We start from the raw sequence: 115,343 nt of genomic DNA on the forward strand, positions 1-115,343 counted from the left end.
GCGGTCACGATGATTTTCTTTACCTACGCCTTCGTGAACATGGGGATGGTGAGCGGCATTCTTCCGGTCGTGGGCGTGCCGCTGCCTTTCATCAGCTACGGAGGCACCGCCATGGTGACGCTGGGCCTGGGGCTCGGAATCCTGATGTCGATCTCCCGCGCCAGACGGCTGATGCAGTCCTGAGCAGTCGTGACATACGCCAGCGAAGCCTTGGGGGCTGAGCCTAGAATGTTTCGATGATCTCTCGCGAACCCACCATCGAGCGCCTCGCCACGGCGCAGCAGCTCCTGCTCACGCCCTTTGGACTCGACGAATCGCACCTCTCGCGTGCGCTCGCCGAAATCACGGCGCACAAGGTGGACGACGCCGATCTCTACTTCCAGTACACGCGCAGCGAAGGCTGGAGCCTCGAAGAAGGCATCGTCAAGACCGGCAGCTTCAGCATTGACCAGGGCGTCGGCGTACGTGCGGTGAGCGGCGAAAAGACCGCGTTTGCCTATTCGGACGACATCTCCGAGGCTTCGCTTCTCGATGCCGCCCGCACGGTCCGCAGCATTTCGGCTGCCGGACGCACGGCCCGGGTCAAGGCTCCCGCGCGCAAGATCGCGAGCAGCCGTTCGCTGTACGGCGGCATCGACCCCATCGCCACGCTCGACAGCACCGCCAAGGTCCAGCTCCTCGAAAAGGTCGAGAAGCTCGCGCGCTCTCGCGATCCGCGCGTGGCACAAGTCATGGCGGGTCTTGCGAGCGAATACGACGTCGTGCTGGTGGCTCGCGCCGACGGCACGTTGGCCGCTGATGTGCGGCCGTTGGTGCGCTTGTCGGTCACTGTGATCGCCGAGCAGAACGGCCGCCGGGAAGTGGGTTCGGGCGGAGGCGGTGGCCGCTTCGGCCTCGCTTACTTCGACGATGAACACATCGCCGAATACGTCGACCAGGCTGTCAAGTCGGCGCTCACCAATCTGGATTCGCGCCCTGCGCCCGCCGGCGAGATGACCGTGGTCCTCGGCCCAGGTTGGCCGGGCATCCTGCTGCACGAGGCCATCGGCCACGGCTTGGAGGGCGATTTCAACCGCAAGGGCTCGAGCGCCTTCTCGGGCCGTATCGGCCAGCGCGTGGCGGCCAAGGGCGTGACGGTGCTCGACGACGGCACCATCGCCGACCGCCGCGGTTCGCTGAACGTCGACGACGAAGGCAATGCCACCCAGCGCAACGTGCTGATCGAAGACGGCATCCTCAAGGGCTACATCCAGGATTCGCTCAACGCGCGCCTGATGAAGACCAAGCCCACGGGCAATGGCCGTCGCGAAAGCTATGCGCATGCGCCGATGCCCCGCATGACCAACACCTACATGCTCGGCGGCGATCGCGCGCCGGAGGAAATCGTCGCCAGCATCAAGAAGGGCCTCTACGCCACCAACTTCGGCGGTGGCCAGGTCGACATCACGAGCGGCAAGTTCGTGTTTTCGGCGAGCGAAGCCTATTGGGTGGAAAACGGCAAGATCCAGTACCCGGTCAAGGGTGCGACGCTCGTGGGCAACGGACCCGATGCGCTCACGCGCGTCACGATGATCGGCAACGACATGTCGCTCGACACCGGCGTCGGCACCTGTGGAAAGGAAGGCCAGAGCGTACCGGTCGGCGTCGGCCAGCCCACTTTGCGCATTGACGGACTGACAGTCGGCGGCACCGCCTGAGAACCAGCCGTGCTACATTTCACGCCCATGTCTGCACCTCGCGCTTATTTCTTTGCCTACTTTTGGTTCCCGGATTCCGGCGGACGAGAGGCGCGCGCGTAAAGCAAGCAGACAAGCAGAACCTCCCAAAACCGCCGGTGCCAAAAGCCCGGCGGTTTTTTATTGCCCTCACGAAACCAAGACCACGACAGAAGGAACGCAGATGAGCACGAAAGCCGCCCCGCCCAGCGACACCTGGTATGCGAACGTCGAAAAGACCAGCCGGACCGACGACGAACGCATCAAGGACATCACTGTGTTGCCTCCTCCCGAACACCTGATCCGCTTCTTCCCGATCAGGGGGACGCCGGTCGAATCGCTGATCACCGGCACCCGCCGGGCGATCCACCACATCATGGCCGGCAAGGACGATCGCCTGCTGGTGGTGATGGGGCCATGCTCCATCCACGACCCTGCGGCGGCTCTCGACTACGCGCGGCACCTGAAGGCCGAGCGCGAGAAGTACGCCGGCACTCTGGAGATCGTGATGCGCGTCTACTTCGAAAAGCCGCGCACGACCGTCGGATGGAAGGGCCTCATCAACGATCCTTACCTGGACGAGAGCTACCGCATCGACGAGGGCCTGCGGATTGCACGACAGCTCCTTATCGACATCAACCGCCTGGGCCTTCCGGCTGGCAGCGAATTCCTGGACGTGATCTCTCCGCAGTACATCGGTGATCTGATCGCGTGGGGCGCCATCGGGGCGCGCACTACCGAGAGCCAGGTGCATCGCGAACTGGCTTCCGGCCTGTCGGCGCCGATCGGCTTCAAGAACGGCACCGACGGCAATATCCGCATCGCCACCGATGCGATCCAGGCGGCGGCGCGGGGCCATCACTTCCTCTCGGTACACAAGAATGGCCAGGTCGCCATCGTGCAGACGAACGGCAACCAGGATTGCCACGTCATCCTGCGCGGCGGCAAGGCGCCCAACTATGACGCCGCCAGCGTCGCCGCGGCTTGCAAGGACCTCGAAGCCGCCAAGCTGCCGCCGAGGCTGATGGTCGATTGCAGTCATGCCAACAGCAGCAAGCAGCACCAGAAGCAGATCGAGGTTGCCAAGGACATCGCGGATCAGATCGCTGGTGGCAGTCGCAGCATCTTCGGCCTGATGGTCGAGAGTCACCTGCATGCCGGCGCGCAGAAGTTCACCCCCGGCAAGGACTCCGTCTCGGCGCTCGAATATGGCAAGAGCATCACGGACGCCTGCCTCGGCTGGGAAGATTCGACGCAGGTGCTCGACCTGCTGTCGCAAGCGGTCAAGCACCGCCGGGGCTGAAGGAAGGGGGCGCTGCTTGCGCGCTTGGCGTCAGATCAGCGCAGCGAGTTGCGGCCAGTGGTGCCGCAGGAGCGAGGCTTCTTCGCCGTCGGGCTGCATGAACGAAAAATCGCTGAAATCGAAGCCCGGCCCGACGGTGCAACTCACCAGCGTGTAGTCGGCCCCGCCTTCCGCACCCATAGGGCGGGCAGCTTGCCACTGGCCGGCCGGAACGGTGTGTTGCGGTCGCGTGCCATGCACGTCAACCGGGCCAAGCCGGACATGCGCAGGCGGTGTGCGCAGCGCCGCGTCGCTGACCCAGAGCGAAAGCGGCGCGCCTTCCAGGTGGATCCAGACTTCGTCTGACTGCACCCGGTGCCAACGCGAGTGCTGGTGCGCTTCGAGCAAGAAATAGATGGTCGTCAGTGCGTCGCGCGTGGGCCTGCCATCGTGCGGTTGGACTTGCGCCGCCGAGCGGAAGATCTCGCGATACCAGCCGCCTTCGGGGTGAGGGCGAAGGTTCAGGGTTTCAATGAGCTGCTGCGCACGCATGGTGCGCATGTTAGTCCCGCGTGCGGCTCAATGCGTCCCGCCGAGCGCCGAAAGCAGCTTCTCGTGAATGCCGCCGAAGCCGCCGTTGCTCATGCAGACGACGTGGTCGCCGGGGCGCGCCGCCGCAATCACCTGTGCAATCAGCGCGTCGATGGTGCCAGCCACTTTGGCGCGTGCACCCATGGGGGCGAGCGCCGCAGCGGCGTCCCAGTCGAGGCCGCCACTGTGGCAGAACGACAAGTCCGCCGCTTCCAGGCTCCAGGGCAACTGCGCCGCCATGGTTCCCAGCTTCATCGTGTTGCTGCGCGGCTCGAACACGGCGAGGATGCGCTCACGGTCCTTGCCGCCGGTGTCGAGCTTCTGCCGCAGGCCATCCAGCGTGGTCCGGATCGCCGTCGGATGATGGGCGAAGTCGTCATACACCGTGACTTCTCCTTGGCCGACGTCCACGGTGCCGCGCAATTCCATCCGACGGCGCACGTTGCGGAAGCTGCCCAATGCATCCGCAGCGGCGGCTGGCGCCAGGCCGACGTGTTCGGCCGCGGCGATGGCCGCCAGAGCATTCATCTGGTTGTGCAAACCGGTCAGCGCCCATTCGACGCGGCCGACAGCCGCGCCGTCGCGGAGCACGTCGAAGGCGTCGTGCGTCCCGCGCGCCTGCCATTCGCCACCGGCGCCGAAGCGCGCGAGCTCGCTCCAGCACCCTTGTGCCAGCACCCGTTGCAGGCTTTCCTCGGTTGCGTTGACCACGATGCGGCCGGAGCCGGGTACGGTGCGGACCAGATGATGGAACTGCCTTTCGATCGCCGCGAGGTCATCGAAGATGTCTGCGTGATCGAATTCCAGGTTGTTGAGGATGGCCGTGCGCGGCCGATAGTGGACGAACTTGCTGCGCTTGTCGAAAAAGGCGGTGTCGTATTCGTCCGCTTCGATCACGAAGGGCGCCGCGCTGTCGCGCCCGAGCCGGGCCGATACGCCGAAATCCAGCGGCACGCCGCCCACGAGAAATCCAGGGGCCAGGCCGGCGCGCTCGAGGATCCACGAAAGCATCGAAGTGGTGGTCGTCTTGCCGTGCGTACCGGCGACGGCCATGACGTGACGGCCCTGGAGCACGTGTTCCGCCAACCATTGCGGACCACTGGTGTAGCTGACACCGGCGTCGAGGATCGCTTCCATCAGCGGGAACTTGGGCGAGCCGTCGGGCAGGCGAGCCCGCGAAACCACGTTCCCGACCACGTACACGTCGGGTTTCAAGGCCAGTTGGTCAGCGCCAAAGCCTTCGATCAGGTCGATGCCGAGGGCGCGCAATTGGTCGCTCATCGGCGGATAGACGCCGGCATCGCAGCCGGTCACCCGGTGGCCGGCTTCGCGCGCCAGCGCCGCGAGACCTCCCATGAAGGTGCCGCAGATGCCGAGAATGTGAATGTGCATCGGCCGATTCTAGGGATGCTGGCGCCGCGGTCTTCTGCGCCCGTGCGACTGGGGGCAAAATGCTCCGATGGACTCGTCCAAGCAGGAAATCGCCGCTACCGCTGCCCGCCTTGTCGTCGAGGAGGGGCTTGAATACGGGCCCGCCAAGCGCCGGGCGCTGCGCGACCTGGCCTTGCCTGCGCGCACCGCTCTGCCCAACAACGACGAAATCGAGGCCGAGGTGCGCGACTACATCCGGCTCTATTGTTCAGATACGCAGCCCCAGGAGCTGCATGCCCTGCGCCTTCTGGCGCTGGAGTGGATGGAGCGCATGGCTGAATTCAGGCCTCACGTGGGTGGCGCGGTATGGCACGGCACGGCCACGCGGCTGTCCGACATATATATACAGCTGTTCTGCGACGACTCGAAATCGGCCGAAATCGCCCTGATCGATCACCACGTGGACTATGAACCCCGCATGGTCACCGGCTTCCATGGAGAGCAGGTCGAAGCGCTCAGCGTTCATGCGACCAGCCGGGCGCTGGGTGAAGAGATCGGCGTGCACTTGCTGGTCTACGATCTCGACGACCTGCGCGGGGCGCTCAAGCCGGACGCCCAGGGTCGGGCGCCCCGCGGCAATCTGGCCGCGCTGCGGCGGCTGGTAGAGAAAGAACAGGAAAACGGATGACCCCCGGCCCTACTCGTCGCGGCCTGCTTTATGGCGCGGTTGCCGCAGTGGCGGCCGCGGCCGGAATCGGCGGTGCCTATTGGCGCAGCAGGGATTCGCAAGGCGCCGCCGATCGCATGGACGAGACCTTTTGGGCGCAGCGTTTCGATCGGCCCGAGGGCGGCGAGCTGGTCCTCGAGAGCTTGCGCGGCAAGCCGCTGTTGGTCAACTTCTGGGCGACCTGGTGTCCGCCTTGCGTCGAGGAAATGCCGCTGATCGATGCTTTCTTCAAGGAAAACGGAGCCAACGGTTGGCAAGTGATCGGATTGGCCATCGACCAGCCGAGCTCCGTCCGCAAATTCCTTGGCAAGACGCCGGTGACATATCCGGTCGGCTTGGCCGGGCTCCAGGGCACCGAGCTCGTCAAGCAGCTTGGCAACACGTCGGGGGGACTCCCCTTCACGCTGGTGATCGACAGCAGCGGCTCAGTCGCGGCGCGTAAAATGGGCAAGCTCGAACCAGGCGACCTCCAGGCTTGGCGGCGTGCCTGATTTCACGGCTAAAATCCAGCCCCACATTCGGTAGATGGCGCCTAAACGCCGAAAAAGACCGGTTTTCAGGCGAGTTAAGTTCTAATAATCGGCAAAGCCGACGCTGGAGTCCCATGGATCTACGCAAGCTCAAGACACTGATCGACCTAGTGTCTGAATCCAACATTTCCGAACTGGAAATCACCGAGACCGAGGGGAAGGTCCGGATCGTCAAGGGCGGCACGGCCGCTCCAGTGCAATACGTGCAAGCTGTCGCCTCGCCTGCCGCGGCGGCCCCCGCGATCGGCGCCGGCCCCGCTCCTGCACAAGCCAACCCAGCAGCCACGCCTGAAGCAGCCGCGGCGGGTCACGCAGTCAAGTCCCCCATGGTGGGCACCTTCTACCGCTCTTCGAGTCCTGGCGCCGCAGCCTTTGTCGAGATCGGCACTCAGGTGAAGGAAGGCGACACCGTCTGCATCATCGAGGCGATGAAGATCCTCAACGAAATCGAAGCCGACAAGAGCGGCACCGTCACACAAATCCTCGTCGAGAACGGCCAGGCGGTCGAGTACGGCCAGCCGTTGTTCATCATCGAGTGACCATGTTCAAGAAGATCCTGGTCGCCAACCGCGGCGAGATTGCCCTGCGGATCCAGCGGGCATGCAGCGAGCTCGGCATCAAGGCGGTGATGGTGTATTCCGAGGCCGACCGAGAAGCCAAATATGTCAAGCTGGCCGAGGAGGCCGTGTGCATCGGTCCCGCGCCGTCCGCGCAAAGCTATTTGAATATGCCCGCCATCATCTCGGCCGCCGAGGTGACGGATTCCGAGGCCATCCATCCCGGCTACGGATTTTTGAGCGAGAACGCCAACTTCGCCGAGCGCGTGGAGCAGAGCGGCTTTCAGTTCATCGGCCCCAGCCCGGAATCGATCCGCCTCATGGGCGACAAGGTGTCCGCCAAGCAAGCCATGATCAAGGCCGGCGTGCCTTGCGTGCCCGGCTCGGACGGTGAACTGTCGGACGACCCGACCGCCAACAAGCGCATCGCGCGCGCCATCGGCTACCCCGTCATCATCAAGGCGGCAGGCGGCGGCGGTGGACGAGGCATGCGCGTCGTTCACACCGAAGCGGCGCTGGTCAATGCGATCCAGATGACCAAGGCGGAAGCCGGCGCGGCTTTCAACAATCCGGCGGTCTACATGGAGAAGTTTCTCCAGGACCCGCGCCACATCGAAATCCAGATACTGGCCGACAAGCACAAGAACGCGGTGTACCTCGGCGAGCGTGACTGCTCGATGCAGCGGCGCCACCAGAAGGTGATCGAAGAATCCCCCGCCCCCGGCATTCCTCGCAAGCTGATCGAAAAGATCGGCGAGCGCTGCGCTGCCGCTTGCAAGCGAATCGGCTATCGCGGCGCCGGCACCTTCGAGTTTCTCTACGAAAACGGCGAGTTCTATTTCATCGAAATGAACACGCGCGTGCAGGTGGAGCATCCGGTGACGGAATTCACCACCGGCATCGACATCGTGAAGACGCAGATCATGGTCGCCGCTGGCGAGAAGTTGCCCTTCACGCAGCGCCAGATCGAGATGCGCGGCCACGCCATCGAGTGCCGCATCAACGCCGAAGACCCGTACAAGTTCACGCCTTCGCCCGGCCGCATCACCATGTGGCATCCGCCGGGTGGTCCAGGGGTGCGCGTCGATTCGCACGTCTACACGAACTACTTCGTGCCGCCCAACTATGACTCGATGATTGGCAAGATCATCGTGCACGGCGACACGCGGGAGCAGGCGCTTGCGCGCATGCGTACCGCGCTGAACGAAACGGTGATCGAAGGCATCCAGACCAACGTGCCGCTGCACCGCGAACTGATGGTCGATGCCAAGTTCATGAGTGGTGGCACGAACATCCACTATCTTGAAGAGTGGCTGGCTGCGCATAAGAGGTGAACACCCCCAGGCTGCGCGCACTTCGTGTCGCTTCGCCTACCCCCTTGCAGGGGGCAACACCAGCGGCCCGGCTGAGCCGGTTCCGCGGTGTTTCTCGAATTGGGTGAGGTTGCTGGTGAAAGGAGCTGGGTGTGTTTGAACTTCGATTGCTTGCGCCTGAGGACCACGTCGAGACTGTGAGTGATGCGCTGGATGCGCTGGATGCGCTGAGTGTCTCGGTTGAAGATGCGGATGCGCAGACGGATGCGGAGCAGGCGCTGTTTGGTGAGCCGGGCATGCCTCCGCCCAAGGAAGGCTGGCAACGGTCACGGGTGATCGCCCTGTTTGCCACCGAACAGTTGGCGCGCGAAGCGGCTTCGGTGCTGGCTGCGCAGGATTTCTTCGACGGGTGCAGCATTCTGGGCGTGGTCGATGTGCCCGAGCAGGACTGGGTTCGGCTGACGCAGTCGCAGTTTTCGCCGGTCGAGATCACGCCCGAGTTCTGGATCGTTCCGACCTGGCATGAGCCCCCAACTCAGGCGAAGCAGGTGATTCGGCTCGATCCGGGGCTGGCCTTTGGCACCGGCACGCATCCGACCACGCGCATGTGTTTGCGGTGGATCGCATCGCAGGGGGATCTGGCTGGCCGTCGCGTGCTCGACTATGGGTGTGGATCGGGCATCCTCGCGATCGGGGCGGCGAAGTTCGGCGCTGTCCAGATCGATGCGGTCGACATCGATGAAGCAGCGGTCGAATCGACGCGGCTCAACGCGGAGGCCAACGGCGTGAATCTGAACGCAGGGCTGCCCGAGGCCGCGACGGGCCGCTACGAGATCGTGCTCGCAAACATTCTCGCGACGCCGCTGAAGGTGTTGGCTCCGCTGCTGTGCGCCCATGTCGCATCGGGCGGCACGCTGGTGCTGGCCGGCATCCTCGAGCGCCAGGCCGACGAGCTCAAGCTGGCTTACGCCCCTTATGCGACGCTGGAGGTGAGCGACAGTGAGGACGGCTGGATCTTGATGGAGAGCATCTAGCTCGCCGAACGGGTCCGCGTCGCGACCAGCCGGTTTCGGGTGGGTGCCACCCCTACAATCTTCGCCACATGAGTCTGGTCACCCGCTGTCCTGCGTGCGCCACCACTTTCAAGGTGGTGAGGGACCAGCTTCGCATTTCGGACGGATGGGTGCGCTGCGGGCGCTGCAGCGAGGTGTTCGATGCGACGATTGAATTGCACGACACCACTGCGGCGGCGCCTGAAGAAACCACGGTTGACGAAGCGGCCGCGCCAGCAACGATCGATGGCGATGTCGAGGCTCAAGCTCAGCCCGATCCTGAACCCGTTCCCGAGCCCGAAGAAGCCGCTCGGAATGAAGCGGATACAGACTTTTTCGACGACGACCACGAACCGTCGCACCCGGAGCTCTCTGATGTTCCGGAGGTCTCGGAAGCTCCTGAATTCAACCCCCCTGAAGAGTCCGCAAAAGACGCCTCGCCTCTGCCGCCCAGGCTTGCCGATGACAAGCACTGGCCTGATCCGGAATCTCTGACGCTGGAGGATGAGGGTCGCATCGCGGTGCGTCCACCTCTCCCACCGCCGATTTCTTTTCCCGATATCGACCTGAGCCTGTCTTCGCCCGTCCCCGCACCTTCACCGGCGCCTTCGCCTTCAGCGGTGAAGGCGAACTCAGAAGGCGCGCTGCTGGACGTCGCCACCGACGTCCAGTTCCAAAAGGCATTGCGGCGTGCGCACATCAAGTCCGCCAAGATTGCCAAAGCGAAGGCCCGCGAGCAGAAGGCCGCGGCTGCGGATGCCGCACCTGTGATTCTTGCCGCCAGCGAACCCGAAGCGCGCGAAGCCAGTGCAACGGACATCCCCTCGCTTTTCGGCGCAGAAGAAAAGAGAGGCTTCTGGCAGGGCCCAGCAGTGCGGCGTTCGATGGTCGTACTCGCTATTCTTGCTGCCGCGTTGCTGGCGGCCCAGGTGGTCTATCAAGAGCGCGACCTGATCGCCGCTCGCCAGCCCGCGGCTCGGCCCGCGCTCGCATCGATGTGCAAGCTGCTGGGCTGCGAGCTCTCCGCGCTGCGCCAGATCAACGACATCAAGGTCGACGGCGCGTCGTTCGCGCGCGGCAAGAACGACGAAGGCTATCAGCTCAGCTTCACGCTTCGCAATGCCGCGGACGTGCCGCTTGCGATGCCGGCCGTCGAGCTGTCGCTTCTCGACACTCAGGAGAGAGCCGTCGTTCGCCGGGTGCTTATGCCGGCGGAATTCGGCGCGCCGGTCGTTCTACCGGCCCGCACGGAGCGTGCGGCGTCGCTCGCGTTGAAGCTCACCGGGCCCGAGGTGCAGTCCCTGCCGCCGGTCGCCGGGTTTCGGCTCGAAGCGCTCTATCCCTGAGCCTCTGTTCGCCTTCCGTTCCATTCAACAACCAACGTTCATCGTTCATCATCCATGGCAGCAGTGATTTGCGGGTCCCTAGCGTTCGACACGATCATGACTTTCGAGGGCCGGTTCGCCGACCAGATTCTTCCTGATCAATTGCACATCCTCAACGTGTCGTTCCTCGTGCCCGGCTTGCGGCGCGATTTCGGCGGCTGCGCTGGCAACATCGCCTATAGCCTCAACGCACTCGGCGGCACTGCTTTGCCAATGGCAACCGTCGGCAGCGACGGTGCCGATTATCTGGAGCGCCTGCGTTCGCTCGGCATCAGCACTGAATTCGTCCGCCAGGTCGCGGACACCTTCACCGCGCAGGCGATGATCATGAACGACCGCGACAACAACCAGATCACGGCATTCCATCCCGGCGCGATGCAGCAGGCACACATCACGCGCATCGCAGCACGCGAGGACATCCGCCTCGGGATCGTGGCGCCCGATGGCCGCGAAGCCATGCTGCAGCATGCGGAGCAGTTCAAAGCGGCCGATATCCCCTTCGTGTTCGATCCGGGCCAGGGCCTGCCGATGTTCGACGGCAAGGAGCTGGCGCACTTCGTGGATCTGGCGAGCTGGGTCGTGGTCAACGACTACGAAGGAAAGATGCTTTCCCAGCGCACCGGATGGAGCCTTGCGGAGATCTCGAAGCGGGTGCGCGGCCTCGTGGTCACGCTGGCTGCCGAGGGTTGCGAAGTCTGGGTCAACGGCGAACGCGAGCATGTGCAGGCAGTGACACCGGAAGCAGTCGTCGAGCCGACGGGCTGCGGCGACGCATGGCGCGGCGCATTGCTCTTCGGCCTCGAAGAGGGTTGGCCGCTCGCGCGCTGCGCGGCGCTGGGCAATCAGTTGGGCGCGCTCAAGATCGCACAACGCGGCCCGCAAAACTACAAGGTCGACCTGAAGGCGCTCGGCCTCTGACCTGCGCGGCGGCCAGCCGCCCAGCCCCGCACAAATAAAAAAGCCCGGCACCTTGCGGTACCGGGCTTTGCCTCAAGCGCTGCTGAGAAACTCAGGGCTTGCTGGCCGTAGGAAACGGCCAAGCTGCCTGGGGGTTCAGCGTCGTCTGCGCCGCAGTGGGAGCAGGGGCAGGCGCTGCAGCAGCCTTGGCGGGCGCCTTGGCCTTCTTGGCAGCAGGCTTCTTCGCTGCTTTCTTGGCGGCAGGCTTCTTGGCTGCAGCCTTTTTCGCAGGGGCCTTCTTGGCGGGAGCCTTCTTTGCAGCGGCCTTCTTGGCAGGCGCCTTCTTCGCAGGAGCCTTCTTGGCTGCTACCTTCTTGGCAGGAGCCTTCTTCGCTGCGGCCTTCTTCGCCGGGGCCTTCTTGGCTACGACCTTCTTGGCGGGCGCCTTCTTCGCAGGAGCCTTCTTGGCCGCGACCTTCTTTGCCGGAGCCTTCTTCGCCGGGGCCTTCTTGGCTACGACCTTTTTAGCCGGAACCTTCTTGGCCGCGACCTTCTTTGCCGGAGCCTTCTTCGCAGCGGCCTTCTTGGCCGGAGCTTTCTTTGCAGTTGCCATTTCTATTTCTCCTTGATCAAGTTGAAAAAATCAACCTTTTGAAGCACTCCACGCATGTTGGTCAGCGTGAAGCGATTCATGGCGTTGGAGCAAGCCCCAGCACCATGAACACCTGAGCCCTCATCGATGCCGCACTCTCCGGTGCGATTCGTTCGTGAGGGCGATTCTTGAATTCACTTTGTTCTTGTCGAAAAAATTCAATCCCAGGACAGGGCGCCACCCGACTGATACTCGATCACACGGGTTTCGAAGAAATTGCGCTCCTTCTTCAGGTCAATCATTTCGCTCATCCAGGGGAACGGATTTTCTTCGTTCGGGAAGAGCGTTTCGAGGCCGATCTGCTGTGCGCGCCGGTTGGCGATGTACCGCAGGTAGCCCTTGAACATGGAGGCGTTCATGCCGAGGACGCCACGTGGCATCGTGTCTTCGGCGTATCGGTATTCGAGCTCGACGGCCTTCATGAAGAGGGCCTTGATCTCCGCCTTGAACTCGGCGGTCCAGAGGTGCGGATTCTCGAGCTTGAGCTGGTTGATCAGGTCGATGCCGAAATTGCAGTGCATCGATTCGTCGCGAAGGATGTACTGGTATTGCTCGGCAGCACCGGTCATCTTGTTCTGGCGGCCCAACGCGAGGATCTGCGTAAAGCCGACGTAGAAGAAGAGACCTTCCATGAGACAGGCGAAGACGATCAGCGACTTGAGCAGGGTCTGGTCGTTTTCGTGCGTGCCGGTGTGGAAGTTCGGGTCGCTGATGGCGTCGATGAACGGGATCAGGAACTGGTCCTTCTCGCGGATCGACGGCACTTCGTTGTAGGCGTTGAAGATCTCGCTCTCGTCCAGGCCGAGCGATTCGACGATGTACTGGTAGGCGTGCGTGTGGATCGCTTCCTCGAACGCCTGGCGCAGCAGGAACTGCCGGCACTCGGGCGCCGTGATGTGGCGATAGGTGCCCAGCACGATGTTGTTGGCGGCCAGCGAGTCGGCCGTCACGAAGAAGCCGAGGTTGCGCTTGACGATGCGGCGCTCGTCTTCGGTCAGGCCGTTGGGATCTTTCCATAGCGCGATGTCGCGCGTCATGTTCACTTCCTGCGGCATCCAATGGTTGGCGCAGGTGGCGAGATACTTTTCCCAAGCCCACTTGTACTTGAACGGAACCAACTGATTGACGTCGGTCTGGCCGTTGATGATGCGCTTGTCTGCTGCGTTGACGCGCCGCGTGGCTGCTGGTGCGGGTCGCACCGCTGCGCCGTCATCGAACGTGCGCACGGCGGGCGACGAAATCGAAACGGGGGAAAGCGAAGCAGGAGAAATGTGGGAAGCAATTTGCGAAGTCGGAAACTCCGACGAGCGGCCGACTTGCGTGCCGCTGTTCGATGTGTGCCGCAATCCTTGTTGCAGATCCTTTGGCAAGGAGGGCTTGACTTCTTCGTCCCAGGTCAACATAGAAAAATCCAATGCTCAAATTATGTGAGCAACGATGTGAGTTGCAAAGTGCTCCTTCACATCGCGCTCCAATTATGTTGTCGTTATGTTGTTCGCTTGCATCGCTAATTGTCAGGCGATGCCGCAAACGACCTCCACTTCACGCCGACATCATTGGCATGCTTCGCACGTCGGATCATCGACGCCGCAGAATGCGATGTCGGTTGCGGGCATCGCACTCAACTGCGCTTGTGCTGCGAGTGCCGCGGCTTCGAGCGCGCTCATGCCCGATGACGAATCGCCACTGCCCGATGACACCGCGTTGAGCCGACCCGATTGCACGGTGGATTTCTCCGCGTGCGTCGCGCTCTGCGTGCGAAGGTAGTAGGTGGTCTTGAGGCCACGCAGCCATGCAAGCTTGTAGGTGTCGTCGAGCTTCTTGCCCGATGCGCCGGCCATGTAGATGTTGAGCGATTGCGCCTGGTCGATCCACTTCTGGCGACGTGCAGCGGCTTCGACGAGCCACGTGGTCTCGATCTCGAACGCCGTGGCGTAGAGCGACTTGATGTCCTGCGGTACGCGATCGATGGGGCGCAGCGAGCCGTCGAAATGCTTGAGGTCCATCACCATCACATCGTCCCAGAGGCCCAGGCGCTTGAGGTCGCGCACCAGGTAATGGTTGATGACGGTGAACTCGCCGGATAGGTTGGACTTGACCGAGAGGTTGCCGAAGCAGGGCTCGATCGAAGCGTCCACGCCGATGATGTTGGAGATGGTTGCCGTCGGTGCGATGGCCACGCAGTTCGAATTGCGCATGCCGTCGGACTTGATCTTCTGGCGCAGCGAATCCCAGTCGAGGGTGGACGAGCGGTCCACTTCCACGTAGCCGCCGCGCGCCTTCTCGAGCAGGTCGAGCGTGTCGGAGGGCAGCACGCCCTTGTCCCACAGCGAGCCCTTGTAGCTCGAGTATTTGCCGCGCTCGCGCGCCAGGTCCGTCGAGGCCCAGTAGGCGTAGTAGCAGATCGCTTCCATCGATTCGTCGGCGAACTGAACGGCTTCCTGTGAGGCGTAGGGAATGCGCAGTTCGTACAGCGCGTCCTGGAAGCCCATCAGTCCGAGGCCGACCGGACGGTGGCGCAGGTTCGAGTCGCGCGCCTTCTTGACCGCGTAGTAGTTGATGTCGATGACGTTGTCGAGCATGCGCATCGCCGTCGAGATGGTGCGCTTGAGCTTTTCCTGGTCGACCTTGCCGTTCTTCAGGTGCTGCAGCAGATTGACCGAGCCGAGATTGCAGACCGCGGTTTCGGTGTCGCTGGTGTTCAGCGTGATCTCGGTGCAGAGATTCGACGAATGCACGACGCCGGCGTGCTGCTGGGGCGAGCGCACGTTGCAGGCATCCTTGAACGTGATCCACGGATGGCCGGTTTCGAACAGCATCGTGAGCATCTTGCGCCACAGGTCCGAGGCCGGGATGGTGCGGCTTGGCTTGAGATCGCCGCGCGAAGCCTTTTCTTCGTAGGCGACGTAGGCCGCTTCGAAGTCGGCACCGAACTTGTCGTGCAGGTCGGGCACGTTCGATGGCGAGAACAGCGTCCAGTTGCCCTTTTCCATCACGCGGCGCATGAACAGGTCGGGGATCCAGTTCGCGGTGTTCATGTCGTGCGTGCGGCGGCGATCGTCGCCGGTGTTCTTGCGCAGCTCGAGGAATTCCTCGATGTCGAGATGCCAGCTTTCCAGGTAGGTGCACACGGCGCCCTTGCGCTTGCCGCCCTGGTTCACCGCGACGGCGGTGTCGTTCACCACCTTGAGGAAGGGCACGACGCCTTGCGATTCGCCGTTGGTGCCCTTGATGTGGCTGCCGAGGGCGCGCACGCGCGTCCAGTCGTTGCCCAGGCCGCCCGCGAACTTGGACAGGAGCGCGTTTTCTTTGATCGACTCGTAGATGCCGTCGAGGTCGTCGGGCACAGTCGTGAGATAGCAACTCGACAGTTGCGATCGCAGCGTGCCGCTGTTGAACAGCGTCGGCGTGCTCGACATGAAGTCGAAGGAAGACAGCACTTCATAAAACTCGATCGCGCGGGCTTCGCGGTCGATCTCGTTGAGCGCGAGGCCCATCGAGACGCGCATGAAGAAGGCTTGCGGCAGCTCGATGCGCGTCTTGCGCACGTGCAGGAAATAGCGGTCGTAGAGCGTCTGCAGGCCGAGGTAGTCGAACTGCATGTCGCGCTCCGGCTTGAGCGCGGCGCCCAGGCGGGCCAAGTCGAACTGCAGCAGCTTCTCGTCCAGCAGCTCGTTGTCGACCCCCTTCTTGATGAACTGGGGAAAGTAGTCGGCGTAGGCTTGCGCGCGGTCGGCTGGCGGCACTTCGCGGCCGATCACTTCCTTGAAGATCGTGTGCAGCAGCAGGCGCGCGGTGGCGAAGGTGTAGTCGGGATCTTTCTCGATCAGCGTGCGTGCGGCGAGGATCGACGCCTTGTAGACCTCGTCGAGCGGAACGCCGTCGTAGAGGTTGCGCATCGTCTCGGCGAGGATCGGGTCGGCCGTGATCGTGTCGCCCAGGCCGGTGCAGGCCGATTCGATGAGGGCCTTGAGCTCGTTCAGGTCGAGCGCGACTCTTTCGCCGCGGTCGAGTACGTGCAGCGCGGGCTGGGCCACGGGCGCGTCCTGTTCGCCTTGCTTGGTGCGCTCCTGCGAGCGGCGTTCGCGGTACAGCACATAGGCGCGGGCGATCTCATGATGGCCGCCGCGCATGAGGCCGAGTTCGACCTGGTCCTGCACGTCTTCGATGTGGAACGTGCCGCCGCCCGGACGCGAACGCACCATGGCGCGCACGACGGCCTGCGTCAGTGTGTCGACGGTCTCGCGCACGCTGGCCGAAGCCGCGCCCTGCGTGCCATGCACGGCCAGGAACGCTTTCATCATCGCGATGGCGATCTTGTTCGGCTCGAAGGGCACGACCGCGCCATTGCGGCGGATGATCTGGTAGTGGGCCAGCGCGTTGCCGGCGGGGGAGCCGGCGACATCCCGGCTTTGCGGCGTCGAGGGTACGGCGCGAGAGGTGGAAGGGGTGTTCAGTGCAGTTTGCATGCGATCCTCGTATGGGCGATTCTTGTTCGGTGCGGCGTTGTCGGGCCGCTGTTTCCGGCAGTGAGTGCCGGGGCAGGGCACACTATATCTAGTGGCAAAGAGGGCTACAAGCCACTAGATATAGCGTTTTCGACAATTAGCAACGGATGTGAAAATTCTCGCCGGCCTTTTGATCGGCAGCGAAGCCGCATCCCGGTTGGGACAAGGCAGCGAGGTCCCCTGCCCATGCGCATTCCAGGCCGATTTACGCTGGGAAAGCGCATGGATACTGCGCTGCCGCCGAGCCACGGAGGTACGCACGTGCCTCAAGGCCCGCGCATCGGCTGTTACTTTGCCATTGAAAAAAACTTCAAGAGCCAAGCGCGGCCGGCGGAAACATCGCCTGTTGCCAGCCGAGTTGCTCACGAAGCAAGCGCCAGTCGAAGCCCGGCCCCGGATCTTCCTTGCGGCCAGGAGCGATGTGTTCGTGGCCTGCGATGTACGAAATCGCGTAGCGCTGCGCGATCGATGGGCAAAGGCTGGCCAGGGTTTCGTACTGCGCTTGCTCGAAGGCGTCGCCTTCGAGCCCTTCGAGTTCGATGCCGATCGAATCGTCGTTGCAGTTCTCGCGCCCACGCCAGCACGAGGCGCCGGCGTGCCATGCGCGATCGTCGCAGCTCACGAACTGCCACAGTTCGCCATTGCGCCGCACATAAAAATGCGCAGAGACTTCGAGGCCGCGGATGCCCGAAAAATAAGGGTGCGCATCCCAGTCGAGGCTGTTCGTGAAGAGCTGCTGAACTTCATCGCCACCGTAATGTCCCGGCGGCAGGCTGATTGAATGCAGCACGATCAGGTCGATGTTCGCGCCTCTGGGTCGCGCCCCGAAATTGGGGGACGGCAAGCGGCGAGCGAAGCGATACCACCCCGATTCCCAAAGTGCTGTGTCGGCTTCACTCATCGGCGCCTAGACCGCTGGCATCGTCGCCATGCGGTGTGGTGATGCCCAGGCGCGCAATCCGATAGCGAATCTGTCGCAGGCTCAGGCCGAGGCGCGCGGCGGCGGCAGTTCGGTTGAAGCCCGTTTCCTGCAGCGCCCGCACCAGGATCTGGCGCTCTTGCTCGTCCAGATAGCTTTGCAGATCGCGTGGTACGGCGGACGGCGTCCGGGGATGGATGCTGACAGGGGCCGCGGCGGCCGCTGGCACGGGCTCGGCAAGCGGCGCGGGTCCCGTCTGCTGGGATTCGGACGGAACTGCCGTGCCTGCGCCCCCCATGAGATCGAGGTGAAGCACATCGCCATCGCTGAGCGCCACCGCGCGGTGCAGGAGATTTTCAAGCTCGCGAACGTTGCCGTGCAGCGGATGTTCGGCGAGCCTCTGCAGGACTTGGGCGGAAAGCGTGGGCACCGGCATGCCGGCATCGCGGGCGATGCGCGCGAGCAAGGCGTTGCACAGTGCTGGCAGATCGCCTCGACGGTCCCGCAGCGCAGGCACAGCGATCTCGATCACGTTGAGCCGGTAGAAGAGATCCTGCCGGAATCGGCTGGCTTGCACTTCGGCATGCAGGTCCTTGTGGGTCGCGCTCACGATTCGGACGTCGACGGCATCTTCCTGCGTCGAACCGATGGGGCGAACGCTGCGTTCCTGGATGGCGCGCAGCAGCTTCGACTGCATGGCGAGCGGCAAGTCACCGATTTCGTCGAGAAACAGGGTGCCGCCGCGTGCCGCCTGGAAGTAGCCGTCGCGGTCCTGCGAAGAGCCGGTATAGGAGCCTTTTCGCGCGCCGAAGAATTCGGCTTCGAGAAGGTTTTCGGGAATGGCGCCGCAGTTCACGGCCACGAAAGGTCCGTCGCTTCGCTGGCTGCAGGCATGAACGGCGCGCGCGACCAGTTCCTTGCCTGTGCCGGACTCGCCGCGCACGAGCACCGGTGCCATGCCTCGCGCCACCTTGGCAATGCGCGCCTTGACCAGCCGCATGGGTTCGGAGTCGCCCACCAGCCGTTGGAGCGCTGCGACGCCGCTGTCTCCGATCGTCGTTGCGATCGACACACTGTTGTCGTCCGCCGGCCGCGCGGCCCGGATCGGCGCAGGCTGCGAAGGCGCCTGTACGGCAGAAGCCACCACCGATCGGAATTGCTTCAGGTCGACGGGCTTGGTGAGGTAGTCGAAGGCGCCTGCCTTGAGGGCCTCGACCGCGTTTTCCGCTGATCCGTAGGCGGTCATCACCACACAGCGCTCGCTGCGCTGGTCTTGCTGGATGCGCTGGAGGATCTCCATGCCGAGGCCGTCTGGCAGGCGCATGTCGGTGATCACTGCATCGAAGCGGCCGGCGTCGAGATGCTGCCAAGCCTCCGACACGCTGCCCGCCGCCTCGACGCGATAGCCCTCGCGCAGCAAGGTGAGTTCATACAGCGTGCGCAGGTCCGGCTCGTCGTCGACGACCAGGATCTGGGCAGGCTGCGACACGGGCGGGTTGGGGGTGCTCACGCCGCTATTGTGTCAGTCGACTTTCAACTGATGCAAATGCCACAAAGAACTCGTTGCCTTCGGGGCCCGCCGCGGAAAGCGCCCTGCGTTCATAGCCGATGGTCGCGCCGTGCTGCTCGCACAGCTCGCGGCACAGGAACAGTCCGAGTCCGCTCGAGCGGCTCTCGGAGGAAAAGAAGGGTTCGAAAAGATGCCGCTGCACTGCCGGCTCGAGCGGCGCACCGTCGCTCCAGACCTGAAGGGTCGCGCGCCCTGTCGCGTTGCGCCGGGTGCTCACCTGGATCGAGCCCTCCCGGTCCCCGGCGTAGCGCGAGGCGTTGTCCAGCAGATTGACGAGGATGCGCCGCAGATGTTCTGCATCGAAACGCACGTCGGTGCCCGCTTCGAGCGAAAGCAACACGCCTTGCTGCTGCGCGTGCTGGACCCATTCCTCCGCTAGCGAGCGCACCGTCGGGTCGAGCGATACCTGCTCGCCCAGCGGCAGCACGCGTTGCTGCCGAGCCCGCGCCACGTCCAGGACGTCGTCGACGATGCGGGACAGACGCTGAGCGTTCTGCTGAACCATGGTGGTCAACTGGCGATGACCCGGGTCGACGAGATCCTCGCCGAGCAGGGCGCTGGCCTGCGTGATCGCGGCGAGCGGATTGCGGATCTCGTGCGCGACGGCGGCCGACATCCGGCCCATGGCCGCCAGCTTTTCGGTGCGGATGCGTGCTTCGAGCTCGCGCAAGTCCTGCAGGAACATCACGCAGAGGCTTTCGGCGCGCAGGTCCCGGGCCTGCGTCAGGCGTGTGCGGACGCGGACTTCGCGCGGAGCGCCTTGCGGCTGCGCGACCGGCACCTCGGTGGCCTGGGGCGCGCGCCGCGAAAAAGTCTGGCGGGCGAGATGGGCAAGCGGCACCCAGGCCGGATAGGCACTGAGCGCGAAAGGCTGGGGAATCTGCGCGAGACCGTTGCCCAGGATCGCGTCCGCTGCAGGATTGACCGCATGCACCCGGCCCGCGGCATCGACCACGAGCACGCCTTCGCTCAGTGTTTCGATCACGAGATCGTTGACCATCGCGTGCATCTCCGCGGCACTGCGGCTGCGCTGCGCCATGGCTTCCTCGCGCGTGAGGCGGCGGGCCAGCTCGTGGGCGATCAGGGCCACCACGAAGAGCCCGGTGCCCGTCAGAGCTGCCTGGACAAAGCGCGGCGAGGTGTCTGCGGGTTGCTCGAACCAATACCAGCCCGCGTGGCCGAGCAGCAAGAGGGTGGCTGCCGCAGTGGTGCCCAGCCCGACTGCGCCGGTGCCAAGCACGGCCCCCATCAGCACCGGAAGCGCGAACAAGGGCGTGTAGTTGACGCCGCCCACCTGCAGTGTTTGCAGCGCGGTGAACGTGACGAGGTCGATGCCGATGGTCGACAGCCACGCGCCGCCAAACCTGCGAATCGGTTGAAAAGGCGCATACCGCGCGGCCAGCAGCACCGCGATCAGATAGCAGATCGTCAGAGCGATGCCTTGGGCCTGGACGGGCTGCTTGAGCGCCAAGGCGACTCCCGGAAGGAGCAGGAGCACCGCCGCGACAAAGCACCGTGCCGCCATGAAGCCGCGCCAAAGACGCAGCAACGCCGAACTGTCAGCGTTGAATTTCTCGAGCGAACTCCAATCGGTGGCCGGTTCGCCTCGCGACCACAGGTAGGCAGTCATCTGCGGCTTTCCGCTGCTTTGCGGTGGGCTGCGCTGCAATAGATGCCAGCAGGGCCGGTGATGGCGTCAGTGGCCGGCAGATGCAAGCCGCAGTGGGCGCAACGAACCATGGCCTTCGGCGGCCCGACGGCGGGTGGGGCTTGCGGCTTGGGTGCGCGCGAGCGCATTTCTTCCTGACGGCCGCGGCGCCAGAACCATATGGCAATGGCGATGACGGCCAGAACGAGCAGGTATTTCATGAGGGCGTGCGCGAGAGGACGACTTCGAGAACGAAGCGCGATCCCACATAGGCGAGCAGCAGCAACGCGGAGCCGGCATACAGCACGCGCCGCGCCGTGCGCCCACGCCAGCCGAAGCGGGCGCGTCCCATCAGCAGGACGGCAAAAGTGATCCACGCGAGGATCGAGAACACCGTCTTGTGATCCCATTTCCATCCGCGGACCGTCGCGCCATAGAGCGTCTCGCTGAAGAAGATGCCCGCCAGCAGCGTGGCCGACAACAGCACGAAGCCCGCCGCGACGAAGCGGAAGGTGAGGCGTTCCATCGTGAGGAGCGGGAGCCCGCTTGGCGTTTCGGCGGCAAGCCGGATCTGCTTTTCGGCCCGCGTCATGAGCCACGCATGAACCACGGCGGCGCCGAACAATCCGTAGGAAGCAATGCCCAGCGCCAGATGCAGCGGCAGCCACGGCGAGGCGGAGACGTGCAGCGGCGTCCCGGGAAACAAAACCGCCAGCAGGACCGCCACAGCCCCCAGCACTGCGAGCGCGCGCCAGACGTGGAGTTGCTGCGGATACATGCGGCTTTCGATGCCGTAGACCGTGAGCACCAGCCACACGGTGATAGAAATCGCTGGCGCAAAGCCGAAGTGCGGGGTGCCGCCCCCGAGCCCCCAGCCCAGCGCAAGCGCGTGCAGAAGCCATGCCAATGCGAGCAGCCCTTGCGTGGATGATCGGCTGAGCCATGAAGACGCTGCGGCAGTGATGCCATAGGCGGCGGCGGTGGCGATGCCCAGAGCCACGCCGAGCGGGGAGGGGATCGCTAAAATCATCGGCTGAGTTTAATGGCTCGCCCCCCAGGCTTCGCGCACTTCGTGTCGCTTCGCCTACCCCCCTGACCGGGGGGCAACACCAGCGGCCCGGCGGAGCCGGTTCCGCGGTGTTTCTACGAATACGGCTAGTCTCTGCCGGACAACAAGGTACCTCTTAATGGCCACCGCGCTTACTGAAAAGTTTTCCCGCCTCGTCAAGACGATGAGCGGACAGGCCCGCATTACGGAAAGCAATGTGCAGGACATGCTGCGCGAGGTGCGCATGGCTCTGCTCGAAGCGGACGTTGCGTTGCCGGTCGTCCGGGATTTTGTCGGGCGCGTGAAGGAAAAGGCGCTGGGGCAAGAGGTGTTGGGGTCGCTCAAGCCGGGGCAGGCACTGGTCGGGATCGTCAATCGCGAACTGGCCGCCACGATGGGCGAAGGCGTGGCCGACATCAATCTCGTGGCGCAACCGCCGGCCGTGATTCTCATGGCGGGACTGCAGGGCGCCGGCAAGACCACCACCACGGCCAAGCTGGCGAAGCACCTGATCGAGAAGCGCAAGAAGAAGGTGCTGACGGTTTCGGGCGACGTCTACCGCCCTGCCGCCATCGAGCAGCTCAAGACGGTGACCAGGCAGGCAGGCGCCGAATGGTTTCCCAGCACGCCTGACCAGAAGCCGATCGACATCGCCCGTGCTGCGCTTGATCACGCCAAGCGGCACTTCTTCGACGTGCTGCTGGTCGACACCGCCGGCCGTCTGGCGATCGACGAAGTGCTGATGCAGGAAATCAAGGACTTGCATGCGGCCCTCAATCCCATCGAGACGCTGTTCGTGGTCGATGCCATGCAGGGGCAGGACGCGATCAACACCGCCAAGGCTTTCAAGGATGCGCTGCCGCTCACCGGCATCATCCTGACGAAGACCGACGGCGACTCGCGCGGCGGCGCGGCGTTGTCGGTGCGGCAGGTTACCGGCGTGCCGATCAAGTTTGCCGGCGTCAGCGAAAAGATCGATGGGCTGGAGGTGTTCGATGCGGAGCGCCATGCCGGCCGCATCCTCGGCATGGGCGACATCGTCGCGCTGGTGGAGCAGGTCACGGCGGGCGTCGACGTGGCGGCGGCACAGAAGCTCGCGGCCAAGGTCAAGAGCGGCGCGGGATTCGACCTCAACGATTTTCTTGGCCAGCTGCAGCAGATGAAGCAGATGGGCGGGCTCTCCAGCATCATGGACAAGCTGCCCGCGCAGATGGCCGCCAAGGCGACGGAGGCCGACATGACCCGCGCCGAGCGCGACATCCGGCGCAAGGAAGGCATCATCAACAGCATGACCCCCCTGGAGCGCCGCAAGCCCGAACTGCTCAAGGCAACCCGCAAGCGCCGTATCGCGGCGGGCGCCGGCGTACAGGTTCAGGAAGTGAATCGGCTGCTCAACGAATTCGAGCAGATGCAGACGATGATGAAGAAGATGAAGGGCGGGGGCCTCATGAAAATGATGAAGCGCATGGGCGGCATGAAGGGCATGCCCCGGATGTGACTCGCCCCCAGGCGGGGATGTGGCTCGCCCCCAGGCTCGCGCACTTCGTGTCGCTCTCCACCCCCTACCGGGGGCGATACCGGCGGCCCGGCTAAGCCGGTTCCGCGGTATCTCTGGAAATAGAAAAGCCCGCGATGCGGGCTTTTCTTATTTGGGGGCTTGGTGCTTAGGATCTGGCCAGGCGCACGGCGTGCATCCAGGCTCGGCGCAGCACGGCGGGGGACCTGGATTCCTCGGGGATCAGCAGGAAGCCGCGGTCGCGCAAGGAGTTGCCCAAGGCGATCTGGCTGGTGAGGACTGTCAGCGGGATCGCGAGCAGGAGCGGCAGGCCGACAGGCATCAGCCAGGCGAGCGCGCTGGCGTCGATGAGTGCGATGCCCACGGCGAGCGCGGCGATCACGGCCGTCATCGGCGCGAGTTGAGCGACGGCGATGCGCCACGGCACCGCAGCGGCTTCGCGGGGAGGCGACTTCCAGTCGAGCTTGATGCCGGTGAGGGCAACGACCACGAACAGCGAGTGCGCGAGCATGCGGACCGGAGCCTGCACGATGGCGAGTGCGCTTTCGAGCGCAGCGCTCTTGAGCATGCCGCCGATGCCGCCGAACTGGCGTTGCTCGCCGCGCAGCACCACGGCAACAAGGCCCAGCACGCGAGGCAGGAACAGCAGGCACAAGGTCCAGAGCCACAGGCCAGCCAGCTCCATCGGCATGGAGAGCCAGTGCTCGACCACGCTCGAACCGGTGAGCCAAAGGGCGGTGCCCAGCGTCAGGAATGCGAGCCACAGCGGGGCCGACACATAAGCCATCGTGCCGGTGACGAACATCGCACGGTGGACCGAATGCAGACCCGGCTCCGCCATCAGGCGTGCGTTCTGCAGGTTGCCCTGGCACCAGCGGCGGTCGCGCTGCAACTCGGACAGCAGGTCCGGCGGTTGTTGCTCGTAGCTGCCGACCAGATCGGCGACCAGCCACACGTGATAGCCGGCGCGGCGCATCAGCGCGGCCTCGACGAAGTCGTGCGACATGATGCCGCCCGACATGCCGCCCTTGCCACGGATCGGCGCCAGCGCGCAATGGTCCATGAAAGGCTGTACGCGGATGATCGCGTTGTGGCCCCAGTAATGCGATTCGCCGAGCTGCCAGAACTGCATGCCGAGCGTAAACAGCCGACCCGTCATGCGCGAGGCGAACTGCTGCGCCCGAGCGTGCAGCGTGACGTGGCCGATGGCTTGGGTCGCAGTCTGGATGATGCCGGCGGTCGGGTTGGTTTCCATCAGCTTGACCATCGAGCTCAGGCAGTCGCCGCTCATGACGCTGTCGGCGTCGAGCACGACCATGTAACGGTAATCCTTGCCCCAGCGGCGGCAGAAGTCGGCAACGTTGCCGGCCTTGCGGTGCGTGCGGCGGGTGCGCAGGCGGTAGTAGACCTCCACCTGTGGCTGGTTGGGGTTGTTCGCGTAATTGACGGCCAGTGCGGCGCGCAGGTCTTCCCAGGCAGCGCGCTCGGCAGCGGCGATCTCGGGCGTGTAGCTGTCGGACAGCACGAACACGTCAAACTGCCCCGCGTTGCCCGTCGCGGCAACCGATTCGCAGGTCGCGCGCAAGCCGGCGAACACGGTCGACACATCCTCGTTGCAGATCGGCATGATGATCGCTGTCCGCGCGTCCGGATTCATCGGATGGTTCGCGACCTGCTTGGCCGACAGCGCGTGCTTGTCACCGCGCACGGAGACATAGAAGCCCATGAGCGCCGTCACGAAGCCGGTCACGACCCAGCCCGACAGCACACCGTAGAGCGCGATCTGGCTGTACTCGAGCCACAGGTTGTCGTAGTCGGGTTGCACGCGTGCAAACAGCGTCGAAGCGATGACGGTGCTCAGTACCGCCAGTGCAACAAACGCGAAGCGCCGCTGGGCTGCTGCACGCTGCCACGGCTGAAGTACCGCGCCGGAATCGGGCCCGCGGCTGGTCTGCTTGGCCGCGCGGCCAGCGCCGAGCTTCACCAGCAGCGCGGTGCCGATGCTGTTCCAGAAGCCGCGCCATGGGCGGGGTGTCATCGAACCGCGATTGATGGGTGGCGCCGTCACGGAATTCGGATGGCGCTCTTCGCGAAGGAGATTGCTGCGCGAAAACTCGATTTCCGGCAGCACCTTCAGTTGGGAAAATTCGTTGGGCTTCATCGTTGACTCACCGTTGCTTCTGAACGGACGGCGTGTCGCCGATTGCCGGAAAGCGCTTGAAGACGCAATCCGGTGCGATGCCGCTGGACGCCTCGAGGGCTGCCAGCGAATGTCCCGCCGCGCGGGGGCGCGAGAGGGAAAACTGCTTTTGACGCAGGCCGTCGCGCTGCGGACGCAGTGCGAAAGAGGGGCTGGAATGAGCTGTCATGCCAGTACAGGGGCAAACCCTGTGCCAGCCTGGAAAACCTCTTTCAAATCAAAGGCTTAGCTTGATTTTGAGTGGGCAAGGCCGCGACAGGAAGTCAAAAGGCCTCTTGAACCCCGGATTTTGTCGCCGAATCCCGACAGGCTACTGAGACTGACCGGAGAAGCTCAACAGAATCAACCACTTAGCGTGTCGCTGGTCAGCGACCGTTTTCGCTTCCAGGCGACACGCCCTCGGACTTGAAGTGCCCGGGCGTGAGCTCATGCTTTTGCAGGAGCCTGTAGAACTCGGTCCGATTGCGGTCCGCGAGCCGGGCCGCGTCGGCGACGTTGCCGTCGGTCAACTTGAGCAGGCCCACCAGATAGTCGCGTTCGAATCGCTGCTTGGCTTCGGCATAGGTCAGCACCTCGACGCTCGGCACCCGGAGCGCCCGCTGTACGAGGGCGAGCGGAATCAGCGGCGAACTCGATAGCGCGCACACCTGCTCGACCACGTTGAACAATTGCCGCACGTTCCCCGGCCATGAAGCAGTGGTCAAGGCCTTGAGTGCTTCCGGCGCGAAGCCGGAGAGGCGTTTGCCGTACTTCGTCGACAGCCGCTGCAGGAAGTGATTGGCGAGCAACGGGATGTCCTCCCTGCGCGCCGACAGCGGCGGCAAACTCAATGTCACCACATTGAGACGGTAGTAGAGGTCCTCTCGAAACTGCCCCGCCTCCATGGCGGCATCGAGGTCGCGGTGCGTGGCCGAGATGATCCGCACGTCCACGGCAATCGACTGGCTGGCGCCGAGCGGCCGTACCGCGCGTTCCTGCAGCACGCGCAACAGCTTGACCTGCAACGCTGGCGGCATGTCTCCGATTTCGTCGAGCAGCAACGTGCCGCCGTCCGCTTGCTGGAACAGCCCTTTGTGATTGGCGACGGCGTCCGTGAAGGCGCCCTTCATGTGCCCGAACAGCTCCGACTCCAGTAGCGCTTCTGGAATGGCGCCGCAATTCACGGCCACGAACGGCTTGTCGGCGCGCGCGCTCGCGCGATGGATGGCGCGAGCGAGCAGTTCCTTGCCGGCGCCGCTGTCCCCACGCAGCAGCACGCTGGCATCGGACTTTGCCACCATGCGCGCCTCGGCCAGCAGCTCAGCCATGCGGTTGCTGCGGCTGACGATTTCCGCGCGCCAGCTTTCGTCCCCGCTCTTGCCGGGCACCGTGCTCGGCGCGCCGAGCGCGAGGGCCTGCGCGATCTTCTCCAGCAACTCGCGGCCGTCGTAAGGCTTGGTCAGGTAGGTGAAGACCCCCCGCGCCGTGGCCTCCACCGCGTCGGGAATGGTGCCGTGCGCGGTCAAGAGGATCACGGGTAGGGTTGGGTGGCGCTTTCGGATTTCGTCGAAGAGGGCGAGGCCGTCGCGACCGGGCAGTCGCACGTCGCTCAGCACGAGTTGGGGATGCTCGATCTCCAGTTGCGTGAGAGCCGATTCGGCCGATGTCACGGCAGTGACCTGATAGCCGGCAGAAACCAGCCGCATCGAAATAAGCCGGAGCATGTCCGGGTCGTCGTCGACCACGAGCAGCCGCGCCCCGCGAGCTTGTGCGCCGGTGCCTGGCGCAGGCGCGTTTTCGGAAGGGGGAACCGCAGGATTGCTCACTGTGCTGGCTTTGGGTTGATCGCCGGCGCCGGTGCCGGCGTGTTGGGCCGCGCGAAACTCCGTTCGATGGCGCGCAATGCCTCGATGCGGTCGTTGAGCTGGTCGATCCGGCGCTGGCTATCGCGCAATTGCTGGGCCTGCTTTTCACGATCGTCCTCGACGCGCCTTTGTTCCGCATAGCGCGCCGCCAGCACCCGGGCAAGCGGCTGAAGCGGCTGTGCTTCTGCCGAAGGGTTGGTCGTCACACGCTGCATCAGCCCCAGCGCCTTCACAAGATCGGCAGGCACGCGAGTCTGGGCCAGCACGAGCGCCGTTTGCATCTGGGTGGTCGGGGTCTCCATGAGGTCGCCCAGCCGGGAGAGCTCGTTGGCGAGTTCGGGCGGGCCGAGCGGGCGCACCTTGTCGGCGTACGCGAGCATGGCGCCGACTGGACCCGGGGTCGTCTGGGTGAAGATGCCGCCGGGCTGCGTGGCGGGCGCGATCGGCTCGGCCTCGACCGGCGTCACGGGGGGCGGGGAAGGCGGCATGGCCGGCACGACGACCGCTTCCGGCGGCGGCTTGTGCGAAGTGGCGCAGCCGGCAAAGAGCATCGGCGCGACGAGCGTCACGGCGATGATGGATCTGTGAAAGGCCGAAAAAGGCATGGATCGGATTGGGAACGTCGGGCGATGGGCGTCAAGCGGTGCGCGGCAGTTCGATACGGAAGCGCGCGCCTGGCCCGTTCGGCAGCAGCGTGATGCGACCGCCATGAGCCGCAATGTACTCCTGCACGATCGACAAACCGATACCCGTTCCTTTTACCGAATGTTGAGGTTGCCGTTCCCCCCGGAAGAAAGGCTCGAAGATGCGGTCGCGATCGGCCTCCGAAACCCCGGGCCCTGCGTCGCAGATGTCGATCTGCGCGAAATCGGCGGTGCTGGACACAGCCATGGTGATGGTGCCGCCACGCGCCGAGAAGCGGATCGCATTCGACAGCAGGTTGGCAAGCGCCGTGCCGAGCTTCACGCGGTCGACGACGACCGAGATCGGTTCGCCCTCGGCTCGCACCGTGAGGCCGCTGGCTTGCCATTGCAGGCGCTGCGCTTCGATCTGCTCTTCGATGAGCGGCAGCAGGGGCGTGCGTTCGCGGCGCAATTCGCGGGCTTCGAAAGCGGCGGCGTTGAAGCGCAGGAGTGCCTCGATCTGGCCCTGCAGCGCCACGGTGTTCTGCTGAAGGATCTGCGTGACTTCGCGCTGCGATGGATTGAGCGCGCCGGTCACGCCGTCTTCCAGCAGCGAGACGCCTTCGCGCAGAGCGGCCAGCGGAGTCTTGAGTTCATGCGAGACGTGTCGCAGGAAGCGTGCCTTGTCCGCGTCCAGCTCGGTGAGCCGCAGCCGCAGCCACTCGAGCTGCTGCGACACGCGGCGAACGTCGGCGGGACCGGGAATATCGATGGGCTCGTCGAGCCGGTTCTGGCCGAGACCGACGATCGCTCGTTGCAGCCGCTTGAACGGCCGCGCGAGCCAGACCCCGAAAGCCAAAGCCAGCGTCACTGCAAAGATACTCGCCGCCACCACCAACCGCATCAGCCGCCTGCGCTCGTTCTCGATGCGCTGCGCCAACGCATTGTTTTGCGTTTCGATCAGGAATTGCGCCTGCTGGGCGATGTTGGTGTTGAGTGCGTCGAGTTCGCGAAACTGCATCGCCATCGAGCTTTCGCGGGCAAGCGCCGTCTCGGGTGCGCCGCTCATCAGCCCTTGAATGACTTCCATCTGCTCGCGCCAACGGTCAGGCCCCTCGCTGCCGAGGCCGTTGGACGTGAGGCGCTCGAGCACCTGGCGAGCATCGCGCGTCGCATCGTCGAAGCGGCGACGCAGCACGGCATCGTTGAGCACCAGAGACTGCCGCCCTGCGCGCTCCATCGCCGCACTGCGCTCGGCCAACGATTGCGCCGCACCTGAAAGAGTGAGCGCGCGCGCCGCCGCATCGCGGCTCTCGGTCATGAGCTCGTCGTACTGGAAGACGGCGCGCAATGCCACCCCCACGAGCAGCGCGGTGATCAGGAGAAACGCGAAAAGCAGCAGCTGCTGGAACGAACCGCGCGCAGAGGCCAGCTTCGACATCAGGCGACGGGCGCCGGCGCGGACCTGCCGGCAGCGTGCGTCGATTCAGCCGTCACGACTTCGCCGCGCAGCGTGTAGGCCAGCGATCGGGTGATGCGCAGGTCGACCATCTGGCCGACCAGTTGAGCGTCGCCTTCGAAGTTGACGACGCGGTTGCACTCGGTGCGGCCCATCATTTCGCGCGCGTCCTTGCGCGAGGCGCCTTCGACCAGCACGCGCTGCACGGTGCCCACCCTGCTTTCGCCGAAGCGCTTGACGTTTCCATCGATCACGGCCTGCAATTCCTGCAGCCGCGCGAGCTTGACACTGTGCGGCGTGTCATCGTGCAGCGCTGCGGCCGGCGTACCCGGACGTGGACTGAAGATGAAGCTGAAGCTCGCATCGAACTCGAGGTCGTGGATGAGCTTCATCATCTTGGCGAAGTCCTCATCCGTTTCACCCGGAAAGCCGACGATGAAGTCGCTGCTGAGCGCCAGTTGCGGCCGAATCGCGCGCAGCTTGCGAACCGTGCTCTTGTATTCCATGGCTGTGTAGCCGCGCTTCATTGCCATCAGGATTCGGTCGCTGCCGTGCTGCACCGGCAAGTGGAGATGGCTCACCAACTGAGGCACTCTGGCGTATGCCTCGATCAGCCGCGGCGTGAATTCGTTCGGGTGGCTCGTCGTGTAGCGGATGCGCTCGATGCCGGGAATCTCCGCAATGTATTCGAGCAGCGTGGCGAAGTCGGCGATTTCCGTGGTGTCGCCCATGCGGCCGCGGTACGCATTGACGTTCTGTCCCAGCAGCGTGACCTCACGCACGCCCTGGTCCACCAGCCCGGCGACTTCCACCAGCACGTCGTCGAGCGGCCGATTCACTTCTTCGCCGCGCGTGTACGGCACGACGCAGTAGCTGCAGTATTTGGAGCACCCTTCCATGATCGACACGAAGGCCGTGACGCCTTCCACCCGCGCAGGCGGCAGGTGGTCGAATTTTTCGATCTCGGGAAAGCTGATGTCGACCTGCGGCCGTCCCTCGCGGTCGCGCTGGCTCAGCATCTCCGGCAAGCGGTGCAGGGTTTGCGGCCCAAAAACCACGTCCACGTAGGGCGCGCGCGCGATGATGGCCTCGCCTTCCTGGCTTGCCACGCATCCGCCGACACCAATCTTCACCCCCTTCGCCTTGAGGTGCTTCACCCGTCCAAGATCGGAAAACACCTTCTCCTGCGCTTTCTCACGCACCGAGCAGGTATTGAAAAGAATCAGATCAGCCTCGTCCACATTCGTGGTCGGCTCATAGCCTTCAGCCGCGCGCAGCACATCCGCCATCTTGTCCGAGTCGTACTCGTTCATCTGGCAGCCGAAGGTCTTGATAAAAACTTTGGGGTTCATGGTGCCTCTCCCGAGAGATGCAAATGTCATTGGGTTAGCGCGGCCGTGGCGTGGGACACCGCGGAACTGGCTCCGCCAGGCCGCCGGTGTCGCCCCCGGCAGGGGGTAGGCGGCTACACGAAGTGAGCAAGCCTGGGGGCGAGCCAGTCACTCTCCGTATTTGGGAAGCTGGTCGAACGGCGTCTTGCCGTCGTCGCGCGGACCGCTGTTGGCCACGAAGGGCCAGAAATTCAGCAGCGGCTTTTCGGCCGATGCACGCTTGGCCTGGGCCTCGTCGGGCGTCAGGATCCAGACTTCTCGCACCAGGCCGGCCGCGTCGCGGGTGTAGTTGACCAGCAGGTTCTGCCCCGTGATGGCCGCGGGCATGACGAGCATCCGATTCGCACCCAGAATGCGCGCGCCTGGCGAAAGGCGCTCGGACTGGCCGTCGAGCACGATCTCAGGGGGGTTCACCACCATGAACTTGCCGCGCAGCGTTCCGACGGGGAAATTGCGCCCCCCGTTGGCGGCTTCGTTCTGGGAGTTGGGGATGTCTGCGACCTGCGCCGCGGCGTGAGGCGAGAACAGGGCGGCGGCAGGAGCAATGACGGCGCTCAGTGCTACCAAAACAAGAGCGCTCAGGGAGTTCTTGCAGCGATTCATGGGGTTCATCCAGAGGCTGGGAAGCGGCGATTTTAGCGGCCGCTTGTCGCGCAACGAGTCTGTCGCGGGTGTGCCATCTTGCATGAACCCTTTACTTATCTTTACGGCACTTCGGGGCGCTTTCGGTTGCGCACTGCTCCAATAGGCGCGCCGCAGAAAAGTAGCCCGCAAAAGTAGTCTGTAGTAGTACGACTCCCATATCCTGCGCCCCACCTTCGATCCAAGATACCGCACTCATGAAGAAGAATCTCGTCGTCACCCTGTCGGGTGTGTTGATCGTCGCCGCCGCCACCGGTACCTGGTGGTGGTCCGGCACCAAATCGCGCGTCGGCGCGGAGGTCAACGGCGCGGAGTCCAGCAGCGTCAAGGCTGGCAAGGGAAGCCCCGGCGCGCCCGCCGCAGGGGCCCCGGCGCTGGTGTCATTGGCAATAGCCAAGCGGCAAACCGTGCCCGTCACGGTTCAGGTCAACGGCAGCGTGGTCTCGCTCAACAGCGTCGATCTGCGGCCCCAAGTGACCAACACGGTTCGACAGGTGCATATCAAGGAAGGCCAGTTCGTGAAGGCCGGGCAGTTGCTCTTCACGCTTGACGACCGTCCGGACCAGGCCAACCTCGCCAAGGCGAAGGCTCAGCAGCAGAGGGACGAGGCGATGCTCGCGGACCTGGAGCGGCAGTACAAGCGCAGCCAGGATCTCGTCGCGCAAAATTTCATCGCGAAGAGCGCCGCGGACGCCACGCTGTCGCAACTCCAGGCGCAGCGCGCCGCTGTGGCAGCCGATCGCGCAGCGGTGCAGGCGGCCGACGTCGCACTGGGCTATGCCACCTTGCGCGCGCCCATCGCTGGGCGCATCGGCGCGGTCAATATCTATCCGGGCACGCTGGTCCAGCCGACGCTGTCTCTGGTCACCATCACGCAACTCGATCCCATCGCGGTGAGTTTTCCGGTCCCTGAGGGCAAGCTTCAGGACCTGCTCGCGGCAGCCAGGGCGCACACCCCGGTCGAAGCAGTCGTGCCTGGTCGCAAGGAAACGCTGAAGGGCTCGCTCAGCTTCGTCGACAACACCGTCGATCCGCTGATCGGCACGGTGCGCGCCAAGGCTGTGTTCGACAACGCCGACCAGAGCCTTTGGCCGGGTCAATTCGTCGAAACGCGCGTGACGGTCCGCACGATCGAAGACGCGACCGTGCTGCCGGCTTCGGCGCTGATGATGCTGGCGGAAGGCACCTCGGTGTATGTGGTGGACGCCGAAAAGAAAGCGACGCGCCGCAAGGTCGAGTCGCTCCACACCTTCGGCACGCAGGTCGTGGTGCGAGGGATCGAACCCGGCGAGCAAGTCGTCATCGAGGGCAAGCAGAACGTGCGTCCCGGCGGCAAGGTGCGGGTCGAGGCGGCAAACCCGCCGCAGCGCCCTGAGGGCGAAACGCCCGGGCCCGGAAGCGCGGCATCGGTCGGGCCGACCAACGCCAGTCTCGTCGCGGAACGGGAGCGGACATGAACATCTCCGAGCTGTGCATCCGTCGTCCTGCGATGACGGTGCTGCTCTCTGCCGCGGTGGTGGTGGTCGGCATCTTTGCCTATTTCCAGATCCCGGTCGCGGCACTGCCGAGCTACAACACGCCAGTCATCAACGTTTCGGCGCAACTTCCCGGGGCCAGTCCCGAGACGATGGCGTCGTCGGTGGCGCTGCCGCTTGAAAAGCAGTTCTCGACGATCCCGGGCCTCCAGACGATCAGCTCCGTCAACACCCAGGGCAGCACATCCGTCACGCTGGAGTTCGTGAGCTCGCGCGACATCGACGCGGCCGCGGTCGACGTGCAGGCTGCCCTGCTGCGCGCGCAGCGCCTGCTGCCGCCCGAACTCACCCAGATGCCGTCGTATCGCAAGGTCAATCCGGCCGATGCGCCGGTGCTCTTCATTGCGATGACGTCGGACTCGATGACGCCGTCCGAGCTGAACGATTACGCCGAAAACCTGGTTTCGCCCACGCTCTCGACCATCGACGGCGTCGCGCAGGTGGCCGTCTATGGGCAGAAGCGCTTTGCGGTGCGCATCAAGGCCGACGCCGATCTTCTCAATGCCCGCAACATCACGCTGGACGAGCTTGCCAATGCGGTCCGGCTGGCGAATGCCAACACACCGGTGGGCGTGCTCGACGGGCCGCGCCAGACGCTCACTATCCAGGCGAACGAACAGATGCTCAGGGCGGCCGATTTCGCCAAGGTGATCGTCGGCCAGCGCAACGGCGCACCCGTGCGGCTTGACGAGGTGGCGACGATCGAAGACAGCTTCGAATCGGTGAAGACGGCAAGTGCCTACAACGGGCAGAGTTCGATTTCGCTCGCCGTGCAGCGCCAGCCCAACGCCAACACGGTCCAAGTCGTCGATGCGGTTCGGGCGCTTATGCCGCGCTTCAGGGGAGAGCTGCCGCAGTCGGTCGAAATCAGCGTGCTCAACGACCGGTCGCTTTCGATCCGCGAAGCAGTCCACGATGTGCAGCTCACGCTTCTGGGCACCATCCTGCTGGTGGTGCTGGTGATCTTTCTGTTCCTGCACCGCTTGGTCGCCACGCTGATTCCGGCGCTCACGATTCCGATCTCGCTGATCGGCGCGGTCGCGTTGCTCTATGCCTTCGGCTACAGCCTGGACAATGTGTCTCTGCTCGGCATCACACTGGCCGTCGGGCTGGTGGTGGACGACGCGATCGTCGTTCTTGAAAACATCATGCGGTACGTCGAAAAAGGAATGGAGCCCTTCGCCGCCGCATTGCGCGGTGCGCGCGAGGTGGGGTTCACCATCATCTCGATCTCGATATCGCTGGTGGCGGTTTTCATTCCCGTCTTCTTCATGCCCGGCGTGATCGGACTGCTGTTCCATGAATTCGCGGTGGTGGTGGGGCTGGCGGTGATGGTCTCGGCGATCGTGTCGCTCACGCTGGTGCCGATGCTCGCGAGCCGTCTGCTCAAGCACACGCCGCGAGAAGGCGGCGCGCTCGATCACGAAGAAGAGCATCCCGAACCCGGCACTGCCATCGGCCGTGCCTTCGAACGCGGCTACCGCTGGGTGCATGCCAACTACATGCGCACGCTCGATTGGACGCTGCGCCACCGCCCGGTGATGCTGATCGTCGCCGCGTCGACTTTCGCGCTCACTGCCTGGATGTTCATCACCATTCCGAAAGGCTTCTTCCCGGAGGAAGACATCGGGCAGATCCAGGTCACCACCGAAGCCGCCGAGGACATTTCATTTCCTGCGATGAAGGCTCTGCAGGGCCGTGTGTCCGACGCGATCATGGCCGACCCGAACGTCGACTACGTCAACTCCTTCATCGGTGTCGGCGGCCCGACGGCCACGCAGAATTCCGGGCGCCTGTTCGTCGTGCTCAAGCCGCGCAAGGATCGCGCGGCCATGCCGCAGGTGCTGGAAGCCCTGCGCAAGCGCTTCCGCGAGATCCCGGGCATTGCCGTCTACATGCAGCCGATCCAGAACCTGCGCCTCGGCGGGCGGCAAAGCAAGGCGCGTTTCCAATACACGCTGCAAAGCGTGAACGCCGGCACCATGGGTGTGTGGTCCGACAAGCTGATGGAGCGCATGCGCGCCGATCCGGCTTTCCGCGACGTGACGAGCGACTCGCAGAACCGCGGCCTCCAGGCGACGCTGGACATCGATCGCGACAAGGCCGGGGTGCTCGGCGTTGCCGTGGGTGACCTGCGCACTGCGCTCTACAACGCCTATGGCGACCGCCAGATCGGCAGCATCTATGGCGCAAGCAACACTTACCAGGTCATCCTTTCAGCGTCGGACGGCGACCGGCAGTTTGAGGAAGACATGTCGCGCCTGTCGGTGCGCAACAAGGCGGGGCAGCTGGTCCCGTTGTCAGCGTTTTCGACGGTCCGGCGCACGGTCGGGCCCACCTCGATCAATCACCAGGGCCAGCTGCAGGCCGTCACGGTGTCCTTCAACCTCGCACCCGATGTTCCGCTCGGTGACGCCACGGCCAAGATCGACCGGTTCAAGGAAGAGTTGAAGATGCCGCCGTCGATCATCACCAGCTACGGTGGGGATGCGGCGGTATTCCAGAGCTCGCAATCGAGTCAGGCGGTGTTGCTGATCCTGGCGGTGCTCGTGATCTATGTGCTGCTCGGCGTGCTCTATGAAAGCTACATCCATCCGCTCACCATCCTGGCTGGGCTGCCCTCGGCGGCAGTGGGTGCGCTGCTCTCGCTGAAGCTCTTCGGCTTCGACCTGACGCTGATCGCGACCATCGGTATCCTGCTGCTCATCGGGATCGTCAAGAAGAACGCGATCATGATGATCGACTTTGCGCTGGAGGCCCAGCGGACCGAAGGCATGAAGCCGGTCGACGCCATTCGCGAAGCCTGCCGGCTGCGCTTCCGGCCGATCTTGATGACGACCCTCGCGGCAATGATGGGTGCACTGCCGCTGGCCCTCGGGCTGGGTGCCGGCGCCGAACTGCGTCAGCCGCTCGGCGTGGCTGTGGTGGGCGGCCTGATCTTTTCGCAGGTGATCACGCTCTACATCACGCCCGCCATTTATCTCGCGCTGGACCGCTACAGCGGCAGCGGACCGCTGCAGGAACTGCCCTCGGAGGCACAACATCCGGGCGACGGCGCCGGCGGGCGCGAGAGCTCCGCTCGCGCCTGACGTGCGGGCGCCGGGCGCGCTGCGCGTCCTGTCAGGCGACGGCGAGCGTCGACGCCTTGCGCTCTGAGGCTTGCCCGTTCGCGGGTGGCACGCTGGTCGCCGGCACGCTGGCGCGCTTTGCCTCGATGTCTTCCACCCACCGGCAGGCGGCGTCGATGAAGAACTGCTGCCCTGCCACGTCGGTGAAGGAGTGGTCCACCTTAGGCATGAATTCGTAGCGCACCTTCTGAAGGAAGGGCGCGCCGCGCAGCGGGTACAGCTGGTCGTGGTTGCGGTCGCGCTGCTGCAGCGTTCCGGAATAGATCAGGTAGATGGAGACGCCGCGCTTGACCAGCGTGTCCATCTCGCGCGCGAAATCAGCGGGCGTCACGACCTTCGTCCTCTCGCCGGTCTTGAGCAAGTCGCCTTCGGGCAGGTCACGGCCTAGCAGGCGATCGATCCAGTGGCTGATCTGCGCCTTGGGGAAGCGCAGGAATCGGCGCACGCGGCGCTCGATGTTCGCGGCATGGCTGGTAAAGGCATAGCCGTCGAAGCTGAGCAGTCCGATGACCCTCGGATCCTCCAGTGCCATCCGGAGCCCCGGGGCGACGCCGGAACACAGGCCGAAGATAACGAACTGGCGGATGCCGAGGTGCTTTTCGATTTCATTGAGGGCCGCGCGAAGATCGTTGGTCGCCTGTTCCTCGAACCGCAGCGAAGCATCCGTGCCATGGCTGTCGCCGATTCCCGAGAGATCGAATCTCAGTGTCGCGAAGCCTTCCTGAGCGAGTCGCCGGGCCATCTTGACCTGAATGCGGCGGGGGCCGACGCGGTGAGTGACCCCGAAGTTGAACATCACGCACGCCAAGGCATCGGAGGTGTGGCCGGTCGGCCGCGTGATCACGCCCAGCAAGCCCGACTCCTGGCCGAACTGAACGGGTTCTTCGTGATAGCTGTTCATCGAATAAGTCCGATAAGGCGCTTGGTAACTTCAGCGGGAACGATGGCCTGGTTGGGCAATGGGTCCGAAGTCCAGATGATCGGATGTTCGAGCGTTTCGTGCACGACCTTGCGATTGCTCAAATTTTCGCGCTCACACCAATTTCGCACAGTTTCGTCCCCTGCCTTGGAGAAGACGGAGGTCGCCACTGCCGCCGGGGCGCTCAGCGTATCCGGCCGCAGCGCCTCCAACTGGCTCGCGAGCTGGCCGCTGATGCGGTGCCCCAGTGCCTCGGTGAGCGCCGGGCCGCCGTCAGCTTGGCGTTGCTTGTACCAGGAGCGGTCCTTGGCGTAGTAGCCCACTTCGAGCATCTTGATCTGTGCCTCGAGCAGTTCTTCGATGTAGGCGGGCCCATCGAGGATGGGCTCCCAAAGCGCAAGCTGCTGAAGCCCCTGCGCATGGCGTGCGGCCTGGAGAGCGAGCGTGGCCCCCAGCCGCGCTGCCAGCCAACTCAGCCTTGGCGATTGCGAGCGCCGAAGGAGCTCCTCATGAGCGCGCAAGAGATCCAGTTGCCAGCCTTTCATTTCGCCCGCCTCGTCTTCACCCCCTGATTCGCTGGTGCCGAAGAAGTCGAAGCGTAGGACTGCGACGCCGCCGCGGGCCAGACGATCGGCAATGACGCGAAAGAGTCGATGGACGCGGATGGCCTCGTGGCCGAAGGGGCTGCACATCAGTACCGCCGGATGGCCGTCGGTTTTGCGCTGCGGGGGGTGATAGATGGCGAACAACTGGCGGTCCGCCGGACCGAAATAGAACGGGACCATCACAATATGTCGATCAGCGACGTCGTTGCCGCTGCCGGGTGTCCTCCCGCGTGGACAGAGTCGAGTGCTAGCGCACCCACGAGGCCCTCGCCGAGAGAGATGGAAAAGACTTGCAAGGCACGCATGTGTGAACCCAGCCGACACTGTACCTCGCGTTCGGCGCACTCCAGGCCGACTTCGAGCGCTTGCAAATCCGCCGACATTCCAAGGCCGAGCGCCTTGATGGCCGCTTCCTTGCGCGTCCAGCCGACAAGGAAGGCGCGATCGCGCGCGGCTGCGGGCGTCGCCTGCAGCATGCGGATCTCGCCGGGCGTGAAACAGGTTGCGGCCAGCGCCATTGCATCCGACACCGTGCGGGCCAGCTCCACGTCGACCCCCACTTCGGCGCCGCGGCTGACCGCGATCAGGCCGATCGAATGGCTGTGGCTGAGATTGAAGCGAACCTCCGACTGGCCGACCAATGCCGGCTTGCCGAATTCGCCTTCGGTGAATTCCAGCCGTTCGGGCGCGATGCCCGTCTCTGTCGACAGAATCTGCCGTAAGGCCGCATGCGCGGCGACGTAGCGTTGCCCGTCGCGCGCAAACACGAAGCGGGCCGCGCGTGCTTGCTCCGCCTCCGACAGGCAGTTGGCAGCCGTGGGTGCGGCCTCGAGGTCAACCTGCCATAGCAGGCAGGGCCCGGGCCACGGGATCGGTGCGATCGACACGGCGGTTTCCTCTCAACCCCTTCATTTCTTCCAGCCTGAGAACACGCGGCCCAGCAGACCGCCGCGTTTGGCCGTCTCCCTGGCCGGCTGCTCCGCGGCTTGTACATCGATGGCGACGCCTGCCGAAGCCGATGAGAGCTGCGCCAGCGTCTCGTACACGTAGCGACGGGGCTCGACCCGGAAGCCCATGACCTGCTCCGCTTGCTGGAGCACCCGCATCGCGAGCAGCGAATCTCCGCCCAGGTCGAAGAAATTCTCGTCGGCATGGATGTCGTTGACGTCGATGCTCAGCGCGCTGGCCCAGATCTGCGCCAGGCGAGCCTGCTCGGGCTGCAGCAACGCTTCGCGCTGGTTGGCGCGCGGCGGGGCGGTCGGCACGGCCGCGGGGCTGGCAGTGAGCGCGGTCGGCTCTGAAGCGGACAGGCGCTGGAGGTATGCGGCGCTGGCCGATCCCGCGGGCGCGAGGATGGCTTCGAGCGTCGGATCGGCCTCGTCGACGACGCGGCGCAGCAACTCGATGTAGCGCTCCCTGAAGGCCGCGCCCGTTTCATCCTTGTAGACGTCGGCGTTGTAGACAACAGCGCCTTCCAGCACGCTCGACTTGTCCATGAGCCACAGGCCCAGGTCGTCCGTCGCCCCTTGCTGGACCAGATGAACCTGTCGGTCCGAGAGGCCGCCGAGATCCGGCGCCCGCTCGCGCGCGTCCTGGAACGAGAACAGCGCCTGGTACAGACCCACGCCTTGCGCACGCTCGGCGAACTCGGGTTCGCTGACCAGCCGTTCGAAAGGAATCTGCTGGTGGTCCATCACCGAGATCAGTTCCTGCTTCACGTAGTGCATGAATTCGCCGAAGCGCAGCGACGCGTCCACCTGGAAGGGCATCGGCAGCAGATTGTTGAAGAAGCCCACAACCGGCTCCAGTTCCGGCGCCTCGCGCCCGCGAACCGGTGTCGCAATGACGATCGACGGCGTTCCGATGACGTTGCTCATCATCAGGATGTAGACGCCCAGGGTCAGCATGTTGAGCGTCATCTCATGGCGCTGGCCCACCTGGCGCAGGCGCTCGGTGAGGTCCTTGTCGACGGTGATCCAGTGCGAGCCGCCTCGGCCGCTCATGCCGGCCCGGCGCGGCATGTCCGTGCGCGGCGCCTTCGATGCGGGGGCGCTCGCGAAGCGGTTCTTCCAGTAGTGCAACTGCGTCTGGCAGGCGGGAGATTGGAGCCAGCGCGCATACCACTCGGCATAGTCGCCGTGGGTCGCCGCGAGAGGCGGCAGGCCGTGCGGCTCGCCGCGAACCAGCGCGCCATAGATGGTCGAGAGTTCCTGCTGCAGGATGTCGAAGGACCAGCCGTCCCAGATCAGGTGGTGCGGCACGAAAACGAACACATGATCGTCGGCAGCCATCCGGAACAGCGTCGCATTGAAGAGCGGCGCCTTGTGGATGTCGATCGGCCGATCCGCCAGTTCGCGCATGCGTTCTTTCAGGGCTGTCTCGCGCTGGTCGTCAGGCAGTGCGCCGAGATCGACGACCGGTAGCTCGTAAGCCACCATGTCGGCAACCACGGCCTGCGGCTCGCCCGTGGCCGGATCAGCGCCCATGGACGTGCGCAGCGCAGGTTGCCGCTCAATGATGATGCCGAGCGCAGCCTTGAATTTGTCGACGTCCATGACGCCGCCAAGCCGGTGCGCGGAGGGGGCGTTGTACGTCGAGCGACCTGGATGCAGCTCTTCGAGGAAGCGGATGCGTTCCTGCATTGGCGTGAGCGGGGCGCTGCGCCGGCCCGGCACGACCCGGATAGCTTCACCGCGGGGAGCACCGCTCTGGCCAAGGGTGTCGATCGACGCGGCGAGCCGCTCCACCGTGGGCGCTTCGAAAAGTACGCGCAGCGGCACAGTGACGTCGAACTCGCGGCTCAGCAGCGTCGCGAGCCGCGCGGCGAGCAACGAATGGCCGCCGAGCGCGAAGAAGTCGTCACGGATCCCGAGGCCCGGCAGATTGAGCACGCGTTCCATGTGCTCGAGCACGATCCGCTCGCGCTCATTGCGCGGTGCGACCCGCTCGGCCGCCTGATCTCGCGTGGCGCTGGGCTTGGGCAGCGCCTTGCGGTCGACCTTGCCGTTGGGCAGGAAGGGGATGGCGTCCAGCGTCACCACGTGCTGCGGCAGCATGTACTGCGGCAGGCGTTCGCGCAGGCGGCGATCGAGTTCCGCCAAGTCGATCTTCGCGTTCGGCGATGGGCTCACATAAGCCACCAGACGCACATCGCCTGGCTGGTCCTCGCGCGTGATGACGACGCTGTTGCCGATGCCTGGAACTTCGTTGCATGCGGCTTCGATTTCCCCGAGTTCGATGCGATAGCCGCGCACCTTGACCTGGAAGTCGAAACGGCCCATGTGTTCAAGCAAGCCGTCGTTGCCCCAGCGGCCGCGGTCGCCCGTGCGATAGAGACGCGAGCCTGCCGCGCCCCACGGATCGGGAATGAAGCGGTCGGCCGTGAGTTCGGGCCTGTCGAGATAGCCGAGCGTCACGCCGATGCCGCCGATCACGATTTCGCCAGGTACGCCGATGGGGCAGCGCTGCCCCTGCGCGTCGAGGATCCACACGGTCGTGTTGGCAATTGGCTTGCCGATCGAAACGCCGCGCTGCGCGACGCGAGCCGGCTCGACGCGCCAGAGCGTCGACCAGATCGTCGTTTCCGTCGGTCCATACATGTTCCAGACCTCGCCGCAGCGCTGCAGCAGCAATTGCGCAAGGTCCGAGGGCAGGCCTTCGCCGCCGACCAGCGCCTTGAATCGCGATGAGCCGGGCCATTGCGCATCGAGCAGCAGACGCCAGCCACCCGGCGTCGCCTGCATCATGGTCGCGCCGCTTTCCTCGATGAGCGTGCGCAGCGCGTTTCCGTCCATCGTCGTGTCGCGCGAGACCAGGATCACTTCGGCGCCGACGGTCAGCGGCAACATCAGCTCGAGCACGGCAATGTCGAACGACAAGGTGGTCACCGCCGCGAGGCGATCGTCGGCTGTGATGCCGGGTGCTTCGCGCATGCTCTGCAGGAAGTTCGCGACTGCGCCATGGGGCACGCAAACGCCCTTGGGCTTGCCTGTGGACCCGGAGGTGTAGATGACGTAGGCCGCGTCCGCCGGCTGCGCGTCCTGCGGCGAGGGAACCAGCGCAGTCGCCGCCTTGTCGCGCCACGCGGTGTCCCTGTCGATCGAGAAGATGCGCGTTGCAGCGTCGGGGCGCCAGTTCGCTGGTGCGGCGGGGACGGTCGAGGCCGTGAGCAGCAGACCCAGCTTGGCGTCTTCGGCGTAGTAGTCGAGGCGCGCTTGCGGAAAGGCCGGGTCCAGCGGTACATAAGCAGCGCCGGTCTTCAGCACGGCCAGCAGCGCGACCATCATGTCGGCGTTGCGATCCAGGCACAGGCCGACGCGCTCGCCTCGTCCCATGCCGCGTTCGCGCAGGGCGTGCGCAAGGCGATTCGATTGTTCGTCGAGTTCTCGGTAGCTCCAGCGGCGCTCTCCGTCGCGCAGGGCGGTGCGTTCGGGGCTCGTTGCGGCGCGTTCGACCAAGGCCGCGTGCATCAACTGCGCGCCCGCCAAAGGCGTTTCCTGCGGCTGAAGCGCGACGAGCGCCTGCGTCTCCGCATCGGACGCCACGTTGAGACGCCCGATCGGCTGCAACGGATCTGACGCAGCCGCGCGAAGAAGGCATTCGTACATGCCGAGCCAACGTCTGATCGTGGCGTCGTCATACAGATCGGCGTTGTACTGCGCCTCGATCTGCATGCCCTGCCGGATCGGTGCCACGTTGACGAAAAGCTCGAAGTTCTCGTATCGGCGAGCGATCGAAGTCTGCTCCGATTCGATCTCCGGGAAGTTGCCCGTGACCAGCGCTCCGCTGTCCAGGTTGAACAGCACATTCACCAGCGGAAGGCGGCTCGGATCGCGAGGCACCGGCAGCTTTCGCAGCAGGGCGCCGTAGGTCAGTGTCTGATGCTCGAAAGCATCCAGCAGCGTCGCGCCCGAAGAGCGTGCAAACGCGTCGAAGGACATCTGCGGCTCGATGGCGACGCGGATCGGCAGCGTGTTGACGCAATGGCCGACCAGCGTCGGCATGTCGCTCGGCATCTGGCCGGCTGCGGCGATGCCGATCACCAGATCGTCTTGCGCCGTGAGCCGGTGCAGGGTGGCGGCGAAGGCGCTGAACATCGTCGCGAACAGGCTGGCGCCCGACGCGGCGCCGACTTTGCGCAGCGAGTCGATCAGGTCCTGGTGCAACACATGGTCGACACGGCGGGAATTGAAGGTGCGTACCGCGGGTCGTGGATGGTCCAGCGGCAGTTCGAGCACCGGCAGGCTGCCGCCCGTGAAGCGCGACAGCCAATAGTCGACATGGCCCTGCATCTCCGGGCTGGCGGCTTCCTGCGCTTCCCATGCGGCGTAATCCGAATACCGCGCCGGTGCTTCGAGCGACGGACCGGCGCCGATCTGCTCCGCATAGAGCAGCCCGAGATCCTGGCTGATGACGCCCCAGGACCAGCCATCGCAGACGGCATGGTGGGCCGTCATGATCAGCACGTGCTCGACGGCAGACAGTTGGAAGAGCGAGGCCCTGAAGAGCGGTCCCTTCTCCAGTTCGAAGGGCTGCAGTACGGCGGCGAGGCCCTCATCCTCCAACCGGTGCTTCTGCGCAGCGGGGTCGAGCCCGCACAGGTCGTGTTCGGACAGGTCGACCGGCTTGGCTTCGCCAATCAGAAGCTGCGTGCCATCGGGTGAGATGGTGGAGCGCAGAGACTCGTGTCGGGCAACCAGCCGGTCGAGCGCTGCGGACAGCGCCTGAGCGTCCAGTTCGCCCTTGAGCTGCATCCGGAGCGCCTCGTTGTAGGCCAACGATGCGTCGGGACTCAGCTGGTCGCCCAGCCAGACCTCTCGCTGTGCTTCGGTCGTTGGAACAATGCGCTCGATCATCCCTGACGCGAAGGGGTCGAAGTCCTCCGCGGCCGGGGCAGAGGGTGGGGTCAGGACAGCTTCGGTCATGCTTGGAACTTCGTGAATTTGCCTTGTGCGTTGGGGTCGGGCACGAACCACGCGGGCTGGCCGTCCTTGTCACGGCCCAGGCGCGCGTTCGGAACTGGTGGATGCGACGGATCGAATGCCGCCTGGACCACCGCGCGTCGCGGCAGCAGTTCGGCCTCCTGCATCTCGGCCACCGATTCCTTGAAGGCGGACTTGATGGTCGCGATGTCCTGTTGCGAATGCGCGGTCGTCATGAAGCAGGGGAAGTTGTCGAGGATGTGCACGCCGCGGCTGCGCATCATCGCGAACAACAGATCCTGCAGGGGATGGTCTTCGAGCCAGCTCACGCGCCATAGCGACGAGAAGTAGCGGATCTCGAGCGGCGCGCCGACCTCGCGGCAGAAAGCCGACAACTCGTCGGCCATGGCCGCGGTGTGCAGGTTCAACTGGGTCTGCAGCTTGTTGTTGTCCTGCTTCAGGTGTTCGAGGGCGGCCTTGGACGCGGCGAGCGCCAGCGGGTGCCGCACGAAGGTGCCGGCGAAGTAGGTCACGCCCACGGTGGGCACCGAATCGTCCCCGTACTGCCACGGGCCGCCGTCGAGCGCGTCCATGTAGGTGCGCTTGCCGGCGATCACGCCGACCGGGAAGCCGCCGCCGAGCACCTTGCCGTAGCAGGCGAGGTCGGCGCGGATGCCGAACACCGCCTGCGCACCGCCCAGGTCGCAACGGAAGCCGGTGATGACTTCGTCGAAGATCAGGCAGGTTTCGGACTTCTCGGTGATGGCCCGCACCTCGCGCAGGAATTCGCGCGGCTGGAAGTCGGGCCGGCGGCTTTGCACCGGTTCGACCAGCACGGCGGCCAGGTCATCGGCATTGGCGCGGATGAACTCCAGCGCTTCCGGCGTGCCGTAGTCCAGCACCCTGACATCTCCGAACATGCCCTGCAGCACGCCGGGCGCCGCCGACATGCCCTTGGCATTGCGCCCCGCGCGCACCAGCACTTCGTCGAACGTGCCATGGTAGGAACCGGTGAACAGCACCACGGTGCTGCGGCCGGTGACCGTGCGCGCGATGCGCAGCGCGGCCATCACGGCCTCCGAGCCCGTGTTGCACAGACCCGCGCGGTCGAAGCCGGTCAGGTCGCACAGGAGCCTGGTCACGTCGGCCGCGAGCGGATGCTGCGGGCCGATCTCGTAGCCCAGGTCAAGCTGCTTGCGCACCGCGTCGTTGATGAAGTCCGGTGTCCATCCGAACAGGTTCATGCCGAAGCCGTTCAGCGTGTCCACGTACTCGTTGCCGTCGATGTCCCAGAGCCGCGAGCCCTTGGAGCGCTCGACGACGATCTGGTAGGTGATCTCCTTGGTCGCGGGGCGAAAGCCGTTGACCACGCGCGGGTCGGCCATGTGCGAACGGTTGCGATCGGTGAAGGCCTTGCTGCCGCGCGTGCGCTCCACATAACGCCGCATGAAAGCCGCCAGGCGGGCCTTCTGCCGCTCGGTCGGTTCCTTGCTCTGCGTGTGGATGCGCGCGATGGCGCCGAAGGCTTTCTTGACGTCGTACTTCTGCAGAGGCGCGGCGGGCTCCTCGGCAGCAGCCGGCGTGGGGGAAGTGGACGCCGTGGCCGCGGCGGTGGCCATGGGCGTGGGTTGCTCCGTCGCCGGTGCCGGCAGCACGGGGCTGACCGGAACCGTCGGCGCCGCCGACAGCAATGCGAGTTGCTGTTGCATCAATAGCATCTGTTGCGCGATGACTTGCTGCATCAGGGAGCCGTTGCCGGCGCCGAGACCGGCCATCGGCTGGATCGCCGCCGTGGCGGGCATGGCCACCGGTGCCACCGGTTGGGGCGCGGCAATCGCAGCGGTTGCCGGCACCGGCGCCGCGACCGCGACCTTTGCCGGCTCGGGGGGCAACGTCGCGTCCAGGAACTCCGCCAGCGCATCGAAGCTGCGATAGCTTTCCATCAGCTGCCTGAAGGTGAGGTTGACCTTGAAGGTCTTCTTGACCTGCAACGCGGCCTGCGTGAGCGTGAGGGAGTCGAGTCCGATCTCGACGAAGGGTGCTGCGCCCTCGACGTCCGTCATATCGACGCCCGAGAGGTTCTCGAACAATTCGCGCAGGCGCGTGACGAGGGATGCACGGCGCGCAGGGGGCGCGGAAGAGGCGACAGCAGCGACAGTCATTGTCAACTCCGGGATCGATGTGGAAAGTGGGACGGAAAGGGCGGAATGGTCGGAAAAAGCGGAAACGTCGAACCCGGGCGCAGCGGCAGCGGCCGGAACGTCGGCAGGCGCCGTCGCCATCTCGACCCAGAAACGCCTGCGCTCGAAGGGATAGGTGGGCAGCCGCACACGATGCTTGCGTGCGCGCGGATCGAGGGCGCCGAGATCGATCTCGACGCCTTGCGACCAGAGGCGGCCGGCGGCGAGTCGCCATGCGGCGCACTCGCCCTGCGCCGGGTCCGGCAGCAGCGACGCGGCGGGTGCGAGTACGGCCTTGGTTGCGTGCTGGCGCACCAGCGTGGCCAGGGTATTGCGGGGGCCGATCTCGATGAAGAGCGGATGAGCGAGCTGGCCGAGCACTTCGCGAACCGCGGGCGAAAAGCGCACGGTTTCACGCAGGTGCCGCGCCCAGTAGTGCGGGTCCGTGGCTTCCTCGTCCGTCAACAGGCGGCCGGTGAGCGTCGAATAGATCGGCAATTTCGGCGCCGACAGCGGTGTCTCGCGCACCAGCGCTTCGAAGGGCGCGACGGCCGCTTCCATCATGGCGGAGTGGAAGGCGTGCGAGGTCTGGAGCGTCTTCGCGACGATGCCCTTGCCCTCCAGCGCCACGCGCAGGTTCTCGATCGCATCGCTCGGACCTGCGGCCACGCAGACGGCCGGGCCGTTGTCGGCGGCCAGCGAGATGCCTTCGGGCAACAGCGGCAGCAGCTCGGCGGCCGCGAGGCGCACCGACAGCATCGTGCCGGCGGGCAGCGCCTGCATCAGCGCGCCGCGCTGTGCCACGAGCCGCGCGGCGTCGTCGAGGCGCATCACGCCGGCCAGCACGGCGGCGGCGAATTCGCCCACGCTGTGGCCGATCATGGCGCCCGGCGTCACCCCCAGTGCCATGAGTTGGCGCGCCAACGCGTATTCGAGCGTGAAAGTGGCAGGTTGGGTGACCGATGTCGGGGTGAGTGCCGTCGCATCGTCCGAGAACATGCGTTCGCGAAGATCGAAGCCCAGGACGCCATCGAAGGCTCGCAGGCACTCGTCGAAGGCGGCGCGGAAGACAGCATCGCCAGCATAGAGTGCGCGGCCCATGCCCGCGTACTGCGCGCCTTGGCCCGGGAACATGAATGCTGGTTGCGGCACCCAGGCATTGACCGAGCCGCCAGCGCGAGCCGCAGAGTCGCCGGTACGCAATGCCGTGACCGCCTCATCGAAAGTTTCGGCGACCACGCAGGCGCGATGCGCGAACTGCTTGCGGCCGACGCGCAGGGTGTGCGCCACATCGGCCAGCGCGACATCGCGATGCGTGTCGAGGTGATCGGCCAGTCGCGCTGCCGCGGCGGCGAGCGCCGCTGGTGAGCGGGCGGAAAGGGTCAGCAGTTGCGGGCCGGTTGCGGGATCGGAGGGCGCTCTCAGCGGCGCCTCCTCGATGATCACGTGCGCGTTCGTGCCACCGACGCCGAAGCTGCTGACGCCCGCGCGGCGGGGCGTGGCCTCGCGCGGCCAGGCGCGCAACTGGTTGTTCACCCGGAAGGGCGAGGCGTCGAAATCAATGGCCGGGTTCGGCGACTCGTAGTGCAGGCTTGCGGGAATCGCTTCGGCATGCATCGCGAGTGCGGCCTTGATGAGGCCGGCCGCCCCGGCGGCTGTGACCATGTGGCCGACGTTGCTCTTCAGCGAACCGATGGTGCAGAAGCCGGTGTCCGCGGTGTGCGCCGCATAGGCGTGGGTGAGGCCTTCGACCTCGATCGGGTCGCCCATCGGAGTGGCGGTGCCATGCGTTTCGACATAGGAAACGCTGCGGGCCTCGACGCCCGCGCATGCCAGCGCGGCCTCTATGACCGCGGCCTGCCCGTCGACACTTGGCGCGGTGAAGCTGGCCTTGGCGCCGCCGTCGTTGTTGACCGCCGCGCCGCGCAGCACGGCATAGATGGTGTCGCCATCGGCGATCGCGTCGGACAGCCGCTTGAGCAGCACGACCGTTGCGCCGTCGCTGAAGACCGTGCCCTTCGCCTTCGCGTCGAAGCTGCGCGTATGGCCGTCGGGCGACAGCATCGAGCCTTCGTTGTAGAGATAGCCGCTGCGCGGCGGGCAGGTGATCGACGCGCCGCCCGCGAGCGCCATGCGGCACTGGCCGGTGCGCAGCGCATGGAAGGCCTGCGCCACCGCCACCAGCGAAGTCGAGCAGGCGGTGTGCACGCTGACGGCCGGGCCGGTCAGGCTGAGACGGTTCGCCACGCGGGTGGTGATGTAGTCCTTCTCGTTGCCGAGCATCACCTGGAATTCGCCCACCATGTCGATCAGGTCCGGGTGCGCGGACACGTGGCGCTGGAAGTAAGTCGCGTTGGACATGCCGCCGAACACGCCCACCGGGCCGGGCGCCTGGTCGGGCACATAGCCGCCGCGTTCGAGGCATTCCCAGCAGATCTCGAGAAACACGCGGTGCTGCGGGTCCATCAGCTCCGCCTCCTTCGGGTTGATGCCGAAGAAGGCTGCGTCGAACTGCTCGATGTCGTCGATCACGCCGCGTGCGCGCACGTAGGAGGGGTCGGCCCGCAAGGCGGCGCTGACGCCGGCGTCCAGCGTCGCGTCGTCGAAGAAGGTGATCGATTCGCGACCCGCCATGAGGTTGTCCCAGAACTGCTCGACGTCCGCGGCGCCCGGGAAGCGGCCGGCCATGGCGATGAGTGCCACCGGCTCCATGCCCTGCATCGCTTGCGGCGCGGGCCTGTCAGCCTCGCGTTGCGGCGTGGCGGGCGCGCTGTCCTGCATGCCGATGGCCAGGGCCGCGGGCGTGGGCTGGCGGAAGAACAGGTTGGTCGACAGGCGACGATCGCTGCCGCGCTGCAGATCCTTCAGCACTTTCAGCACCAGCAGCGAATCGCCACCGAGATCGAAGAAGTTGTCGTTGCGACCCACCTGGTCGATGCCGAGGGCGCGTGCGAACGCTGCGCATACCTTGCGCTCGACATCGTCACGGGGCTCCTCGAAGGTTTGCGCGAGTTCGGGTCGTTGCCTCGGCGGCTCAGGAAGCGCGCGGCGATCGAGCTTGCCGTTGGTCGTGACCGGCAGTTGTTCGAGCCAGACCTGCGCCGCGGGCAGCATCGCTTCGGGCAGGCGCTCGGCGAGGTGTTGGCGCAGGGTCGTCCACGGCACCTCGGCACCACGGGCTACCAGGTAGGCTACCAAGCGAAGCCGGCCGGCCGCATCTGCGCGCGCGATGACTGCGCAGGACTTGACGCCCGGGTGCGTGAGCAGCGCCACCTCGATTTCGCCAGTCTCGATCCGATGGCCCCGGATCTTGACCTGCCCGTCGATGCGGCCGATGTACTCGATGGTGCCGTCGGGCAGCCAGCGTGCCTGGTCCCCGGTGCGATAGAGCCGGTCGTCAGCCCCGCCGAACGGATCGGGGACGAAGCGCTCTGCCGTCAGGTCGGGGCGCCGCAGGTAGCCGCGCGCCAGGCCGCGTCCGCCGATGCAGAGCTCGCCGACGAGGCCGGCGGGCAGCATCGCCATCGTCGGGCCCAGGACGCGGAGGGTCGTGTCGTTGATGGGCCGTCCGATCGGCACCGAGCGCGCGTCGGCCGGCAGGTCGCGCGGAATGTGGTGCGTGGCCGCGAAGGTCGTGCATTCCGTCGGACCGTAGCCGTTGATCAGCATGAGGCCGGGCAGGGCGGCCATTGCGCGCCGCACATGCGGAACCGACAGAGCCTCGCCGCCGGTGAGCAGTTGACGCAGGCCGGCCAGCTGTGCGGGATCGTCGTCGACCACCGCATTGAAGAGCGCAGCCGTGAGCCAGGCGGTCCTGACCGAATGCCGTGCGATGGTGCGCGCCAGTCCGGCGCCGGTCGGCACCTGTTCGTCGTGGACTACGCAGATGCCGCCGTTCAGTAGCGGGCCCCAGATCTCGAGCGTGGATGCATCGAAACCAAGCGGCGCCGCGTGCAGCATGGCTTCGCCGGGCGGGAGTTCGACATAGCGGGCACCGACCACGAGACGAAGAATCGATCGGTGGCAGATCTCGACGCCCTTGGGCGTGCCGGTCGAGCCCGATGTGTACATCACATAAGCCACCGATTCGCCGCTTGCCGGCGCGGGCGCGAGCGGCGGCAGCGAGGCGTCGTCGGCAGGCTCATCGATCGACAGTAGCGCCCGGCCAGTGGGGACGAGTTGACGGTGCGCGGACTGGGTCACAACCAACCCGACATCGGAATGCGACAGCATGAAGGCGATGCGTTCGGCCGGAAAGTCCGGCTGCACGGGAACATAGACCGCGCCGGCCTTCAGGATGCCGAGCAGAACGACCACCGCTGCGCTCGAACGGTCGAGCATCACGCCTACGGTATCTCCGGCGCGAACGCCGCGCGCCTGCAGCCTGCGCGCCATGCGTCCAGCCCGATCGGACAGCGCGCGATAGGTCACGGGCCCGTCCTCGCCAACCAAGGCGATGGCGTCGCCTTGCGCCGCGACCTGGCGTTCGAACGCGGCGTGGACGGTGAGCGCCGGGTCGTAGTCGGAAGCCGGGGTGTTCCACACTTCCAATTGCCGCTGCCGGTCGGATGCCGGCAGCGTGCGGATTTCGCGCAGGGTGGCCGTCGGCCGCTCCAGCAGATCCCATGCGGTGTCCGTGAGCGCGGCCAGCAGGCTTTCGGCGACTGCGCTCTCGAGGACCGCGGCAGCGATCGTCATATGGAGCATGGCTCTTTGCCCAGGCGGGAAAGCCGTCCCCAGTTGAAGCATCGGACCGTCACTGCCGACATCGGGCGCTCCGTCGCGAAGCCACAGGGCAAAGGGCGGCGCGTCGGTCGCCGGAACCGTGGCCGCGCTGCGACGAGCCTGATCGGCATCCGAAAGCCATTGGCCCACGGTCGCATCGCCGTCGCAATGGATCACGGCAGCGACGACGCGGGCAGGCGACGATGCGTCGACCACGGCTTCGCGAAGCTCCACTGCCGGGTTTCCCAGCCAGCGTGACTGCAGGAGGCACCAGGCTGCCGCAAAAAGCGTGTCCGGGAGAAATCGGGATGCCTGGAGCCGCTCGGCCAGTTGCGCGGTGAGGATCGCAGGCAGCACGGAGTTGCTGCTTTGACGAGTCTGGGGCGCGTTGCCGGAGGGGCGGACGAACAGGTCGATCAGCGAGAGCGACACCGCCTCGGGCGATGTGGGGGAAAGAGGCTGTTGTTCCATGGACTGCGACTCCGCGTATGAAATGTCCGTTGCCCTTCGGGGTCTTGCTTGTTTCAACCGTTACGTCTTTTCGGCGAAAGATGTATCAAAGCCAAAGGTAATCACAAAGCGCTAATTTTCGGCCGGGACTCCATATTGCCCTCTGCAACGCGCCTGCGCCACCGTACGAAAGGCCGTATGGCTCAGCCTATGTCGTTTGGATGCTCTGCAACGTTCGAAGCACTTGGTTGCGTTTTGCTGCCGGAGGAATGCTTCAACGCAGATACGATTTTGCACTCATTTATACAAAATGAATACAAATAGCTGACATTAATCGTCAGTTTACGTCGCAAAAAAACGCGCTCAGACGGTCGCTTCGTCCAGCGTCCCGTCGCCAAGAAGATGGGCGGCATCGGCCCAACCCACGAGCGTGAAGCCCTGCGGCGTCCAGAGGAGGCGGTTGATCGCGGCATTGCCCAGCTCCCAGGTGCGCGGCGCCTGCAGGTCCTGCCGGGTCGCGTCACGATAGAGGACGTCCATGACGCCCCCATGGGCCACGATGGCTATCAGTTGGCCCGGGTGTCTCGCAGCGATGCGCGATGCCGTGCTGGTGACCCGTTCGCGAAAAGTAAGCAGTGACTCTCCGCCTTCGGGCGTGAATTCGGGGTCACGCGTACGCCACAGCCGAGCCTGAACGGGCAGCTTGGCGTCGATGTCCGCATAGGTTTGTCCTTCAAAAAGGCCGAAAGCCCTTTCCCGCAGCCCGCGGTCAGGTGTGACCTCGACGCCGTGCGCCAGCGCGATTTCCTCCGCCGTTTGCCATGCGCGTGCCAGATCGCTGGCATATATCGCGGCAATGGGCTCGTCCTCGAGCGCCATCGCCACACGCCGCGCCTGCCAAAGACCGGTGTCGTTCAGCGGGATATCGAGCTGTCCCTGGATGCGGCAGTCGACATTCCAGGCGGTTTCGCCGTGGCGAACGGCGATGACTCTGGTGGGCTCCATATCCGGGAAGATTTTAGGGGGACCCCTGAACCCGGGGGGTCGGCGGGACTTGGTTCCTGGCCGTCGGAATCTCCAGATTCACCCGCCGATCGCCCGGCGGTGGATTCGGAAAGCCCTGCAGCGCCGCCTGGAACATCACGGGCAGTACATCGGCGCTGATGTTGTACGGGCCGTCGTTTCGGGCGTGTGTTTCATAGACGACCCGGTTCGATGGGAGTTCGCGGAGCACGATGCTGACCTCGCGCGTGTACCAGGGGTTCGAAGCGGCCGGGAACATCGGCCCATACCACCCACCGCCATACCCGTAGCCCCAGCCGCCGTAGCGAGGGCCCGGACCCCACCATGGCCCCGGTCCCCAGCCCGGCCCGCCAAACCAGGGATCGACCCAGGGGGACAGCTCGGACGTGACGCGAGCGCCGATCTCTGCGGTGTAGCGGGGCGCCGAATCGTCGCGGCGCAAGCCCACGCTTTCCAGCGCCGGTGTCGCCATCGCCTCCAGTTGCAACTGCGCGCGCAAGTCGTATTGCTGTGACGGGAGCCGCTCGAATCTGTAGGTTGCATCGGCGGGCACGGAGCCGATCTCGGAAAAGCTGCGGACGTCGCTGTCGACCACCCAGTGGGTGGCGCAGCCCGAAAGACTTGAGATGAGCACGAGAGTGGCGGGTAGGAATCTCATGCACGCCTCCGGCCTTCAGATTTGGACGATGCGCAGCGGCGACTCGACTGGAAATTCGGGAGCGTCGAAGGCCTTGTCTCCGTCGTCGTCGGGCACGCCGGTCGCCTTGAGACCTTTGAAGTCGAACGACGTTCCATCGAGCAGATGCGAGGGCACGATGTTCTGGAGAGCGCTGAACATGTTCTCGACGCGCCCCGGAAACTTGCGCTCCCATTCGCGCAGCATTTCGCCGACCTGCTTGCGCTGCAGGTTCTCCTGGCTGCCGCACAGCGTGCACGGAATGATCGGGAACGCGCGGTGCTGCGCCCAGCGAACCAGATCCTTTTCGGCCACGTAGGCCAGGGGCCGGATCACGATGTGCTTGCCGTCGTCGCTCACCAGCTTGGGGGGCATCGACTTGAGCTTTGCCGCAAAGAACATGTTGAGAAAGAAGGTCTGCAGCATATCGTCACGGTGATGGCCCAGAGCCACCTTGGTGGCGCCAAGCTCGTCGGCCACGCGGTAGAGAATGCCGCGCCGCAGCCTGCTGCAAAGTCCGCAGGTCGTCTTGCCTTCAGGAATCACGCGCTTGACGATCGAATAGGTGTCCTGCTCTTCGATGTGAAAAGGCACACCCAGCGCAGTCAGATAGCCGGGCAGCACATCCTCTGGAAACCCGGGCTGCTTCTGGTCGAGATTGACCGCGACGATGTCGAAGTGAATCGGCGCCCGCGCTTTCAGCTTGAGAAGAAGGTCGAGCAGGCCATAGCTGTCCTTGCCTCCCGACACGCACACCATGACCTTGTCCCCTTCTTCGATCATGTTGTAGTCGACGATGGCGCGCCCCACTTCGCGGCAAAGGCGCTTTTCGAGCTTGTGCGTCTCGCGCTCGATCTTCAGGGTATTCGGCGTGGTCACCGCCTCTTGCTGTTCATCCCATACAACGCTCATTTGGATTCCTTCAATACAGTGGCCCAGGCTCATCCGCGAAACACCGTGGAACCGGCTTAGCCGGGCCGCCGGTGTTGCCCCCGGTAGGGGGTTGGCGAAGCGACACGAAGTGCGCACAGCCTGGGGGCGAGCACTACTTGCTCCTGAAAACTTCTACTCCGACTGCATCGCAATCGGGGTACACATCGGGTTTTGCCGTCGACACGCGCGCCGCATGCACCTTCGGATGCAGCAGCACTTGCGTCAGGATGTCGTCGCACAGCGTTTCCTGCAAGTGGATATGCCCCTTGCTCAGGCGCGTGGCGACGGTACGGCGGATGAAGTCGTAGTCGACGACTTCATCGAGCTCATCCTCTTTGGGCGTCGAGACATCGAGCGGCACGTACAGGTCGACATTGATGATCACGCGCTGCTCGGCGCGTTTCTCGAATTCGTGCACGCCGATGTTGATCCACACCTCGTAGTTGCGCAGGAAGACGCGTCTGCAGGTGAGCAACAGGGGATCGATGGCGACGTGAGTCATGGAGCAGGTGCTTTCAGAAGATCGTCGACGACAAACATGATGTCGCGCGGGAGCGGCACCAGGTGCTGGCCGTTGTCGACGCAAAGTGTGGTGCCGGTCACGCTGGGGGTGCCGGCAAGGAAGACGCAGGTTCGCGCGACGTCGGCAGGGTCGATGGGCCGGCGCATCAGATTGGCGCGCGAAGCCTTCTCGAAGTTGTCCCCCGTCTGCGCCCCGCTCATGAAGAGAATGCCCGGCGCGACGCCGCAGATACGCACCGTTGGCGCCAGCGACTGGGCCTGCAGCGCCACGGCGCGTTCAAGCGCCAGCTTCGACACTGTGTAAGAAAAGTAATCGGGATTCAGGTTGTAGACCTTCTGGTCCAGCACGTGAATGGTCGAACGGTCGATGCCGTCACCCGGCGTCGCGTTCTGCGCGAGAAGACGCGCAAACGAAAGCGGCGCGATCAGGTTCACGCCGATCTGGCGCATCGCGGCATCGGCATCGAAGTCGAGCCCGGTGTCGGGTTCGAAGGCCGACGCGTTGTTGACGATGCAAGCCAGCGGCACATCGGCCGAGACCTGGCCGATCAGCCCGCGGCGGCTTTCCTCGTTGCCGATGTCGGCTTCGATGGCTGTCGCGTCGTGGCCTTCGGCGCGCAGCCTCGCGCACAATGCCAGTGCCTCTTCGCGTGAAGCTCGGTATTGGCACCACACGCGCCAGCCCGCGCGCGCGAAAGCTTCGCAGACCGCGGCACCCAGCCGCTGGCCGCCGCCGGTCACGAGCACGCCCTGGCGCGGGGACGATTGAGCCATCCTGATAAATTTCCCGTATGAACCTGGAGCAGGGCGCCGGTCGCGCCACCCCTTTGACCCGGATTATCGATGCCGCGCTGCAGCGCGACGGCGGCTGGATGCCATTCGACCGCTTCATGGCACTGGCTTTGTATGCGCCCGGATGGGGCTACTACGCCAACGCGAGTCGCAAGTTCGGGCAGATGCCGACTTCAGGCAGCGACTTCGTGACGGCGCCCGAACTCACGCCACTCTTCGGCCGCACGGTGGCCGTGCAAGTGGCCGAAGCGCTCACCCGGACCGCCACCGATGAAGTGTGGGAATTCGGCGCCGGCTCGGGCGCCTTGGCGCTCCAGTTGCTCGGCGCGCTGGGCGATCGCGTGGCGCGCTATCGCATCGTCGACCTTTCGGGAACGCTGCGCGAGCGCCAGCAGGAGATCCTGGCCGCATATGGCGACAAGGTCGAATGGCTTTCCGAACTGCCCGAGACCATGCGCGGCGTAGTGGTGGGCAACGAAGTGCTCGACGCGATGCCGGTGCAATTGCTTGTGCGAATCGGCGGCGATTGGTTCGAGCGTGGCGTGGTGCGCGAAGGCGAAGGCTTCGCCTGGCAAGATCGCCCGACCGACCTGCGGCCTCCGGTGGAGATCGAAGGCGATCACGACTATCTCACCGAGATCCATCCGCAAGCCGAAGCCTTCATCGCCACGCTCGCGGACCGCCTGAAGCAGGGTGCAGCCTTCTTCTTCGACTACGGCTTTCCGGAGCCGGAGTACTACCACCCGCAACGGCACATGGGCACAGTGATGTGCCATCTCGGTCATCAGGCCGATGGCAATCCGCTGGCCGACGTCGGCGCCAAGGACATCACCGCGCACGTCAACTTCACTTCTGTCGCGCTTGCGGGGCAGGAGGCGGGCTTCGAGGTGCTGGGTTATTGCAGCCAGGCGAGGTTCCTGTTGAACGCCCGCATCCTTCCCATGATGGAGCAGGCCACGCTGGCCGAGCGCAGCATGGCGGCGCGACTGATCCATGAGCACGAAATGGGCGAATTGTTCAAGGTGATCGGCTTCACGGCCGGGCCGCACTGGGATGCGCTGGGCTTTGCCGAAGGGGATCGCACGCACACCCTGTAACCCACCCTGTAGTCCATAAGCTAGAAACCAACTGTTGGTTGGAAATCCGCCGCGGGCGGCCTACATTGTCTGGATGCCACGATTGGACCTGTCTGAATGACCGCAGTTGCCTCCCCTGAAGCCGACGCCAGAAATGCGCCGCCACAGCCCTTCGAAGTGCGGCGTTTCGATGCGCCCGTGGGCGCCGAAATCGTCGGCCTCGATATTTCCAAGCCGATCAACGATGAGGACTTCGCGCGCATTCACCGCGCGCACCTCGATCACCACGTCCTCGTCTTCCGCGATCAGCCGATCACGCCTGCGGAGCACGTGGCTTTCAGCCGTCGCTTCGGGCCGCTGGAAATCCACGTGCTGCACCAGTTCCATCTGCAAGGGCACCCCGAAATCCTGATCGTCTCGAACATCAAGGAAAACGGCGAGCCCATCGGACTGGGCGACGCAGGGGCCTATTGGCATTCCGACATCTCCTACAAACCGCGCCCGAGCCTCGGGTCGCTGCTGCACGCGCAGGAATTACCGAGCGAGGGTGGCGACACTCTCTTCGCCGATCAGCACCTGGCGTGGGAAGCGCTCGACCCGGCGCTGCAGAAGCGGCTCCTGCCCTTGAAGGCGGAGCACAGCTACCTCGCCAAGTACGAAGAACTGCGCGCGAAAAATCCGTGGCGGCCAAAGCTGTCGCAGGCGCAGATCGATCAGGTCGCCCCTGCCGTGCAGCCCGTGGTTCGTACGCATCCGGAAACCGGCCGGAAGGCGCTCTTTGTCAGCGAGCACTTCACGACGCGCATCGTCGGCATTCCGCAAGCAGAGAGCGATGCGTTGCTGGCGGAGTTGTTCGCGCACAGCGTGAAGCCCGAATTCGTCTACCGCCATCAGTGGGCGCCGCACGATCTCGTGTTCTGGGACAACCGCTCGCTGATGCATCTGGCTGCCGGAACGCCCGACGCGTTGCGGCGCAAGCTCTACCGGACGACGATCGAGGGTGATCAGCCTTTCTGACGCTGTCTTAGGTTCTGGCTCGGTTCAGGTGCGGGATCGGCTCGGTTCTAATCGGCCCTCATGAGCTCCAATTTTTCTACGGCGGACGATTTGCGCGTCGCCCATGCGCTGGCGGACGCCGCGGCGGCGCATTCGCTGCGCCTTTTTCGCACACCGCTCGACATCATCGCGAAAGCCGATGAAAGCCCGGTCACACAGGCCGACCGCGCGGCCGAGACGGCGATGCGCGACATCCTCGGCGCCGAACGGCCGGCCGATGGCATCCTCGGCGAAGAGCACGGCCGCGAGCGGCTGGAAGCGGATCGCGTCTGGGTGCTGGACCCGATCGACGGCACACGCAGCTTCATTACCGGGTCGCCGCTCTGGGGCACGTTGATCGCGCTGGTGCGCGGCGGGCAGGTCGAGCTGGGAATGGTCGACATGCCGGTGCTTGGCGAGCGCTGGGTGGGCCAGGCAGGCGTTGGTGCCAACCGCAATGGACGAGCGGTGCGCGCGCGGGATTGCAAGTCCGTAGCGGAGGCTCGCATCGTCACCACGTCGCCCGACATCTTCAATGCAGCGGACTGGCAAGCCTTCGACAAGCTGAGCCGCCAGTGCGCGATGCGGCGTTTCGGCGGCGACTGCTATGGCTACGCGCAGCTCGCGGGCGGCACGGTCGACCTGGTGGTCGAAACCGGCCTGCAGCCCTATGACTATCTGGGCCCAACCGGACTCATCCAGGCGGCCGGCGGCATGGTGACTGACTGGGAAGGGCGGCCGCTCGGCCTGCAATCCGACGGGCGCGTGATCGCCGCAGCAACCCCGGAACTTCACCGACAGGCATTGGCCCTGCTTGCGGCCTAAACTCAGCCGATGATTCGCTGGCTGATCGTCGTCGTTCTCGCGCTCGTTCTGATGAGCGGGCTGACTGAATGGCTGCGCCGCTTCGGCTTCGGACGGCTGCCCGGCGATTTCGAGTTCCGTGCCTTTGGACGCGAATGGCAGTTGCCGATCGCCAGCACGGTCGTTCTCAGCATGATTGCGGCGTTGATCGCACGATGGATTTGAATCGATGAAAGCCTGCGTCGACATCGGCGGAACCAAGATGGCGGTGAGCCTTTCGGCGGCGGGCGCCCCGCCGCTAATCGGCCGCCGCAGCGAGCCCACTGCCAAGACTGGCAACAACGATGCCGTCGCCCTGCAGATCATCCGGCTGATCGAAGAAGCATGCGCCGAGCAAGGGATCGATCCCGCTTCCATCGAGCGTGTCGGCGTTTCGTCGGCAGGCCCCTTCGAGTTGAAAGACGGCCTGGTCGAGTTGGCGTCGCCCAATATCTGCGGCGGCATCGCCGGCCCTGCGCGCGGACTGCCGAACGACTGGATGACCGCGCTGCTGGAGGCTCCGCTGCGCCGGCGCTTTGCGCGCGTCCGTGTCGAGAACGATGCTGTCGCGGCACTCGAGGCCGAGCGACGCTGGGGCGCACTGCAGGGGTTCGATCATTGCGCCTACGTCACGTGGAGCACCGGCATCGGCGTCGGGCTTTGCGTCGACGGAACCGTGCTTCGCGGCAAGAACGGCAATGCGGGTCATGCGGGCCACAGCTTTGTCGTCAGTGACGACACCAATGCACTGTGCGGCTGCGGCAACGTCGGCGACGTGGAGGGACTGAGCGCTGGCAACGCAATCGCACGGCGTTTCGGCCAGTCCGCGCCTGAGCTGTTCGCGGCCGCCATGAGCGGCGACGCACAGGCGATTGCCACGGCGGACGGCTTGTGTCGCGTCATGGGGCGCATGCTCTACAACCTGATCGCCACCTTGGACCTCGAACGCATCAGCCTGGGCGGCGGTGTGTTCTGGAGCAACCGGGATTTCCTGTTGCCGCGATTGCAGGCGGAGATCGACGGCAAGCTCGTCGCCTTGACGCGAGGCGCGGTGCTGATACCGGCGGGGCTGGGCGAAATCGTGGGCGACTATGGCGCGCTGGCGCTGGTTGCTTGAGGCATTCAGCGCGGCATAGGGGCTCCTGGCCAAGTCACGCCGCCATCCGCGGCTTTGCGCTCTGCTCGACACACTCGCCAGCGATCTCGCCCAGCCGGCGCAGTCCTGCAGCGATGGTCTCATCGAAGGGCCATCCGCAGTTGATGCGCAGGTAATGATCGAAGCGGGACGAGTTCGAGAACAGCGTCCCGGGCGCCACCAGGATGCGTTCGCGCAATGCGGCATCGAACACCTCCATGGACGAAAGGCGGCCGGGCAGTTCCACCCAGAGCTGAAGACCGCCGGGCGGGTAGTTGAGCCGGGTACCGGACGGGAAATGCGTAGCGATCGCGTCCGCTGCCTGCTCGCGCTGGACCTTGAGCCTGTCGCGCAGCCGCCGCAGGTGCCGGTCGTAGGCGCCAGTGCTCATGTACTCGCCCGCCGCCCATTGCGACAGTTCCTCGTTGCTGCGCGTCTGCGTGTACTTGAGCATCTCCACACGGCCGTGCCAGCGGCCCGCCGAGATCCAGCCCAGCCGCATGCCCGGCGCCAGGATCTTGTGCAGCGATGCGCAATGGATGACGTTGCCGCTGCGGTCCCATGACTTGATGGCGCGCGGCGGAACGTCCGCGTCGAGCAGTTCGCTGTAGGAGTCGTCCTCGATGAGCGCGACTGCACGTTGTTCGCAAAGCGCGACCAGGCGTTGCTTGTGCAGGTCGGGCATGACGCTGCCTAACGGATTCTGCAGATGGGGCACGACCACCACCGCCTTGATGTTGCCGTAGGTGTCGAGCGCCATTTCCAGGGCCTCGATGGAGATGCCGGTCTGCGGACTCGTTGGAATCTCGACCGCGCGCATGCCGAGGCTTTCGAGCACTTGCAGCAAGCCATAGAAGGTCGGCGACTCGACCGCGATGGTGTCGCCGGGCTGGGCCACCGCGCGCAGCGCGAGATTCAACGCTTCGATGCAGCCGTTGGTGACCATCACGTCGTCGGGCGCCAGGGTCATGCCCACGCGCAATCCGCGCCGGGCTGCCACCTCGCGCAACGGTGTGCGGCTGCGTGAAGGTGCGGCGGTGGTGAGCAGGGCCGGACGCTGGCGAAGCAGCCGCATCATCGTCGTGCGAAGCGCTTGCGCGGGATAGAGCTCGGGCGCACCGCGTGCCGTCGAAAAGTCGATCCGCACTTCGCCCTGCCGCCTGCGGGTGACGAAGTCGGAGACCTTCGCATGGATACCGACGTACTGCGCCGGGTTGGGCGGGTCGTTCGCGGCCGGCTCCTCCATCGCAGCGATGGCGAGCCGGCGCGGACGCCGGACGAAGTAGCCGGAGCGATCGCGCGCCTCGACCCAGCCTTCGCTTTCCATGGCCCGGCAGAGCTGGAGTGCCGTGGAAAGACTGATGTCGTGCAGCCGCATCAGGCTGCGCAGCGACGGCAGCTTGTCGCCCGGCTCCAGAGAGCCTGCGCGAATGGCTTCCACGTAGTGGGAGGCGAGCTTGCGGTAGAGCGGTGGCGATTCCATGGCTTCGATCCTCGCGTGGGCCGGGACCGGAAAACAGATGCAGATTCCGGGGAAATCGACCATAACAGATGGGTCGCCGGCCCCTCTGTTCCGCCTCGGAAGTCACGGTGCTGTGCCTGTTTTGTTGAGAGGCGGCTGCCTACGATGAAGGCACCAGATCGGTTCTCCAGCATTCTCCAGAAAGGTATCCGATGTCCGTCCTGTCCACCACGTCCAGCGAGCTTTCCGAGGTCAGCAGTCTTCAAGCGGGCCAGAGTCTGCGTGTGGCCGTTGACGCTGGCTTTACGTTGTTTGTCGCGCAAGGTTCCGTGCGCGTGACGTCTCCGCCCGCGTGGTTCGGCGAAGCGGTGTTCAGCACGAAGACGATGCTGGAAGAGGGGGAGGCCCACGTGGTCGAACGCGGCGGCTGGATCGAAGTTTCCGCAATGTGCGCGGCGCAAGTGCGTGGCTTGCCACGCGCGGCGCGCGATCCTCAAGCGACGGCCTCGCGTGTCGCTCGGCTGGTGCAATTGCTCACAGGCGATGTGGCCTGGCGCAACTAGGCCGCCGAGGCGTACTCCTCGCGCAGCACCTTGGCGGCCGACACCATCGCGCGAAGCTTGGCCTTGGCCACCTCGCGCGGCAGGTATTTCATGCCGCAGTCGGGTGCCAGGATGACGTTCTCCGGCTTGATGTAAGGCAGCGCGCGCCGAATGCGCCCGGCAATCGTCTCCACGGATTCGACGTTCGGATCGGACAGATCAATGCACCCGACCATCACGCGTTTTCCATCCAGTTGCTGCAGCACCGAACAGTCCAGGTTCGACTGCGCGGTCTCGATCGAGACCTGCCGGCAACTGCACTGGGCCAGTTCGGGCAGAAACGAATACCCGCTCGGACGCTCGTGGATGATTGCCGCGTAGCCGAAGCAGATATGCACTGCGGTCGTTCCGGTGATTCCCTCCAGCGCGCGGTTCAGCGCCCTCAGCCCATACTGCCGCGCCTTCTCGGGGCGAGCCTGCATGTACGGTTCATCGATCTGGACGACGTCGGCGCCCGCGGCGAACAGATCGCGGATCTCCGCATTGACCGCGGCGGCGTAGTCCATGGCTGCTTCTTCTTCGCTCGCATAGTGATCGTTCTGCGCCTGCTGCAACATGGTGAACGGGCCGGGGACGGTGATCTTCACCTGGCGATTGGTGTGAGCTCGCAAGAACTTCAAATCGTCGACTTCGACGGCATGTCGGCGCACGATCTTGCCGACGATGCGCGGCACCGGGTTCGGATGGCCTGATCGGTCCAGCGCGGAACCCGGGTTGTCGAGGTCCACACCGTCGAGCGCCGTGGCGAAGCGGTTGGAATAACTTTCGCGCCGGATCTCGCCGTCGCTGACGATGTCCAGTCCGGCTTCTTCCTGCGCGCGGATCGCGATCAGCGTCGCGTCGTTCTGTGCTTCCTCGAGGTATTGCGGCGGGATTCGCCAGAGCTCACGCGCTCTCACGCGCGGCGGAAAGCGGCCAGCCAGCTTCGCGCGGTCGATCAGCCAGTCGGGCTGCGGAAAACTGCCGACGATGGTGGTGGGGAACAGCATGGTTTCGCTCCAGGGTGGAAATTGAAGTTCGAACGATCCGGCGGCTCAGACCCCCAGGTAGGCACGCCTGATCTCAGGCCGGGCCAGCAGTTCCTGCGGCTCGCCCTCGGCCACGACGCGGCCCTCTTCGAGCACGTAAGCACGGTGCGACACCTCCAGCGCCATCGTGACGTTCTGCTCGACGAGCAGTACCGCCATGCCGCCCGCATTGATTCGCCGGATGGCGGCGAACATGTCGTGCACGATGCGCGGCGACAGGCCCAGCGAGGGCTCGTCGAGCAGCAGCAGGCGTGGGCGCGCCATCAACGCCCGGGCGATCGCGACCATCTGCTGCTGTCCGCCGGACAATTCGCCAGCCGGGGTTGCCAGCTTCTCGCGGATCACGGGGAACAGCGCCATCACCTGCTCCAGCGTGTCGCGCCGCTGCGCCTTGGCGTGGTGCAGGTAGCTGCCGAGCTCGAGGTTCTCCAGCACGCTCATGCCGGCAAAGAGCCGCCGCCCCTCGGGCACCAGCGCGATGCCGGCTTCGCAGAAGCGATGCGGCGGCAGTCGCGTGATGTCGCGCCCGTCGAGGCCGATGCTGCCGCCGCTTGCGCGCAGCATTCCCGCGATGGTGTTGATCAGCGTCGTCTTGCCGGCGCCGTTGGGGCCAACCACGCACAGCAGTTCGCCGGGCCGCACGTCGATCGAGACACCCCACAGCGCAGGCGCTGCGCCATAGGCCACCTGGAGATCGCGGACTTCAAGCATGGGCTGTCCCCAGATAGGCGGTCATCACCTCGGTGCGCTGCATCACGTCGGTTGCCGCGCCTTCAGCGAGCAGTTCACCGTGATTGAACACCACGATGCGGTCGGCCAGCGCCATCACCGCGCGCATCACGTGCTCGACAAAGACGATGCTCGATCCCTGGTCGCGGATGCGCCGGATCAGCATGACCGCGTCGTCGATCTCGCTCGGCGTGAGCCCGCACAGCACTTCATCGAGCAGCACCAGCCGCGGGCGCGAGGCCAGCGCGCGTGCGAGTTCGAGGAACTTGCGCTGATGCAGATTGAGGTCGTCCGGCAGCGCGGCGGCCCGGTCCTGCAGACCGGTGAATTCGAGCCAGGTCATTGCCTGCTTGCGCGCGCCGTCCGGATCGCGCACCGCGCCGCCGAACATCGTGGCGATCGCCACGTTCTGCAGCACGCTGAGGTGCGCGAAGGGCCGGGGGATCTGGTAAGTGCGCGCAATGCCGCTGGCGGCTATGCGGTGCGCAGGCAGGCCGTTCAGGCGGCGGCCTTCGAAGACGATCTCGCCGCCGCTGGGCGTGTAGTGGCCGCTGACGACGTTGATGAAGGTCGACTTGCCGGAGCCGTTCGGACCAAGCAGTCCGAGGATTTCGCCGCCCCGCACGTCGACGTTGACACCGGTGAGCGCACGCACACCCTTGAACGATTTGCTCAGGCCCCGCACGCGCAGCAGCAGGTCGCCTTGTCCTGCGATCACCGCGGCGGGTCGAACAGGCGTCTCCACCGATGCGGGCGCCGTGTGGGTCGCGGGCGGCGTGACGGGCTGCGCCGGCCGCCACAAGCGGCGCACGCGCTCCAGAATGCCTTCCGGCATGAACAGGATGGCAGCGATCAGGATGATCCCGATCAGCGCCTTGCCCGCCACCGCATGATCGGCCGCCGTGAAGCTGTAGAGCAGAGCGGTGATGACCACCGCTCCGATCGCAGGACCGGCCCAGTGGCGCGTGCCGCCGAGTACGCTCATCAGCACCACTGTCAGCGGCACCGCGATGGTGAAGACCTCGCCGGCCGTCACGTAGGAGAGGAACAGCGCGTGAATGCCGCCGGCCACGCCGGCCAGCGCGCAGGAGATGGCCAGCGCGAGCAGTTTGTAGCGGTAGGTCGGCACGCCCATCACTTCGGCGGCATCTTCATCGTCGTGGATCGCGAACAGGCCCGCGCCGAACTTCGACACCTGGATGCCCCAGGCGATCAGCAGCGTGCCCACAGCGGCTGCCAGCGCGAGCAGGTAGAAAGTCGAGGACTGGGTCGGACCGATCTCCGGAACAGGCACCGCACTGAGCGGCACGCCCGAGCCGCCGTCCAGCGGCGTGTTGATGACGATGGTGCCGATGACGAAGGTGATCGCCAGCGTGAGCAGTGCGAAGAGTTCGCCGCGCACGCCCCGGACGCGGAACACGACCGCGCCGAGCGCCACGCCGAGCAGCGCCGCGACCAGCGCCGCCGCCGGCAGCGTCCACAGGAAGGGCCAGTCGTAGCGCGCCATCAGCGTTGCGCTCGTGTAGATGCCGGCACCGAAGAACGCGCCATGCCCGAACGAGAAGTAGCCTGAATAGCCCGACAGAATGTTCCACGAGGTCGCCAGCACGATCCAGTGCAGCATCAGGTAGAGCAGCGAGTCGTAGAACGCAGGCAGGCCCAGTTGCGGCACGAAGGCCAGCGCAGCGCCGGCCAGCAGGATGAGCACGGGGGTGCGTCTCATCGTCAGGTGGTCTTTCCGGGGCGGAAGACGAGGATCACGATCAGCAGCGTGAAGGACACAATCGGCGCCCATGAAGGCGCGGTGATCGCCATCGTGATGGCTTCGCTGACACCGATCAGCGTGCCGGCGATCAGCGGCCCCAGGGCGCTCCCCAGCCCGCCCAGCATCACGGCCGCAAACACCACCCCGACCCAGGCGTACATCTGGGACGGCGCGAGCGTGAAGCTCAGCGCCAGGCACACGCCAGCCACGCTGGCGAGCGCGGCGCATGTTCCGGCCAGCAAGAGACCGAGCGCCTTTTCGTTAATGCCGAAGGCCGCCGCCACGGGCGCGTCTTGCGCGGCGGCGCGCATGGCCTTGCCCAGATCGGTGAAACGCAGCACGGCCCACACCGCGAACGCGAGCCCGACCGCCAGCAGAAGCGTGATGAACTCCGGCACCGGCACGAACAGCTCGCCGACCTTGAACTTCTGTTGCGCGTAGCTCGATTCGAGCTTGCGGAAATCGGCAGTCCAGATGGCCTGGATCAAACTCTCGACGATGCCCATCAACCCGAAGGTGAGCAGCAGCGAGTTGAAGGGCGTGACAGCGAAGCGGGCCATCACCCAATGCAATCCCGCGCCCAGCCCGAAGAAGGCCGGCACGATGACCACGAGCGTCAGCAAGGGGTCCATGCCCATCGTCGCCAGCTGATAGCAGAGGTACGCGGCCATGAACGCAAACGCGAAGTGCGCGAGATTGATCAGCCGCAGCAATCCCCAGCTCAAGCTCAGTCCCAGGCCCATCAACCCGTACAGCGCCCCGACGAAGACCCCGGAGAGAATCGACTGGGACAGCAATGACAAGCTAGGCATCAGCTGCTCCACCGCATTTCGCGCGACCCGCAAGACGTGAACCCGGCGCAGCCCCATGTCGAAAACACCGCGGAACCGGCTTTGCCGGGCCGCTGGTGTTGCCCCCGGCAGGGGGTGGAGAGCGACACGAAGTGCGCGAGCCTGGGGGTGAGCAACAGGAACACCGCGGAACCGGCTTTGCCGGGCCGCTGGTGTTGCCCCCGGCAGGGGGTGGAGAGCGACACGAAGTGCGCGAGCCTGGGGGCGAGCTTCATCTACGGCGCTAGCAGCTTCGCGCTGCCAGCAGTGACCTCTTTCGGCCAGACCACCACCCATTTCCCATCCTGGATCTGCTTGATGCGCATCAGGTCGTCGCCGAAGTTGCCGACGCCGTCGAAGCGCAGCTTGCCTTGCAGCGTGTCGACCTTGTGCGTCTTCAGGTAGGTGGCGATGGCCTTGTCGTCGAGGCTCTTGGTATTGACGACGCCGGCTTCCAGAATCTGCCATGCCGTGTATGAAGCGGCTGCCTGCGTTTCGACCGACGTGTCTGTGAAACCGGCCTTGGCGGCGCGCTCGTGATAGAGCTTGATGAACTCGGCAGCACCGAGGTTGCTCGTGAAGGGCGGCTGCTCCTCGAAGATCGTGGCCGACAGCGCGTTCTTCGCGTCCGGCGATGCGAGCAATGGACCGGGCGCGGGGTAGAGATAGAAGTGCTGCGGCGGCACATAGTCGATCTTCTTCATCGCATCCAGCAGCAGATTGCCTTCCAGGCCGATGGCGCCGACCCAGACGAAGTCGGGCTTGGCATCCTTCACTCGGTTGGCGATCGGGCCGAAGTCGCGGTTGCCGAAGTCCCATTCGAGGAACAAAACTTCAGTGAGGCCGCGCTTTTTGAGGACCTCCCGCGCGCCCGCGCTCATGAACTGAATCGACGGGAACTTGCTGGTCACTATCGCCACCGTCTTCGGCGGCTTGGATGATGCGGCGAGGGCATCGAAGAGCGTATTGGGCACCGTGTTCGCTGGGTCCGAGCCGATCGACCAGGCTGGGAACTGCATGTCGTACTTGGCCAGTGACGGAATTCCCAGCGTGTGATGCACCAGCACCTTGTTGTAGCGCTGCGCCACGCCCATGGCCGAGAGGATCGCGCCCGTGGCGTAGGGCCCCATGAGAAGGTCAACCTTGTCGGCGGTGACGAGTTGCTCGTACAGCGTGCGCGCGAGGTCGGGCTTGGACTGGTCGTCCTTCACCACCCATTCGACCGGACGGCCGAGCAGGCCGCCGCGCTTGTTCAATTGCTCGACATAGATCTCGCCCACGACCTTGTGGATCTGCGCCGTGGCTGAAAGCGGGCCGGTGAGCGCCAGCGTGCTGCCGATGCGGATCGGCGGGCCGGACGGCGTCTGCGCGAATGCGATGCCCGCCGCGGCCAGCGCAATGGCCACCACCGCGCTGCGCCGTCCGATGCCTTCGAAAGTCTGCGTCTTCATGGTTCTTGTCTCCTGATGGTTCGCCCCAGGGCGGCGCGAATCTCTTCGTTGTGTTCGCCAAGCGTCGGTGGCGGGCGCACTTCGAGCGCGCGCTCACCATCGAAGCTGACCGGCGATCGCACCGTGCGAAACAGGCCCATCACGGGGTGTTCGGCAGAGGTCATCAGTTGGAGGTGCTTCGCTTGCGGGTCTTCGAGCGCCTCGCTGGTGTCGTACATCGGCGCATGGGGCACGTCCTCATGCGCCAATCGGCGGCACCACTCGTCGCGCGGCCGTGCGCGAAAACGTTCGCCCAGCAACTGGATCAGCTGCTCCTGGTTCTCGATGCGCGCCTCGCGAGTCGCGAAGCGCTCGTCCTCGAAAAGGCGGGGATGCTCGATCGCGACCGCGAGCCCGCGCCAGAACTTCTCCGGCGAGGACATGTGCAGCGCGATCCACTTGTCGTCGGCGCAGCGCAGCACGTACGACTGCGAAACGCGGGGTCGGCTGTAGGGCCCCATCACTTCGTCCACCTGGAAGAAATGCGTGAAGGCGTCGAGGTTGAAATGCGCCATCGCCTCCAGCATCGAGACCTCGACCTTGCGGCCGAGCCCCGTCCTGCTTCGTTCGAAGAGAGCGCCCAGCACGCCGTAGGCCGCATAGAAGCCGGTCAACGAATCCGCAATGGCCGGACCCACGACGCGCGGGTTCTCGGGGTTGATCAGCAGATTGAGGAAGCCGCTCGCGGCCTGCGCCACGGTGTCGTAAGCGGGCCGGTCGGCCGCGGGTCCGGTGGCGCCGAAGCCGCTGATCGAGCAGTAGATGAGTCTCGGATTGAGCGCGCGCAAGCGCTCGGCGCCCACGCCGAGCTTCTCTGCCACACCGGGCCGGAAGTTCTGGATATAGACATCTGCCTGGGCGATCAGCGCGTCCAACACTTCGAGGTCCGCGGCGTCCTTGGGGTCCAGCGTGATGCTGCGCTTGTTGCGGTTGTAGGTCTGGTAGTGCGGACTGTAGAGCCCATCCTTGAAGGCGCGGAACGGGTCCCCCGTCTTGGGCTGCTCCACCTTGATGACGTCGGCACCCAGGTCGCCGAGCAGCATGCCCGCTGCCGGCCCCGTGATGAAGGTGCCTTGCTCGATGACCTTGAGGCCTTTCAGGACAGGGATCATTCGTGGGGTCCGAAGTGGGCGGGCAGCGCGCCTTCGTAGACCGCTTCGCGCGACGCTTGGTATGAGAGCGCGAAGCCGATGGGCTGCCGCATCTCCTCGAACATGTGCGCGATCAACCCGGCCGTGCGCGCGAGGATCGGCACGCCCTTGAGTGCCTCCACCGGAAAACCCGCGCCAAGAAGCACGGCCGGAATCGCGCCCGACACGTTGAGCTTGAGCGGCCGGTCCAGCACCTCGGGCATCAGTGCCTCGACGGCGGTCGCGATCTCGACGAAGCGCAGGTCGGTGCCCGCCGCCCTGGCCGCGGCGAACAGGGCATCGACGCGCGCGTCGCGTTTCTTGTGCAGCGGATGACCGTAACCGGGGATGGGTCTGCCGGCTTCGCGCCAGGCCTGCGCCACCGTCAGCGCCGCCGCCCGCAACGGCTGCCCCGCGCTCACCAGGGCATCGATTTCGCTATACAGGCGACCGGCCGTCTCGGAGGAACCCAGCACGACCGACCCGCAGCCCAGGATGCCCGCCGCCACAGCGCCCTGCATCGCGTCGGGCGCGGCAGCGAAAGTCATGCGCGCGGCCTGCACGCTGGGCACCAGGCCGTGCTCGGTGATCGCGACCAGTGCGGCATTCAGCACCGCGGCTTCTCCGGCCGAAGCGCGCCTGCCGGTCAGCAGCAGAAAGAAATGATCGACGAAGGAAATCTTGCCGATCAGTTCGCGGGACAGATCCATCCCGCGGACGACGATGGTGTGGGCGTCGGACGTGGAGATGGAGGTGCGTGGCACGGTGGCCTTGCCGATCTTCATGCGATTCCTTGCAGAGTCCGGATGGAGGTCACGCGGCAGCGGGCGCGAGACGCACGTCGAAGCTCGCCGAGTGGTAGGGCACGTGCATTTCGCGGCCATCAACAGCCTTGCCGGGCGCATGCGTCTCGAAGTCCACGACGAGGCTGTCACGCTTGCCGAAGACTGCATCCGCGTCGATGTACGGGCTGCCGCCGACGAACAACTGCGTCGTCACCGTCACATAGCCCGGCGCCGAAACCTGCAGGTGGAGATGGCCTGGCCGGTAGATGCTGCGCTCGGTCGCCCGCATCATGTCGCCCACCGGCCCGTCGTCCGGTATCGGATAGAACGAAGGCCGGATCGACCAGAACCAGTAGCGCCCTTGTTCGTCCGTGCGGAAGCGGCCTCGCGCTTTCATCGAGGGTTCGCTGCTCAGTTGCACGTCGTACTTGCCATGTCCGTCGCCCGACCAGACGTCAAGCAGCGCACCGGCCAGCGGCTTTCCGTCCACGTCGGTGACCCGGCCCATGTAGAAGGTGGGCTCGCCGCGAACGCCCTCGGCGATGTCGCTGCCCAGTGGCAGGTCGGGCGCGCCCGGCCAGTAGAAGGGGCCTTCGACCGTGCCTTCGGTTGGTTCGGCCGGGCCCTTGGCGCCTCCGCTTGCGCGCGACTGTGCCAGCGCGACCACCATCATCGACAGGCCCAGCGTGTCCGAGAGCAGGATGAATTCCGGCCGCTTCTCGGTCGAGATCTGCCCCGTCGCATTCAGGAAGTTCAGACCCGCGAGCCATTCTTCCGGCTGCAGGTCGACCTCCCGCGCAAAGGCATGGACATGCTTGACCAGCGCCGTCATGAGCTGGCGCAGACGCGGATCCGGCGTCTTTGCGAAAGCCTCGACGACGTCGCGCGTGATCGCGTCCTGGTTGTATTCCGACATGGGTTGTCTCCGGGTTGCGCGCCGTGGTCCGGCGTCGATTCGGATCGGACGATAGGGCTCGGACACAAAGGCCGCAAATGGTGAATTTGCATCGATATCATCGATGCCATCGATCATTCGTGGGGGTTTCCATGGAGATGAGGCATCTGCGGTACTTCGTCGCGCTGAGCGATTGCCTGAGCTTCACGCGGGCGGCCGAGCGGGTGCACGTCACCCAGTCGACCTTGTCGCATCAGATTCGGCAGCTCGAAGAAGAGCTCGGGCAGCCTCTGTTCGAGCGCATCGGCAAGAAGGTGGTGACCACCGAAGCCGGGGAATTGCTGCGCGGCTTCGCTGCGCGTGCGCTGCGGGAGGTCGACCAGGGCGTGGCGCTACTCAAGCCCGGCGCTGGCAACCTGACTGGCAGGGTTCGCATCGGCGCGACGCACACCTTCAACATCGGCCTGATTCCCGAGTGCGTGTCACTGTTCCTGGCGCGTCATCCCACGGTGCGCATCAGCGTCGAAGAGTTGTCGGCCGAGGTGATCTGCGGTCGGCTTCAGGCGGGCGAACTCGATCTCGGCATCGCCTACCGGCCCGAAGACCCGAGCGACCTGTGGTTCGAGCCGCTCTACAACGAGGAAATGGTGTTCGTCGTTTCGAACAATCATCCGCTTGCCGGCCGCAAGCGCATTCGCATGGTGGAACTGCACCGGCAGGACCTGGTGCTCATCTCCACGTCTTTTTCCACCCGGACCATGCTGGACGAATGCTTCATGGCCTGCGGCGCGGAGCCCACGGTCGTCGCGGAGATGTCGACCGTCGCGCCGATGCTCGCGCTCGTGGCGCGCACGCAAATCGGATCGATCGTCGCCATCAATGCCGTGCCCGAAGGCATGCCGGGGTTGACCGTGATCCCGCTGGAAAGCCCCACGCCGACGCGAACGCCCGGCATTCTTTGGCGGCTGGGTGAGAACAAGCCCGTGTTCGTCCAGTCCTTCGCGGTGATCTTGCGAAAGACCGCGCTAGGAAACAGCTTACGGCGTGACGTGCCGGCACCGCGGCATCGCGAGAAGCGGGTTGGGGGACCGCAGAAATAGTCGCGAGATCTGGCGGACCTGGCGGTGCCTGCCTACCGAACACTCTCCGCCGCACGCAGCGCATTCATGAACCCTTCCCGCCACCAATGCACATCCTGCTCTCGCACACGCGCCAGCAGCTTCTGGTGCCGCTCGCGGCGCTCTTCCAGCGGCATTTGAAGCGCCTGCTGCACGGTCTCGGCCGTGCCGTGGGTGTCATAGGGATTGACGAGCAGCGCTTCCTTGAGTTGTTCGGCCGCGCCCGCAAAGCGCGACAGGACAAGCACGCCCGGGTCGGCCGGGTCCTGCGCTGCGATGTATTCCTTCGCGACGAGGTTCATGCCGTCGCGAAGCGGCGTGACGAGGCCGACAGCCGCAGCGCGGCACAAGCCTGGGACGCGTTTGCGCGCAACCATGCGATGGATGTATCGCACGGGCATCCAGTCCAGTTCGCCGAAGTCGCCGTTGATGGCGCCGCACAAGGTTTCGAGTTCGCGCCGGATGTCGGCATAGGCATCGACCGTCTCTCGCGTCGGTGACGCGATCTGGATCAGCGTCGCGCTTCGGCGGTTCTCGGGATAGTTGGACAGCAGCTCGCGAAACGAGCGCACGCGCTGCGGAATGCCTTTGGAGTAGTCGAGCCGGTCGATGCCCAGCAGCAGCCGGCGGGTCGAATACTCGCGCTTCATGGTCTCGTACATGTCGCGCGATTCCTTGGCGTGCGTGAGCGCGGCGAACTCGTTGACGTCGATGCCGATCGGAAACGCGTCGCAGCGCACGGTCTGGCCATAGGCGCGATAGAGGTGATTGCCCAGGAGCTCGCCATGCGCCTCGTTTTGCACGTAATGCTCGAAGTGCTGGACGTCCTGCTGGGCCTGGAAGCCGATGAGGTCGTAGGCAAAGAGCGAGCGCATCAGCCACTCGTGCTGCGGGATGGCCGCGATGATGATCTGCGGCGGCAGGGGGATGTGCAGGAAGAATCCGATGCGCTGCCTGCAACCCATTGCGCGAAGCTCGGCTGCAAGGGGGATCAGGTGGTAGTCATGCACCCAGATGATGTCGTCGCTTCGCAGCAGCGGCATCAGCTTGCGTGCGAAGAGCTGGTTGACGCGCCGGTAGCCGCCGATGAAGCCGGCTTCGAAGTGCGCGAGGTCGAGGCGATCGTGGAACACGGGCCACAGCACGTCGTTGCTGTAGCCGAGGTAGTAGCTGTCGTGGTCGTCGCGACTCAGGTCGATGGTGGCCAAGGTGACCTTGCCCGCCTGCTGCCGATGGAGTTCGCCCTCGCCGGTCGGGCCGTCCTCGATGACCGAGCCGCTCCAGCCGAACCACAGGCCGCCGCTTTGCTGAAGGCTCTCCCCGAGCGCCACTGCCAGGCCGCCAGCGGCGGGTTTGCGCGGGTCCGCTACGCGATTGGAGACCACGACCAGCCGGCTCACGAGTTGGCCCCTGCGTTCGACACTGTCGTGTCCTTGCTCATATGCATGTGTCCCAAGGCGCGGACAGTCTCACCGCGGCGTTGATGATCCCGACCATCGAATAGGTCTGCGGAAAGTTGCCCCACATCTCGCCCGTCACCGGGTGCGTGTCTTCGGAGAGCAGCCCGAGCGGGTTGCGTGCGGTCAGCATGGTCTCGAAGATCTGCCGCGCCTCGGCCTTGCGGCCGATCTTGGCGAGCGCATCGATGCGCCAGAAGGTGCAGATGTTGAAGGCGGTCTCGGGCTTGCCGAAGTCGTCCGCCGCTTCATACCGGCGCATGTAGGGGCCGTCGCAAAGTGACTTCTCCATGGCTTCGACGGTGGAGATGAAGCGCGGGTCTCGAGCGTCGATGAGGCCGACTTCGACCATCAGCAGGATGCTCGCATCGAGCTCATGGCCGCCGAAGCTCTCGGCGAAGGCCTTGCGCTCTTCGCACCACGACTTGGCGAGGATTTCTTCCCGCATGCGCGACGAATGGCCGTGCCAGTACGCCGCACGTTCCGGAAGACCGAGCGCGCGGGCGATCTTGGCGAGCCGGTCGCATGCCGCCCAGCTCATCAGCGCCGAACTGGTGTGCACGCGAGCGCGCGTTCGCAATTCCCACATGCCGGCATCCGGCGTGCCATAGACGCGGACCGCCTGCTCGCCGATCGCCTCGAGGTACGGAAACTCGGCCACGCCGCCGCGGCTCAAGAGGCGGTGGTCATGAAAGGCCTGCGCTGCGCCGAGCACGATGTTGCCGTACACATCGTGCTGAAAGTGCTCCTGCGCCTGGTTGCCGACGCGGACCGGCCCCATACCTCGATAGCCGCTCAGGCCCACGACGAATGATTCGGGAAGCTCACGCTCCAGCCCGATGCCGTAGAGCGGCTGGATGTGCTCGCCGCGCGAGCCGATCACGACGTTCGAGAGCCAGCGCAGGTAGTCTTCCATCGTGCCGACTTCAGAGAGGCTGTTGAGCGCGCGCACGACGAAGAAGGCATCGCGCAGCCAGCAGTAGCGGTAATCCCAGTTGCGCTCGCTGCCGGGCGCTTCGGGGATGCTGGTGGTCATCGCGGCGACGATGGCGCCCGTGTCTTCATAGAGCGACAGCTTCAGCGTGATGGCGGCGCGGATCACCGCATCCTGGTATTCGAACGGAATCGCGAGCCGCTTGCTCCAGGTGCGCCAGTAGGCGATGGTTTCCTGCTCGAAGTGCCGTGCCGTGTCGGCAATGCCATCGGTCAGCGTTTCGTCGGCGCCCAGCACGAAGTTGTGCTCGCGTGACAGCACGAAGGGCTGCCCCGCAAGAATGTGCGAGACGGATGCGTCGGTGTTCAGCCGCAGCGTGAAATCAGGGCCGACATAGCGGATGTGGTTGCTGCCTCGCGTGATGGTCGGCGCCATCGTGCCCCACTGAAAACGCGGCGCCAGCGTGACGCGGATGCGCGGCGTGCCGATGATGGGCCTGACTCTGCGCACCATCGTGAGCGGCCTGAAGTAGCGCGAGCGGCTGTGAAAGCGCGGCGCCAGGTCCGTGATCTCGATGCCCTGGCCTGCGGAATCGAACAGCTGGGTGCGCAGCACCGCCGTGTTCGGCTCGTACCACTGCTTGGACGACGCAAAGTCCTCGAGCTCGATGGCCCAGGCGCTGGCGTTGTCGCCCAAGTCCAGAAGCGCGTTGAAGACCGGGTCGCCATCGAAGCGGGGGAGGCAGCACCACACCACGCGCCCGCGTTCGTCGATCAACGCGCTGTATGCGCAATTGCCGATCACGCCGACGTTGAGCGAAGGTTCGGCCGGCGGCCCGAAGCCGGTGCGCGCGGACGGCCCGGCCAGCGCTTCCGGATGCTCCGGCATCTTGTTGCTCGCGCTGGCCGCGCCGGCAAGGGCCTGGCCGGCCCTGTCGGGTGCTTCGATTTCTGATTCGTTTTCTCTTTGGAGAGTCGTCATGCGGGATTCCTGCGGGTTGCGGATGGCGACGCCGCAAGCAAGTCCCGCGCTGCCACGAGCCATTCGAAGACCTCTCGTGGCGATTCGAGCCGATGCAGCGCCTGGCTTGGGCCGGCGCCGACCTTGATCGCGAGGCCGCCCCGTGGCTGCACGATGCTGAAGCCGCTTTCGTCCGTGGTGTCGTCGCCTGCGAACACCGGCACGCGGCCGACGAAGGGTGCCTCGTGCATGAAAGCATCGATCGCGATGCCCTTGTTGATACCGGCCAGCTTGACCTCGAACACGAACTTGCCATGCATGAGTTCCAGCTGCGGCTGGCCATCGATGGTGCGCTCCATGGCGTCGCGGCAAACCGCCTCGAGTTGCGGCGCGAGCCGGTAGTGCAGGGCGATGGCAGCGTGCTTGCGTTCGACCAGCAAGCCCTCGTGCGCCCCTGCAAGCTCGTTGGCGGCGTCGAGCACCAGTTTGAGGTCGGGGGCGCGGTGTTCCTGCATCTGGCCGTCCGCGTCGCGTCGCTGCACGCCGTGCTCGCCGGCGGCCGGGAGTCGCAACGGCGCAAGAAAGCGGTCGATGACGTCGATCTGGCGTCCCGAAACCACCGCGAGTGCGCCGCCGAGCAGGCCGTGGAGATCGCTGAGCAGCGGGACGAGGGCCGGAGGCACGTGCACGGCTTCCGGGGTCTCCGCGAGCTCCACCAGGGTGCCGTCGAAATCGAGGAAGAGCGCAGCGTCAGGGGGGATACGGGGTGGCGTCTGCATGGAGGGAAAACCATAGCAGACTCCCGCCCGATGGAGCGTCGGCCAAAACCGCCAATCCTGACTCACGAGTAGGGGAGGAGCCCTTGCGCCACGGCGGCAATCCGGGCGCGGGTGATCGCCTCGCCGATCTTCGGTCCTGTCGCGCCCGCCGCCAGCGCCTCGCGCGCGATGGGTTCCGTCGCCACCGACTGCGCCGCGGCAAGCGCCGCTGCAAGGCGATCGCGCTGGGGATAGGGCCGCGCTTCGAGGCCCAGCCGTCCGCGTGCATCGCATTCGCAGGCCTGGAGCACCTCGTCGAAACGCTGTGGCTTGCGAAAAGCATCGCAGCGCTCGAGCAGCCGGACGACCGCCGCTGCGTTGAGTTCGCCGCTGCGGTGGATGTTGCCGTGCTCGCGCGCCACCACGTCCGCGAGTTCGCGGATGTCGACGGGCACGCGCCACCGGTCGCATACGGCGCGCAAAAGCTTGGCGCTGCGTTGCTCATGGCCGATGTGCCGGGGAAGGGCGTCCGCGGGCGTCGTGCCTTTGCCAAGATCGTGGACGAGGCATGCGAAGCGCACCGACAGCGGCGCATTCAGATGCGCCGCCATATCGAGCACCATCATGAGGTGCACTCCGGTATCGACCTCGGGGTGGTGCGCCTCTGGTTGCGGGACGCCCCACAGCCGGTCGACTTCGGGCAGCAGCACTGTAAGCGCGCCGCATTCCCGCAGCAGCTCGAACATGCGCGAAGGCTTCGTTTCCATGAGGCCGCGCGAAAGCTCCTGCCAGACGCGCTCAGGCACCAGCGCATTGACCTCCCCGGCTTCAACCATGTCGCGCATGAGCGCCATGGTCTCAGGCGCTACCGCGAAGTCGTCGAACCTCGCCGCGAAACGCGCGACACGCAGGATGCGCACAGGGTCTTCGCGGAAGGCGTCGGTCACGTGGCGCAGGCGCTTGTCGTGCAGGTCGCGCTGGCCTTCGAAGGGGTCGACGAGGTCCAGCGGATCGACGTCCAGCCTGTCGTAGGCGCCGATCTTGTCCGCTGGCAGTGCGATCGCGTTGATCGTCAGGTCGCGCCGCGCGAGGTCTTGTTCGAGCGTGACGTCCGGCGCCGCATGCACCACGAAGCCGCGATAGCCCGGCGCGCTCTTGCGCTCGGTGCGCGCCAGCGCGTATTCCTCGCGTGTTTCCGGATGCAGGAAAACCGGAAAGTCTCGACCGACCGGCAAGTAGCCTTGCGCAACCATCTGTTCCGGCGTGGCGCCGACCACCACCCAGTCGTGATCGCTGCCGGGCCGACCCAGCAGCGCATCGCGAATCGCGCCGCCGACAAGATAGATTTGCATCCGTGCAGTGTAGGCCGCGCACCAGGCCGTTGCGCCAGGACGGCGCGAGTTCCTCAGCGCGACAGGCGGTAGGGTTCGTCCATGACGACGAAGTCCTTTTCTTGCAGCGCGTCATCGATCCATGCCTTTACCGATGGCAGCGCGCGAACGCGTTCGACATAGGCCGAGATCGCCGGCGGCACGGGCAACCCGAAAGTGACGATGCGCGTGCACACGGGCGCGAAGTAGGCGTCTGCAATGCTGAATTCGCCGAAGAGCATCGGGCCGCCGCTCGCTTGAAGCAGTCCGCTCCAGAGCTGAACGATGCGTTCGATGTCCGCCCGCACGCCGGGCTGGTCGCGCAGGATGATCTGGCCCTGCTGGCGGAGGTCGGCCTCGATATTCATCGTGCAATGGGTGCGCAGCATCTGGAAGCCCGCGTGCATCTCAGCGCAGGCGCTGCGGGCTTGCGCTCGCTGGGCGCGATCCACCGGCCAGAGCTTCTTCTCAGGGTAGGTCTCGGCAAGGTATTCGCAGATCGCGAGCGTGTCGTAGACGACGATGTCCCCGTCCTTGAGCACTGGCACCGTGCCGATGGGGTTGAGCGGCAGGATGGTGCGCTTGAACTCCGAATCGGTGTCGAAGGAGTCGAAACGTACCATGACTTCGTCGAATGCGATGCCGGCCTGCTTCATGAGCACCCAGGGCCGCATGGACCAGGAGGAGTAATTCTTGTTGCCGATGTAGAGCTGTGTCATTGCGGTCTCCGGTATCAGGGTTGATGCAACTATGCAAAGCCTCGAATGCTAGCGGCGCTCTCGCTGATGATTGATGCAATCACAGGCCCGGATTGATGCTTATCGATTCGGAGTTTCGGGCAGCGCCGGTGAGCTGCCGTGCCAGCGGCGCACGGCACGCTGGAAGAACATGCTGTTCGGGATCTTGAGCGTCGTGCCCTCGTGGGCGCTGCCGCTCTCCTCCAGCGTGGTGAAGACGAGGTTGATGTCCAGCACGCGGCCTTTCAGGCCGGGTTTCTCTCCGTTTTCCAGCACTTCGATGGTGTCGCCCGGCCAGAACATGCGCGTCGTGAAGATCAAGAGCGCGCAGAACATGTTCGACAACACGCTCCATGCCGCGAAGAAAGCCACGGCACCGACGGCTGCAAAACTCGTGAACGCGGTCCACAGGACGGTGCCCGACACGCCCAGCCGCTCGAGGCCCCAAAGCAGCGCGCCGCCATAGATCAGGAAGGCCGCGCTGCGGCGGGTGACAAGAGCCACATTGGACGGCAGCCCATAGCCGGTGCCCATGCGCAGGATCAGCCGGCGCACGAACCGATAGATCAGCCACGCGGCCAGCAGGATCAAGGCGACCTGGGCGATGGGAATGATGATGCCCAGCCACTCGGTGGCCCAGGCGGGCAAGTTCTCGCGCAAGGCAATCACCGAAGTCAAGGCAGGTCTTTGGTCGCCTCGGGTTCGGGGGTGTCGCGAGGTCCGACGCGGCCTAGCTTTTCCTTGAGCGACTGGGGCTTGCCGGTGATGAGTGCTGCGTAGTTGGTGGTGTTTGCCAGCACCTTCTTGACGTAGTCGCGTGTTTCGCTGAACGGCACGTTTTCAGCCCAGATGGCTGCTTCCATGGGCGGCCCGTTGCGCCAGTTGCGCGGCCGGCCCGGGCCGGCGTTGTAGGCGGCCGCAGCCAGTGCCATCGAGCCGTCGAAGTCGTCGAGCGCGAGTTTCAGGTAGTTGGTGCCGATGGTGATGTTGGTGTCGTGATCGTTGATCTGGCCCTGCGTGAAATCGCTCATGCCAATCTTCCTGGCCGTCCAGCGCGCGGTGGCAGGCATCACCTGCATCAACCCCGAGGCGCCGACGCCCGAACGGGCGTCCATGATGAAGCGGCTTTCCTGGCGAATGAGGCCATAGACGTAGGCCGGATCAAGCCCGATTTCGCGGCTCTTGCGCACCACCATGTCCTTGAACGGCATGGGGAAGCGCTGATCCACGTCGATCACGCCTTTGGTGCGTTCGCTGGTGTTGATGCAACGGTCCCATATCTCGCGCTGGCAGGCCAGATCGGCCGCCGCCAGCAGGTCGCGGTCGCTCATGCCGCCGGTGGCGTGCAGGTTGGTCGCGTAGTTCCACTCCCGCGTGCCTTCGGGGCGCATGCCGATCGAGATGGCATAGATCGCCCGATTCAATGCCGGGTTGTTGCGAGCGGCATTCTTTTCTTCTGCAGTGAGCGGCGCTGGTCGGCTCGGCACCGTCGCGCGCTGGCCCAGTTCTTCGAGCGCCAACAACTCGTAGAAGCCACGCGTGCCGGAAATGCTCTCGTAGAGCACGCGGGCCTGCGCACGGCGTTCGTCGCCGCCGTATGAAGCGAGCGAGCGAGCTTTCCAGTAGACCCAGGTGGGGTCGCGCTGCTGCGTTTCGCTCATGGCATCGATGGCGGTTTGCACGATCTTCCAGTCGCCGGTGCGCAGGGCGGCGCGCGCCTTCCACGCGAGCATTTCGTCGCTGAGGTCGCTGTTCTTGGTGACGTTGGCGAAATAGTTGTTGGCGAGCGGCGAAAGCTTGATCGCGGCTTGGCGCCCCATGGTGCCCCAGAGCCAGTTGCGCTCTTCGGCCGAGAGCATGGGGCTCCACTTCACGTCGAACTGCGAGGCGGCCGTTTCCGGATCGCTGTTGGCCATCTTGATGAGCGCCAGCACCACGAGTTCGCGCCGCGACTTGGCCGCGACGACGGCTCGGCTCGCCAGGAACTTGCCGACGTTGGCGTTCATTTCGTCGAAGAGCGGGATGGCGTCCGGCGCGACCAGCATGATCGCCGCGCGGGCAGCCTGAGGACGGTTCGCCTCGATGGCGAGGCGCGCCTTCTTCCAGGCATCGTTGGGTGACATCATGCGCGCGCTGATCATGCGGTCGGCCGCGGTGAGACAGCCGTCATCCAGGTCGCGCTGGCCGAACCAGTTGCGGCGCACTTCCTCCGCCTGGCCCTGCGTGGCGGTGCCGGACTGCAAGGTCTCGATCAAGACGGCATAGCAGCGCACCTGGGCATCGTCGTTCATGCGGAACGCCGGGTGCAAGGACGTGAAGCCATTCCAGTCGCGTCGCTGGCCTGCGAGCAGCAGCCAGTCGTTGCGAAGGCGATCTTCCTGGTAGGTGCCGGCATACCGTGCGAGAAATTCCTGAAGTTCAGGCAGGCTGACGTCCTGCAGGCGAGCCTTCATTTCCCAGTAGGCCGCCCATGGCTCCAGCACATGGCCGCGCGCCTGCGGCAACAGCGCAGTGAGACGCGCCTTGTCGCCGCGCTGGGCGGCCTGTTTCATCTGGAGCAGGACGTCGTCGTTGCTGTTTTGCGCAGCGGCCGGTTGGCTCACGGTTGCAAATGCAGCAAACGAAAAAAGAAGGGAGGAGAGGGCACCGCTCCGGAGTCGGCGGACGGATGCCAAAATGCTTGCGAATTGCATCGGGGGATTATGGACAAGTCAAAGGGTGCCGACACCTCGGCCACTGCCACATTTCTCAAAACTCAGGTTCGCGCGGCGCTGATCGAACAGCGTCTTGCGATGCCTGATCGGCTCGCGCGCGCCGATCTTCTGCAGCGCGTGATGCGGATCTGGCTGGTCGGACGGCCGGACACCGTCATCGGTGCCTATTGGCCGATCAAGGGCGAGTTCGATCCACTGCCAGCCCTGCATCGCTGGAAAGAAGACGGCGAACTGCTCGACCAACCGCAACGCAGGCGCATCGGCCTTCCGGTCGTCGACCGCGTGCACAAGACGCTGACCTTTCACGCGTGGTATCCCGGCTGCCCGATGGAAAACGACGCCTTCGACATCCCCAAGCCCAAGGACACCGAGCTGATCGTGCCCACGCTGCTGTTCGTCCCTTGTCTGGGCTACAGCGCCGGCGGCTATCGCCTGGGCTATGGGGGCGGCTTTTACGACCGCACGCTTGCCGCCTTGGAGCCCCGGCCCTTCACCGTCGGACTGGGCTTCACCAACGGTTTTCTCGGCGAGTTCGAGCCGGAGGCCCACGACGTGCCGCTGGACGCCATCCTCAATGACAACGGCGTCGTCTGGCCGATCTCGTGACTCGCCCCCAGGCTTCGCGCACTTCGTGTCGCTTCGCCTTCCCCCTGCCGGGGGCAACACCAGCGGCCCGGCAGAGCCGGTTCCGCGGTGTCACTGGCTCACCCCCAGGCTTGCTCACTTCGTGTAGCCGCCCACCCCCTGCCGGGGGCAACACCAGCGGCCCGGCAAAGCCGGTTCCGCGGTGTCACTGGCTCACCCCCAGGCTTGCTCACTTCGTGTGGCCGCCCACCCCCTGCCGGGGGCAACACCAGCGGCCCGGCAAAGCCGGTTCCGCGGTGTCAGTGGCTCACCCCCAGGCTTGCTCACTTCGTGTAGCCGCCCACCCCCTGCCGGGGGCAACACCAGCGGCCCGGCAAAGCCGGTTCCGCGGTGTTTCTGGCGTCGAAGCCTCAATCTAGTTGGTCGACGGTGTCGGGGTCTGGCACCTCGCCGATTGTTTCCCGGGTAATGGAAGCCTGGGCCTGCAGCCAATCGTTGAAAGCCTGGATTTCAGGCCTTGGCGCGCCGCGCGGGCCAGTGATCAGCCAATAGGCCATCGGTGAATCCATGCGGTGGTGCGGGAGCACCTCCACCAAATCGCCGTTGGCCAGGCTTTCCGCGATGAGCGAACTGCGCGCCAGGACCACGCCTTGGCCGGTCAGCGCAGCCTGGACCATCTGATAGGCGTAGTTGAAGTACAGCCAGCGCCGCGGCTGCGCGCGGCCCATGCTGTTGACCTCGAACCAGCGGCGCCAGGTCAGCCATTCCAGGTGCGTGCGATGGGCGTCGCCGGCTTCGATCAGCGTGAAGCGCGCGATATCCGCCGGGGACTTGATCGGCGGATTGGTCTTGATGAGCCAAGGGCTTGCCACCGGCGTGATGGTCTCGCCGAAGAGACGCAGCGCGCCGGGGGGCATGTGCTCGCGCGGGCCGTAGCGCAGGGCGATGTCCACGTCGGCTACGTCGAGGTCGAGCGCCGCATCGCTTGCGTCGATGCGAATGTCGATTTCGGGGTTGTCGCGCTGGAATGCCTCCAGCCGCGGAATCAGCCACATCGAAGCGAAGGACGCAAAGGTGGTGAGCGACACACTCTTTCGTCCGGCGTTCTGTCGGATCTGGCGAACGGCGCCGTCGATGCGCGGCAAGGACTGCTGGACCGCCAGCAGCAACTGCGAGCCTGCGCTCGTCAATTCGACCGCTCGGGTGTGTCGCAGGAAGAGCCCGACGCCGACTTCTTCCTCGAGTGACTGGATCTGGCGGCTGACCGCCGATTGGGTCAGCGCCATTTCGTCGGCCGCGGCGCGAAAGTTGAGGTGGCGAGCGACGGCTTCGAAGGCGCGGAGATGGCCCGCCGATATGGGCCTGGAACGCAGGTGTGTTTGCGAATGAAGCATGTGGGGCGAGCTTCTGCGGGTGGGTTGATTGATGCGAAACCGGAATCAGTAGGCTACCGCGTTTTCATTGGACCGCCAACGAAGGTGGGCAGATCATTCATTCCCGAAGCGCGCAATAGCGTGCTCAACATCCAGGAGCCGAACATGTCTGCCGTCTACACCTCCACCTCGCCGTCTTCCATTGCGCTGGGACGCCAGGCCAATGTGCCCTCGGCCGTGCGCCGCGGCGCATGGCAACTCGATGCCGGGCACGCGATGAGCCTCAAGGCATCGAGCGCCAGCGTGCTGCGGGTTCGCCAGGGGCGGATTTGGGTGACGCGCGACGCCACAGCCCATTGGGGCAGCGAAGACCTTGTGCTGGCTCCGGGCGAATCGCTGAACGTCCCCGCGGGCCAGCGCATCGTCATGGAGCCTTGGGATAGCAACGGCGCAACCTACAGCTGGGACGCCGTTGCCCAATCCGCCACTGTCTCCAATAGCTGAGCCCTTCAGCCTGCAATGTCGAAGCGGGAACGCAGGGCGATGAAATGATCGAGAGCCGCCTTGCCGTGCAGGTCGTGAAGGTCCGCGAGGTCTTCGTGGTCTTCGACCTCCGCGAGACCCATCTCGAAGCGTTGGTAGCGGCGTTGCGCCAGTGAACCCTCGTACAGGACACGGATGTCCGAATGCCGGCGGTCCGCCGCCAACCGGCGCATCAGCGACATCACCGGTCCGGGCGGCCCCTCCAGATGCTGGCAGAAGCGCAGGCCGTCAAAGACGAGCAGTCCCGTAATCCCTTCATGAACGTTTCTCGCCCGGGCCTGGGACACGATATGCCCCACCACCGTGGTTGACTGATCGGATGCGAGTTTGCTGCAGTAGAGGATTTCCTGGAATTCCATCGGCGTCGGAAAAGAATCGGGGAGTGAAGGCGATCGCAGTTTAGAAGCCGCGGCCGATCCGTGAAATGTCAAAAGACACTCAGGAAGCGCCGCTCCCTGGCGACCCGGCATATATAGTGCCAGCGTGAAACTCGAGGACTATCCGCCTCCCGCCATTCCCCCAAGCGGCAACGACCCCTGCGACCGATGCGGGCTTCGTGCCAATGCCGCGTTCCTTAAGGTCGCCGGCGACGAATTGCGCGTCATCGAGAAATTCCGGCATGGTTCGCGCGTCGTCCAGGCGGGCAAGCCCATCGTCGACGAATACCGCCCCGGCGCCTCTCTCTTCACGCTCTACGCCGGCTGGGCTTTTCGCTTCAAGACGCTGAGCGACGGCCGTCGGCAGATACTGAGCTTCCTGCTGCCCGGCGATTTCATCGGCCTGCAGGACGAATTTGCCGATGGTTTCACCCATGGGGTCGAGGCAGTGACCGACGTCACGCTCTGCGTCTTCAAGCGTGACGAACTCTGGGACTTGTTCCACGCGCATCCGAAGCTCGGCTATGAGATCACGTGGCTGGCCGCGCGCGAGGAAAAGATGGTGGACGACAACCTCGTGACGGCGGGCAGGCGCAATGCGAGCGAAAGAGTCGCGATGCTGCTGATGCATCTCTATCGCCGTGCCGAGCGCGTCGGCATGGTGCGCGACGGCTGGGTCGAGTTTCCCTTCAACCAGCAGCACATCGCCGACGCGCTCGGGCTTTCGCTGGTGCACACGAACAAGACCCTGCGCCGGCTGCGGCACCTGAACCTTCATCGCCTGGAAGACGGCTGGCTGCGAATCCTGGAACCCCGGGCCCTTGAATCGCTGGGTGACTACTTCGAACGGCCGCTGCGTCCGGTTCCGCTGATCTGAGTGTCGGCGCATTGCCATCGTTGCCGTATCGCTGTCGGATCGTTGTTTTTATCGCGTATCGTCAGGTTCCCATCCAGAACCCTCTCCACCGCACGCACCAATGAACCTGCTCTCCCGGCTGCGCCAGATCGTCATGGTGAGCGGCGTCGAGTCTTTCAGCGTTGGGGTCGCCGGCATCACCGGGCTCTTGATCGTCAACGTGATGCCCAAGGACCAGTACGCGGTGTACACCTTCCTCATCACCTGCCTGCAGTTGATCATGGGCATCACCGATCTCGGGTTGTCCAAATGCCCGCTGCCGATCGTCGGCCAGCGAAGCTCCGAAGTGCACTGGGTGATGGGTGTGTGCGGACAGGTCTTTCGTCGCCGAACGCTGATGCTCATCGTGAGCTTCGCGGTCGTCATTCCCTATGGCATCTACACCTTCATTCAGCACCAGTGGCTGCTGTGGGCCTATGCCTGGGCGGCGCTGATGGTGGTCGCGTCGGTGCTGGCGTCGCTGCGCGGCAGCTTTGCTGGGACCGTGCTCGTGATCCTTGGGCAGGTGTCGGCGATCAGCCGCATCACCTTCTTCGTGACCGCATCGCGGTTCCTCATGGTCGGCGCCGTTCTGCTGCTGCCGCTGACGCCTTATTCGATTGCATTTCTCTTGTGCGCCACGGTGGTTTCGGAGTTGTTTGCCATCGTTCTTTATCGACGGGAGTTCAAGGCGAGGAAGATCGAGGAAACGCGGCTGAGCGCGACGGAAGAAAAGCAGATCGACGGCCAGATCCTCAAGATCGTCGTTCCACTGATTCCGTCGGCCATCTTCTTCCAGGTGCAGGGCGCGATCACGATCTTCCTGGCTTCGCTTTTCGGCACCGCGACCACAGTGGCCGAGATCGGCGCCTTCGGAAGGTTGGCGCTTGCGCTGGCAATCGTCGACAGGGTCGGGGCTATTCTTCTCTTCCCGGTCATTGCGCGGGCGCCTGCCGGGAAGCGGCTCGTTTCGTTGATTGCAAAGGTGCACCTCGCTTATCTGGGTGCCTTGTTCCTTTTGCTGGTGACGGCGGTCTTTTTGCCGCAATATTGGATTATTTTACTCGGGGCAAAATATCAGAACATGGTACCCTATGTCTGGATGCTTTTTCTTTCGACCATTCTCATGAATGGCGCCGGCTTTGCCTTCATGACGCTGGCGGTGCGCGGATTTACCGAAAAGCAGGCATACGCCGTCATATTCGTGATCTTGTTGCAATGCGCATTTTTATGGAGATTCGGGGCAGGCACGCTTCCTATGATTCTCTGGTTCAACATCGTGACGTGCGCCGCTCATTTCGTGTATCAATATGTCCTGCTGTTCCTCAAATGGCCCGATTTGAAGAAAGAGCCGGAGCCGGAACCTGAATTGGAATGTTCAACGCCATGAATAAGCCGAGAATAAGCATCGTCGTCCCTTCGTACAACCAAGGGAAATACATCGAGGAAACGCTGCTTTCAATCTTCAACCAGGACATTGACGGGCTGCAGCTCATCGTGATGGACGGCGGCAGCACCGACGAGACGGTCGATGTGCTCAAGAAGTATTCCAGCCGCATCGATTTCTGGGTCTCGGAGCGAGATGGCGGACAGACGGACGCCATCAACAAGGGCTTGAAGCATGCAAAGGCGGACATCGTCGGCTGGCTGAACAGCGACGACGTGTATCTGCGGGGCGCCTTGAAGAAGGTGCTGCGCGTTTTCGACGAGAACCCGGAAGTCGGCGTGGTGCATGGCGACCGTTTGATGCTGAATGCCGAATCGCACGTGATCGGCTGGGTGTGCGGGCGAGTCTTCAATCCTGCCGAACATGGCTACAACGTTGCGAGCGAAACCGCCTTTTGGCGCGCCGATGCGATGTCCGAAGAGCTCAATGCGTCCTTGCGCTTTGCGATGGACCTCGACTGGTTCAGCCGGCTTTATCTTGCAGGCGCCAAATTTCACATGATCCCGGATTTCATCGGCGGCTTTCGCTGCCATGCCGAGGCCAAATCTGCGACGCTGCAACACGTCGCTCACGAGGAATCCGAGCGGCTATGGACTGCCTACTTTTCAAACGACAACTGGAAAATGGGCGGGCTCAGTGACCAGCGCCGGTTTTATAGCCGATTGCTGACGCGGCCTTTCATGCTCACCATTCCATTTTTTTACCAGCGATTCATTCTTCGCCCATTTGCGAATCGTCGAAAAACGGCTGCATCCTGACCGGCATGTATTTGAAAAAAAAAGACCGTGAATATCGGGGCATGATGATCGCAGGAAAAATAAGAGCTGTCGGCATGGAGTTTTTGATCTATTTGACCAATCACTGGATCAATAGAATCCCCTCGCACTTCTTGCGGCATGCTTGGTACGCGCGCGTCATGGCTTTTGAAATCCAGCCCGGAACAAGCCTCCTCATGGGGACGACTTTCGACACGCGCGGCCAACTGTGGATCGGGCCGAATTCGGTCGTCAATGAAAAGTGCCGGCTGGACAACCGCGCCGGCCTGACCATCGGGAGCAATGTCTCCATCAGCTCCGAGGTCATGATCCTCACGGCCACGCACGATGTGCAGTCGCCCACTTTCGCAGGCATCGACCTGCCGGTGGTGATTGATGACTACGTGTGGATCGGCGCACGCGCAATCATCTTGCCGGGCGTGCATCTCGGGCGTGGGTCGGTGGTCGCAGCAGGTTCGGTCGTGACCGCCGACGTGCCTGAAAATGCGGTCGTGGGCGGCATTCCCGCCCGCCCGATCGGCAGTCGCGAGGTCGAGTTGACCTATCAGCTCGACTATCGACGGCTTTTCCACTGAACAGCTTCCTGAGCGATCCGAATCGCTCCCATCGCATGTCCGAATCGCAATCCTCTTTGCAGGCCTCGTTGCAAACCTCCTCGCAATCCGCCGCTACGGCGCTCGACATCGTCATCATGGCCGCCGGCAAAGGCACGCGCATGAAGAGCAGCCTGCCCAAGGTCTTGCACAAGCTGGGCGGCCGGTCGCTCGTCGCTCACGTGATCGACACGGCGGCGCGCGTCGGCGCACGCAACATCGTCGTGGTCACCGGACATGGTGCGGCCGACGTCGAGTCGGCGATGGACGGCGCAGTGCCGGGCGTGGCGCCGCTTTTCGCGCGGCAGGTTCCGCAACTTGGCACCGGCCACGCGATGCAGCAGGCGATGCCGCTTCTGCCGGACGACGGCACCGTGGTCGTGCTTTCCGGCGACGTGCCGCTCATCGGCGAATCGACCTTGCGAGCGCTGGTCGCCGAAAGCGCCGGGAGGCGGCTCGCGCTGCTCACCATCCAGGTGGACAAGCCGACCGGCTATGGCCGCATCGTGCGCGCGCCGGCTCAAGAGGAGGGCGAGGGTGAAGTGCTCGCCATCGTCGAGGAGAAAGACGCCAGCGAAGCCCAGCGTGCCATCACGGAGGTCTACACCGGCGTCATGGCTGTGCCGGCCCGGCTCCTCCGAAGCTGGCTCACGCGGCTCGACAACAAGAACGCGCAAGGCGAGTACTACCTGACGGACGTCGTCGGCTTTGCCACTGTGGACGGTGTTCCTGTGGTTGCACACCGCACCGACGATGCCTTGCAAGTGGCCGGCGTGAACAGCCCGGCGCAGCTGGCGTCGCTGGAGCGCGCCTATCAATTGCGCCAGGCCGATGCACTGATGGCGCAGGGGGTTCGCCTGGCCGATCCGGCGCGATTTGATCTGCGCGGCACGCTCGCGTGCGAAGCGGATGTCGAAATCGACGTCAACTGCGTGTTCGAAGGGGCCGTGTCGCTCGGAGCCGGCGTGCGCATCGGCGCCAACTGCGTCATCGCCAATGCGCGCATCGAGACGGGCTCGGTGATCCATCCCTTTACGCACATCGACGGCGACAAGGCTGGCGTGACGGTGGGCGCGGGCTCGCTGGTGGGACCATTCGCGCGTTTGCGCCCGGGAACGCGCCTGGGTGCCGAGGTGCACATCGGCAACTTCGTCGAAGTCAAGAATTCGACGCTCGCCGCCGGAGCGAAGGCCAATCACCTCGCCTATCTGGGGGATGCCACCGTGGGCCAACGCGTCAACTACGGCGCCGGGAGCATCACCGCCAACTACGACGGCGCCAACAAGCACCGCACACTGATCGGTGACGACGTGCACGTCGGCAGCAACTGCGTGCTGGTCGCGCCCGTCACCATCGGCGCGGGCGGCACGATCGGCGGCGGTTCGACCATCACCAAGAGCACGGAACCGGGCGCGTTGTCGATCTCGCGCGGGCGGCAGGTGAGCTTCGCGAACTGGGCGCGGCCGCAGAAGGCGCCCAAGAACTGAAGCGGTAGATGGCGCGACGGCCTATTCGAGACCGGGCAGAGGCAACTGCGGCGCGAACTTGGCGCGCTTGACGCTGAAAAACGCCTTCACGTTGCGCACGTTGGCGTCGCTCGTGAAGAGTCTCTGCGCCAGTGCCTGATAGCCCGGCATGTCGCGCACCGTGACGATCAATACAAAGTCCGGCCCCGGCGAAACGCGGTAGCACTGCTGGACGGCTTCGTCGATTGCGACGCGCTGCTCGAAAGCATCGAGCGCGGACGCATCCTGCCGATCCAGCAAGATCTCGACCACCGCGGTGAGGAGCGGCCCGACTTGTTCGGCATTGAGGATCGCGACCTGGCTTTCGATCCAACCTGCCTCGCGCAGGCGCCGCACGCGACGCAGGCACGTCGGCGGAGAGATGCTGAAGCGCTCGGCCAACGACTGATTGCTCTGGGAGGCGTCTCGTTGGAGCGCGTCCAGAAGGCGCAGATCGATGCTGTCGAGATCTGAAAGTTTCATAAACGTCATTTTGACGAAATATTCGATCGATCATTCCGTTCGATGAAATTTGCTTTCGCTGCACTGTGGGATTTAGCTAAAACATTTCACAACCCGCAGCTAGCATCGCTCCATACAAAATTTTCAAGGAGCAAACCATGTGTGGCATCGTCGGCGCTGTTTCCGGTCGCGACATCGTTCCCGTCCTCGTGCAAGGCCTGCAGCGTCTCGAATACCGCGGCTATGACTCCTGCGGTGTGGCCGTGTATGCCGGCGGACTGCAGCGCGCTCGCACGACCTCGCGCGTGGCCGACCTGTTGACCCAAGTGAAGACCGATCGCATCGAAGGCACCACCGGCATCGCCCACACGCGCTGGGCGACCCACGGTGCGCCGGCGGTCCACAACGCGCACCCTCATTTCAGCCATGGCCCCGGCGCGGACGCCGAGGCAGCGCGGCCGGGTCGCATCGCGATCGTGCACAACGGCATCATCGAGAACCATGAAGCGCTGCGCGCGGCGTTGCAAGCCAAAGGCTATGCATTCGCGAGCCAGACGGACACCGAAGTCATTGCGCATCTCGTGGACAGCCACTACGACGGCGATCTCTTCGAAGCTGTGAAGGCCAGCGTCAAGGAACTGCACGGCGCTTATGCGATTGCCGTGATCTCCCGCGATGAACCGCACCGTGTCGTCGGCGCGCGTGCCGGGTCGCCGCTGATCCTCGGAGTGGGCGCAGAGGAGGGCGAAAACTTTCTCGCGAGCGATGCGATGGCACTCGCCGGCGTGACGGACCAGATCGTGTACCTCGAAGAGGGCGACGTCGTCGACATCCAGCCCGGCAAGTACTGGATCGTCGACCGCACGCACAAGCCGGTGAATCGCCTTGTGCGCACCGTTCAGGCGCACAGCGGTGCGGCCGAACTCGGCCCGTATCGCCACTACATGCAAAAGGAAATCTTCGAGCAGCCGCGCGCCATTGCCGACACGCTCGAGGGTGTGGAAGGCATCGTGCCCGAGCTCTTTGACGGCGCTGCCGTCGATGGCGAGCCCGGCGCCGCTGCATGGCGAGTCTTCAAGGACATCGACAAGGTCCTCATCCTGGCATGCGGCACCAGCTACTACAGCGGCTGCACGGCAAAGTACTGGCTCGAAGGCATTGCCAAGATCCCGACCCAGGTCGAAATCGCGAGCGAATACCGGTACCGCGACTCCGTGCCCGATCCGAAGACGCTGGTCGTCACCATCAGCCAGTCCGGCGAGACGGCCGACACGCTGGCCGCGTTGAAGCACGCGCGTTCATTGGGCATGACGCAGACGCTCACCGTCTGCAATGTCGCGACCAGCGCGATGGTGCGCGAATGCAAGCTGGCCTACATCACGCGGGCCGGGGTGGAGATCGGCGTGGCTTCGACCAAGGCCTTCACAACGCAGTTGGCTGGGCTCTTTCTGCTCACCTTGGCGCTCGCGCAAGCCAAGGGCCGATTGTCCGAAGCCGATGAAGCGCGCTACTTGAAGGAAATGCGGCATCTGCCGGTCGCACTGCAGTCGGTGCTCGCGCTGGAGCCGCAGATCATCAGCTGGGCCGAGGACTTCGCGCGAAAGGAAAACGCGCTGTTCCTCGGGCGCGGTCTGCACTACCCGATTGCGCTCGAAGGCGCGCTCAAGCTCAAGGAAGTGACCTACATCCATGCGGAGGCGTATGCGGCCGGCGAGCTCAAGCATGGCCCCCTCGCGCTGGTCACCAGCGAGATGCCCGTCGTCACCGTCGCACCCAACGACGCACTGCTGGAGAAGCTCAAGAGCAATTTGCAGGAAGTGCGCGCGCGCGGCGGCGTGCTCTATGTGCTGGCCGACGGCGACACGCGCATTGAAAGCGGCGAAGGACTCCACGTGATCCGCATGCCCGAGCACTACGGCGCGTTGTCGCCGCTGCTGCACGTGGTGCCGCTGCAGTTGCTCGCGTATCACACGGCTTGCGCCCGGGGGACGGATGTGGACAAGCCGAGGAATCTGGCGAAGAGCGTGACTGTGGAGTGATGGGGCTCGGGGGGGGCAATCACCCTCGATTTGCTAAGGTTGTGGATATTTTCTTCGAGGGGACGGGGTCGGATTTGCTAAAAATATGCGTTGTGGATATTTTCGGCTATAAATTTTCGCCTTTCACCAGGACTGAGCGCAGCATTGGGAGTGTGCGTCGTGGCGGCGTGCACCTTCGACGTCTGACCTAGTACCGACATTCGAAGCGCGATTGCAGGTCCACGTCGAACGGGCAAGCTGTCGCTCACTCCCGAGAGTGCTCAATAGAACGTAGGCCGTCGTGCGCTGCGTTTCCGCATAAGGCCTAGGAATGGCGAAGTTGGTCAGGGTCGCGCAGGTCATCGGCGCCACGCCCGGCGTCACTCCGCCTTCCAAGCTGGAAGCGCTCTACGATCCGAATGGCAAAAATCCTTCCTCAAGCGGTCTTCTCGAAGTGCCTGCTGCGTGAAGGAGGATTCAGCTTTTCGAAGGAGCGAGGCCCCCTGCCTGAACGCTTTGTGGGGCGTTGTGGTCGGTCTGATCGCGATCGTTATTCACGTTCGACCGCGTGCTCATGTCGGGGAGTTCGTTTTTTGGCTAGACAATCTGGCCAATGAGCAAGGCGGGCATTCAATCAAATCGAGGCGACGGCTATCAAACATTGGTGGCATTCGACTGGGCGCTGACCATCCTTTCGGATCCGAGCTATGAGTGGATTGAAGTTGACTCGGCAGCCCTGCCTGTAGACGATGTTGTGATCGGCAAATCCGACGGCACGAGGATCTGCTGTCAATGCAAGAAGAATCAGGTGGGATTCCAATCATGGACCGTCGGCGATCTCGCTGAAGAGCTAAGAAAGGCAGACAGTCTGCTTGCTCAGGAGCCGAATTCGCTGGTCCGCTTCTACTCACGTAGTCCTTTTGGCGAGCTTGCGCACCTAAGGGAGTTCATTCTTACCTTCCCTGACGAAGCAACCTATCAGGCTTCCCTTGGTCAAGGCACACGGGTCATCGATGCAAAGCTTCGTCAAAACCTCTCACACTTTTCTCCATTCGAGTTTCTGCGACGCACGGATTTCGTCACCACCGAGCAGCTTGATCGAATGCAGTTGCTGCTGCACGAAAGGCTGCGCCGTCTAGTCAACAACTCTTCCGCCGCCTATGACGCGATCTGGACGCATCTGGATCATCTCGGGATGCGCATGAGTGCGGACGACCAGGTTGTCAACGTCCAGCATCGGCTGAGAAAAGGGGAGCTTGTCGCCCTCTTGGAGCGCTCGGGTGCGCTGCTAAGCGGATCAATCGACGTTGATCAGGTCCGAGAATCGTTCGAAGGAACATCTGCGATCGGCCGGGCGTGGCGCAGAGAAATTGGCAACACCCGTCTCCTAAATTCGGCTGTTGAAGCACTAATCGCTGCTATCGATGCCAAGCACCGCTCGATCCTACTGACGGGTCAACCTGGCGCGGGAAAAACGTGCGTCATGCTCGAACTTCAAGAGGCGCTCGAGGAGCGCGCAAGAACTGAACGCGACATCCTTCCTCTATTTATTCAAACTCGCGAATTCGCAGATATAACGACTGTAATTGAGCGCGAGGCGCAAGGCTTGTCGAAGCGGTGGGTAGAGGACGTAGCGCGAATGGCCGAAACCGTCCATGTAGCGGTTCTTGTCGAATCGCTTGACGTGCTTTCGATCGCGCGCGAGCACAGCGTCCTAACATACTTTTTGGCCCAGATCGATCGCGTTCTGCTTGTGCCCAATGTTTCGGTCATTGTCGCATGTCGCGAGTTTGATCGTCACTACGACCGAAGGATCGCCCAAAGAAACTGGGACAAAATCATTGAGTGCTATCCGCTGGATTGGAGTAGCCAGATCGCTCCACTGCTCGCGGAGCAGTCTATAGACCCTGCGTCAATAGATTCTACGACTCGTGAGCTTGTCAAGAATCCCAGAGAGCTGGCCCTTTTCCTCGACTTGGCTGCAAGAAGGGGAGCGTCAAACGAAGTTACTAGCCAATCGCTAGCGATGAACTACCTAGCCTCAGTGCTCGAAGGCGAGAGCGGCATTGGTGGCGCTGCGATTCGTGTCGTCGAGGACATCGCTAAAGAAATGCTGAATTCGCGCAGCGTAGCCGTGCCGAGACAGCGATTCACAGGCTCGATCGAAATGCTACGAAGGCTTCTTAGCAGCAACATTTTGATCGAAACCGATCTCGGCATGCTTGCGTTCGGACATCAAACGTTACTAGACGTCTTAATAGTCAGTGGGGCTATGCGTCGCGGTCTAACACTAGACGCATTTATTCGCGATCTCCCGCCAGTCCCCTTTGTACGACCGAGCATTCGTAGCTTCATTCGACAACTGCTCAGTGGGGATCGCCGCGAATTAAGAAAGCAACTTCGTACGGTACTGTCCGGAAGCCTACCGTTTCATGTTCGTCGACTTGTTGCCGAAACCTTCGCGGAACTGCTCCCGGACCCTGGCGACTGGCTCCTTCTCAGAGACCTGAGAAATAACTTTCGTGACGTTTTTCAGGTTATTTACACTCAGGCAGTCCGATTGGAATGGCACGATTTTTGGCTCAATCAGCTAATACCGCATCTGAAAGCTGAGCGCGACGCTGCAGGACTTTCGATGCACGTGAATCTGATCGCACAGTGGAAGGATGTTGCGCCTGCATCAGTCTTCGGGTTTTGGGCAGAAGCAATGGCTCTGGATTGGTCGGACAAGAATCAGATGTCACGAAATCTGGAGTTCGCATTGCGGGACCTCAGTTCTGCAAGCGCTCCAGCCGCGGCTCCATTGGTCCTCTCGTTGATGAATTTGCCTCGACAGGAGCATTCGACACTTGGTCGCGCACTCGCTCGATGTATCGATGCGGGCGCCATTGAAGACGCGCTGCTCTGGCGGTATATCGCGGAAGGCCTCAGCGAGGCGGACGTTCGAGGCTACCAGTTGGGGCAGCATCTCCGCTGTCAACCTCACGAGTTTGGAAAAGACGGTGACGACTTCCTGGCGCGCTGCATGCGGCGATCGGACGTGCTGATGGATCTGGTGCTGGCATCTTTTGAGCGTTGGAGCGATCTCAAGCGGTACGACCCATCAGAGCGTGGTTTGTGGAGCGGATTCCTCAGGGACACCTCGTACATGGACTCTCGCCAAGAGCAAGATTTTCACCATAGAGACGGCGTACGCATCCTATTTGATGCGGTGGAGGCATCCATTTGTTCCCATGCCCGCTCTCACAGCAATTGGTGGAGGTCGAACCGCGCACGGCTGTGTTTTAGCCACGATGGCGGTCTTCGCTACCTTGCAATCGTTGCATGCATTGAGAATTTTTCGTTGAACTTGGACATCATCTCGAGAATGCTGAGTGACAAGGAGTCACTCGAGTCGGAACTCGCATACGATCTCGGCACGCTCTTGAATGCCAGCTATGCGCTACTTGACACTAGCGCGCAGGATCGAATTCAGGAATTCATCTTGCTGATGAATTCAGATTCCTCCGATGAGCGACCTTGGATCGTCTTGCAACAGGCGCAATTGATCAAAGCGATTCCCTGCTACCTTCGGTCGGAGGCTGCGACGGCCGTGCTTGAAGAGGTTGAGAAGAAGTGTTTTCCATTCGTGCGTGCACCGGCGATATTAGGGCGAGGGGGGTTTGTAAGGCCGCCATTCACGTTCCAAGTATTTCTTGATAGCGGTGACCTCGCAGTACTCGAATTGTTGTCGCACTACGCCGGTCACGTTGCTCGAAGTTCCTTTGATGATTTTCTGTCGGGAGGGGCGCGGGAGGTCGGGGTTCAATTGCGTGAGGCGGCGTCGCGGCGACCGACTCGATTCCTGGCGCTTCTGAGCGAGCACTGGGCCGTTCTCTCGAATGATTTTTGCGATGACCTCTTGGAGGGAGTGGCAGACTATTTGAACCGTCGGTTTGGCAATCTCCAACCGAACCAGGATTGGATGCCTGATGATGAGTCGACTGGGAGCGAGGTTGCGAGTCGAGTCTTGGATGAGCTAGAGCGGCATCCCGCGCACTGGTATAAAAACCGCGCGGCATCGTCCGCGCTTCAGGGGTGCGCGCATGCAGTTCAAAGCATCAGTGACGCCGGGCGTGTCGTGTTCCTCTCACTGGGTTTCGCATCCTTGGGCGAGGAGAGTTCAGTACGCGGCGACAATGTCGATCTAGTGAGTCGAGGCATCAACATGATGCAGGGCCACATCGCAGAAGCTCTTATGACTCTCCCCAGTCAGCTTCGTGGAACCAATTTGCAGTGGCCTGACACGCTTGGGCCCGCGCTTCGGAGACTTGCCGCGCACGAGAGTCTGCCGATTCGAGCCGTGGTCCTCAGACTCCTCCCTCGCCTTCAAAGCCATCATCCGGAGATCGGGTGGGAGATGTTTGCGCTAGCCATGGCAGGCGATACGACGGGACTTTGGCCGGTCGCCGAAACATGCCTCTACTACGCCTACTTCCAACGCTTCGACGTTGTTACTTCTTGGCTGAAGAAGCTGTACCGCGAGGGGAGTGGAAGAGACCTGAAGACTTGGGGAAGAATATCTGCGCTAGCAGCGCTTTCCGAACGGACGCCCCTTGTTCAGGTTATTGATGATTTGAATGCAAAGGGCGATGTGGAAGCGTGGAGTGGCGCGGCCAGCGTTTGGACGCACGGCGGAAACCTGCATGCACACGCGGCCCCGTGCGTAAGCGCTATCGAAGTTGGTCTTAGCTCGTCCGATCCAATCGCGCAGAGCGTCGCGAGAAAGTTACGTCGAGTTTTCCATGAGCCGACGCCGCCAGTTATGCTGCCTTCACGATTGGTTCAACGTTTCTTTGAGTTGCTTGGCAGCAGTGACACTCATGAAAGAGACATCTATGGGTTCGATGGCTGGCTGAACTCGATTGCGACCGTGGACCCGGAAGCCGCGCTCGGAGCAGCGGAGTACTACGTTACTTACGCGGAGTCTCGTCGGGTGCCTGTTTACGACCACGCGAATAACTTTACTCAGCTTCTAACAAGGATCTTCGCACTGGCGGAAGAACAGGAAGAGTTAGATGGCGGCGTAATGCTCGGAAGAACCGTCGCTGTTCAGGATGCATTTCTGCGTCTTGGAGTCGCTGGCGTTAACGATTGGCTAAGAGCCGCAGAGCGCTTATAGGCTTCCTCTCACCTGGCCAGCCTCGGCAACGCAGCCAGCCGTGCAGATGCTGCGGTATTTGGCGGGATGTCCGAAAAGGCCTTCAGCGTTTCGCCGCGCGCGAGGTCGGTCGCCATTCGCTGCATCGGCGACTGCAAGCTGGATGGGCGGTCCGTCTATACCCCGGACGGAACTCACATGGTGACGACCCCCGATCAAGCCTGCGCGATCTCCTGCGATCGGATCATGCTGGTCGAAAACTTCGAGACCTTCAAGCAGGTTCAAGCGTATCGATGGATCCAATGGGACGCGGCCGACACCTTGGTTGTCTACCGAGGTGACCCCGAAAACCCGAATCAGCATGCCGCGCATCTCGTTCTAGCTAGAAGCGAGCCAGTGGTCGGGTTCTTCGACTTCGATCCAGCGGGACTCATGATGGCCAAGGCAATTCCATCGACCAGGTTCAAGGGCTTTGTGCTCCCGGATCAAGCATGGCTGGGTGCAGCGTGCGAATCCCCTCATGGGCGGCGGCTGTACGACCGCCAAGTGAGTGTGTATGGCGCCGCCCTGGACGCAACGAGCGAGCCGTTGATCAGCGAAAGGTGGGCGTTTATGAAATCCCTTGCCAGTGCAGTAGCGCAGGAAGCAATGCATCGCGCGTAGTTTGGACAGTCCGTCGAGTCTGCTCGCCCCATCACTGTTGAGTGTCCATAGTTTTCTCAACGTGGCGAAGCTGCACACGCAACCTCTGCATAAATGGTTTGTTCGTAACGAAGTCCTGGTGCGAATGAAAAGACGTCCTAATGACTTGCTTACCAATGTTGCCCGTTCCGAATGAGAGTGCCACGTGCCACATGCCGTTCCGGGGGACCGCTTCGACCAGCGAACAAGCTGTCCTACTTGACGACCGAACTAACTTTCTTGGACGCGCTCGACTCGACAACTCGCGCGGTATGTCGAAGTTCCTTCCTGTACCTCTTCGAAACGGCCGTAATCAGCACGGCCGGATCGACCTCGAGGCCCTCGGCGATGCGAAAGACGCTAGATAGAGAAGGCATCGCAATCCCCCGCTCGACCTTTGTCACAAAAGTGCGATGAATTTCGGCCAGAAGCGCGAACCGGTCCTGACTGAGTCCGAGCGCCAGCCTTCGAGCCTTGAGCTCTGCTGCAAACGCCCGGAGCAAGGCCGGATCTTGGTCGGAACGCATGAGACGAATCTCGCCTCTTGCGCGTTTTTGCGCACCAGCCTATCGGGTTCAAAATGCATGGAGCCGTACGAATTCTTGGAAGCGCTTCGGGCTGCGGTGCATTGAAACGACCGATGTGTTACCAACTAGGCTTGAGCTTTTAGGCACCAGCGTATAAGATACAAGCCGGGCTAGCGGACGACGCGAATGGCTGGCTGGATGCCTAGGACGGCTGAACTTGCAGATGGCCGTAGACAGGGCGATCGTGCGCGCGCCCCGACGGAGTGACCAGCATGAACGGTGCTCTCTTGAAAGCGCGCTTTCCGTACATGTTCGAAGGTGACCACGCTGGCCTGACCTTCTATCGCGGCTGGACGCCAATCCTGGGCCGCGCGTGCGAGCAGATCGACCGGCTCCTACCTCCCGGAAAACTTGGCTTTCGCTGGGTCCAACTTCGAGCCGACCAGGGCTGCGGACTCTTCTTGTACGTGTTGGGCGAGTTTCGATCGCTCGCTGTCAACCTCGAAGGCGATACGCGCCGAGCCATGATGTTCGCGGCCTACGATATTGCCGCTGATCTAACGCCCGAGGTCGATCGGGTTGTCCTTGAAGCCGAGCGCATGACAAGCACCGCCTGCATGGTCTGCGGCGGCCGTGCCGAAGCAGCCTCCTATTTTGGAACTGAGCTCACGCTGTGCAGCTTGCATGAGCCAAGCGCTCTTGGGCGCGACCGCGATGAAGGGCTTGAAGGCTTTTGGCGGCAGGCGATCGAGTGGGAGGCCCGGCCGTCGTGAACACGTATCGTCGAAGGATTGCTCCAGGCACCAACTCCGACGAGCCGGAGGGCTACGCCATGTACCGCACCGAAGCTTCTCAGGACTCGTATCAGGGAGCAGAAATTTTGCTTCCCATAGCGCTGCAGTGGCGCTTGGTCGAGGAACGTCAGCTGTTGGCGCGGGCCCGCGAGGAAGAAAGGAACACTGCGGCCATGGCACGTCTGCTGGCCGGACGCGACGTTTCCAGGGCTCCCGCGGCGCCGCCCGCCCATTTGCCGACAGGACCCGAGGACCGAGTCTCTTTCATCAAGCGGTTCGAGCGAGGTGTGGCGCGTCGCGATCGGAAGCGGCTTCATCCGGTACTGAAAGCCGAAGAGGTTCTACGTGTGCTTGACAAGACGGCAACCGTCCGGAACAAGGACGAGCACAAGCGCGAGCTTGAATTGATGGAGAAGGTGAAGTCGTTGGGCGCCCTCAGGCAAGTCGCAAGTCCAAATCGTTGTCCGGATCGATGGGCTCGATCGGTGGAAGGCTTGCGCGCGTCCCATCCACACTTTCTGCACGTCACTGACTTCGTCTTCGAGCATGTAGCGCTGGCGATGAGCAGCAAAGGGCCGCTTTCAATCCCTCCGCTGCATCTGTGGGGGCCGCCGGGGATCGGCAAGTCTCACTATGCCAACGACCTGGCAATCGCACTTGGTGCGCCGCTACGGCGGCAGTCCATGGAGAACGCCCAAACGACTTCTTTGCTGCTTGGCACGGAGCGGCATTGGAGTACCGCATGTCCTGGCGCGGTATTCGAAGAGATCGTGCTGGGGAGATTCGCGAATCCTGTTTTCCTGATCGATGAGCTCGACAAGGCTCCGGCGAATTCAACGTATGACCCGCTGAAACCGCTGCATTCCTTGCTCGAGCCGCTTACAGCGACGACCATCCGCGATGCCGCGCTAGACATCACATTCGACGCGAGCTTGGTCATCTACATCGCCGCCTCAAACGACCCAACGAAACTTCCGGAATCGCTGCGCTCGAGGTTTTCGGAGTTCCACATTCCGCTTCCCCACGGAGAGGACGCCCTTCAGATCGCGCAGGTAGTGGCGGCTCGCACTGTTGAGAAGCTATCGGTACCAGACTTCCTCCCGCCAGAGCCAAGGTTGGCATACCGGCTCGCCCACCTCACACCTCGAGGCATTCGAAAGGCGATACAGCGCGCGGTGGCACATGCCCTCGTCAATGACCGCAGATATCTCAAACCTTCTGATCTGCCCGCCGATTTGCTCGACGAAGACGCGACGAAGGTCGTGCTTCACTGACGTGGGGAGGAGACATGAGAGCCGGACGACGAAGCGACTCCGACGGTGCGTATGCAGCGACCTCGGCGACGAAGAACATCCTGAAAGCTGGAGCCGATGTACGAAGGGCCCGGCTGGCAGCGGCCGACATGCTCTCGATCAATCAGGCTGCGAGCTTGCTCAACGTTGAACCTTCGGCTGTTCTGTCTTGGTCTCGGCGAAGGCAGTGCATCGCCATCGCCGACAGTGAAGGAGCTCTCAGACTCCCGAATTGGCAGTTCCAACCGGAGGTTTGGCTCGTTATTGAAGACGTCTTGGAAGCCCTTGGGACTACTGACGCGTGGCAGCTGCTGAATTTTCTGGAAAGCCCCGCCGACTCTCTGGCAGGACTGACGCCGCGCACCGCCCTGGAACGCGGCTCGAATGTCGGGCGAGTGCTGGCTGCTGCCGTCGCCCATGCTCACTGAGGTGCAAGCGTGAAGCTCCTCGTCTTGTCCGACCTACACGCTGAGTTCGAGACTTTCGAGGTCCAGCCCGGCCTGGACTACGACGTGGCCGTTCTTGCGGGCGACATCGTGGCGCCCGGCCGCGCAGTTGCTCGCTGGCTGCGAGCGCCGGAACGCTTCGGCAACAAGCCCGTCGTTCAGGTCGCTGGCAACCATGAATACTACGAAGCGGTACTGTCGCATGAACTGATCAGCATGCGCTCTGAGGCGCGGGATCAGCGGGTTCACTTCCTCGATTGCGACGAAGTCGTGCTCGCCGGCGTGCGCTTCCTTGGCTGTACGCTGTGGACCGACTTTCGGCTACGCATTGACGATCACGGATTCGCAGGTCAGCCGGTGCGTCTCCTGTCGGACCGATACCGTTCCATGGCGGAGTGCTCGCGCAATCTCGCCGATTACGCGGCCATCCGTGTCGATGATCCACACACGTCGAACTCTAGAGGATCGAGGCGCTTGGTCCCAATGGACACCTTGCAGCTCCACCGCCGACATCGATCCTGGTTGCGCGCGAAGCTAGAAGAGCCGTTTGACGGGCCGACGGTCGTTGTGACGCATCATGCGCCACATCGAGGTTCGCTCGCGCCTAGGTTCACAGACGACTGGGCTTCCGGAGGCTTCGTAAACGAACTGCGACCCGAGTTCTTCAGGGTCCCCGCCCTCTGGGTGCACGGCCACACCCACGATAGCTTCGACTACAAAGTCGAGGGCTGCCGGGTCGTCTGCAACCCTCGTGGGTACTTAAACTGGCATGGTGAGTTCGAGAACAAGGCATTCGATCCTGGCCTGGTGGTCGAGGTCGAGTGCCCCATGAACGAGAGGAATCGTCCGGGGAGTACCGCGTCGTCTTTGTTGGCCCTGGCTACCGAGGTTTTCGGCGTCGACGCCCATGCTTGGTTGAAGACGCCACATCATCTCCTCTCAGGTGCAACGCCATCCGCATTTGCGGCTGAAGGTGGCACGGAAAGGGTGCGGTCAATTCTCTTGGCGATCCAGTACGGAGGAGCTGTATGAGCTGCGGGGCGCAAGGCGCGACGGCGCCCTATGCTAGATCGGCGGCGGACGGCGCGGAAGGCGTCGATCGAACGCAAAGCGGGCGGCTGGCAAGATGAAAGACGTGACGCACCTTCCCTCCGCCGCACAGGTCCAGGCATTGGCGCGCGGCGTCATGGGTTCGAGGAAGCTGGCGCGGCGATGGATGATGTCGCCCGCGATGGGACTGAGCGGCGCCCGCCCAATCGATCTTCTCCAGACAACAAGGGGGACTTGCCTTGTGCAGGAATTTTTGATGCGGCTCAAGCTGGGCGTATATAACTAACCTTCTGAAATTCATCGACGCTCAGGCAGAACGGTCCGCTCTTGCATCCGGCCCGAACAGATAGATGATGCTCGCCGCATAAAACCGCTGCATGAACCTCTTTTCGAGGCCGCCGGCCTCGCCAATGAGCAGATTCGGCGATAACCGCGCCCCTCGCGCCAGCCTTTCCCCAAGCGCCCACAGCAGAAGGCGGCACCAATGGTGAGGAACACTTTCCCAAAGGTGCCCGTCTATCGACCGGCGGCGACGGTCAAGGTCGGAAATGCCGACCAGGCTCATGCCTGCTGCCAACGCGGCGTGACGACGTGTGAATTTCACAGGCCGCTGCGGACTTGCATACGCCCGCTCCATTGCAGTCCTGACCATCCCCACCAGCTTGGCGTCCCTCATGTCGGTCCGCGCAGCGTTTCGTTCCAGGCTGAGCCGATCAAGCCATTCCTTGTCTCTGTAGTACGCACGCGCCTTGGCCTCCAACTTCGCCGAAAAGAGCACAGAGGTGAGAATCGTCTTGCGGTCCTCCCTGATCGAAGGTGCCGCCGTCGCCGCAGTTCTGGGGGTACCCAACTCCCGCTGGAGCCCACGATGGTCATTCAGGAACAAACACCAGAAAACGAAGCGCCATCGGCGGCGCAGTGTCGACCAGCAGGTTACTTCTCCAGTTTTCCTCAGGGACGCCAGAGCGTCACGTGCTTCCGCGGTGCTGTTCGGCCGAAGTAGCGCCTTCGTATGGCGCGAAGGCGGTATTGACGCGGAAGCTTTCTCGATAGCTTCATGAGCATGCGCATAGTCAAACCCCAAAGCTACCAGGCACGCACATAGCGCCGGCATTCCGTCGTATTGCAGCCGTAACCTGGGCTCAGGAGTGCGTCGGAGCCCAACGCCGCGCCACCGATTGAGATCGTCGCCAAAGGTGTTGACGGCAAGGGCTTGCATGCTCACATTGCGCTCACGGCAGGTCCGCGCGATGAAGGCGATCACTTCTCGACCGGGTCGGGGAGGGTACGTGGAGTAGAGGCAATCATGCTCGAACAATGCAAGCCTGTAGAGGGCCGCCGTCTTCGCAACCGAAGCCCCTTTCGTCAGGTCATGCCCGCACTCGCACCGAGTGGAAATTCTGACTAAGTCGAGGTTGGGAGCTAAGACTTTGTCGCAGGCTGGGCAGCGGCAGAAGAGCTTCTTCTTATGCTCGTGACACACGAACGTTCCGGGAAGTTGGTGACTTCGGTGGACGTAGGGAGTGCCCGACGGCCGACCATCTTCTCGCAGGCATTCAGGACACAGTTGGAGCTCTGCGCGCATAGGGGCCTGTTCCACTAAAACCAGCTCTGGGACCCTCAGATCTGCTATTTCTGCGTTCGACAGCTTTGCGGTCGTTATGCGTCGGCGGGTATGAAAGCACGCCCAATACGGCTTCGTGCTCAGCGCCTCGACCAAGTCCTTCAGTTTGATGCCCAGCTTTTCCGACAACTCGATCCAGGTAGGCGTTAGGACGCTGATGTCCATGAACTGCGCGTTGCGTTGAGCCCGCGTAAAGCCAAGCCATTTCATGAGTACGTGCTTTGATCCCAATGAGTTCGCGTCGATGATGTCCGTCAGGACATTGCCGACCAGCTCGTCGGGGCGCGGTTCAGGGATGTAGGGTAGAGGCAGCACGGTCCACCTCGGTACTAGTCGGCAAGAGGAGGGACGCGGCGCAGTCCAGCGAGCCGGAGGGCCTTCCATTGCGAAAAGCCGCCATCCTCGTCACACAAATCTTCGACCGTACGTGTATAGCGCCAGCGCTGAAACTGCGAGACTGTCTCCGAGCATGACTGGAGCGCTTCTCGATAGCGGGGCAGGCGATCGAGGTTCGCTCGGATGGAGCTTTCAGGCGCCGTGGCGCGGATCAACGTTGATGGCGAAACGCGCTTTCGCATCGGCCTTGACTTGATATCCTCAGCCATAGCGGCCATGCGCCGCGAGTAGCTTTGATCGCGCTTGTTCCAGTCGATGCGCGACCGCCGCATTCTTTGGTCCAAAAGCGACGTCGAGTGAAACCGCTGATTCCTGAGCCATTCGCGATCGTTCCGATAGAGCCAAGAATATGCTGCGCCATCCAGCACACGACGCTGGCGCACGGATCCACCACAGCTCTCAGTCGCGGTCCATCGCAAACGGTAGACCGAAGCAAGTTCTGCTCGCGACTGCTGGGAACCCGCCACGAGCCTTGTAGCGGCCGTCGCTCGGATTCGGTACACCGAACAGAGCGATAGGCGAGTCGTTCCCGCGACCGCTGCGGCGGAGGCGCCAGACACAAGCATCGAAACAGCCTGCGCAATGCGCTCTGGCGTGATTGACTTGCGGCGTTCGGCGATTGGAAGCCCGAGAACTCGGCGTCGCTGCACGACCGTGGTGACACTGGCGCCGAGGCGAAGCGCGAGCGCGCGGCAACTGATGTTGACGTCGCTGACCAAAGCGTCTTCCGGGGGAGGTCCCACATTGGGCCTCTCGGATTGGGCGACCGCCTTGCTCGGTCGCGTCGCCTGCGCATATTCGGCCAGCGAACCAAACAGGCTGTTGATCAGCAGGATGTGCGTCAAGGGATGAGACAGCCTGCCGCGGTCCCGCACGAGGCCGTACAGCCAGCCCAAGACCCCTCCTTTCGTCTGGGAGATGCGCTCGCCGACGTCCCACCCCTTGAAGTCGTTGTTCGACGCCAGAAGCAATGAGGAAAGCTCCCTCCAGCGAACTTGGCCGGGCGCCCGACATATGCCCATTTCCTCCAATCTTGCGAGGTATGTCGCAGTGCAGCGTTCGCCCGTCAACTCGAGAGGCGTCGAACTTAGGACATCAAGGGAGGTCGTGGCGAACCTCGTCAAGGGATCAAGCGCCGTCCTGGGGACGCGAATGGGCGAGCCGCCCGCAGGAAGTCGCCTCAGCGCACTGCGAGCGCTGTCCTCGCTCTGCACAAAATGCTTGACGAGAGGCGTCTGGTGAATCGGGCAGATCAGCACGCCGGGTAGCAAATGGGTACGACGCCAGTAGAGAAAGCCAACCGTGTCCCAGGCCTCCCGATCACAATGGACGCAGGAGCGGAAGGTGGAAGTAGCGCCGAAGCGATGTGCCACGAGGCCCATCCAGGTCTTGAGTTCATGCCCCGGCCCTTTCGATGCCCGATCGAGGAGCTTCGCCCACCGCTCGCTCGGCATGAAAGGCCGGTGGTACGGATACTGGGTAGTCCTCTCGATGACGTCCTTAAGGCCAGGATAGGGGCTCACTTCTGGCCGCCCGGTCACCATGGCGGTAAGGCTTGTCGGGAGGTCGGCGCTGGAGACGGCCTTCGAATGCCCGAAGATCTCATGCAGGAACTGCCGACTTGATCCGGCGCAGTTATACGCGTTGACCCGCCCGAGGTAGCCGTAGAGCGTCTCGTCTTCGAGGTGCGGCGGTATGTAGGGGGGAGGTCCGAGCGAGGACATGTCGGTGCTCGCCTCAGAACACGGGTCTCACTACAGGAAGCTCACGATCACCCTTCTGCACGGGGAGGCCTTTGCTGGTTGCGGAGCGAACGCGAGGTGCCGACTTTGGCTTGCCCTTTGTCTCGGACGTCCGGGCCTCTTCCAGTTCATCAAACTCAGTGTTGTCGTCCGGAGTTGTATTGGGCGCATCAGACCAACCGATCAACTCGCGAAGGCCACGCAGTTCGGACTTGAAAACCAGATCGTCGAAACGGGACAGGTCAGCCGCGTTCCCGGACAGTAGCGCCTTTATCGCGGGACGCAAGATGCACATTTCGGTCTCGGCCACGCGTTGGAACGACAGTTCGTCGATGGTCTCGCGCCCCCCAATCTCCTGTCTCTGCGCAAGTGCGAAGCTCATGGTGGTGAATGCCGGATTGCCACCACTGCAGTCGTGCCACGCATCAAGGATCAAGGGCGTGAGCTTGCAGGGGTGGCGCACAAGTTGATGTGGCCAGTGAGCCTCGCACAGGGCAATCCATTGTGGGTCGTGGCGACCCATGACGGGAAAATTACTCGTGCCACCAGAGGTGAGTTTTCGGATGTTTCTCACGCTGTTCGCGATCACCGGTTCGAGCGCGGGGGTGGCTGAGAACATCATCGACACACCCGCAATCTCGATGATTTGGCTGAAGAGATTCAAGACGATCTCCGCTTGCCCACTTCTCGCAGCACGAAGATGCTGGAGATCGTCAACGAAGATTTCGCCAAGCGATACTGCCGTGGACACGCGGTGAAGAAGGAGTGCCATCTTTGCGATGTTCCTAGCGGTCTTCGCCTCGTGCAAATAGTGTGTGTTCCCGAGGATGCTGTCGATAATCTCGAAGAACTGAAGGCAGAAGCTCTGCAACGTCGCGTCGTGCGATACGGCCATTGCGATCATTGGAATCTGGCGACATTTGTAGGGAGTTCCTCGGTACTCGGAATGCTCGATGAGCTTGAGATATGGAGCGGCGAAACAACCACCGAAGGTTGTCTTTCCACTTCCGGTCACACCCATCAGAAGCTGACCGAGGGCAGTGGAGCGAATTGCGTGAATGGGGAACTGGTCAAGTTCCAACGTGCCAATCAAATGACGACGCCTTCGTCCCTCCACGGTCAACGGATTTCGGCAAACGTAGGCTTCGCGGATATTCAGGGTCGCATTTGTTGCGGCGCGCCGATACTCGGCAAATGGATATACCAGCGATCCCAACCGCGACAGCTCCCCAATGCGAACCAGATCGCCCTGCCTTCTGTCCTGTTTCGTGAACCTCGGCGGCGTGTACTCGATGCGATCGAGGATCTCGTCCTTGGACCTTTCAAGCGGAGGGAGAGCTTCAATAAGAGGATTCCCATCGTAGGCGCGAACGCCGGTAGGGGTGTATTGGGCTTGCACAGATTCATAGTGGGTCATGTGACTTACGCTGGCGCGTCCTGTTGATGGAGGCCAGACGTTCCGTCGCTTCCAGCTGCCTCCAAGCCGGGGGGACGGTCTTCGATGGACGTACGGGAGACTTCGCGGTGGAAACTCGTTCAGTGAGGCTCTCCTTGAGAGCTCGCGTTTCGCTACCGCGGCGCGCCACCGTCTCGGCGCGGCTGCCGTGGCGCGCGGGTTCGCGGCGAGCAGCAGGCCTGCCGTGACCAGAAGAAACCCGCTCGATCTTGCTGCGATTTGCCGCTGTGGCCCAAAGCAGGGCGCCCACGTCTATGAGCATTTCCTCCTCGTCCATGGTGACGCCCTGAATCTGCAACCTGTCGGCCGCGGTCATCCGCCAAAGCGACCACCTGCCGGATTGGCTCACGACGTAGATCTCCTCGCGAAAAGTCTTGTCAAACCTGAGCTCCACCGCCTTCGGGCGCTTGGTGGAGGCGTTTGCGATCGCGCGCGCCTCGGCGTCCGCGGGTTCATAGGCGCGGGACCTGAACGCCACTCGACTGTTCGCAATCGAGCCTTTTCCTACGGACATAAGCATGCGTTGCATGTCCTCTTCAGTCAGGCTGGTGACCTTCGCGCCAGTGAGGTTCCTGCATCCCCACAGGTAGGCCTCCCTCGGAATCGGTCGCACGCCGGCCTGCGTCAATACGAGGTTCTTCTTGAGACTGCGATGGGGGCTGTTGTTCTTCCGATCCACGACTTTGAGAACCGCCCGGTAGACCTCGCGGAGGGAAGTGGCGGCGGCGGTTGCTGCCTTCCGCGATGCCTTCTTTGATTTGGGATCTATTGGACGCACCACATAGACGCCGGACAGGCCGCTAGACGCCATGCTCTTCTTCAGGTCGCGTATGGTTCGCTCGATGATCGCCTTTCCATCTGGTGTCAGAGGGGGCAAAGTGACGAGTTCGATCCGGAACTGCCCGGCAGTGGCCTCGAGGTTGCTTATGCACTTCAACTCACTGCCGCGATCTTGAGCGATGGCGGAGCACATGCGGCCCTGCGGCCAGCGGGCCTCACTCACCTCCGCCCCGATCGAGCGGAACCGCGCTTCGCGAGGCGTGAATGCGATCAACAGGGCATACCGGATCTCCTCCCAGGATGGGAAACCCAAGGTCACGTATACGCTGATGATGAAACGGCTCCACCTGTCTATCAGAAGATAGATCCAAGGTGTTCCGACGTGAACCAGCTCTCCGGCCTCGTCTTCTGCAACGAGGTGAATTCGCCCGCCGGTCGCATCAATCTCGGACATCTCTCCCGGCCCTGCGGAATGGGAGGAGCGGCCCGGGTCATTTCCTGCGAGAGCGGGAAGGTTGTCCAGAACTTCCTGCTCGTAGTCCTTGTGCGCTTTGGTGTACTTTCTAAATTGGTCGTATGTCACTGGCTCAGGGCAACGCTCCTCGATCCAGGCCTTAAAGAGGGCTGGATGCCGTCGGGCGAACTCTGTTTTCAAGTAGTCGTCGTGAGCGTCGAGCAACGTGCCTTTCTGGCGTCGCCCGGCTCGTTTGGCTGCCAAAACCATGTCCGCAACGTCCTTGTCGCCGACGACGAACATGTTCGGCCCCAACTTCTTGGAGAGCACTGGCTGACGCCCCCTGCGGTGGCACGTACCGTCCGAGTTGGCTTCGTACTTGGCGCACATCTTTGCTTTCGAAGCGTTGGTGCTCTTCTGAATGCCAGCTGCGGGTCCCGAAACGAGCGGTGTCAGTGCGGCTGCAACACGTCCGAAATAGTAGAAGCGAAGCACCAGTCGCCTCAGCGTCAGGAAGTTCATCTGAAGCTCATCTGCTCGAGCTTGGACTAACGCCGTGAAGCGGCGGCGTGCCAAATTGCTTTCTACGTCGAAGTGCTCGATCAGTGGTGCGATCCATTGGAAGATCGTGTGGGCCGTCGATACCGGTTCCTCGGTTCCCGTGCTTTTTGCATCGTCGCCCGGGCTTGGGTGGGTTCGAAAGAGCTCTGGCGGTAACGCTGCCTTGGCGAGCCGACACCTTCCGGAATCCAGATCCTTTTGAATGCCGGCCCTGGGGAGTGGCCGGGGTTTTCGCGCCGTCCGGACTGCTTCTGGGGTCGTGTATGCCGTCACGTAGATGCGATGCTCGAACACGTGCGTGATTCGAAGTGGAACCGCCTCAGAATCCTTGAAGCAAAGCAGGAGTCCGACCGACAGCTTGGTTGTTCCCGCGTTGGGATACAGCTTAATGACGTTCATGGCAGCAGAATGACGGGGTGGTTGAGCGCAAGTGGGCGCCGCAGGTCAAGGCGAATCAGGTTTGACCAGGCGCAGTAGCGAAAGAGGTTTTCCGCATCTCGGATCCGCCGACGTGCTCTGAAAGCTGCGATCGGAATTAAGTCTTCCAATGGCGTGCCCACCTCCACACTGGCATTGAAGGCATCCGCGTACGGCTGTGCGGCATCGAGTTCGGGAACGTATCTGTCCAAGAACCAGCGGCGCATAAAGCGCAGGTTGCTCAGGAGCTCTTCCGTGAATTCAATGGTGTCGATGTACGCCCAATCGATTCCAGCCTGGGCGCACCATTGGTGCTCGATGCCCAGCCGGGCGCGGACTGTCGCCTTCTCTGCATCGGCGACCGTCTTGATGCTGCGCGCCTCGGGAATGATCCTTGCGCCGACTCTTCTGCTCACGACGAAGTCGATCGTGACAGGCCTTGGGAAATGGCCTTTGTAGGGATGCCTTAGTTGGTTTTCGGCGCAGAGCCGAAGAGTCCCTCGCAGGTCGAGGACCGGATACTGTTCTTGTATGTCGACAACGTCTGGGCTGCGCTCCAGCAAGAGGTAGTACGTAGCCTCCAAGGACGAGAGAAAGTGAAAGGGGCGATCGATCTTGATGCCGGTGAAGTTCGAGGACGAGCCCTTGGAGCCGAAATCCCGCACCCTGATCCAAGGCTGATAAGAAGCGCCCTCGCCGAAGCCGAACCCACGTTTGAGCCAGCTATGCCAATACGGCGGATAGAGCGACAGATCTCGCGGCCAGTCCATCGAAGGCCCCGTACGGCTTTCAGGTCAGCCCTTGAGATGTTGTCACTGGTCGCGCCGCAGGCTGGGCGACCGTTCCCGCTGTGCTCATCGGGGGGATGCGCGCGCTGTTGGGCAAGCAGCACTCGGGCTTTCGCCGGGGCGGCTCAGCTGCAAACCAAATTCGGCGCGCGCAAGGTCCAGGCACGGCAACGATGGGCGCGCGCGTCTTCAAGCAAGCGTCCATGGTCCTAGCTTAGTCGCCAGATTTCAAGATTCAAGTGAATGTTGGGGAGCGATTGCACGAACGGCCTGATGGCCCCGGGCCTGATGACATTGCGACCTCGTCCAGAAATTCAAGCGCGTGTACTGGCAAACGCGACATGCAGCATGGAGCGTTGTGCCTTCCTTGGACTAGTGATACGTTCCATTTCCCTCGTTCGACTGAACCCACTCTGACACGCCAGCTGTTCGGTGGCCTACGCGGTCAAAAATGGGCGGTGTTCATGCCATCTCGGCCGTGAGCGGCTCTCTGCGCATGCTACCTACGGCGAATCGGATGAGGCCGCGCAAGAACTGCAATCGCTCGTTCACTCTTTCTGACGACCAATGGTTCGGGTATGCCCGCAAAGTTCTTGGTTGCTGGGGTCTCTGTGCCCCCGGATATGCGGACGTGCCTAACCATGTGAGAACGCACTTTGTACGCCGCTCCAAGACTCCGCTGTGTGGAGGGTCGGCAGGCTCCAAGCAGCAAAAGCTTTCGGCGTTGACATTCTTGTTGCGGCACCAGCACAAGGAATGTGCTCAGGCCCACGTTCCTCCGTGACAAATGCCACACGTGGACGTCCGATTTTCCGTTCGATTGCCATTTTGGCGACAATCTCCAAAATGACACGTAACAATTGGGCTGAAAATGTCAACGCGGTGAGCACCGGATTCACAGGACACATGTCTCTGAAGAGTGCTTTGAACAAAGGCTCGCGTCGGCCGCAAAAAGACCCAATACTGACTGGAGACTTGTTTGAGAGGTTTCGTTCGCGCACTTTGCGCAAGTTTGCTGTGCGCGGTGGCGCTCCTGCCTTTGGCCGCGTCCGCGCAAGGCACCCAAGTCGCTTTTGCCGGCTTAGCGTACGCCGGCGATGCTGCGTCCCTTGAGAAGCGCTTTCCCTTTTCGCGCGAGTACGAGAAGCGCCTCGAAGGGGCGAATAGTCGGGTAGACGCCCAGATTCGCGCCGCCATCGCCAAGGCCGCGCCGCGCAACTTCGAAGTACTCCCAGGCCTCATCGACGAGTTGAAGGGCCGCGACCAGGCTCTCGTCACCTCGCTTGTCGTGAACTCCGAGACTGTGTCTGTTGAGATCTTCGGCGAACTGCGAAAGCTGTTCGTCCTCATCCGTGGGCAGGCGCTTTTCTTCGATTTCAAGACTCAAACAGTCATCCGCTCGTACCCACTTAGCTTTGCGTACATCGATGTCTTTGACCGACAGCCGACTCAAGAGGAAGTTCTTGCAAGAGTGCGCAGCGTTTATGAAGGTGCCGCAGGCAAACCTGGCATGTTCGCGCGCTATGCCGCGGTCCTGGCGGACGCCAGCATTCCTTCCCAGGTTCCGCGCTTCCTGAAGGTGACCGACGTCACGGTGAGCGAGACAGTCGCTGCGAGCTTGCCCGCCTATCTCAAGGAAAGTCCCGGTGTGATGGAGACCTGGGCTGCGGACATGGTGAGCGAGGCGATTTCGACCCATGCCGGTGTTCCCATCATTCCGTACACCAAGGGCTATGCGGTCGGAGGCGTGTTCCCGATGCGCATCTCGGACGGTACGGTCTTCAATCTGAAGCTTCCCGACGCCGACTACGCGATTTCGGTGGACCTGACCAACGTGAAGAAGGTCCAGTTCGGCCAAGTCGCCGCCGGCAGCAGTTTTATCTATGGCACCTTCGCCACGGTGAAGATTCAACTGCCGAGCATGGGCACCAGCTACCTGAACTCGTCGTTCAAGAACGGTGAGACAAAGTTGGTTCCCGCGACCCAGACCTTCGTGGATGACTTCCCTGCGTACTACGACTCCTGGAACGCGCTCTTCCGCCGCGTGGCCGAAGCCATGGCCGGCAAGGACCAGGCCTCGTGGCTCAAGGCCGCCGCGTCGGCTTCCGACATCGACTCCCAACTCCTTAAAACCAAGGAAATGATTCAGCTATGCAAATGATTCGCACATTCGTGGTTGCCGCATTGGCGTGCATCGCCATCACCGCTGTGGCGCAGGTCCAGCAGGCGCGCGGCAAGGCTTCCGTCACCTATCAGGGCTGGAGCCTCACGGCCGAGGACAAGGCCAACGCCACCCAGGCGGCTCAACTCAAGGCGGTGGAGTTCTACTACGCCGAGGCTGGTGAGTCGGAATCGGAGAATTTCGACTCCGTGCGCGAAAAGATCCTGGCCAATCCGGACCGATACATCCTGGAGTCCACCGTCCTCGGAGAGGAAACCAGCACCGACAAGAAGCAATACACGGTGTCTGTTCGCGTGGCGCTGAATGTGGCCAACCTGCGCAACCTGGTGAAATCGAACTCGGCCGTCGCCAAAGCTGGCGTCACGGAGAAGTCACCACTGGCCTTCCTGTTCGTTTCACGCCAAGTGGCTACCGTGAAGTCATTCGATGACCGGGTGTACAAGCGCGTCGATGAGAGCGTCAGCGGCGGTCGAACCGAGTCGAACGTCAAAACCGGCGCCGAAGGCGAGTCCATCAGCGCCGGTCAGATTCGCACGAACGAATCAACCTCCAGCAAGACCGACGTTGCGGCCAACCGCACTCGCTCGGTCGAAACCGGTGGGAGCACCGTCAAGCGTTCGAGCGAGGCGACCTTTCGCCTCATCCCGAGCGCGAACCTGAATCAGGTCTTCACCGGCATGTTCAGCAAGGCGGGCTTCCGCGTCGCAGAGGCGGCTTATATCGAACCCATGTCTGGTGGCGCCTTCAAAGTCGCCAACGTCGAGAGCGACTATCAATCGGGCAACGACCTCAAGTCGACGACGCTCCAGGCGATGGTCACCGGCATGCGCAATGCCAAAGTGCCTTACCTGGCCTACGGGACGCTGGATGTAGGTTCCGCCGACAAGGACCCCGCCACAGGGCTGGTGCGCGTGTCCGTCACCGTTAACGCCAAGCTGCTTGATGTGACCCAGACCTTCCCTGAGACCAAGGCTGCAGTGGGCCCGGTGCAGTACGCAGGTGTCGGCCCCTCAGAAGATGAAGCGCGCGGCAACGCGCTCAAGCTGGCTGCCAACAACGCCGCACGTGAATTGACCAGCCAAATCACGGCCCTTCGTGTGCAGTGAGCCTCTCAGTCCAGAAACATCTTTCCCCTCTATCAGAAGCATCCAATCGGAACCTCAAGAATGAACAGAATTCACACCACCATCGCAGCCGCCGCCTTCCTCGCAGCAGGCGTTGCCAACGTGGCGCATGCCCAGTTCTCGCTGCCTTCGATTCCCGGCGTGACCAGTTCCGCAGGTGCAGCGCCTGCGGCCGACCTGTCGGGCCAGCAGGATTCCCTCGTGCGTGGTTACGTGGCGGCGAGCAAGGACGTGCTGTATGCCAATGCCAAACTGGCCGAGGCGCTCGGCCTCAAGGACGAAGCGGCCAAGGTGAAGGCTGAAGCGGACAGCTTCCAGGAAGGAGCGACCAAGGACAGCGCCGAAGCTGCCAACAGGGCGGTGGCGGCTTCCACCGACCTGGTCGCCAAGAAGATTGCCACTCAGCCCGCAATGGACGCCCAGTCGAAGGCGGTCTATGGTCAAGGCTTGGTACTGCTGGCCACCGGCGTGACCAAGTACGTCGGCGTGGGCAAAGACGTGTCGAACATGGGCAGCAGTATCAAGGGCGCTTCGCCCCTGCAGCTGCCCAAATTGCAATCGGCTGTCTACGTCATTGCGAAGTTCCCCGACGCGATGACGAGTGTCACCGGTGCGATGAAGAACGCAGTGTCCTTCGCCCAGTCCAGCGGCATTCCGGTGCCGTCGGATGCAAGCGCTGCGGCAGCCGCTCTGTAATCAGCAAGGAAGCACCTCCTGATGCGCCACCTTCTGTGCGTGACCGCTGTTACTGCGGCAACCCTTCTGATCGCATGCGGCAAGCAAGAGCCTGAGAAAGCGCCCGCTGCGTCGCCACCGGCTGCTACGAACGTCTCGCCACCCGTGCCCGATGTTGGCAAGGTCGCCAATGTCACCACGACGGCGCAAGGCTTCGGAGCTTCGGCCGGCGAGGCGGTGACAGAAGCAATGAAGCTAGCGCTGCTGCAAGTCAATGGCGCGGCCATTCAGTCCGCGACCGTCACAGCCAAGTACGGCTTGGACGTGAGCCTGAACGAGGACGCGGCATCGCTGCGTGGCAACGCGTTTGCGGAAGTCGTGGCTCAGCGGTCAGGAGGTGTCATCCAGAACTTCAAGCTGGTTGAATTGCAGGAGCCGTCCGTGTTGGCCGGCAAGCGCTACAAGGCGACTATCGAAGCCCAGATCGCCAAGTTCACCCCTTCTGCGGACATGCAGAAGGTGAAGGTGGTCGTGGGTCAGATTCGGTTCGACAGCCCTAGCTTGCCGATGGGTGACCGTGCCGTATCTTCGGCCGAACTCGGTACCACCATTCGCCAGCGCATCAGCGACGCGTTGGTGCAGACGGGACGCTTCGCAGTGCTGGACCGCGAACTCAGCCCGGACATAGAAGGCGAGTTGGAGATGATCAAGACCGGTCAGGCGCCTAGCGCCGAGTTGGCCAAGCTGTCCCAGTCTTCAAGCGCCGACATCATTTGGAGCGGCCGCGTGAGCAGTCTGGCGTACAACCGCCACGCGCGTCAGCTCAAGACCAGCGACCGCGAGCTCGTGAGTTATTCGGGAGGGTGGGCCATTTCCGAGAAGCTGGTGAACGTTGCGACAAGGCAAGTAATGGCTTCGGACTCGTTACGCGGCGAGGCGCCTTCGGTAGCGCCGACCACGCTGAGTTCCGGTGTGGACTCCAACAAGATCATGGAGGACATGACCACTGACCTGGTGAACCAGGTGGTGACCTCAGTGCTCCGACGCACGTTCCCGGTGACTGTCGTCTCGCGAGACGGAACGAACGTGGTATTGAGTCAGGGCGGACAGGCTCTAAAGGAAGGTAGCCGCTACCAGGTGGCTGCCATGGGCGCCGAGATGAAGGACCCGCAGACAGGACAAAGCCTGGGGCGTGTCGAGCAGCCGTGCTGCGAACTCGTGGTTGAGCGTGTGACCCCGAATCTTTCCTATGGCCGCTTGGAGAACGTGCGTTCGAATCTGGAACAACTCTCGATTGGCGGACTTCAACTCCGCGACGAACTCAAGGGCGTCGCAGTGGCCAAGGCGCAGCTGACTGCAGCCCCGGCGGCAGGGGGGGCGCAAGGTGCGACTTCCGCGGCATCTGGTACGGCAACAGTTGCCGCGGCACCGGTGGCGGGCACGGCGCCCGCCGCGAGGGTTGTCCAGCCCCGCCCTGCACCGGCAGCCACATTGCCGGCGCCCCCGAAGACCGACGACAAATGGTGAACTAGCTCGGCGGCTACTCCGAAATCCGCCGACCGCTTCACATCTTGACGTCGAGTCGGCGAGCGCGCAGGATTTCCCATCCATGCTTGGAGGAAAAGCGCTGTCGTGCGAAGCGCTTCCTTCGATAGAGTCTCAATGCCCTTGTCGAACGCCCTCGCCGCGCCGCCAACTATGCCTAAGTCCGAAGGATTCGCCGAAACGTATCTGCAATTCGTACGCTTGGCTCGCGCCATTCATGACGTTCCGTCGATGGACGCGATGGAAGAACGTATTCTCAGTGGGCTCGCGGCAAAGTGGGCGGCGGGAGAGAGCGTGCGAGTCCTTGAGGCGATGGACCTGGACGTGGCGTCGTCTCCAACGACAGTACATCGCCGCCTTCGGTCGTTGCGCGAAAAGGGCCTCATCACCTTCGCCGACGACCAAACAGATAGCCGAATCAAGTACATCGTTCCGACGATGCTGGCTCGCTCCTATTTCGCCAAATTGGGGAAAGCCATAGAAAAGGCCGCGCGCAAGAATTGACCTGATGCGTCATTGGCCGGCGGCAGCAATTCCAACCAGGGTCGCTGCGTCGCCGCTAGTCCACGCTGGACTGGATTCGGCATGGATGCTGCAAAGCAGCACAGGAGCGAGCCGCTGTTCACCAGCATGAGCGGAGATGTTCGTTTTCAGGTGTTGCGCTCGCGGTGGAGGAAAGGCGGAATCAACAGGGAAGGGTGGTTGTGGGGCGCCTCTTCCGAGACCATCTAGTTTGTCGTCACCTTTCGTGAGCGTAGAACTTGCACAATGACAGCGCCCAGAGGGCTCACGACCGGGCCATCGGAGTGCGCCGGAATTAGGCACAGCGGACCGACGCATGGCATATCCCTATAGAGTCTCATCGTGTGCGCGAGCCTTCCTTCGCCACTCCCACGGCGCCACAGGATTGGCGTCCCCCCAAATTCCGATGCGCTTCGCTTTCGCTTCGGCTTCTGCAAACTCATACTGGCCGCGCTCCTGAGGCGTCTGCTCGCGCGCATAGTCGCGATACCACCATGCCATGCCGACGGTGATCATCGCCAGACCCGCGTCGATTGTTTTGCGGCCGTTCTGCGCGGAGCCGGGCGCGACTGTTACCCGGCAGACGCTCCGGCCATACCTGTCTTTCTTCAGGCAATCGAGATCCGCTTCCTTCATGTAGACGAGGTCGGCCATCGCTTCCTTGGAGCGTTGGCAGAAGGCTTGTCGCTTTTCCGGCGCGTCGATGCCGTTCAGACGGACTTTTACCTCTTCGTAGCTGCCGGGCTGGCCGCACCGAGCCTTGAGCGTGTCGTTTTCCGGTATTGCGAACTAGCGCACCGATACGCGGCAGTTCGCTGAGATCCGACGAACGTCGGCGGAAACGCTGGCCGACCTTGCAGAGTGCTTGGTG

General features: G+C 63.7%; 95 protein-coding genes (1 of these 95 only partly in view). 41 read left to right on the forward strand and 54 right to left on the reverse strand.

Annotated elements, in window-relative coordinates:
* The 3 genes from rodA to AC1DMA_RS21365 all read left to right on the forward strand — a co-directional run.
* On the forward strand, positions 1-183 hold the 3' portion of the coding sequence (gene rodA / locus AC1DMA_RS21355; RefSeq protein ID WP_478126008.1) for a rod shape-determining protein RodA. The gene continues 972 nt to the left of window position 1, outside the view; the window shows 183 of its 1,155 coding nt (coding positions 973-1,155); its start codon lies beyond the left edge, outside the window; its stop codon occupies positions 181-183.
* 53 nt (positions 184-236) lie between these two features.
* Entirely contained in the window at positions 237-1,697 is a 1,461-nt protein-coding gene (gene tldD / locus AC1DMA_RS21360) for a metalloprotease TldD (protein ID WP_478126009.1), read from the forward strand.
* A 202-nt stretch (positions 1,698-1,899) separates the two neighbouring features.
* The gene (locus AC1DMA_RS21365) at positions 1,900-3,018 is read left to right on the forward strand and encodes a 3-deoxy-7-phosphoheptulonate synthase (protein ID WP_478145435.1); all 1,119 of its coding nucleotides are present in this window, start codon (positions 1,900-1,902) and stop codon (positions 3,016-3,018) included.
* A 30-nt stretch (positions 3,019-3,048) separates the two neighbouring features.
* Here the strand turns inward: AC1DMA_RS21365 and AC1DMA_RS21370 are convergent, their stop codons facing one another.
* Entirely contained in the window at positions 3,049-3,558 is a 510-nt protein-coding gene (locus AC1DMA_RS21370) for a cupin domain-containing protein (RefSeq protein ID WP_478126011.1), read from the reverse strand.
* Between the two features lie 18 nt (positions 3,559-3,576).
* Positions 3,577-4,980, reverse strand: a complete 1,404-nt coding sequence (gene mpl, locus AC1DMA_RS21375; protein WP_478145436.1) for a UDP-N-acetylmuramate:L-alanyl-gamma-D-glutamyl-meso-diaminopimelate ligase — start codon at positions 4,978-4,980, stop codon at positions 3,577-3,579.
* A 67-nt stretch (positions 4,981-5,047) separates the two neighbouring features.
* Between mpl and AC1DMA_RS21380 the strand changes: the two genes are divergently transcribed.
* From AC1DMA_RS21380 to AC1DMA_RS21410, 7 genes are all read left to right on the forward strand, one after another.
* Complete coding sequence (locus AC1DMA_RS21380; RefSeq protein ID WP_478145437.1) at positions 5,048-5,647, forward strand: hypothetical protein; 600 nt, start codon at positions 5,048-5,050, stop codon at positions 5,645-5,647.
* Entirely contained in the window at positions 5,644-6,177 is a 534-nt protein-coding gene (locus tag AC1DMA_RS21385; protein WP_478126014.1) for a TlpA family protein disulfide reductase, read from the forward strand. Before AC1DMA_RS21380 ends, AC1DMA_RS21385 begins: the two co-directional genes overlap by 4 nt.
* Positions 6,178-6,290: 113 nt before the next feature.
* Entirely contained in the window at positions 6,291-6,755 is a 465-nt protein-coding gene (gene accB / locus AC1DMA_RS21390; RefSeq protein ID WP_478126015.1) for an acetyl-CoA carboxylase biotin carboxyl carrier protein, read from the forward strand.
* A gap of 2 nt (positions 6,756-6,757) precedes the next feature.
* Positions 6,758-8,107: an acetyl-CoA carboxylase biotin carboxylase subunit gene (gene accC / locus AC1DMA_RS21395; RefSeq protein ID WP_478126016.1), complete on the forward strand. Its 1,350-nt coding sequence runs from the start codon at positions 6,758-6,760 to the stop codon at positions 8,105-8,107.
* A 131-nt stretch (positions 8,108-8,238) separates the two neighbouring features.
* Complete coding sequence (gene prmA / locus AC1DMA_RS21400; protein ID WP_478145438.1) at positions 8,239-9,120, forward strand: 50S ribosomal protein L11 methyltransferase; 882 nt, start codon at positions 8,239-8,241, stop codon at positions 9,118-9,120.
* 68 nt (positions 9,121-9,188) lie between these two features.
* Positions 9,189-10,484, forward strand: coding sequence for a zinc-ribbon and DUF3426 domain-containing protein (locus AC1DMA_RS21405; RefSeq protein WP_478145439.1), 1,296 nt, complete (start codon positions 9,189-9,191; stop codon positions 10,482-10,484).
* A 54-nt stretch (positions 10,485-10,538) separates the two neighbouring features.
* Entirely contained in the window at positions 10,539-11,441 is a 903-nt protein-coding gene (locus AC1DMA_RS21410; RefSeq protein WP_478126019.1) for a carbohydrate kinase family protein, read from the forward strand.
* A 91-nt stretch (positions 11,442-11,532) separates the two neighbouring features.
* On the opposite strand, the gene AC1DMA_RS21415 is transcribed toward AC1DMA_RS21410, so the two are convergent.
* From AC1DMA_RS21415 to AC1DMA_RS21450, 8 genes are all read right to left on the reverse strand, one after another.
* The gene (locus AC1DMA_RS21415) at positions 11,533-12,033 is read right to left on the reverse strand and encodes a histone H1-like DNA-binding protein (RefSeq protein WP_478126020.1); all 501 of its coding nucleotides are present in this window, start codon (positions 12,031-12,033) and stop codon (positions 11,533-11,535) included.
* A 197-nt stretch (positions 12,034-12,230) separates the two neighbouring features.
* Positions 12,231-13,475, reverse strand: a complete 1,245-nt coding sequence (locus AC1DMA_RS21420) for a ribonucleotide-diphosphate reductase subunit beta (protein ID WP_478145440.1) — start codon at positions 13,473-13,475, stop codon at positions 12,231-12,233.
* Between the two features lie 150 nt (positions 13,476-13,625).
* Complete coding sequence (locus tag AC1DMA_RS21425) at positions 13,626-16,541, reverse strand: ribonucleoside-diphosphate reductase subunit alpha (RefSeq protein WP_478126022.1); 2,916 nt, start codon at positions 16,539-16,541, stop codon at positions 13,626-13,628.
* Positions 16,542-16,890: 349 nt separating this feature from the next.
* The gene (ampD, locus tag AC1DMA_RS21430) at positions 16,891-17,481 is read right to left on the reverse strand and encodes a 1,6-anhydro-N-acetylmuramyl-L-alanine amidase AmpD (protein ID WP_478126023.1); all 591 of its coding nucleotides are present in this window, start codon (positions 17,479-17,481) and stop codon (positions 16,891-16,893) included.
* Positions 17,474-18,988 (reverse strand): sigma-54-dependent transcriptional regulator, encoded by a 1,515-nt coding sequence (locus AC1DMA_RS21435; protein WP_478145575.1) that lies wholly within the window; start codon positions 18,986-18,988, stop codon positions 17,474-17,476. The genes ampD and AC1DMA_RS21435 overlap by 8 nt, the downstream gene beginning before the upstream one ends.
* 25 nt (positions 18,989-19,013) lie before the next feature.
* Entirely contained in the window at positions 19,014-20,699 is a 1,686-nt protein-coding gene (locus AC1DMA_RS21440; RefSeq protein ID WP_478126024.1) for a sensor histidine kinase, read from the reverse strand.
* The gene (locus tag AC1DMA_RS21445; RefSeq protein WP_478126025.1) at positions 20,696-20,938 is read right to left on the reverse strand and encodes a PP0621 family protein; all 243 of its coding nucleotides are present in this window, start codon (positions 20,936-20,938) and stop codon (positions 20,696-20,698) included. Before AC1DMA_RS21445 ends, AC1DMA_RS21440 begins: the two co-directional genes overlap by 4 nt.
* Complete coding sequence (locus AC1DMA_RS21450) at positions 20,935-21,747, reverse strand: cytochrome C assembly family protein (RefSeq protein ID WP_478126026.1); 813 nt, start codon at positions 21,745-21,747, stop codon at positions 20,935-20,937. Before AC1DMA_RS21450 ends, AC1DMA_RS21445 begins: the two co-directional genes overlap by 4 nt.
* Positions 21,748-21,904: 157 nt before the next feature.
* Here AC1DMA_RS21450 and ffh point away from each other — a divergent pair, with 157 nt between their 5' ends.
* The gene (gene ffh / locus AC1DMA_RS21455) at positions 21,905-23,263 is read left to right on the forward strand and encodes a signal recognition particle protein (protein WP_478126027.1); all 1,359 of its coding nucleotides are present in this window, start codon (positions 21,905-21,907) and stop codon (positions 23,261-23,263) included.
* A 166-nt stretch (positions 23,264-23,429) separates the two neighbouring features.
* On the opposite strand, the gene mdoH is transcribed toward ffh, so the two are convergent.
* The 7 genes from mdoH to AC1DMA_RS21490 form a co-directional block, all read right to left on the reverse strand.
* Positions 23,430-25,442 carry a glucans biosynthesis glucosyltransferase MdoH gene (gene mdoH, locus AC1DMA_RS21460; RefSeq protein ID WP_478145441.1) on the reverse strand — a complete coding sequence of 671 codons (2,013 nt, stop codon included), beginning with the start codon at positions 25,440-25,442 and terminating at the stop codon, positions 23,430-23,432.
* A gap of 7 nt (positions 25,443-25,449) precedes the next feature.
* Complete coding sequence (locus tag AC1DMA_RS21465) at positions 25,450-25,650, reverse strand: hypothetical protein (RefSeq protein ID WP_093164213.1); 201 nt, start codon at positions 25,648-25,650, stop codon at positions 25,450-25,452.
* 196 nt (positions 25,651-25,846) lie between these two features.
* On the reverse strand, positions 25,847-27,211 hold the full coding sequence (locus tag AC1DMA_RS21470; protein ID WP_478126317.1) for a sigma 54-interacting transcriptional regulator: 1,365 nt from the start codon (positions 27,209-27,211) through the stop codon (positions 25,847-25,849).
* A gap of 71 nt (positions 27,212-27,282) precedes the next feature.
* Positions 27,283-27,894, reverse strand: coding sequence for a hypothetical protein (locus AC1DMA_RS21475; protein WP_478126029.1), 612 nt, complete (start codon positions 27,892-27,894; stop codon positions 27,283-27,285).
* Positions 27,895-27,961: 67 nt separating this feature from the next.
* Entirely contained in the window at positions 27,962-29,389 is a 1,428-nt protein-coding gene (locus tag AC1DMA_RS21480) for a sensor histidine kinase (protein WP_478145442.1), read from the reverse strand.
* On the reverse strand, positions 29,389-30,759 hold the full coding sequence (miaB, locus tag AC1DMA_RS21485) for a tRNA (N6-isopentenyl adenosine(37)-C2)-methylthiotransferase MiaB (protein ID WP_478145443.1): 1,371 nt from the start codon (positions 30,757-30,759) through the stop codon (positions 29,389-29,391). Before miaB ends, AC1DMA_RS21480 begins: the two co-directional genes overlap by 1 nt.
* 147 nt (positions 30,760-30,906) lie before the next feature.
* Positions 30,907-31,401, reverse strand: a complete 495-nt coding sequence (locus AC1DMA_RS21490) for a hypothetical protein (protein WP_478126032.1) — start codon at positions 31,399-31,401, stop codon at positions 30,907-30,909.
* Between the two features lie 236 nt (positions 31,402-31,637).
* Here AC1DMA_RS21490 and AC1DMA_RS21495 point away from each other — a divergent pair, with 236 nt between their 5' ends.
* Complete coding sequence (locus AC1DMA_RS21495) at positions 31,638-32,897, forward strand: efflux RND transporter periplasmic adaptor subunit (protein WP_478145444.1); 1,260 nt, start codon at positions 31,638-31,640, stop codon at positions 32,895-32,897.
* Positions 32,894-36,064 (forward strand): efflux RND transporter permease subunit, encoded by a 3,171-nt coding sequence (locus AC1DMA_RS21500; RefSeq protein ID WP_478145445.1) that lies wholly within the window; start codon positions 32,894-32,896, stop codon positions 36,062-36,064. The genes AC1DMA_RS21495 and AC1DMA_RS21500 overlap by 4 nt, the downstream gene beginning before the upstream one ends.
* A 31-nt stretch (positions 36,065-36,095) precedes the next feature.
* On the opposite strand, the gene AC1DMA_RS21505 is transcribed toward AC1DMA_RS21500, so the two are convergent.
* The 10 genes from AC1DMA_RS21505 to AC1DMA_RS21550 all read right to left on the reverse strand — a co-directional run bounded on the left by AC1DMA_RS21505 (position 36,096) and on the right by AC1DMA_RS21550 (position 54,831).
* Entirely contained in the window at positions 36,096-37,004 is a 909-nt protein-coding gene (locus AC1DMA_RS21505; RefSeq protein ID WP_478145446.1) for an alpha/beta fold hydrolase, read from the reverse strand.
* Positions 37,001-37,807 carry an alpha/beta hydrolase family protein gene (locus tag AC1DMA_RS21510; protein ID WP_478145447.1) on the reverse strand — a complete coding sequence of 269 codons (807 nt, stop codon included), beginning with the start codon at positions 37,805-37,807 and terminating at the stop codon, positions 37,001-37,003. The genes AC1DMA_RS21505 and AC1DMA_RS21510 overlap by 4 nt, the downstream gene beginning before the upstream one ends.
* Complete coding sequence (locus tag AC1DMA_RS21515; RefSeq protein WP_478145448.1) at positions 37,807-38,514, reverse strand: 4'-phosphopantetheinyl transferase family protein; 708 nt, start codon at positions 38,512-38,514, stop codon at positions 37,807-37,809. The genes AC1DMA_RS21510 and AC1DMA_RS21515 overlap by 1 nt, the downstream gene beginning before the upstream one ends.
* 21 nt (positions 38,515-38,535) lie before the next feature.
* The gene (locus tag AC1DMA_RS21520; protein WP_478145449.1) at positions 38,536-43,551 is read right to left on the reverse strand and encodes an amino acid adenylation domain-containing protein; all 5,016 of its coding nucleotides are present in this window, start codon (positions 43,549-43,551) and stop codon (positions 38,536-38,538) included.
* A complete protein-coding gene (locus AC1DMA_RS21525; RefSeq protein WP_478145450.1) occupies positions 43,548-50,924 on the reverse strand; it encodes an amino acid adenylation domain-containing protein in 7,377 nt (2,458 codons plus the stop codon). The genes AC1DMA_RS21520 and AC1DMA_RS21525 overlap by 4 nt, the downstream gene beginning before the upstream one ends.
* Before the next feature lie 342 nt (positions 50,925-51,266).
* Positions 51,267-51,908: a histidine phosphatase family protein gene (locus AC1DMA_RS21530; protein WP_478145451.1), complete on the reverse strand. Its 642-nt coding sequence runs from the start codon at positions 51,906-51,908 to the stop codon at positions 51,267-51,269.
* 13 nt (positions 51,909-51,921) lie between these two features.
* Positions 51,922-52,584 carry a DUF4136 domain-containing protein gene (locus AC1DMA_RS21535; RefSeq protein WP_478145452.1) on the reverse strand — a complete coding sequence of 221 codons (663 nt, stop codon included), beginning with the start codon at positions 52,582-52,584 and terminating at the stop codon, positions 51,922-51,924.
* A gap of 15 nt (positions 52,585-52,599) precedes the next feature.
* On the reverse strand, positions 52,600-53,514 hold the full coding sequence (gene ttcA / locus AC1DMA_RS21540; protein WP_478145453.1) for a tRNA 2-thiocytidine(32) synthetase TtcA: 915 nt from the start codon (positions 53,512-53,514) through the stop codon (positions 52,600-52,602).
* A 133-nt stretch (positions 53,515-53,647) separates the two neighbouring features.
* Complete coding sequence (locus AC1DMA_RS21545) at positions 53,648-54,037, reverse strand: dihydroneopterin aldolase (RefSeq protein WP_478126043.1); 390 nt, start codon at positions 54,035-54,037, stop codon at positions 53,648-53,650.
* On the reverse strand, positions 54,034-54,831 hold the full coding sequence (locus AC1DMA_RS21550; protein WP_478126044.1) for an SDR family oxidoreductase: 798 nt from the start codon (positions 54,829-54,831) through the stop codon (positions 54,034-54,036). Before AC1DMA_RS21550 ends, AC1DMA_RS21545 begins: the two co-directional genes overlap by 4 nt.
* Positions 54,832-54,929: 98 nt before the next feature.
* Between AC1DMA_RS21550 and AC1DMA_RS21555 the strand changes: the two genes are divergently transcribed.
* The 5 genes from AC1DMA_RS21555 (at position 54,930) to AC1DMA_RS21575 (ending at position 58,920) form a co-directional block, all read left to right on the forward strand.
* The gene (locus tag AC1DMA_RS21555) at positions 54,930-55,946 is read left to right on the forward strand and encodes a class I SAM-dependent methyltransferase (protein WP_478145576.1); all 1,017 of its coding nucleotides are present in this window, start codon (positions 54,930-54,932) and stop codon (positions 55,944-55,946) included.
* 96 nt (positions 55,947-56,042) lie between these two features.
* Positions 56,043-56,942, forward strand: coding sequence for a TauD/TfdA dioxygenase family protein (locus tag AC1DMA_RS21560; RefSeq protein WP_478145454.1), 900 nt, complete (start codon positions 56,043-56,045; stop codon positions 56,940-56,942).
* Positions 56,943-57,002: 60 nt separating this feature from the next.
* Positions 57,003-57,785: a histidinol-phosphatase gene (hisN, locus tag AC1DMA_RS21565; RefSeq protein WP_478145455.1), complete on the forward strand. Its 783-nt coding sequence runs from the start codon at positions 57,003-57,005 to the stop codon at positions 57,783-57,785.
* Positions 57,786-57,794: 9 nt separating this feature from the next.
* On the forward strand, positions 57,795-57,989 hold the full coding sequence (locus tag AC1DMA_RS21570) for a DUF2905 domain-containing protein (protein ID WP_478126047.1): 195 nt from the start codon (positions 57,795-57,797) through the stop codon (positions 57,987-57,989).
* Between the two features lie 4 nt (positions 57,990-57,993).
* Entirely contained in the window at positions 57,994-58,920 is a 927-nt protein-coding gene (locus AC1DMA_RS21575; protein ID WP_478126048.1) for an ROK family protein, read from the forward strand.
* A 34-nt stretch (positions 58,921-58,954) separates the two neighbouring features.
* On the opposite strand, the gene AC1DMA_RS21580 is transcribed toward AC1DMA_RS21575, so the two are convergent.
* Complete coding sequence (locus AC1DMA_RS21580; protein WP_478145456.1) at positions 58,955-60,421, reverse strand: aminotransferase-like domain-containing protein; 1,467 nt, start codon at positions 60,419-60,421, stop codon at positions 58,955-58,957.
* A gap of 191 nt (positions 60,422-60,612) precedes the next feature.
* Here AC1DMA_RS21580 and AC1DMA_RS21585 point away from each other — a divergent pair, with 191 nt between their 5' ends.
* Entirely contained in the window at positions 60,613-60,963 is a 351-nt protein-coding gene (locus AC1DMA_RS21585; RefSeq protein WP_478145457.1) for a hypothetical protein, read from the forward strand.
* On the opposite strand, the gene AC1DMA_RS21590 is transcribed toward AC1DMA_RS21585, so the two are convergent.
* The 8 genes from AC1DMA_RS21590 to AC1DMA_RS21625 all read right to left on the reverse strand — a co-directional run bounded on the left by AC1DMA_RS21590 (position 60,960) and on the right by AC1DMA_RS21625 (position 69,675).
* Positions 60,960-61,991 carry a uroporphyrinogen decarboxylase family protein gene (locus AC1DMA_RS21590; RefSeq protein WP_478126051.1) on the reverse strand — a complete coding sequence of 344 codons (1,032 nt, stop codon included), beginning with the start codon at positions 61,989-61,991 and terminating at the stop codon, positions 60,960-60,962. The genes AC1DMA_RS21585 and AC1DMA_RS21590 overlap by 4 nt on opposite strands.
* Positions 61,992-62,036: 45 nt before the next feature.
* Entirely contained in the window at positions 62,037-62,741 is a 705-nt protein-coding gene (locus AC1DMA_RS21595; RefSeq protein ID WP_478145458.1) for an ABC transporter ATP-binding protein, read from the reverse strand.
* The gene (locus tag AC1DMA_RS21600; RefSeq protein ID WP_478145459.1) at positions 62,734-64,482 is read right to left on the reverse strand and encodes a branched-chain amino acid ABC transporter ATP-binding protein/permease; all 1,749 of its coding nucleotides are present in this window, start codon (positions 64,480-64,482) and stop codon (positions 62,734-62,736) included. The genes AC1DMA_RS21595 and AC1DMA_RS21600 overlap by 8 nt, the downstream gene beginning before the upstream one ends.
* A gap of 2 nt (positions 64,483-64,484) precedes the next feature.
* A complete protein-coding gene (locus tag AC1DMA_RS21605) occupies positions 64,485-65,336 on the reverse strand; it encodes a branched-chain amino acid ABC transporter permease (protein WP_478126054.1) in 852 nt (283 codons plus the stop codon).
* Between the two features lie 254 nt (positions 65,337-65,590).
* Positions 65,591-66,805 carry an amino acid ABC transporter substrate-binding protein gene (locus tag AC1DMA_RS21610; RefSeq protein ID WP_478145460.1) on the reverse strand — a complete coding sequence of 405 codons (1,215 nt, stop codon included), beginning with the start codon at positions 66,803-66,805 and terminating at the stop codon, positions 65,591-65,593.
* The gene (locus AC1DMA_RS21615) at positions 66,802-67,956 is read right to left on the reverse strand and encodes a CaiB/BaiF CoA transferase family protein (RefSeq protein ID WP_478145461.1); all 1,155 of its coding nucleotides are present in this window, start codon (positions 67,954-67,956) and stop codon (positions 66,802-66,804) included. Before AC1DMA_RS21615 ends, AC1DMA_RS21610 begins: the two co-directional genes overlap by 4 nt.
* The gene (locus tag AC1DMA_RS21620; RefSeq protein ID WP_478126057.1) at positions 67,953-68,759 is read right to left on the reverse strand and encodes a citryl-CoA lyase; all 807 of its coding nucleotides are present in this window, start codon (positions 68,757-68,759) and stop codon (positions 67,953-67,955) included. Before AC1DMA_RS21620 ends, AC1DMA_RS21615 begins: the two co-directional genes overlap by 4 nt.
* A gap of 28 nt (positions 68,760-68,787) precedes the next feature.
* The gene (locus AC1DMA_RS21625; RefSeq protein WP_478126058.1) at positions 68,788-69,675 is read right to left on the reverse strand and encodes a dioxygenase family protein; all 888 of its coding nucleotides are present in this window, start codon (positions 69,673-69,675) and stop codon (positions 68,788-68,790) included.
* A 131-nt stretch (positions 69,676-69,806) separates the two neighbouring features.
* Here AC1DMA_RS21625 and AC1DMA_RS21630 point away from each other — a divergent pair, with 131 nt between their 5' ends.
* Positions 69,807-70,754: a LysR substrate-binding domain-containing protein gene (locus tag AC1DMA_RS21630; RefSeq protein WP_478145462.1), complete on the forward strand. Its 948-nt coding sequence runs from the start codon at positions 69,807-69,809 to the stop codon at positions 70,752-70,754.
* Between the two features lie 32 nt (positions 70,755-70,786).
* Here AC1DMA_RS21630 and otsA read toward each other — a convergent pair whose 3' ends face one another.
* The 7 genes from otsA to AC1DMA_RS21665 form a co-directional block, all read right to left on the reverse strand.
* Positions 70,787-72,172, reverse strand: a complete 1,386-nt coding sequence (gene otsA, locus AC1DMA_RS21635; protein ID WP_478126060.1) for an alpha,alpha-trehalose-phosphate synthase (UDP-forming) — start codon at positions 72,170-72,172, stop codon at positions 70,787-70,789.
* A gap of 37 nt (positions 72,173-72,209) precedes the next feature.
* The gene (locus AC1DMA_RS21640) at positions 72,210-74,051 is read right to left on the reverse strand and encodes a glycoside hydrolase family 15 protein (RefSeq protein WP_478145577.1); all 1,842 of its coding nucleotides are present in this window, start codon (positions 74,049-74,051) and stop codon (positions 72,210-72,212) included.
* Positions 74,052-74,140: 89 nt separating this feature from the next.
* Entirely contained in the window at positions 74,141-74,902 is a 762-nt protein-coding gene (otsB, locus tag AC1DMA_RS21645; RefSeq protein ID WP_478126061.1) for a trehalose-phosphatase, read from the reverse strand.
* Positions 74,903-74,964: 62 nt separating this feature from the next.
* Positions 74,965-76,233 (reverse strand): multifunctional CCA addition/repair protein, encoded by a 1,269-nt coding sequence (locus AC1DMA_RS21650; RefSeq protein WP_478145463.1) that lies wholly within the window; start codon positions 76,231-76,233, stop codon positions 74,965-74,967.
* Between the two features lie 53 nt (positions 76,234-76,286).
* Complete coding sequence (locus AC1DMA_RS21655; RefSeq protein ID WP_478145464.1) at positions 76,287-76,970, reverse strand: glutathione S-transferase family protein; 684 nt, start codon at positions 76,968-76,970, stop codon at positions 76,287-76,289.
* Between the two features lie 99 nt (positions 76,971-77,069).
* Positions 77,070-77,657, reverse strand: coding sequence for a mechanosensitive ion channel domain-containing protein (locus AC1DMA_RS21660; RefSeq protein WP_478145578.1), 588 nt, complete (start codon positions 77,655-77,657; stop codon positions 77,070-77,072).
* Between the two features lie 5 nt (positions 77,658-77,662).
* The gene (locus AC1DMA_RS21665) at positions 77,663-79,681 is read right to left on the reverse strand and encodes a lytic transglycosylase domain-containing protein (protein WP_478145465.1); all 2,019 of its coding nucleotides are present in this window, start codon (positions 79,679-79,681) and stop codon (positions 77,663-77,665) included.
* 9 nt (positions 79,682-79,690) lie between these two features.
* On the opposite strand from AC1DMA_RS21665, the gene AC1DMA_RS21670 reads away from it, so the two are divergent.
* On the forward strand, positions 79,691-80,308 hold the full coding sequence (locus tag AC1DMA_RS21670; RefSeq protein WP_478145466.1) for a 5-formyltetrahydrofolate cyclo-ligase: 618 nt from the start codon (positions 79,691-79,693) through the stop codon (positions 80,306-80,308).
* Positions 80,309-80,697: 389 nt separating this feature from the next.
* Here the strand turns inward: AC1DMA_RS21670 and AC1DMA_RS21675 are convergent, their stop codons facing one another.
* Complete coding sequence (locus AC1DMA_RS21675) at positions 80,698-81,681, reverse strand: LysR substrate-binding domain-containing protein (RefSeq protein WP_478145467.1); 984 nt, start codon at positions 81,679-81,681, stop codon at positions 80,698-80,700.
* A gap of 144 nt (positions 81,682-81,825) precedes the next feature.
* Between AC1DMA_RS21675 and AC1DMA_RS21680 the strand changes: the two genes are divergently transcribed.
* A complete protein-coding gene (locus AC1DMA_RS21680) occupies positions 81,826-82,164 on the forward strand; it encodes a DUF2917 domain-containing protein (RefSeq protein ID WP_478145468.1) in 339 nt (112 codons plus the stop codon).
* Positions 82,165-82,169: 5 nt separating this feature from the next.
* Here AC1DMA_RS21680 and AC1DMA_RS21685 read toward each other — a convergent pair whose 3' ends face one another.
* Positions 82,170-82,562, reverse strand: a complete 393-nt coding sequence (locus AC1DMA_RS21685) for a BLUF domain-containing protein (RefSeq protein WP_478145469.1) — start codon at positions 82,560-82,562, stop codon at positions 82,170-82,172.
* A gap of 124 nt (positions 82,563-82,686) precedes the next feature.
* Here AC1DMA_RS21685 and AC1DMA_RS21690 point away from each other — a divergent pair, with 124 nt between their 5' ends.
* The 5 genes from AC1DMA_RS21690 (at position 82,687) to glmU (ending at position 87,778) form a co-directional block, all read left to right on the forward strand.
* Positions 82,687-83,457, forward strand: coding sequence for a Crp/Fnr family transcriptional regulator (locus tag AC1DMA_RS21690; protein ID WP_478126069.1), 771 nt, complete (start codon positions 82,687-82,689; stop codon positions 83,455-83,457).
* Between the two features lie 187 nt (positions 83,458-83,644).
* On the forward strand, positions 83,645-84,865 hold the full coding sequence (locus AC1DMA_RS21695) for an MATE family efflux transporter (protein WP_478126070.1): 1,221 nt from the start codon (positions 83,645-83,647) through the stop codon (positions 84,863-84,865).
* Complete coding sequence (locus tag AC1DMA_RS21700) at positions 84,862-85,680, forward strand: glycosyltransferase family 2 protein (RefSeq protein ID WP_478145470.1); 819 nt, start codon at positions 84,862-84,864, stop codon at positions 85,678-85,680. The genes AC1DMA_RS21695 and AC1DMA_RS21700 overlap by 4 nt, the downstream gene beginning before the upstream one ends.
* 158 nt (positions 85,681-85,838) lie before the next feature.
* On the forward strand, positions 85,839-86,273 hold the full coding sequence (locus tag AC1DMA_RS21705) for an acyltransferase (RefSeq protein WP_478145471.1): 435 nt from the start codon (positions 85,839-85,841) through the stop codon (positions 86,271-86,273).
* 116 nt (positions 86,274-86,389) lie between these two features.
* Positions 86,390-87,778 (forward strand): bifunctional UDP-N-acetylglucosamine diphosphorylase/glucosamine-1-phosphate N-acetyltransferase GlmU, encoded by a 1,389-nt coding sequence (gene glmU / locus AC1DMA_RS21710; protein WP_478145579.1) that lies wholly within the window; start codon positions 86,390-86,392, stop codon positions 87,776-87,778.
* 21 nt (positions 87,779-87,799) lie between these two features.
* On the opposite strand, the gene AC1DMA_RS21715 is transcribed toward glmU, so the two are convergent.
* Positions 87,800-88,279 carry an Lrp/AsnC family transcriptional regulator gene (locus tag AC1DMA_RS21715; protein ID WP_478145472.1) on the reverse strand — a complete coding sequence of 160 codons (480 nt, stop codon included), beginning with the start codon at positions 88,277-88,279 and terminating at the stop codon, positions 87,800-87,802.
* Positions 88,280-88,416: 137 nt separating this feature from the next.
* Here AC1DMA_RS21715 and glmS point away from each other — a divergent pair, with 137 nt between their 5' ends.
* The 4 genes from glmS (at position 88,417) to AC1DMA_RS21735 (ending at position 96,079) form a co-directional block, all read left to right on the forward strand.
* The gene (gene glmS, locus AC1DMA_RS21720; RefSeq protein ID WP_478145473.1) at positions 88,417-90,297 is read left to right on the forward strand and encodes a glutamine--fructose-6-phosphate transaminase (isomerizing); all 1,881 of its coding nucleotides are present in this window, start codon (positions 88,417-88,419) and stop codon (positions 90,295-90,297) included.
* A gap of 310 nt (positions 90,298-90,607) precedes the next feature.
* Entirely contained in the window at positions 90,608-90,745 is a 138-nt protein-coding gene (locus AC1DMA_RS21725; RefSeq protein ID WP_478126075.1) for a hypothetical protein, read from the forward strand.
* 144 nt (positions 90,746-90,889) lie between these two features.
* Entirely contained in the window at positions 90,890-95,437 is a 4,548-nt protein-coding gene (locus tag AC1DMA_RS21730) for an NACHT domain-containing protein (RefSeq protein ID WP_478145474.1), read from the forward strand.
* Positions 95,438-95,503: 66 nt separating this feature from the next.
* The gene (locus AC1DMA_RS21735) at positions 95,504-96,079 is read left to right on the forward strand and encodes a DUF7281 domain-containing protein (protein ID WP_478126077.1); all 576 of its coding nucleotides are present in this window, start codon (positions 95,504-95,506) and stop codon (positions 96,077-96,079) included.
* Between the two features lie 233 nt (positions 96,080-96,312).
* On the opposite strand, the gene AC1DMA_RS21740 is transcribed toward AC1DMA_RS21735, so the two are convergent.
* On the reverse strand, positions 96,313-96,624 hold the full coding sequence (locus tag AC1DMA_RS21740; protein WP_478126078.1) for a helix-turn-helix domain-containing protein: 312 nt from the start codon (positions 96,622-96,624) through the stop codon (positions 96,313-96,315).
* Between the two features lie 272 nt (positions 96,625-96,896).
* Here AC1DMA_RS21740 and AC1DMA_RS21745 point away from each other — a divergent pair, with 272 nt between their 5' ends.
* The 5 genes from AC1DMA_RS21745 to AC1DMA_RS21765 all read left to right on the forward strand — a co-directional run bounded on the left by AC1DMA_RS21745 (position 96,897) and on the right by AC1DMA_RS21765 (position 100,492).
* Positions 96,897-97,397, forward strand: a complete 501-nt coding sequence (locus AC1DMA_RS21745; protein WP_478126079.1) for a hypothetical protein — start codon at positions 96,897-96,899, stop codon at positions 97,395-97,397.
* A gap of 59 nt (positions 97,398-97,456) precedes the next feature.
* Positions 97,457-98,692 carry an AAA family ATPase gene (locus AC1DMA_RS21750; protein WP_478126080.1) on the forward strand — a complete coding sequence of 412 codons (1,236 nt, stop codon included), beginning with the start codon at positions 97,457-97,459 and terminating at the stop codon, positions 98,690-98,692.
* 14 nt (positions 98,693-98,706) lie between these two features.
* Positions 98,707-99,138 (forward strand): hypothetical protein, encoded by a 432-nt coding sequence (locus AC1DMA_RS21755; protein WP_478126081.1) that lies wholly within the window; start codon positions 98,707-98,709, stop codon positions 99,136-99,138.
* Positions 99,139-99,147: 9 nt separating this feature from the next.
* Positions 99,148-100,188, forward strand: coding sequence for a metallophosphoesterase (locus tag AC1DMA_RS21760; RefSeq protein WP_478145475.1), 1,041 nt, complete (start codon positions 99,148-99,150; stop codon positions 100,186-100,188).
* A 154-nt stretch (positions 100,189-100,342) separates the two neighbouring features.
* Positions 100,343-100,492: an antitoxin Xre/MbcA/ParS toxin-binding domain-containing protein gene (locus AC1DMA_RS21765; RefSeq protein WP_478126322.1), complete on the forward strand. Its 150-nt coding sequence runs from the start codon at positions 100,343-100,345 to the stop codon at positions 100,490-100,492.
* A 21-nt stretch (positions 100,493-100,513) separates the two neighbouring features.
* Here the strand turns inward: AC1DMA_RS21765 and AC1DMA_RS21770 are convergent, their stop codons facing one another.
* The 6 genes from AC1DMA_RS21770 to AC1DMA_RS21795 form a co-directional block, all read right to left on the reverse strand.
* Positions 100,514-102,145 (reverse strand): TniQ family protein, encoded by a 1,632-nt coding sequence (locus AC1DMA_RS21770; protein ID WP_478126083.1) that lies wholly within the window; start codon positions 102,143-102,145, stop codon positions 100,514-100,516.
* Between the two features lie 14 nt (positions 102,146-102,159).
* Positions 102,160-103,950, reverse strand: a complete 1,791-nt coding sequence (locus AC1DMA_RS21775) for a TnsD family Tn7-like transposition protein (protein WP_478145476.1) — start codon at positions 103,948-103,950, stop codon at positions 102,160-102,162.
* 13 nt (positions 103,951-103,963) lie between these two features.
* Positions 103,964-105,385, reverse strand: coding sequence for a DEAD/DEAH box helicase family protein (locus AC1DMA_RS21780; RefSeq protein WP_478145477.1), 1,422 nt, complete (start codon positions 105,383-105,385; stop codon positions 103,964-103,966).
* Positions 105,372-107,618 carry a hypothetical protein gene (locus tag AC1DMA_RS21785; RefSeq protein WP_478145478.1) on the reverse strand — a complete coding sequence of 749 codons (2,247 nt, stop codon included), beginning with the start codon at positions 107,616-107,618 and terminating at the stop codon, positions 105,372-105,374. Before AC1DMA_RS21785 ends, AC1DMA_RS21780 begins: the two co-directional genes overlap by 14 nt.
* Positions 107,615-108,406, reverse strand: a complete 792-nt coding sequence (locus tag AC1DMA_RS21790; RefSeq protein WP_478126087.1) for a TnsA endonuclease N-terminal domain-containing protein — start codon at positions 108,404-108,406, stop codon at positions 107,615-107,617. Before AC1DMA_RS21790 ends, AC1DMA_RS21785 begins: the two co-directional genes overlap by 4 nt.
* A 1,099-nt stretch (positions 108,407-109,505) precedes the next feature.
* Positions 109,506-109,877 (reverse strand): hypothetical protein, encoded by a 372-nt coding sequence (locus AC1DMA_RS21795; protein WP_478126088.1) that lies wholly within the window; start codon positions 109,875-109,877, stop codon positions 109,506-109,508.
* A 57-nt stretch (positions 109,878-109,934) separates the two neighbouring features.
* On the opposite strand from AC1DMA_RS21795, the gene AC1DMA_RS21800 reads away from it, so the two are divergent.
* The 5 genes from AC1DMA_RS21800 (at position 109,935) to AC1DMA_RS21820 (ending at position 114,454) form a co-directional block, all read left to right on the forward strand.
* Positions 109,935-110,585 (forward strand): hypothetical protein, encoded by a 651-nt coding sequence (locus tag AC1DMA_RS21800; RefSeq protein WP_478126089.1) that lies wholly within the window; start codon positions 109,935-109,937, stop codon positions 110,583-110,585.
* On the forward strand, positions 110,576-111,712 hold the full coding sequence (locus tag AC1DMA_RS21805; protein WP_478145479.1) for a hypothetical protein: 1,137 nt from the start codon (positions 110,576-110,578) through the stop codon (positions 111,710-111,712). The genes AC1DMA_RS21800 and AC1DMA_RS21805 overlap by 10 nt, the downstream gene beginning before the upstream one ends.
* Before the next feature lie 60 nt (positions 111,713-111,772).
* Positions 111,773-112,426: a hypothetical protein gene (locus AC1DMA_RS21810; RefSeq protein WP_478126091.1), complete on the forward strand. Its 654-nt coding sequence runs from the start codon at positions 111,773-111,775 to the stop codon at positions 112,424-112,426.
* Positions 112,427-112,447: 21 nt separating this feature from the next.
* A complete protein-coding gene (locus AC1DMA_RS21815; protein WP_478126092.1) occupies positions 112,448-113,932 on the forward strand; it encodes a CsgG/HfaB family protein in 1,485 nt (494 codons plus the stop codon).
* A gap of 135 nt (positions 113,933-114,067) precedes the next feature.
* Positions 114,068-114,454 carry a hypothetical protein gene (locus tag AC1DMA_RS21820; RefSeq protein WP_478126093.1) on the forward strand — a complete coding sequence of 129 codons (387 nt, stop codon included), beginning with the start codon at positions 114,068-114,070 and terminating at the stop codon, positions 114,452-114,454.
* A gap of 345 nt (positions 114,455-114,799) precedes the next feature.
* On the opposite strand, the gene AC1DMA_RS21825 is transcribed toward AC1DMA_RS21820, so the two are convergent.
* A complete protein-coding gene (locus AC1DMA_RS21825; RefSeq protein WP_478126323.1) occupies positions 114,800-115,255 on the reverse strand; it encodes a thermonuclease family protein in 456 nt (151 codons plus the stop codon).
* Positions 115,256-115,343 lie beyond the last annotated feature (88 nt).

It is taken from the genome of Variovorax sp. 05N34, from assembly GCF_056397405.1.

What these genes read in the sequence shown, in the direction of transcription:
- tldD (WP_478126009.1), top strand. Translation starts at nt 237, where the DNA reads ATGATCTCTCGCGAACCCACCATCGAGCGCCTCGCCACGGCGCAGCAG.
- AC1DMA_RS21365 (WP_478145435.1), top strand. Translation starts at nt 1,900, where the DNA reads ATGAGCACGAAAGCCGCCCCGCCCAGCGACACCTGGTATGCGAACGTC.
- AC1DMA_RS21370 (WP_478126011.1), bottom strand. Translation starts at nt 3,558, where the DNA reads ATGCGCACCATGCGTGCGCAGCAGCTCATTGAAACCCTGAACCTTCGC.
- mpl (WP_478145436.1), bottom strand. Translation starts at nt 4,980, where the DNA reads ATGCACATTCACATTCTCGGCATCTGCGGCACCTTCATGGGAGGTCTC.
- AC1DMA_RS21380 (WP_478145437.1), top strand. Translation starts at nt 5,048, where the DNA reads ATGGACTCGTCCAAGCAGGAAATCGCCGCTACCGCTGCCCGCCTTGTC.
- AC1DMA_RS21385 (WP_478126014.1), top strand. Translation starts at nt 5,644, where the DNA reads ATGACCCCCGGCCCTACTCGTCGCGGCCTGCTTTATGGCGCGGTTGCC.
- accB (WP_478126015.1), top strand. Translation starts at nt 6,291, where the DNA reads ATGGATCTACGCAAGCTCAAGACACTGATCGACCTAGTGTCTGAATCC.
- accC (WP_478126016.1), top strand. Translation starts at nt 6,758, where the DNA reads ATGTTCAAGAAGATCCTGGTCGCCAACCGCGGCGAGATTGCCCTGCGG.
- AC1DMA_RS21405 (WP_478145439.1), top strand. Translation starts at nt 9,189, where the DNA reads ATGAGTCTGGTCACCCGCTGTCCTGCGTGCGCCACCACTTTCAAGGTG.
- AC1DMA_RS21410 (WP_478126019.1), top strand. Translation starts at nt 10,539, where the DNA reads ATGGCAGCAGTGATTTGCGGGTCCCTAGCGTTCGACACGATCATGACT.
- AC1DMA_RS21415 (WP_478126020.1), bottom strand. Translation starts at nt 12,033, where the DNA reads ATGGCAACTGCAAAGAAAGCTCCGGCCAAGAAGGCCGCTGCGAAGAAG.
- AC1DMA_RS21420 (WP_478145440.1), bottom strand. Translation starts at nt 13,475, where the DNA reads ATGTTGACCTGGGACGAAGAAGTCAAGCCCTCCTTGCCAAAGGATCTG.
- AC1DMA_RS21425 (WP_478126022.1), bottom strand. Translation starts at nt 16,541, where the DNA reads ATGCAAACTGCACTGAACACCCCTTCCACCTCTCGCGCCGTACCCTCG.
- ampD (WP_478126023.1), bottom strand. Translation starts at nt 17,481, where the DNA reads ATGAGTGAAGCCGACACAGCACTTTGGGAATCGGGGTGGTATCGCTTC.
- AC1DMA_RS21440 (WP_478126024.1), bottom strand. Translation starts at nt 20,699, where the DNA reads ATGACTGCCTACCTGTGGTCGCGAGGCGAACCGGCCACCGATTGGAGT.
- AC1DMA_RS21445 (WP_478126025.1), bottom strand. Translation starts at nt 20,938, where the DNA reads ATGAAATACCTGCTCGTTCTGGCCGTCATCGCCATTGCCATATGGTTC.
- AC1DMA_RS21450 (WP_478126026.1), bottom strand. Translation starts at nt 21,747, where the DNA reads ATGATTTTAGCGATCCCCTCCCCGCTCGGCGTGGCTCTGGGCATCGCC.
- ffh (WP_478126027.1), top strand. Translation starts at nt 21,905, where the DNA reads ATGGCCACCGCGCTTACTGAAAAGTTTTCCCGCCTCGTCAAGACGATG.
- mdoH (WP_478145441.1), bottom strand. Translation starts at nt 25,442, where the DNA reads ATGAAGCCCAACGAATTTTCCCAACTGAAGGTGCTGCCGGAAATCGAG.
- AC1DMA_RS21465 (WP_093164213.1), bottom strand. Translation starts at nt 25,650, where the DNA reads ATGACAGCTCATTCCAGCCCCTCTTTCGCACTGCGTCCGCAGCGCGAC.
- AC1DMA_RS21480 (WP_478145442.1), bottom strand. Translation starts at nt 29,389, where the DNA reads ATGTCGAAGCTGGCCTCTGCGCGCGGTTCGTTCCAGCAGCTGCTGCTT.
- miaB (WP_478145443.1), bottom strand. Translation starts at nt 30,759, where the DNA reads ATGAACCCCAAAGTTTTTATCAAGACCTTCGGCTGCCAGATGAACGAG.
- AC1DMA_RS21490 (WP_478126032.1), bottom strand. Translation starts at nt 31,401, where the DNA reads ATGAATCGCTGCAAGAACTCCCTGAGCGCTCTTGTTTTGGTAGCACTG.
- AC1DMA_RS21495 (WP_478145444.1), top strand. Translation starts at nt 31,638, where the DNA reads ATGAAGAAGAATCTCGTCGTCACCCTGTCGGGTGTGTTGATCGTCGCC.
- AC1DMA_RS21500 (WP_478145445.1), top strand. Translation starts at nt 32,894, where the DNA reads ATGAACATCTCCGAGCTGTGCATCCGTCGTCCTGCGATGACGGTGCTG.
- AC1DMA_RS21505 (WP_478145446.1), bottom strand. Translation starts at nt 37,004, where the DNA reads ATGAACAGCTATCACGAAGAACCCGTTCAGTTCGGCCAGGAGTCGGGC.
- AC1DMA_RS21510 (WP_478145447.1), bottom strand. Translation starts at nt 37,807, where the DNA reads ATGGTCCCGTTCTATTTCGGTCCGGCGGACCGCCAGTTGTTCGCCATC.
- AC1DMA_RS21520 (WP_478145449.1), bottom strand. Translation starts at nt 43,551, where the DNA reads ATGACCGAAGCTGTCCTGACCCCACCCTCTGCCCCGGCCGCGGAGGAC.
- AC1DMA_RS21525 (WP_478145450.1), bottom strand. Translation starts at nt 50,924, where the DNA reads ATGGAACAACAGCCTCTTTCCCCCACATCGCCCGAGGCGGTGTCGCTC.
- AC1DMA_RS21530 (WP_478145451.1), bottom strand. Translation starts at nt 51,908, where the DNA reads ATGGAGCCCACCAGAGTCATCGCCGTTCGCCACGGCGAAACCGCCTGG.
- AC1DMA_RS21535 (WP_478145452.1), bottom strand. Translation starts at nt 52,584, where the DNA reads ATGAGATTCCTACCCGCCACTCTCGTGCTCATCTCAAGTCTTTCGGGC.
- ttcA (WP_478145453.1), bottom strand. Translation starts at nt 53,514, where the DNA reads ATGAGCGTTGTATGGGATGAACAGCAAGAGGCGGTGACCACGCCGAAT.
- AC1DMA_RS21545 (WP_478126043.1), bottom strand. Translation starts at nt 54,037, where the DNA reads ATGACTCACGTCGCCATCGATCCCCTGTTGCTCACCTGCAGACGCGTC.
- AC1DMA_RS21550 (WP_478126044.1), bottom strand. Translation starts at nt 54,831, where the DNA reads ATGGCTCAATCGTCCCCGCGCCAGGGCGTGCTCGTGACCGGCGGCGGC.
- AC1DMA_RS21555 (WP_478145576.1), top strand. Translation starts at nt 54,930, where the DNA reads ATGCCATTCGACCGCTTCATGGCACTGGCTTTGTATGCGCCCGGATGG.
- AC1DMA_RS21560 (WP_478145454.1), top strand. Translation starts at nt 56,043, where the DNA reads ATGACCGCAGTTGCCTCCCCTGAAGCCGACGCCAGAAATGCGCCGCCA.
- hisN (WP_478145455.1), top strand. Translation starts at nt 57,003, where the DNA reads ATGAGCTCCAATTTTTCTACGGCGGACGATTTGCGCGTCGCCCATGCG.
- AC1DMA_RS21570 (WP_478126047.1), top strand. Translation starts at nt 57,795, where the DNA reads ATGATTCGCTGGCTGATCGTCGTCGTTCTCGCGCTCGTTCTGATGAGC.
- AC1DMA_RS21575 (WP_478126048.1), top strand. Translation starts at nt 57,994, where the DNA reads ATGAAAGCCTGCGTCGACATCGGCGGAACCAAGATGGCGGTGAGCCTT.
- AC1DMA_RS21580 (WP_478145456.1), bottom strand. Translation starts at nt 60,421, where the DNA reads ATGGAATCGCCACCGCTCTACCGCAAGCTCGCCTCCCACTACGTGGAA.
- AC1DMA_RS21585 (WP_478145457.1), top strand. Translation starts at nt 60,613, where the DNA reads ATGTCCGTCCTGTCCACCACGTCCAGCGAGCTTTCCGAGGTCAGCAGT.
- AC1DMA_RS21590 (WP_478126051.1), bottom strand. Translation starts at nt 61,991, where the DNA reads ATGCTGTTCCCCACCACCATCGTCGGCAGTTTTCCGCAGCCCGACTGG.
- AC1DMA_RS21595 (WP_478145458.1), bottom strand. Translation starts at nt 62,741, where the DNA reads ATGCTTGAAGTCCGCGATCTCCAGGTGGCCTATGGCGCAGCGCCTGCG.
- AC1DMA_RS21600 (WP_478145459.1), bottom strand. Translation starts at nt 64,482, where the DNA reads ATGAGACGCACCCCCGTGCTCATCCTGCTGGCCGGCGCTGCGCTGGCC.
- AC1DMA_RS21605 (WP_478126054.1), bottom strand. Translation starts at nt 65,336, where the DNA reads ATGCCTAGCTTGTCATTGCTGTCCCAGTCGATTCTCTCCGGGGTCTTC.
- AC1DMA_RS21610 (WP_478145460.1), bottom strand. Translation starts at nt 66,805, where the DNA reads ATGAAGACGCAGACTTTCGAAGGCATCGGACGGCGCAGCGCGGTGGTG.
- AC1DMA_RS21615 (WP_478145461.1), bottom strand. Translation starts at nt 67,956, where the DNA reads ATGATCCCTGTCCTGAAAGGCCTCAAGGTCATCGAGCAAGGCACCTTC.
- AC1DMA_RS21620 (WP_478126057.1), bottom strand. Translation starts at nt 68,759, where the DNA reads ATGAAGATCGGCAAGGCCACCGTGCCACGCACCTCCATCTCCACGTCC.
- AC1DMA_RS21625 (WP_478126058.1), bottom strand. Translation starts at nt 69,675, where the DNA reads ATGTCGGAATACAACCAGGACGCGATCACGCGCGACGTCGTCGAGGCT.
- AC1DMA_RS21630 (WP_478145462.1), top strand. Translation starts at nt 69,807, where the DNA reads ATGGAGATGAGGCATCTGCGGTACTTCGTCGCGCTGAGCGATTGCCTG.
- AC1DMA_RS21640 (WP_478145577.1), bottom strand. Translation starts at nt 74,051, where the DNA reads ATGCCGGAGCATCCGGAAGCGCTGGCCGGGCCGTCCGCGCGCACCGGC.
- otsB (WP_478126061.1), bottom strand. Translation starts at nt 74,902, where the DNA reads ATGCAGACGCCACCCCGTATCCCCCCTGACGCTGCGCTCTTCCTCGAT.
- AC1DMA_RS21650 (WP_478145463.1), bottom strand. Translation starts at nt 76,233, where the DNA reads ATGCAAATCTATCTTGTCGGCGGCGCGATTCGCGATGCGCTGCTGGGT.
- AC1DMA_RS21655 (WP_478145464.1), bottom strand. Translation starts at nt 76,970, where the DNA reads ATGACACAGCTCTACATCGGCAACAAGAATTACTCCTCCTGGTCCATG.
- AC1DMA_RS21665 (WP_478145465.1), bottom strand. Translation starts at nt 79,681, where the DNA reads ATGCAATTCGCAAGCATTTTGGCATCCGTCCGCCGACTCCGGAGCGGT.
- AC1DMA_RS21670 (WP_478145466.1), top strand. Translation starts at nt 79,691, where the DNA reads ATGGACAAGTCAAAGGGTGCCGACACCTCGGCCACTGCCACATTTCTC.
- AC1DMA_RS21675 (WP_478145467.1), bottom strand. Translation starts at nt 81,681, where the DNA reads ATGCTTCATTCGCAAACACACCTGCGTTCCAGGCCCATATCGGCGGGC.
- AC1DMA_RS21680 (WP_478145468.1), top strand. Translation starts at nt 81,826, where the DNA reads ATGTCTGCCGTCTACACCTCCACCTCGCCGTCTTCCATTGCGCTGGGA.
- AC1DMA_RS21685 (WP_478145469.1), bottom strand. Translation starts at nt 82,562, where the DNA reads ATGGAATTCCAGGAAATCCTCTACTGCAGCAAACTCGCATCCGATCAG.
- AC1DMA_RS21700 (WP_478145470.1), top strand. Translation starts at nt 84,862, where the DNA reads ATGAATAAGCCGAGAATAAGCATCGTCGTCCCTTCGTACAACCAAGGG.
- AC1DMA_RS21705 (WP_478145471.1), top strand. Translation starts at nt 85,839, where the DNA reads ATGGCTTTTGAAATCCAGCCCGGAACAAGCCTCCTCATGGGGACGACT.
- glmU (WP_478145579.1), top strand. Translation starts at nt 86,390, where the DNA reads ATGGCCGCCGGCAAAGGCACGCGCATGAAGAGCAGCCTGCCCAAGGTC.
- AC1DMA_RS21715 (WP_478145472.1), bottom strand. Translation starts at nt 88,279, where the DNA reads ATGAAACTTTCAGATCTCGACAGCATCGATCTGCGCCTTCTGGACGCG.
- glmS (WP_478145473.1), top strand. Translation starts at nt 88,417, where the DNA reads ATGTGTGGCATCGTCGGCGCTGTTTCCGGTCGCGACATCGTTCCCGTC.
- AC1DMA_RS21725 (WP_478126075.1), top strand. Translation starts at nt 90,608, where the DNA reads ATGGCGAAGTTGGTCAGGGTCGCGCAGGTCATCGGCGCCACGCCCGGC.
- AC1DMA_RS21730 (WP_478145474.1), top strand. Translation starts at nt 90,890, where the DNA reads ATGAGCAAGGCGGGCATTCAATCAAATCGAGGCGACGGCTATCAAACA.
- AC1DMA_RS21735 (WP_478126077.1), top strand. Translation starts at nt 95,504, where the DNA reads ATGTCCGAAAAGGCCTTCAGCGTTTCGCCGCGCGCGAGGTCGGTCGCC.
- AC1DMA_RS21740 (WP_478126078.1), bottom strand. Translation starts at nt 96,624, where the DNA reads ATGCGTTCCGACCAAGATCCGGCCTTGCTCCGGGCGTTTGCAGCAGAG.
- AC1DMA_RS21745 (WP_478126079.1), top strand. Translation starts at nt 96,897, where the DNA reads ATGAACGGTGCTCTCTTGAAAGCGCGCTTTCCGTACATGTTCGAAGGT.
- AC1DMA_RS21750 (WP_478126080.1), top strand. Translation starts at nt 97,457, where the DNA reads ATGTACCGCACCGAAGCTTCTCAGGACTCGTATCAGGGAGCAGAAATT.
- AC1DMA_RS21755 (WP_478126081.1), top strand. Translation starts at nt 98,707, where the DNA reads ATGAGAGCCGGACGACGAAGCGACTCCGACGGTGCGTATGCAGCGACC.
- AC1DMA_RS21765 (WP_478126322.1), top strand. Translation starts at nt 100,343, where the DNA reads ATGGGTTCGAGGAAGCTGGCGCGGCGATGGATGATGTCGCCCGCGATG.
- AC1DMA_RS21775 (WP_478145476.1), bottom strand. Translation starts at nt 103,950, where the DNA reads ATGTCCTCGCTCGGACCTCCCCCCTACATACCGCCGCACCTCGAAGAC.
- AC1DMA_RS21780 (WP_478145477.1), bottom strand. Translation starts at nt 105,385, where the DNA reads ATGACCCACTATGAATCTGTGCAAGCCCAATACACCCCTACCGGCGTT.
- AC1DMA_RS21785 (WP_478145478.1), bottom strand. Translation starts at nt 107,618, where the DNA reads ATGAACGTCATTAAGCTGTATCCCAACGCGGGAACAACCAAGCTGTCG.
- AC1DMA_RS21790 (WP_478126087.1), bottom strand. Translation starts at nt 108,406, where the DNA reads ATGGACTGGCCGCGAGATCTGTCGCTCTATCCGCCGTATTGGCATAGC.
- AC1DMA_RS21800 (WP_478126089.1), top strand. Translation starts at nt 109,935, where the DNA reads ATGTTCGCGCGCTATGCCGCGGTCCTGGCGGACGCCAGCATTCCTTCC.
- AC1DMA_RS21805 (WP_478145479.1), top strand. Translation starts at nt 110,576, where the DNA reads ATGCAAATGATTCGCACATTCGTGGTTGCCGCATTGGCGTGCATCGCC.
- AC1DMA_RS21810 (WP_478126091.1), top strand. Translation starts at nt 111,773, where the DNA reads ATGAACAGAATTCACACCACCATCGCAGCCGCCGCCTTCCTCGCAGCA.
- AC1DMA_RS21815 (WP_478126092.1), top strand. Translation starts at nt 112,448, where the DNA reads ATGCGCCACCTTCTGTGCGTGACCGCTGTTACTGCGGCAACCCTTCTG.
- AC1DMA_RS21820 (WP_478126093.1), top strand. Translation starts at nt 114,068, where the DNA reads ATGCCCTTGTCGAACGCCCTCGCCGCGCCGCCAACTATGCCTAAGTCC.